This is a genomic window from Bacillus inaquosorum KCTC 13429 (assembly GCF_000332645.1).
GTDB classification, from domain to species: domain Bacteria; phylum Bacillota; class Bacilli; order Bacillales; family Bacillaceae; genus Bacillus; species Bacillus inaquosorum.
The window spans coordinates 57,672-173,014 of sequence record NZ_AMXN01000008.1 but is presented as its reverse complement, the minus strand read 5'-3'; the positions used below and the strand labels follow the sequence as shown (position 1 = coordinate 173,014).

Sequence of the window (115,343 nt, the reverse complement as noted above, 5' to 3'; positions counted from 1 at the left end):
CGTTATATTGAAGGTCATTTACTTTCCTTACCTGGATGGGCAGGGATGATGCTTTGGCGCTCCCAACAATCGAGCCATGAACATGCACTCCTGACAGAATATTTAGCGGTCCGAATATCCATGGAGTGGGCTCTTATAAAGCCATATTTACCTATTCATAATGAACGATTTGAGAATAAAATTTCAATTGCTCCCCTTATAGCAGCTTGGATTCATTGGGGGGGACTTACATTAGAGAAATGGCCACAGATGTCGGCCGATGAACAAAACGAATATTTATCATTTGCCTACAGCTTTGATGAGAAACTTCGCAGGAAACTTTGGTTAGAAGCTTGGGAACAAACATACACTGATCGATTAAGTCAGAAGATCATCTCAAAACAACGTGAAACCAATGGTAAAAAATCTGCATTAGCTCAATTGGCATTCTGCATCGATGTACGATCAGAGCCTTTTCGTCGTCAACTAGAAAAAGAAGGTCCATTTGAAACGATTGGTATTGCTGGTTTCTTTGGGGTGCCGATTGCAACTTGTGAACTTGGCAGTAAACACAGTCATGCCTCCTTGCCGGTCATACAAAAACCGCAAAATACAATAAAAGAGTTTGCAGATGAAGATGTACTCGAAAAATACAACCAACGCACGCAAGCGGTTCATTCATTAAGCCATACATTTAAAAAGATGAAACAGAATGTACTTACGAGCTTGCTTTTACCTGAGCTAAGCGGGCCTTGGCTTAGTCTGCAAATGGTAGCACGTAGCTTTGTGCCAAGAAAAACGGATCGTTTCATTCGTAATCTCCGTGAGACTTGGTTACGTAAACCTGATACAAAACTCTCGCTTCATCATGAGTATGACACAGAGGCAGAAATACCTGTAGGTTTTACTGAAGAAGAAAAAGTGAACCATGCTCGGCAAGCTCTAAAAATGATGGGATTAACAGAGAATTTCGCACCATTGGTCGTGATATGCGGGCATGGCAGCCAAAGTATCAATAACCCTTATGCGGCAGCTCTTGACTGTGGTGCCTGCGGTGGAGCGGCCGGTGGATTCAATGCAAGAGTTTTAGCTGCATTATGTAATCTTTCAGAAGTAAGAGAAGTTCTTTTAACTGAAGGAATTAAAATCCCTGAGGATACGGTTTTTGCTGCCGCTGAACATAATACAACGGTGGATGAATTACACTGGATTTATGTACCAAAGCTTTCTGAAGCTGCACAAGAAGCATTTGAACGTATCGAAGCTGTTATGCCGAAAGTGAAACATAATGCAAATGCAGAACGTCTAGCCCAATTACCGAATTTCCAATCGAAACTTAAAAACCCGAAGGCTGAGGCACACCGATTTGCGGAAGATTGGAGTGAGATACGTCCGGAATGGGGACTGGCTCGTAATGCCGCTTTTATTATCGGCCAACGTGAACTAACTCAGGATTGTGATTTGGAAGGAAGAGCCTTCCTTCATAATTATGATTGGAAGCAGGACGAAAGCGGTGAACTCCTAGCAAATATTATTGCAGGACCTGGAACTGTGGCCCAATGGATTAATTTACAATATTACGCATCAACGGTAGCACCTCATTATTATGGCAGCGGAAATAAAGCAACTCAAACCGTTACTGCAGGTCTCGGAGTTATGCAGGGGAATGCAAGTGACTTGTTAGCCGGACTGCCTTGGCAATCCGTCATGCAATCAGATTATGAGGCTTATCATTCTCCTCTTCGTTTGTTAATTGTCATCCAAGCACCTAGAGAATATGTAGAACGGTTATTAAATAATGACTCAGTATTTCTGCAAAAAGTTCAGAATGGGTGGGTCCGACTGGCTAGTATTGATCCAGAGGGATGCTGGGAAAGCTGGTAATTATGAATCTAAACATTATCAAATGGATTTGTTACTCAATATAAAGATGAAAAACATTTAGAAGAGGTGTGCTATATGAATGGAAATCAAAATAAAAAAGTATTATTTTTGACGGACATTGAAAACGGCTTGGAGCCTATTTTACAAGAAGTGACTAACACTCCAGCAGAAAATATGCTGACTATACAAAGCTATGGTGCCGGTATCTCACATCCTTATGGAGAAATAATGAGGTCTGTTATTTTTGCGATTTACCAGGAAGATGTTGAGGAGGTTGTTGTGGTAGGAACAAAAGATAAGAGGACTTCCACAGGTAATGGACTAACTCAACTGGAAACAATGAAAGATAAAATACAAACATTGGATTATCTATTTCAAAACTGCAGGCCTGAATTTTTAGGTGGTACGGTCGATGAATGGCTAAATGAAAATAGTACTAGTGTTGAAAAAAGTGTTGATATCATTCGTCAGCATCCACTAGTGCCGTCATATGTTAAAGTTAGAGGTTTACTCGTTCATCATAAGGATGGAAAAGCCTCAATTGTGGAGGTTCCTGATGTTAAAACAGGTCAAGCCCTACCTGATCATTGCTTGTCATGATGAAATGAAGGTTCAGCTTCTAAACGCACCCATCTATGGAGAAAGAAGCAGTTCTAAGGAGATTGTATGAACGCTAATTTAACTGATTTTGTAACGAAAACAATAGAGGAAATGAGCTCGTTTGATCGAGAAAATATGGAATGTATGAAAAAAGTAATTAGAAAAGCAATCGATTTTTATCATTTAAAATCCTATGAAGAGGTTGAGGAAACCCATTTAGGGAGCGTTCGATTTTTGCATGTCCACTCTATGATGGAAGAAAATATGTTATCCAAAATGATAGTGGTCTCAAGAAACGGTAAAACTGATTTGGATATTGAAGGTGTATATGAAGGACATGTTGTAAGAGAATATTAATGAGACGAAATAACTAATAGAATATGCCAATTTTTTTGCCAGGAGATGTGTTATATATGAAAAAAACGAAAGGTTCTATTGAATCAGAGATCAGTAAGTCCATTACTCAATGGGAGAAGGATTATCTTGGGCGTGGGTCTGTATCTGTTAAAACTGATATACTGCGGGATATGATCATTGTTAATTTAAAAGGAATTTTAACACCAGCTGAATACGCAGTTTGTGGATCAAAAGAGGGGATGTTATCTATCAAACAAACTCGTTCAGAGCTAGTTGAATCAGGTATAGAAGGTCTTAAGGATATTATCCTTACGATAACTGGAGAAGAAGTGAAAAGTTTTCATACTGATTTAAGCTCCCGGACAGGTGAACGAGTGATGGTATTTAAATTATGTAATGATTTAGAGAAAAATCTTTAATATAAAGAATTAAATGTTTGTCAAAGAGGTTGGAAGCTGATTGAACATAATCAACTTCCGCTTCTTTTTTTAGAGTTATGCCATCATTGTTTTAATTCACAATCTAAGCGGACGCCAAAATTAACAAAGCCACTGCCGGGTTCCCCAAAGCGTACAATGCCATGATTAGAGACCAATTTCTAAAGCTTTATGATACATTTAAGCAGGAACAAAAGTCTTTGGTTTTTGGGATGCTTTCCTCAGTTTCATTTCACAGAATTAGTCATAAATAAGCCTAAAAAAGCTAGCATCAAAAAACGAATTGACATATCGGAATATAACGATATAATAATCGGTATGGAACCAATTGAAGTATTCAAAGCCTTATCAAATGAATCAAGGCTGCAAATTTTACAATGGCTGAAGGAGCCTGATCGTCATTTTGCACCCCATGAAGGGATTGATATGAACACAATCGGGGTATGTGTCAGTCAAATAACAGACAAATTGAAAATGACGCAATCTACGGCTTCCCAATATCTCACCATCCTTTTAAGAGCCGGCCTGATTAAGGCGGAACGAATCGGAAAGTACACTTATTACAAAAGAGATGAAGAAGCCATTGGGAAACTTGCTGACTTTCTTAAAACAGAGATATAAAAATAAACATCAAAAGATGTTTATTTTTACGCCATATATATCGACATATTACGATGTGTTTATTTTTTTGAATTAACATATCGATATTTCGTGATATGTTTATTAATGATTAAGGAGTGAAACTTTATGTCTAACACTTGGAAAATTTACATTTTAGCCATTGTCAGCTTTTTAGTAGGAACCTCAGAGTACATCATTTCCGGTATTTTGGATCACATTGCTCATACACTCGGGATAACTTTGGCTGCCGCGGGCCAGCTTATTACGATCTTTTCACTTGTATATGCTCTTTCCACACCCATTCTTATGGCATTGACAGCAAGTATGGATAGACGCAAATTGATGATGTATGCTCTCGGTTTGTTTGTGTTCGGCAATATCTTGGCCTTTGTCCTGCCTGGTTATGGATGGTTTATTGCAGCGCGGATCATTATGGCGATGGGAGCAGGTATGGTTGTTGTCACCGCATTAACGATTGCCGCTAAGATTGCATCGGAAGGGAAGCAAGGCAGTGCCATCGCTACTGTCGTTATGGGATTTACCGCTTCTTTAATCATTGGTGTTCCGCTTGGAAGAATGATAGCAGTAGCATTAGGTTGGAAGTCTGTATTTGGTGCAATTGCTTTGATGGGTTTGATCGCAATGGCCGTTATATTCTTTACTCTTCCGCATACTGAAGGGGATAAGCCTGTACCTTTGCTTCAACAGCTTGCTCTTTTCAAAAAACGGAAAGTGGCGATGGGATTATCAATCACTTTCTTCTGGCTCGGGGGATATTCTGTTGCTTATACCTATCTGTCACCGTATCTCTTGAACATTTCAGGAATAAGCGGCAAGCTGCTTAGCGGTGTTTTGCTTATATTTGGAATTGCCAGTTTGGTTGGATCGAAGTTTGGGGGATATAGCACCGATAAATGGGGAGTGCCCTTTACACTTGTTGGCGGGATGACATTGCATATCATCACACTGGTTGGGCTGTCATTTGTCACTCATTCCTATATCGGTGTGTTGATGATTCTCATATTATGGTCGTTTGCCGCATGGTCTACCGGTCCGACACAGCAATTTCACCTGGCTACAATAGAACCGGAAATGTCAGGTGTTTTGCTCAGTATTAATCAGTCCATGATGCAACTCGCTATGGCAGTTGGCGCAGGGATAGGGGGCGTTTTTGTAGAAAACGTATCATTGGCTTCGATTACCTGGATTGGTGCGTTAGGGGTTATGATTGCCATTATTTCATCATTGTTGATTTTCAATTCGCAACCGAAACAAGCGCTAAAAGATATCAATCAATAATGCAGTGCGTTGTTTTAGTTCTTAAAATTCAATAGGTTCATTTCGAAAGATCTAACATCCGCTCGTTATACAAGCGGGTGTTTTTTTATATGCTTTTCAAATCCGTCATGCAGAAGGCACACTGAAGCTGTAAGGATTTTTGCCGACGGAGAGCCGAAGCACAGCAAGTTATAATATACTAGGATTGAGAAATAACGGTATGGTGAGAGGGTTCTAACGCTTCTCGCTTGTAAGATCATTATTTTTGAGGATGTGTCATCGGTGAATCAAAAGACGTACATTGAAATTAGCAGGACATCGCAGTACATCAACAAATTGAGAGGGTATTCAGTGCTAATTGATGGGGCTGAGATGGGAAATATCAAAGATGGAGGGAGGATGCGAATTGCTTTGCCGCCTGGTGAACATGTTATTCAAGTGAAAATTGCTTGGTGTACAAGCCAAACATTGAGGTTTACTTTAGCGGAAGGAGAAGTGTTGAAGTTTAGATGCGGAAGTCCAATCCGGGGATGGAAGTTGCTTTTGGCGCTTTTTTCTGTTTTAGGCAGCCCTGAAAATTATCTATTTATTGAGCAGGAGGAAGAAAAAAAGGCTTTATGGTGACTTTATGTTACTACATGGATAAAATATTGCGGAATTCTGTTTTGTGAAAGTTTAATTGACCTAAGAAAGAATGGCAGCCTTCTCAATATCGTGTTCCTTAGAGCAGGCTGCCAATAAGGAATTCTCGTTTGTCAATTTTCATAATTTCATTGAGAAACTAAATACTCCTTAATCAATTGCCATCTGTCACGAGCATTCATGATGAACTCCGATGCGATTGCTACAATCAGGTTTTTTTCCGGAACACAGCAAATCACATTCCCGCCATCACCCAGTGCTGAGTATGAGAAAACACCGGCCTCATCACAAAGCCACCATAGATAACCATAGTTATTGGCGTTCATCTTTGTTGATTCGTCAATCCATGACTCAGGAATGATCTTTTGGTTGTTCCAAGTACCGTGATTTAAATAAAGATAACCAAACCTAGCCATATCCCGTGGAGTCAGCGTAAGTCCCCATCCTCCGGTTGAGTTGCCGTCCGGGTCATTTACCCATCCCTTCATGTTTTTTCCGAATAGATCGTCAAAGCCAAATGATTTCATACCATAATAGGGGATTTCTTTCATGCCGATCGATTTAAACAAGTGCTCGTTGGCAAACTCGCGGGCGCTCTTGCCTGTGCTGCGGGTGATGATGGCTGATAGCAGGTGTGCACCTGCGGTGGAGTATTTAAATGTGCCGATTGTGCCTCCTTGGCCCAGCATATCCAGCGTATAGGTGATCCAATCAGGCTGCATGCACATCTTGTCTAGTGGTTCGTGCCAGTCTTCAAATGGATATGGAGCTGTCATCGTGAGAAGGTGGCGAAGGGTGATGTCTTGTTTTTGTTTATTATAAGGACCCGGGACGTATTCTGGGAAAAAGTCGAGTGCGTTTTGGTCGACACTTTTGATGTATCCTGCATGTATCGCAATTCCAATAAGAGCTGACATGATACTTTTGGTTACTGAGGCAACATGATGCGTATCATTCGGTCCATAACCATGATAATAGCGCTCATAAGCGATGTATCCATTTCTCACAACCACGATACCGTTTATATTGCTGTATTCGGATTTTATTTTAGGGTCAAGCTCAGACAGTTTATCGGCGTCTATCCCCAAGGCTGCCGGCTCTGCAGTTGGCCAGTCGTTTCTTTGCATGACGTTACCTCTCTTTTTTCTTTATTGGAAAATACACTTCAGTCACAATATCCTCTGGCACACCAGCTTGGTGGTGATCGGTTGCATACACTTCATACGGTGATTGCGCCAATTCATAGCCTTCACCTTCGACCCATTCTCTCAGCTTAGCGTATATCGAGGTCAATTCTGCATAGGGACCTTTTAAAACAGACTTTGCGCAAAGACCTCCGGGCAAACCTCTTGTACCTTTTACCGTCTCCTCTATTGGAATCGCAAACTCTGTATCATTGCCGGCAGGGTTGTACTCAGGGCTGTGATAAATGGTCATGGGCGTGCCGAGCAAGGTAAGTTTATCAACAGCAATTCTTTCATATAGCCTGCTAAAATACTTTTCGTATCCTAGGGCATAGTCATTACTGCTCATCATTTTGCGTAAATACAGGATGTTCATTGGCTGGGTTTCAGCAAGCATTACTTCTATATCGTCAAGCCATGACATCATTGGTTTGCCTTTCTCTGCACGCAGAATATCGAGGTTCAATTGTGTAAGGGTATATTCATAAGCATTGATCTTTTCCTGTACTTCTCTTCTTTTTCGCTGAAGGGCAGAACCAAGCTTTTCTTCAGCCTGATCCTCTTCCAAATCGAGAATGGTTTTGATTTCTTCTAAAGAAAAATGATACGACTTTAAACGGTTAATCAAGAGCATTTCTTTCAGCTGCCTGATAGAATAATATCGATATCCATTTTCAGGGTTAATGTCTTCGGGGTGGATTAATCCGATTTCATCATAGTATCGCAGTGTTTTTGTTGATACTTTGCATATCTTTGAAAATTCACCGATCGATAGCAAACGATCACCTCCATGCTCCAAATGTACACCTTTCCGTAAGGGCAAAGTCAAATGTCTAAATAAAATCGACCCAAAATTAATCAGAAATTTATTTTCATGTCGTATCCTTTCCGTATCACGTGAAAGGAGCATCATATGAAAACAATATGGAAAGTCCTAAAGTTCGTTTTAGGCGGCTTGGCTGCTTTGGTTTTGTTTGTTTCCGTCTCCGTTTTTATTTATCACCATTACCAGCTAAATAAGGAGGCAGCCTTGCTCAAAGGTAAAGGCACAGTAGTCGATGTTGACGGTAAAAAGATGAATGTGTATGAAGAGGGAAGCGGGAAGGATACGTTTGTGTTTATGTCCGGTTCGGGGATTGCTGCGCCTGCTTATGAGATGAAAGGTTTGTACAGTAAGTTTTCAAAAGAAAACAAGATTGCTGTCGTTGATCGGGCTGGTTATGGATACAGTGATGTGTCTAATGATGACAGAGATATTGACACGGTACTGGAACAGACGAGGAAAGCGCTTATGAAAAGCGGAAATAAGCCTCCTTATATTTTAATGCCTCATTCCATATCCGGGATTGAAGCGATGTATTGGGCGCAGAAATATCCTAAGGAAATTAAGGCGATTATTGCGATGGATATTGGATTGCCTCAGCAGTATGTCACGTATAAATTAAGCGGGATTGACAGACTGAAAGTGAGAGGGTTCCATCTGTTAACTTCGATTGGTTTTCATCGGTTTATGTCTTCCGCAGTATATAATCCTGAGGTGATTCGGCAGTCGTTTTTAACTGATGAAGAAAAAGAAATCTATAAAGCCATTAATTTTAAGCAATTTTTTAATGCAGATATGGAGCATGAGCTTTTACAGTCTTACCAAAACGGTAGGAAATCTGTGAATCTGCCGGCGCCAAAAGAAACTCCCGTCTTGATTTTAGATGCGGTCTCTGACCAAAATAGAAATTCAAAGTACGCCATACAAAACCGAAAAGATTATGAAGCGTTTGCGGCTCAATTTAATACAGCTGATATAAAGGAACTGAGGGGAACACACAGTATTTATTTATATCAGCCTGATCAAATATATAAACTTTCCATGGAGTTTATGAGAAAGGTTCGCTAGGATGAAGGGTTATCATATTTTAATCGTTGAAGATGATGTGATGATTGGTGATTTGCTGCAAAAGATTTTGCAGCGTGAGGGATATCATGTGATGTGGAAAACAGATGGAGCGGATGTACTTTCGGTAATTCAGAAGGTGGATTTGGTCATTATGGATGTGATGCTGCCGGGTGAAGACGGATATCAAATGTCTGCAAAAATCAAAAAGCTGGGGCTGCGCATTCCGGTCATTTTTCTCTCGGCCCGCAATGACATGGACAGCAAGCTTCAAGGGTTGCAGATCGGCGAGGATTATATGGTGAAGCCCTTTGATCCGAGAGAGCTGCTATTAAGAATGAAGAATATGCTTGAGCATCATTATGGCACCTTTACGCAAATCAAACATTTGTATATTGATGCGGAAACCAAAAAAGTGTTCAATGAAAGCTTGCATGATGAGGTGTTGTTTACTGCGATTGAGCGGAAAATTTTCTTTTATTTATATGAAAATAGGGACAGCACCCTGACAAAGGAACATTTCTTTGAATATTTGTGGCAGCTCGAAGACAGAAACCCGAATATCGTCAATGTGCACATTAAAAAAATAAGAGCCAAAATCAATGATCAAGCGGGTGAGATTATTGAAAATATATATGGAGAAGGGTATCGGCTGAATACCGTTGTGAAGAAATGAAGCTAAAGACAAAATATCAGCTGTTATTATGTACGGCCGTTATTAGTGTTCCGGTGCTATTGCTGGCGGTTAGTATTTTGATGTCTGTAATTTATGACAGCATGTTTAAACCGATGAATCATGGTATGCCTTTTCACAGGTCTTTTGCGTATCCGGCAATGCTCGTTGTATTTTTGTTATCACTCTTATTGTTAGCTTTTTTATTTTCAAAGTCGATTCATTCCCTGCTGCATAAAATCAATCTATTAAATCAAACCATTCGGCATCTGGCGAGTGATCAAAAGGTGCCCGATAAAATAGAAGTGAAACGCGCTGATGAAATCGGGGAACTGACCAAATCGGTCAATTTGTTAATTGAACGGACGACATACCGTGAACTGGAATTAAGACAGCAGGAGGAAATCAAAAAGGAACTTTTGCAAAAACTGCGTCATGACATTAATACACCTTTAACCGCTCTCAGGCTGCAGTTGTTTTATTTGGAAGGCCAATGTCATGATCAGGCCGTATTCGAATCGTTGTATCAGCAAATCGAATATATCTCGGAACTAACCAATGAATTCAATCTATATTCCGCTGAGACGTTAGAAAGTTCTTATATCGTAAATGAAGAAGTGCGCCTAAACGAGCTATTAGAAACAGCGGTGAAAAAGTGGGATTATTTATACAGTATGAATGGGATTGAATTGCACTATAAGCCAGCAGATCAAGAAGTGATATGGATGAGCAACGCGTTATGGATGCAAAGGCTGTTCGATAATATTTTTCAAAATACGTTAAAGCATTCAAAAGCTGAAAAGATGGAAGTTACGATTGAACATGGCACTGTTTCTATTCGGGATGACGGTATTGGATTTGATAAGACCGAGAACAATGAGGGGCTTGGGTTAAAGATTATTGAGGATATATGCAGACTTCTCGCGATTACTTATGAGCTGCAGACAAATGAGAATGGAACAGGGTTCTTGTTTTCAAAAGAGTGACCCCGCTGATGTTTTTCTTTCTCCCATAAAATATATATAATAGGAAGAAAGAAATGAGGTGATCAGCAATGTTTAAAAAAATCATCAAAACGATCAAGTACCTCTCAGGCAGCTCTAGTGACCGATATCGCAGACACCGGCATTACAGCAGCAGCCGGCGCAGACATTACCGCAGCTACAGCAGCAGCTCAGGCAAAAGAAGACACTACGACCGTTATGGCGGCAGTCATCGTTACAAACGCCGGAGCTACAGCAGCAGTTAATCCAAAAAAAGTTCTTGTTCCGCTTTTGGGACAAGGGTTTTTTTATGTGACCGATTGAATGGCTCGGTTTAAATCTTCGCGAATGAAAGCGGTGTGCTGATACTCTTCATCAATGCCTAATAATTTTTTCAACAGCAGGGTTACTTCTTTTGTGAGCGTTAATTCCTCCATCCAGGTGCCGTTTTTCTTCTTTTTTCCTTTATATTGAGAATACAGCAGGAACAACAGCGTTTCTCCAAGATCGAAGAAGTCATCCTGTTTCCTCACCTTTACTTCCTCCGTTTCTTCAGGAGTCAATTGTTTGGCAAGGCCGAAATCGATGAGGCAGAGCCTGCCGTCATTGATGATGATATTAGGCGTTCTGATGTCGCTATGAAATATCAGGCGTTCATGCAGGTATTCTACAATCTCAAGGAGCTGTGAAATCAGCTGTAACGCCATGAGCTCTGTAAATGGCTGTTTTCGAAAAAATAGTAATTCTTCTATGTTATCTCCCTCAATGAACTGCATGACATAATAAGCTTGTCCGTCAATGATGAAATCTTCTATGAAGGCCGGGATTTGCGGGTGGTGCATGCTTTTGAGCAGTTTCATTTCCTGCTGGAACCGGACTCTTTCTTTTTCCTTTTTCGCTTTTGTCGGCCGTAGCTGTTTTAAGACATAAGAGGTTTGAGTATGGACATCGGTACACAAATAAACCAAGCCATAGCCGCCCATGCCGAGGCATTCTTCAATTTTGTATTGATGATTCAGGATAACGCCATCCTTTAGAGGGCGGTCAAAAAGGAGCTTTTTTAGCTGTTTTAATGCCATGTCTGCACTTCCCTTGGTTGTACTGATTATAGTTTATCAAAACAATTGCCTTCTAGGCTAAAAATAAAAAAGAGCCGGATAACCGGCTCGGTATAAGTTAAAACTGCTTTGTGACATCGTATTCATAATCTATTTTTGCTTTTACATTACTCATCGTCGATTTAGCAGTCGCTAATGTATTATATTTAAAACTCCATACCTTTGCTACACTGAGTTGATCTGACAAGGATATATCATAAGACCCTGAAGTCGAGCTATTCACAAGAGCACGGCGCCATTCGTTGTTTTCACTCGTCATGATGAAGTGGCGTGTATTTCCCTGGCTTGGTGTTTGAGTGGTGGTTGTTTGTACTCTGGTTACAATGGCATCGCGCGGTATTCCAGATTGATTTGTTAAATCAACCTTGATCACGCTGGAGTCAGAACCTGAGGGACTAAGGCTTGTGTTTCCTTTATTTTCAGCAACGCCGCTGAACTGGAACGTTCCGCTGCCGGATTTGATTCGGTCTTCAATTGAAAGTGTGAAATACATGTTCCCGGTATAGGTGCCGCGTGACACTTTCACATAGAAGGTATCCGTCGTGTTTTGAGCGTCAGCATTGGCATAGATAAATGAAGAAAAAGTGTTAGGATTAATGACTTCTGTACCTTGTGAAACAGGTACTCTGTACTTATCGTAAATTTCAATTTTCATGCCTGTGTACGCGCTCTGATATGTACTTCTCACGTATACTTTTTCTCCCTTATTAGCTGTAAAAGTGAAATAGGCTTCATCTTGTCCGGCTTCCAGTATCGTTGTATCGATATTCTTATATTTCCAATATCCGATCGGTGCTGCGGTATCAAATGAATTGTTTCCTGTAATAGCAGTGACTCTGGCAGCTGATGCCGAATAAGTAAAGGTGAATAAGACAGACAGCATAATAGCGAATGGAATAAGCCATTTTTTCGTCATGCAAACAACCTCCTTTTATTTCCATCATACATATTAAAGTTTCATGTGTAAATAAATGTTTTTTGAGGTTAATATATACATTGAGTTGCCGATAAAAAAGGGTAAGAGAGAATTGTTCAGGAGGGAATCCAATGCGTCTGAATCGGCAATTTATCCGCACCCAGCTGATGGCACAGAACATATTGAATAGGAATGCGGCTACTAAACGCGAGAATACGTCTGAAAATACAGCGGCGGTGCTGGAAAAGGCATACAGCAGGCTTGAGGCACGATCTTCAAATGAGGGAATCAACCAGTTCAATTATTCTAAAACCAGTGTGGCGGGAAACGGCGGGACTTTCAGCAAAGTGTATCAATCAACGAATGATCGAACAGTGACAGACACAGGGGAAGAAACAGTGATTCAATCCAAAAACCCCTATGAATCTGAGAGTGATATCAGAATCAAAATACTAGATGAAAAATACAGCAGGATGAATGCGATTAACAAAACAAAGTCTGATCCATTAGGCTACATTAAGGATAAGTACCAAAATTCAAAGTCGCCTTATTTCAGAAGTGATTTGTCAGCTGCAGAAAGACAGGCTGCTTACGATAATGAAACAGAATGGCTATTCAAAGGGAAGGCGCAAAACTATAACCTTCAGGATGCTGCGTTTCGCAATGTCACGTTTAATGGAGAAGTGGAAGCTGAGAATGCAAAGGTATATCAGCGAAGCCAGGTTAACCAACAGCTGCAAGTGCTGTTGAACCGAAACCATATTCACATTCCGCAGGGGACAGAGCTGACGTTTACGATTACGCCGATTGACTATAAGGTACAGGTGAGCGGGACAGACGATCAGGCACTGATTGAGCAAATTGAGCAAGTGCTGCAATCTGGAGACAACAGCAAAGAGCTATTTTTACATATCATGAAAAGCCAAAGCAGTGATTCAACACAATTTTCCGAAGAGGCATATAAAAAGTATCAGGCTGCTCGTGAGATGTATGAAGTCACAGGCTATCATTTGAAGGATTTAGAAGTGATTGACGGACGGTATGTAACGCCTGATGGACGTGACTTATTAGACGTATATAAAGAAGAGCTTGAAAAAAATCCTCTGCAAAAACAAACGGCTTCTTATGCTATATCTCACTACCGTTCAGAGCTCGGTAAAATTGCGGAAGCCGGGTATGATACGATTCCTGATTTCATCTTATCAATTAACTACAGCAATGGATCTTTAAGAGATATGGGGCAAAGCAAGGGCTATGGCACCGGAGATACCGGGTGGCTTGAGACATTAAAGCACCAAACGGGTGTGAATTATTAGAAAGCTGTTCATTGTGAACAGCTTATTTTTTATGAGAATCAATAGAAGAAATATAATTTTAATATTCAAATAATTTAATTATATTCATATAAAAGATTTTAATCGAAGTTTCGATGAAAAACTTTGAATGAAGGTGTTTGCCTGAAAAAAACAATTGTATTTTCCAGAGAAATTTATTATGATGAAATAAGTAATTTTGGAGATTATATAACAATTTTAAGTTTGAATTTTCTGATTGTTATAACTGATTGATGAGAAAGATGTGGAGGCAAGCAGACCTGCTGTTTTCTCATTTTCGAGTATTTTGTTAAGAGGAGGAAGAGGAGTGGCAAATAAAGAATTAAAGAGGGGCCTTGGCGCGCGTCATATTCAGATGATCGCCTTAGGCGGTACGATCGGTGTTGGGTTGTTTATGGGTTCTGCCAGCACGATTTCATGGACTGGCCCGTCTGTCCTTCTGGCTTATGCAATATGCGGAATTTTTATCTTTTTTATTATGCGTGCGATGGGTGAAATGCTTTATGTCGAGCCGAGCACGGGTTCTTTTGCGACATTCGGCCATCAATATATTCATCCGCTGGCAGGTTATATAACAGCTTGGAGCAACTGGTTCCAGTGGATTATCGTCGGCATGTCAGAAATTATCGCTGTCGGTTCTTATATGAAGTATTGGTTTCCGGATTTACCTGCTTGGATACCTGGTATCGTGGCAATGGTGATTCTTGGTGCGGCGAACTTAATTTCTGTTAAGTCATTTGGCGAATTTGAGTTTTGGTTTGCGATGATTAAAATCGTGACGATTATCTTGATGATTATTGCGGGAATCGGGATTATTTTCTTCGGGTTTGGCAACAGCGGAGATGCGATCGGATTGTCGAACTTGTGGTCTCACGGGGGCTTCTTTGCGGGCGGTTTCTCAGGTTTCTTCTTTGCACTGTCTCTCGTCATTGCGGCCTATCAAGGAGTTGAGCTGATCGGGATTACAGCCGGTGAAGCGAAGGACCCGCAAAACACGCTAAGAAGTGCGATTCAAAGTATTATCTGGCGTATTTTGATTTTCTATATTGGCGCTATCTTTGTGATCGTGACAGTTTATCCTTGGGATGAGCTCAATTCACTTGGAAGCCCGTTCGTGTCTACGTTCGCGAAAATCGGAATTACGGCAGCCGCCGGCATTATTAACTTTGTCGTGATTACAGCGGCAATGTCCGGCTGTAACAGCGGTATTTTCAGTGCGGGCCGTATGCTTTATACATTAGGCGTCAATGGACAAGCGCCGAAATTCTTTAAGAAGATTTCACGCAACGGTGTGCCGCTGTATGGCACAATTGCGGTACTGATCGGTTTGGCTGTCGGTGTTGTGCTGAACTATATTGCGCCGCCGAAGATCTTTGTATATGTATACAGCGCAAGCGTGCTGCCTGGCATGATTCCTTGGTTTATCATTTTGATCAGCCACATCGGATTCAGAAAAGCGAAGGGCGCTGCATTAGATAAACATCCATTCAAAATGCCGTTTGCACCTTTCACAAACTATTTGACGATTGCTTTCTTGCTGATGGTTCTGGTTGGCATGTGGTTTAATGATGATACTCGTATTTCTCTGATTGTAGGCGTGATATTCTTAGCGCTTGTGGTCATGAGTTATTATGTGTTTGGGATTGGCAAACGTGCGCAGGCCAATTTGACAAAAAGCAGCCAAGCGGCTGAATAACCATAGAAAAAAGAGACATTCACGGATGTCTCTTTTTTTATTTTTGGCGTATGGATTTTCCCTATTTCAGCAAGCTATAGGGTAAAGATAGCAGAAGGAAAGGTGTTCAAAAATGGATGTTACACTCGGTTATTTGCGCGAATCACTTTCAAACCATCTTGAAAATGAAGTCTGCCAGCGGATTTGCAAGAAGATGCTGGCGAAGCGGTATGTGAATGAAGAGGAATTTGTAAAAGACTTAGATGACAATGAAATGTCTTTTTTGAACCATGTATTAGAGAAAGAAATTAAGTATGCCCAGAATGAACAGGATCAAAAACGGGCCAAGGAATTAAACGAGGTGTATGAATTACTGCTTTGAAAGGCGGGGAAGAAATGGGAGCAATTGAACGAAGCGGATATACATTTCAGCCGGAGTTTAGCGTCGTCCGTCAAAATGGAGCCATCCATGTGTACCATCACGGAGAATTTGTGGAAGAAATCGAATTTGAATTTAACGGAGAATATCCGGATCATGATTTGATTGAAGAGCTAGTGAATCATTATTGTTTTGAGCATGAGATTTAGAGCCCTGCCTATTTGCGGGGCTCCTTCATTTAGGATGTGATCAGGCCATGCTTTTTCAGGATATCCACTGTGATGTTTTTGGCTTTTGTGCCGGAATCATCGACATTGGTGACAAAAATATAAGAGCCATGCTCTGTTTTGATGAATCCGACAAACCAGCCTAATCCCATGTCTGTCAGGCGGGTTCCGGTTTTCCCGTAGAGCGTGTAGTGATCTCCTTCCTCTTGAATCATCATGCGCTTGACGGTTTTCATCACCGATTTGTCAAATGGAAGCTCCTCTTTAAAAAGTTTCTCCAAAAAGGCTTCTTGTTCCAACGGAGATATTGTCAGAGAGCTTTGCAGCCAAAACTGGTCGATTCCCCCGCTGATATCTTCGTTGCCGTATGACAGCGTATGAAGCCATGTTTTCATTCTTTCCTCGCCGATATCTCTCGCTAATGCCTGGTAATACCAGATTGCGGATTCACGCATCGCCGATCCTAGCGTATGGTCGCGGTTCCATGATTCGAATTCGCGCTTGACCCCGTCCCACCGTTTGACATCGTATTCATCCCGAACAGCTTTTACCTGCAAACCGATTAAGGCGTTTACGACCTTAAAGGTGGACTGCGGGGTTTGTCTTTTGTTTGCCCGTTCTCTGTTGTAGACAAAGGTCTTATCCTTTTGCACATCGTGAAGAATGAAGGTTCCATCCGTATCCTTGAATTCGTCATCGACATTCATTCGGCTGACATTCAGGTGTTTTTCATAGGCAGACGTTGCTGCGTGGACGGAAAAGCTGCCGATCCCTGCAATACTCAGCACCAGCACAACATATATCCATTTCTTCATTTTGTTCTCCCCTTTGTTTTGATCAACTACCTTTTCTCTATTTCTTCTTTTCTTCCTTTAAAAAGTGCTCAAAAAGCGCTTAAATTTGATTCCGTAAACAAATACTGTTATTGGGTTTATTCTCGTAAGATAACGTGTAAAAAGAGGGTAAAAAGGAAGGCAGGGTAACCGAATGAATGAGCAGATTCCACATGACAAAAGTCTCGACAACAGCTTGACGCTGATGCAGGAAGGGTATTTGTTTATTAAAAACAGAACAGAGCGCTATCAATCAGATCTGTTTCAGGCTCGTTTAATGGGAAAAACCTTTATATGCATGACCGGTGCTGAGGCCGCGAAGGTGTTTTATGATACTGAGCGGTTTCAGCGGCAGAGCGCTGTGCCGAAGCGGGTGCAGAAAACGCTGTTTGGCGTAAATGCGATTCAGACGATGGATGGTACCGCACATATCCATCGGAAGATGCTTTTTCTATCATTAATGACACCGCCGCATCAAAAGCGGCTGGCTGAGCTGATGACAGAGGAGTGGGAAGCGGCAGTCACGAGATGGGAGAAGGCAGATCAGGTAGTGTTATTTGAAGAAGCAAAAGAAATTCTATGCCGGGTTGCGTGCTATTGGGCAGGTATTCCGTTGAAGGAAACGGAAGTCAAAGAGCGGGCAGATGACTTCATTGATATGGTCGACGCGTTTGGTGCTGTGGGGCCGCGGCATTGGAAGGGAAGACGAGCAAGGCCGCGTGCGGAAGAGTGGATTGAAAGAATGATTGAAGATGTTCGTGCCGGCTTGCTGAAAACATCTGCCGGAACAGCACTACATGAGATGGCTTTTCATACACAAGAAGGTGGAAGCCAGCTAGATTCCCGAATGGCAGCCATTGAGCTGATTAATGTACTGAGGCCTATTGTTGCTATTTCTTACTTTCTTGTGTTTTCAGCTTTGGCGCTTCATGAACATCCGAAGTATAAGGAATGGCTGCGGTCTGGAAGCAGCCGGGAAAGAGAAATGTTTGTGCAGGAGGTCCGCAGATATTATCCGTTTGGCCCGTTTGTAGGGGCGCTTGTCAAAAAGGACTTTGAATGGAATAACTGTGAGTTTAAGAAGGGCACATCGGTACTGCTTGATGTTTATGGAACGAATCACGATCCTCGGTTATGGGATCATCCTGAAGAATTTCGGCCGGAGCGATTTGCGGAGCGGGAGGAAAATCCGTTTGATTTGATTCCTCAAGGCGGGGGGCACGCCGAGAAAGGCCATCGCTGTCCAGGGGAAGGCATTACAATTGAAGTCATGAAAGCGAGCCTGGATTTTCTCATCAATCAGATTGAATACGACGTGCCGGAACAATCGCTGCATTACAGTCTTGCCAGAATGCCGTCATTGCCTGAAAGCGGCTTTGTGATGAGCGGCATTAGACGGAAGAGTTAAATCAAAAAAGCTCCCTTCTTTATGAAGAGAGCTTTTTTGTTTACTTCTTTTTTTCATCATAGTATTGGACGGGGTACATTGAGCCTTCTGATACCATTTTGTTGTCTTCGATATCTTCTGGGTGCGGGTGTCCTGCTTTATCGACTGGGAACGTGTCCATGTCTGGCTGTTTGGTCATTTTCATTTTCATGCTGTGAATGAATTCTCTTGCCTTTTGGCGATTTGACGGGTCTTTTAATAGATAAGAAGTGATGCCTACGGTTGAAACAGCGAGACCTGAAAGTAACAGCTTTTGTTTCATGGTAATACTCCTTTCTATTGTAAGAGTAGTGTTTCCTGTATCATTCCCGTTTTGCTTATGGCTAAACCTATTGTGTTTTTATTATTAATATTTGAAGTAAATTCCATTTAGAAAGAAACTAATGACTTCATTCCTGTATTGGAAGGTAATATACATTGACTTATTATCATTATTAGCCACAATTCGATAAATATTGACAAAGTGAAGTAATCAGAATAATAATATAATTAGCAAGATAATGTCATCATACATGAAAGGTGTTTACGATATGAATCAATTGCATCGAAGAATGGGAACGTTTTCCCTCATGATGGTCGGGCTCGGATCGATGATCGGTTCAGGCTGGCTGTTTGGGGCTTGGCGTGCGGCCCAAATAGCAGGACCAGCTGCTATTATTTCATGGATTATTGGAATGGTCGTGATTTTATTTATTGCTCTTTCTTACAGTGAATTAGGTTCTATGTTCCCTGAAGCCGGGGGAATGGTAAAATATACGCAATATTCACACGGTTCGTTTATTGGATTTATCGCAGGCTGGGCCAACTGGATTGCGATTGTGTCCGTTATTCCGGTTGAAGCGGTGGCCTCTGTTCAATATATGAGCTCGTGGCCTTGGGAATGGGCGAAATGGACAAGCGGTTTAGTGAAGAATGGAACGCTGACTGGGGAAGGACTCGCATTTGCCTCTGTATTGCTTCTCATTTATTTTCTGCTGAACTATTGGACAGTCAATCTATTTTCCAAAGCGAATTCATTCATTACGATTTTTAAAATTATTATTCCGGGCCTGACGATTGGAGCTTTGCTGTTTGTTGGGTTTCACGGAGAAAACTTTACGGCCGGTCAAAGTATTGCGCCGAATGGCTGGGCGAGTGTGCTGACGGCTGTTGCAACTTCCGGTATCGTCTTTGCATTTAACGGTTTCCAAAGTCCGATCAATATGGCGGGTGAAGCGAAAAATCCGGGAAGATCGATTCCGATTGCGGTTGTTGGCTCCCTAATCGTTGCGACAGTGATTTATGTACTGCTGCAGGTAGCCTTCATCGGAGCGGTGAATCCTTCTGATATCGCTCACGGATGGAGCCATCTGAATTTTAATTCTCCTTTTGCTGATTTGGCGATTGCGCTGAATATTAACTGGCTTGTCATTGTGTTGTATGCGGATGCGTTTGTGTCACCGTCTGGCACAGGGATTACGTATACAGCGACAACGTCCCGCATGATTTACGGAATGGAGAAAAACAAATACATGCCGAGTATATTCGGGAAACTTCATCCGATTTACGGCGTTCCGCGCCAAGCGATGTTTTTTAACTTGATTGTTTCGTTCATCTTTTTGTTCCTGTTCAGAGGGTGGGGCGTGTTAGCGGAAATTATTTCTGTCGCCACGTTAATTTCGTATATCACCGGCCCGATTACAGTAATGACTTTGAGACGGACGGGGAAAGACCTGTACAGGCCTCTTCGTTTAAAAGGCTTAAGCGTGATTGCGCCGCTTGGGTTTATCTTTGCGTCGCTGGTGCTGTATTGGGCACGCTGGCCGTTAACAGGACAGGTTCTGTTTATTATCCTGATCGGTCTTCCAATTTATTTCTATTATCAGGCGAAGGAGAAATGGAAAGGGTTTGGCCAAAACTTTAAGGCCGGCGTCTGGATGGTGTTTTATCTGCTGGTCATGATGATTATATCTTATTTGGGCAGTGATAAATTCGGCGGCCTGAATGTCATTCATTACGGCTGGGATATGGTTCTGATTGCGGTTGTATCACTTGTATTTTATGTGTGGGCGTTGAAGAGCGGCTATCAGACAGAATACTTAAAGGATGCGAAAGAGATTAATTCTCAGCTGTTTAACGGACAGTCAGAAGCTGCTGCTGGAAAAGAATAAATGAAAAAACCTTGCGCCCACAGCGCAAGGTTTTTTTGTGCCGATTTGGTCATCGTCAGGCGCAAAATGTTACACCAATGTAAATGTGATTTGGACTTAAAAGGCCGATTGTTAATTTAGTGTAAATTTGTCCGAGGATTCATTTACAATCATATGAACTTGAAACATAATCGTAGGGAGTTTTGCTGAATATGTCGAGACAGAGGTGAAAGCGTTGGCGATTGATGTACAAACATTACTGTTTGAGTTTCTCGGGGGTCTTGGTATTTTCCTGATTGGGATTAAGTTCATGGGAGACGGACTTCAGAAATCGGCTGGAGATAGATTAAGAAATATTTTAGACCGTTTTACAAGCAATCCACTGATGGGTGTATTGGCAGGGATCATTGTGACGGTTTTGATTCAGAGCAGTTCCGGAACAACGGTTATCACTGTAGGGCTTGTCAGTGCGGGCTTTATGACGCTTCGCCAGGCCATTGGCGTCATTATGGGAGCCAATATTGGAACAACGGTTACTGCGTTTATTATCGGAATTGACATAGGGGCCTATGCATTGCCGATTATTGCTGTCGGCGGATTTTTACTGTTTTTCTTTAAGCATAAAAATGTGCAAAATGCGGGCCAGATTGTGTTTGGGTTCGGAGCATTGTTTTATGGGCTGGAGCTAATGAGCGGCGGCATGAAACCGCTCCGTTCACTTGAGGCCTTTCATGATTTAACTGTTAGTATGAGCACCAATCCGGTTCTGGGTGTTGTCATTGGGACTTTGTTTACGGTTCTCGTGCAAAGTTCCAGTGCCACGATTGGTATCCTGCAAGGTTTATTTTCAGATGGGCTGATTGATATTAACGGCGCGCTGCCGGTGTTATTCGGGGATAATATCGGGACGACGATCACAGCGGTGCTTGCGTCTCTTGGCGCATCTGTTGCAGCGAGACGTGCCGCGGCTACTCATGTGCTGTTTAACCTTATCGGAACAGCGATTTTCCTGATTTTGCTTAAACCGTTTACCGCACTAATCTTATCGCTTCAGACTTCGATGGGGCTTGATCCGAAGATGACGATTGCTTTCGCACACGGAATCTTTAATACAACCAATACGATTATACAGCTTCCTTTTGTCGGGTTATTGGCTTTGATCGTAACAAAGCTGATTCCGGGCAAGGATTCAATGGTGGAATACAAGTCACACCTTGATCCGATTTTTATCGAGCAATCTCCATCTATTGCTCTCGGACAAGCAAAAGAAGAAGTGCTGCAAATGGGGAACTTTGCGGTGCAGGGGCTGGAGGTTACAAAACAGTTTTTAGTGACAAAACAGACAAAATACGCGGCGAATGCTTATCAGATAGAGGATGCGGTTAACAATCTTGACCGGAAAATTACCGATTATTTGATCGAGCTTTCTTCAAGTTCTCTCTCAGAGCACGAGTCTGAGGAGCATCATATGCTGATGGACACCGTCAGAGACATTGAAAGAATCGGCGACCACTTCGAAAATGTGATTGAACTGATTGAATATCAGCAGGCGCATCGTGTGGTTATCACTGAATCTGCCATGGCGGATTTAACGGAAATGATGGATTTGACGATTTCTACTGTGAAGGCGTCTATGGAAGCATTGCGCCACAATGATGTGAAGATAGCTGAACAAGTCATTGAAAAAGAAGATGATATTGACAAAATGGAACGGAAGCTTCGCAAAAAGCATATTATCCGTCTGAATGAAGGGCTGTGCACTGGACAAGCAGGCATCGTCTTTGTTGATATGATCAGCAACCTGGAGCGTATCGGAGATCATGCGGTGAATATTGCTGAAGCGGTTATTGGTGAAAATCAATAAGAAAAAGCTTAGAATCCTAGGATTCTAAGCTTTTTTGTAGTCTTTTTTAACGTGCTGGAAGACATCAGGGTAATTTGTGAACACTCCTGTCACTCCCCAGTCAAGCAGGCGGCGCATATCTGCTTCTGTATTGACTGTGTAAGGGTGAAGCAGTAGGCCGTGGCTGCGGATCATGCTGACGTTTTCAGCATTCAGTGCTTTATAATCCGGACCCGCACCGACAGCGTATGTTTTGATTTCTTCCAGGTCAGCATCTGTCATTGACGCCATTTGTTTGGCTTCCAGCAATTGAACAGTTGGCAGGTTTGGCTGTAATTGATGGATTTTTACCAGACTTTCTTTGCTGAACGATTGAATGATTACTTGGCCGGGCTTAGCATGTTTGCCTAGTAATTTATGTTTCTGTAAAGAAGCGATCAGTTTTTCTTCCATGCCTGGGTAGGTGTCAGGCGATTTTGTTTCAATGTAGTAGTTCGCGTGTTTTCCGAAACGGTTTAATACTTCATCTAATGTAGGAACTTTAAGGCCGGCGTACTTCGGCTTTGCTTTTTCCGGATAGGCTTCATTAAACCAAGAACCGGCATCAAGTTTCTTAATGTCCGCAAGCGTATGGTCTTTCACCCAGCCCGTTCCGTTTGTGGTGCGGTCCAGTTTTTCATCATGCATGACAATCAATTTGCCGTCTTTTGTCATTTGTAGATCCAGTTCAATATAGTCTGCTTTCATTTTCTGAGCGGTTTCGTAAGACAGGATCGTGTGCTCAGGCACATATCCGGAAGCCCCTCTGTGCGCAACCGTCAGGATACGGTCAGGTGACAGCAGGTTTCCTTTTGACGCTGCCGACACTGGTGTTACCATAAATGAGAGTAAGCCCAGCGACAGAAGAACCAGGGCCAGTATTCTATTTTTTTGCATGATTTCTCCTCCTTATAGATAGGCAGTACCTGTCTTTCATATTAAAAAACAGATGTAAACGGCGTGTTGGAAAACTATTAATCTTTTATGTTTCTTTCTTAAACGTGCTCAGCCCGTTTTCCTGTATTCCACGTCATAGCTAAAAAGACGATAGCAAGAATGCAGGAAGAGATCAGCATAATAAAGCCGCCGTTCCAATCAAACCGGTCAACGACAAAGCCCATAATGGCGTTTGCGAAAGCAGATCCGCCGATGTATCCGAAAAATCCGGTCAAACCGGCTGCAGTTCCGGCTGCTTTTTTAGGCGCGAGATCAATCGCTTGCAGGCCGATCAGCATAACAGGTCCGTAGATTAAGAAGCCGATGCTGATCAGGGCGATGTTGTCTACCAGCGGATTGCCGGCCGGATTCAGCCAGTACACCAATACGGCAATGAAAACGCCCGCCATAAACAAAACGCCTGCCGGTGCCCGTCGGCTTTTGAAGAATCGGTCACTGATCCATCCGCACAAGATGGTTCCCGGTATGCCGGCGTATTCGTAAAGAAAATACGACCAGCGCGAGTCTTCAGGAGAAAAGCCTTTGGCTTCTGTTAAGTAAGTAGGCGCCCAGTCAACCACGCCGTACCGCACGAAATAAACAAATACATTGGCAAACGCGATGTACCAAAGAAATTTATTGTTCAGTACATATTGAAAAAGAATTTCTTTTGTTGTTAATTCTTTTTCCTGATTTTTAAAAGCGTGTTTTGGATAGTCATTCCGATACTCTTCAATTGGCGGAAGTCCGCAAGATTGAGGCGTATCGCGCACCAATAAAACAATCAAAAATGAAATGATAATGGCAATGATGGCAGGGAAGAAAAACACGCTTTTCCAAGTCACGAACATCGCGATGCCAAGAGTGACAAGCGGTGCGAGAATTCCGCCGCCTATGTTATGGGCGACATTCCAGATCGACATTTTGGTGCCGCGTTCACTAATGGAAAACCAATGGGCCATCGTCCTTCCGCATGGCGGCCAGCCCATTCCTTGAAACCATCCGTTGATAAACATAAAGATAAACATGATGGTGACGCTCGAAGTCACCCAAGGCATTGAAACGAAAAGGATATTAACAATTGCTGATAAAAATAAGCCTGTCGCAAGAAAATACCTTGGGTTACAGCGATCAGACACCATGCCCATAATAAATTTGCTGAAACCGTACGCAATCGACACAGCGGCCAGCACTAAGCCCAGTTCTGTTTTTGAAAACCCCTGTTCCTGCAGATAAGGAATGGCAAAGGCAAAGTTTTTCCGCAGCAGGTAGTAGCCTGCGTAGCCGATGAAAATACCAATGAATACTTGCAGCCTTAGTCTTTTATAAGCCGCATCCGTCTTTGAATCATCCAGTCTCTCAATATGAGGAGCCGGTTTAAATATATGAAACATCAAAATCATCCTCCTTTGCTGTATGTGCTGGATGTGTGGTGTGCCTCCTTTCTGAAAAATAAAAAGAGCCAGAAAACACCCCTTGTTAAAAAGGGGATTGATTCCTGGCTCTCCTCATCTCCATCCAAGCTATTAACTTATCGTGATAGCGCTTTCTTAAATTATCATAGTCCGGAGTGATTGTAAACGGGTAATTTTCTAATTGGATTTTAAAATTCTTCTTACTTATTGCGGTTATGTTTTTTTGCAGGCAGCATAAAAATTTGGAGGGAGGCTGTTGCAGGTGGATGAATTAGATATTGCATTCGGTATTTTACCGTTAGGGATTATATTGATATCGGTTGCCGGGACTTGTGTTTGTAAAAACGTGTATCTCATGCCAATGCTTAGTCTGCTCATTTCGTTAGTGCTCACTTTTACCATTTTTAACGAATCATTTTTAGGGTGGGTTGTTGTCTATAGCTTGGTTTCGCTGGCTTTATCCTATATCACATTGATTGTGATCAGGAAAAGAAAAGCTTCAGGAAAATGAAAATGCCCCACTTTCTAACATATCGTTGACTATGGCAACTATATTTGATTATAATTGACTTAATCAACGATATAAGAAAGTGGGGATGAGTTTGAAAACCAGCGAATCAACTGTCGGATTAAAATTCAGAAAGTTCAATCGATTCTACACGAATGTTCTTGGCTTCCTTAATGAGCACATTTACGACAGCCCGTTTTCCTTAACAGAAACAAGGATTTTATTTGAAATTTATAATACGCCTCATTGTACCGCAAAAGCCCTTCAGGATAAGCTTGGGCTTGACCGGGGATATGTCAGCAGGATTTTGAAACAGTTTGAAAAAGAAGATTTGATCTATAAACAAAGGAGCAAAGATGACGCCCGCCACCATTATATTTATGTCACGGAAACGGGGAAAACGATTTATAAAAAGCTGGAGGAGAAAGCCAACGAACAAGTGGAACTGATGCTGAATGAAATTGACCAAAAGGACCAGCACAAGCTTGCGGAAGCGATGGCAGAAATTGAAGCGATCCTTTCACAGTCGCTTTCTTCCAGAACGCCAGACATATCGATTAGAGATTATTTTCTTTCGGATGATCTTCAGCTTCTCATCGAAAAACAGAGACACTTTTATGCGGAGGCTCATGGCTGGGACGACACGTTTTTAGCTTATCTTCATGAGACATTTGATGCGGAAATCGAAAACATATGGATCGCGGAAAGCGGCGGGAAATTTGCCGGATGTGTCGGGTTGGTCAAACATGATGAACAGACAGTGCAGCTCAGATGGTTCCTCGTTGATGCCGCTTTTCGAGGCAGAGGGCTCGGCACTCAATTGATGGAGCATCTACTTGCATACTGCCGAGACATGAAGTTTGAACGCATTTTCCTTTGGACGGTGAGCACCATGGCTGAGGCTCGTCCGCTCTACGAAAAATTTGGATTCAGGGTAAGTGAAGTGAAAAAAGAAGCGCCATTATGGGGACAGCGTCTGACAGAAGAACGGTGGGATCTGGAGCTGTCATGAAAAGACTGCACTATGCTTGGATCATCGTTTCCGTCACCTTTTTGATCTTATTGGCCGTTCAGGGCGTGCGTCTGTCGTTTGGTGCATTTGTGGAGCCATGGGAACGGCAGTTTTCAATGGATAGAGGCACCATCTCGCTGATTTCTACGCTGAGTTTTATTGTTTATGGCATATCACAGCCTGTGATCGGGCGGCTTGTGGACAAATGGGGTGCTCGGGCAGTTTTGTCATGGAGTGCGTTACTGACAGGAGTCAGCATTTTCTTAACATACTTTGTCACTTCGCCTTGGCAGCTGTTTCTGCTTTATGGGCTGGGTGTCTCGCTTGGCGTTGGCGGAGCGTCGAATGTGGCCGCAAGTGTATTAGTCGTCAATTGGTTCAGCAAAAAGCGGGGACTAGCCTTTGGGATCATGGAAGCAGGCTTTGGGGCGGGGCAGATGCTTCTTGTTCCTGGCTCACTCATGCTGATCCATTGGTTTAGCTGGAAGCTGACGGTTGTAGTGTTGGGGTTGTTGTTAATGGTGATTGTCTTTCCGGCTGCACTGCTGCTGCGGAACAATCCTTCAGAAAAGAATGCAGAGCCAATAGGCGGGCTGGCTGAAGCGGAAAAAGAAACAGCACCCAAAACAACAGCTCTTTCAGTGACCGGGATGTTTCGCATGAGACAATTCTGGTTTTTGATTTTGCCGTTTTTGATTTGCGGATTTACGACCGTTGGGCTGATGGATACCCATTTGATTCCGTTTTCTCATGATCACGGCTTTTCAACGACAGTCACAAGTGCAGCTGTCAGTCTGCTCGCCGGCTTTAATATCGCTGGAATCTTACTGTCCGGAATTGTTGCTGATCGGTGGAGCAGCCGGAAAATCCTGTGCTTTTTATATGCGGTGCGCGCGCTGTCGATCGTGATTCTGATTTACAGCCACGAGCCCTACTTGCTGTTAGCCTTTGCCATTTTGTTTGGATTAGTGGACTTCGCAACGGTAGCACCGACTCAGATGCTCGCCACCCAGTACTTTCAAAACTACTCGATCGGCCTCATGATCGGCTGGCTGTCACTCGCCCATCAAATCGGCTCGGCACTCGGCGCATATGTGCCCGGCGTCATCTATACTGTAACGGGTGAGTATACACTGGCTTTTTATTTGTCGATTGGGATGCTCGTGCTGGCGAGCGTGATGAATGCGATGCTGAGGGAGCCCGCGTCGGTCATACGTGACAGTGCGGCTGTTGTGGAGAAGGGATAAAGAGAAGGAGCATCTCTGGTTTTGTATTATTCAGAGATGCCTTTTTGTATTTTTTCTTATACTAAGGTGGATTATACCGTGCTAAGCTGGCGGATCTTTGTTGAAGGTCATTTATTTCTTGTGATGACTGATATAAGCATCTTTTTTAAATCCGTTCTCCATCAGCTTCGCCTTCGGTTTCAGCTCTGAAATGTAGAGGCCTAAAAGTGTAAGCGCACCTCCCAGAAGAGCGATCCAGGTCATGTTTTCGTGCAGGAACAGGATGGAAGCGGCGATTGTGATGACCGGGACCATGTAAATATACGCGCTGGATTTGACGGCGCCGAGCACGCCGACTGAGTAATTCCATGTGGCGAAACACAGGGCGGAAGCACCGATGCCGAGGAAGAGCATATTGAGTACATTTGAAGCGGATGAAAATCGGCTCAGGTCAAAATGGAAGTCGAACAAAAATAAAGCGGGAACCATAAACAACAAACCGTACAAAAACACTCTCTGTGTCAGCTCGATGATGTGATAATCGTACGCGCTTAATTTTTTCATGAAAATCGAGTAGCCTCCAAACACGAGAGCGGCACCGACTGCCATGATGTCTCCGAACGGATTCAGACGCAGTACGACATTGCCGTTGAACGTAATCAATAAAAGCCCGATCAGTGCTGCCCCAAATCCAATGAAAAAAGTCAGCCGCAATTTTTCGCCTTCAAGCAGAAAGTGAGCCAGTACAGCAGTAATCATCGGGATAATGGACACAATCATGCCGACATTTGAAGCGTATGTATACGTAAGGGCTATATTTTCTAATAAAAAGTAAAGTGTTACGCCAAATAAACCTGCCCCGGCAAATAACAGCTCCTTCCGCCAGTTTTTGAATGGAATCATTTTGGGACGTACGAGAATAAGAGCAATAAAGCCCATCAAAAACCGGTAAAATAATATTTCCATTGGCGTAAAATCAGCCAGCAGCACCTTTGTCGAAATAAAGGTCGTCCCCCAAATCAGAATGGTCACAATGGCTGCGGTATGCCCGGCCGTTTCTCTTTGTGTGATGCTCATCTTTGAAGCTCCTTTTCAAAAATCTTCATGTATTGCTTCGGCGTCAGCCCCACCTGCCGTTTGAAAAACTTCGTCATATGGCTTTGATCGCTGAATCCTGTCTGAAATGCCGCATCGATCGGTCTTACCCCTTGTTCAAGGAGTTTTTTCGCTTGATTAATCCGGATTGTCTCCAGGTAGCTATTAGGCGTAATTCCTTTTTGTTTTGTAAATGAACGCAATAAATGATATTTGCTCCAGCCTGTTAATTCACTCAAATCATTGAGCGTAACGTTCTCAGCGTAATGTTTTTCTAGAAATCCGCAAACCATTTTGACTTCGTCGGATGGTTCCGGAATGCTGTTGAGGAACGTGACGTCTGAATAACGGCGGATCAGCTCTTCCAGCAAATGAAGAAACAGCTCCTCCTTGCGCAAAGCCTGCTTTTTCTCGGAAATCAGAATGTGCAATTCCTGCAGGCTGGATGTCAGCTCGTGGCGGAATAACACATGCTGGGAGAAATAAGGGAGATGCCCGGCGCCCGTAATCTCTTCGACCGCCTTCTCCATGACATCGGGCATCACATTGATACACCGATAATCAAGCGTCCGCCCGTCAATCTGCTCACAGCTATGCGTGTCACGGGGGTTAAAGAGGAGAAGATCACCTGGATTGATGATATATTCTTGATCTTGGCAGGCCAGATACCGCTGTCCTTTTTCAATAAAGCCAATCACATAATAATCGTGGAAGTGGTTCGGGAATTTTTGCATAATCCCCTTGAAGCGGTAGGCTTCTATATGAAGATGCGGGTCAAGTTGCAGTGTTCGGGTTTCGTTTTGCATGGGATGCCTCCTGTCGGTGTGGTGGTCTTGGGTTAAGTGTAGCATGATTTTTGGGGATTTCTTGTATGATGTTGCTGTTTGGAATAGAGAAAGCAGACCCGTTATTGGTCTGCTTTCGATTAAGAATGCAAAGATTTTTATTCTTCAATAATAACTTTATCTGCACAACATTTGTGAATATTTTTTGCTCAAGATACAAATTAAGGCCGTTATTATTTTGTCTTTTTAATAAAAATTTATTTTTCGAATATTTCAGTTATAATGGTTGGGAAACAGATAGGAGGGGCAAAGATGTATCAATCAAAGAAGGTTTTATTGTTAGGTTCAGGTGAGTTAGGAAAAGAGGTAGTGATTGAAGCCCAGCGTCTTGGGGTACAGACGGTGGCGGTTGACAGTTACGAGCATGCTCCGGCGATGCAGGTCGCGCATAACAGCTATGTCGTTGATATGCTGGACCGCGAACAGATCAGAACCATTATTGAGAAAGAAAAGCCGGATTTGATTGTGCCTGAGGTTGAGGCCATCGCGACGGATGAATTGCTGAAGCTTGAAGAGGAAGGGTTTCACGTCATCCCGAATGCGCGTGCGGCGAAGCTGACGATGGACCGTGAAGGCATCAGACGGCTAGCGGCGGAAACGCTCGGACTTGCGACCGCTGGCTATGAATTCGCGAATACATATGAGGAATTTGTACAAGCGGCAGCTCAGATCGGCTTCCCTTGTGTCGTTAAACCATTGATGAGTTCTTCTGGAAAAGGGCAAAGCGTGTGCCGCTCTGAAACAGATTTAGAGAGCTGCTGGGAGACGGCGATGGAAGGCGGACGGGTGAAAAACGGCCGCGTGATCGTTGAGGAGTTTATTCCATTCGAATCAGAAATTACGCTCTTAACCGTACGTGCGGTAAACGGCACGACATTTTGTGAGCCGATCGGTCATGTGCAAAAGGACGGAGATTATATCGAATCATGGCAGCCTCATCATATGACAGAGCAGCAAATGGAAGAAGCGAAGCATATTGCGAAAGCCATTACAGATGAGCTTGGCGGATACGGCCTGTTTGGCGTTGAGCTGTTCCTTGCGAAAGATAAGGTGTATTTCAGTGAGGTATCACCTCGTCCGCATGATACGGGCCTTGTCACGCTGGTGACGCAAAATTTGTCAGAATTTGCGCTGCATGTTCGTGCGATTCTCGGCTTTCCGATTACAGAAATCACACAGCTTTCTCCTGGCGCCAGCCGGCCCCTCAAAGCACCGGAAGAATCAGTGGATTACACTGTTGAAGGACTGGAAAACGCACTGGCAGTTCCGAAGACACAAGTTCGCGTATTTGGTAAGCCGATAACGAAAGCCGGACGCCGTATGGCGGTTGCGCTTTCTGCGGCTGATACAGCTGAAACAGCGAGAGAGAACGCAAAGAAGGCATTGGATCAGCTATTTATAAAATAAAATTTGAGCGGGCCTTGTCTTGGACAAGGCCTGTTTTTTTCATCCTCCATAAAAGTTTTATCATAAGAATCAGAAACCTGATTATAATGTAAAAGTCTTCCATCAATAAGGGTGGTTGACACAAAAGGAGGGAGATGACAAAATGAAATTAGTTTCAACATTCAGAAAAAAACGCTTCGCTTACTTAACGGTTTTGTGCTTGGCTTTGGCAGCGGCGGTATCTTTCGGAGTACCGGCAAAAGCGGCAGAGAACCCGCAAACTTCTGTTTCAAACACCGGTAAAGAAGCTGATGTCAAGAAAAACCAAACGTCAAAAGCAGAACAGGTTTCCGCCCCTTATGAGGGAACTGGGAAAACAAGTAAATCGCTATACGGCCAAACGGAACTGGAAAAAAACATTAAAACCTTACAGCCTTCAAGTATCATCGGAACCGATGAACGCACTAGAATCTCCAGTACTACATCTTTTCCTTACAGAGCAACTGTTCAACTGTCAATCAAGTATCCCAACACCTCAAGCACTTATGGATGTACCGGATTTTTAGTCAATCCGAATACAGTCGTAACGGCTGGACATTGTGTGTACAGCCAGGATCACGGATGGGCTTCGTCGATAACCGCCGCGCCGGGACGCAATGATTCGTCATATCCATACGGAACTTATTCTGGCACGATGTTTTACTCCGTCAAAGGATGGACGGAAAGCAAAAACACCAATTATGATTACGGAGCTGTTAAATTAAACGGTTCTCCTGGAAACACGGTTGGCTGGTACGGCTATCGGACAACAAACAGCAGCAGTCCCGTGGGCCTTTCCTCGTCAGTGACAGGATTCCCGTGTGACAAGACATTTGGCACGATGTGGTCTGATACAAAGCCGATTCGTTCCGCTGAAACGTATAAGCTGACCTATACAACTGATACGTACGGCTGCCAAAGCGGCTCGCCAGTTTATCGAAACTACAGTGATACAGGGCAGACAGCTATTGCGATTCACACGAACGGGGGATCGTCATATAACTTGGGAACAAGGGTGACGAACGATGTATTCAACAATATTCAATATTGGGCAAATCAATAAATACAGCAAACTAGCCATTTTCATATCTATTTTGTTTTTATGCGGATGCAGTTCACAGACGCATTCTGCTCAGAAAGAAACGGCTATTCCTGTCACACTTCATGTGGAGGATGCCAAGGGGCTGCCGATCGAAGGGGTTCAAGTGACGATCGTTAAAGCACCGGCCTCAGACCAGGAGCCGAGTACAGAGATTGGCGAGATACTCGGTAAAACAGACAAAAACGGAGACATCAAATGGGACACCGGCAAAAAAGGTGACTACTCCGTCGCATTGACGAAGGGTGAAAAATCAGTAACCCATCACATCTCATTAACAGAGGATAAAAAAGATAAGGTTATTCCTTTAGTTTTCAAAGAATAGGCGGTTTTCCTGATTTTAAGGGAAATTGCCTTTTTTTTATTTTCACAGGAAGCCAAGCTATATACTGGAAATTTATAATATGAGATAATGAGAAATAGGCATTTTTTCTTACGAGACAAAAGGGGCATTATCCTTTATTTTATATCAATCAAACCCGGAGGAAAAAGAAGAAGATGACACAAGATTCGATGCAGCTTGCCGCGGCAGAAAGCGGCCTTCGCTTTTACCAGGCATATGATCAAAGCCTTTCTTTGTGGCCGATTGGGTCGGAAGCATTCTATGTTTCTACTCGTTTTGGAAAAACACATATCATTGCAAGTGGGCCAAAGGACGCACCGTCGCTCGTTTTGCTTCACGGAGGGCTCTTCAGCTCTGCTATGTGGTATCCGAATATTGCGGCGTGGAGCAGTCATTATCGTACATATGCGGTCGATATAATAGGAGACAAAAATAAAAGTATACCATCAGCTCCTTTGGATAACAGAGTTGATTGCGCAGTCTGGCTGAAAGACGTTCTTGATTCGCTCGGACTTCAGACGGCACATCTGGCCGGCCTTTCGCTTGGCGGGTCCCATATCGTGAATTTCTTGCTTCAAGCGCCTGAAAGAGTAGAGCGGGCAGTTGTTATGAGTCCTGCTGAAGCGTTTATATCATTTCATCCGGATGTCTATAAATACGCTGCGGGGCTTACAGGGGCAAGGGGGGCTGAGGCATATATCAAGTGGATCACGGATAGCCGTTATGATCTGCATCCTCTGCTGCAAAAACAAATTGTGGCGGGTGTGGATTGGCAGGATGAACAAAGAAGCCTGAAGCCGACAGAAAATGGCTTTCCATATGTGTTCACAGACCGGGAATTGAAATCGATTGCGGTCCCGCTACTGCTGATGTTCGGGGAGCACGAGGTCATGTACCATCAGCAAATGGCTTTAGAACGGGCTTCGGTATTGGTGCCGGGAATTCAGGCAGAAATTGTGAAGAACGCCGGACATCTGTTATCTCTGGAGCAGGCAGAGTACGTCAATCAACGTGTCTTGTCCTTTTTAAGCGAGGAATAAAATTGTCAGAAACATGAAAAGAATGGCATTCATTGTTCAAAAGGTAACAAATGTTGTATAATAATAGAATTTGAGTGCTGCTTTTTTGGGGGCATTCTATGTTATTATGCTTAATAGAGAAAATTTTTCCTGTAACGCTATTCGATCCATATCGTCGAATGATATAGATGGTTTTACAATTGGAGGTTTGGTTACACTGTGAATTATATCCCCTGTATGATTACAATAGGAAATTTTACTTGCGGACTGCTGGCGATTCATTCCTTGTTATATCACAACATTCACTCAGCAGTGCTTTTCATTTTTACCGGCATGTTTCTTGATTTCTTTGACGGAATGGCTGCACGTAAGCTGAATGCCGTTTCTGATATGGGAAAAGAACTGGATTCATTTGCAGATCTCGTTACGTTTGGCGTGGCTCCTTCTATGCTTGCTTACAGTGTCGCATTGTACGCCCTTCCATTTATCGGGATCTTATGCGCATTGACGTACAGCATTTGCGGAATGCTTCGCCTCTCTAAATTTAACACTGAGCAAAGCAAGCTTCCGACCTTTATCGGAATGCCGATTCCATTTGCGGGTATGTGTCTCGTTATTCTAAGCTTCGTCTATAACCCGATCCTGCTGGCAATCGGGACTTGCGGACTTTCATATTTAATGGTGAGTAAAATCAAATTTCCTCACTTTAAAAAACATGCGGCAGAAAACCTGGAGTCCGAGAGATGGAATTAGTTCAGCAGCTCATAGCGGATTACGGTTATCTCGCTATTTTTTTGATGCTGGTTTTGGGGATCGTTGGGTTGCCGATTCCAGATGAAGTGATGATGACCGTCGTCGGTTACTTCACACATACTGACGTGCTGAATTATGAGCTTTCAATATTGATCAGCTTTTTCGGGGCTTTGTTAGGTATGCTGATCAGCTACATGATTGGCAGAAAAGCCGGGCGCCCGTTTATCGACAAGTACGGCAAGTGGGTTGGATTGAAGGAAAAGAGAATGATGAAAGTGGAAAAATGGATGAAGAAATACGGTCCATATTCTCTTATTTTAGGTTATTTTATTCCCGGCGTCAGACATGTGACATGCTACTTTTCGGGAATCGGCAAAATGGAGCTGAAAACGTATATTGTGTTTGCGGCAATCGGCGCCTTTTTATGGTGCTTTATTTTTATTACAATCGGAAGGGTTATAGGGATTATTCATGTTTAATACGGCTGTAAAGATTCTGTATCGATCATTGATAGAGCTGACGAATCATCGTCTGTCATCCTATCTGATTAAAGGATTTTGCGAGTCTAAAATCAGCAAACCGGTCATTCCGCTTTTCTCAAAACATTTTCGGCTAAATTGGGATGATGTAAATGGTACGGCCGCTGATTACAGTTCGCTGTCCGAATTGTTCATTCGACATATTAATCTGGAGCGGCGCCCGGTGTCAAAAGAGGCTCATGCGGTAGTCAGCCCTGTTGACGGGGTGGTTCAGACAGTGGGGAAAATCAACCCGAATCAAACCTTTACGGTAAAGGGAAAAGATTACTCATTCGCTGAGCTGACCGGCTGTAAAAGCGCAGACCATCAATACAACGGCGGGTACTTTGTCGTTCTGTATTTAAGCCCGCGGCATTATCACCGTTTCCATTCCCCGATCAGCTGCAGGTATCAAAAGCTGGCCGAGCTTGGAAATCGCTCATACCCGGTCAATCAATTAGGGCTGAAATACGGAAAAGATGTCTTGTCGAAAAATTACCGGTTTGTGTACGAGCTGAATGGCGGCGGCCGAAGTGTCCTGATGATTCCTGTCGGTGCGATGAATATTAATTCTATCGTGCAGACGAGTACACGGGACGAGCTGGAGATCGGCGAGGAGCTGGGATACTTTTCGTTCGGCTCAACCGTCATTTTGATTTTTGAAAAAGACGCGTTCCAGCCTTCCGCCAATTTAACAGAAGGCCAAGAAGTCCAAGTCGGAGAACTGATAGGTTACGAAGAGTAAAAAGAGGAGCTCGCATAAACGCAGCGCCTCTTTTTTTGAAGAAAGGTGAAACTCATGGAGAAACAAATCATCAGCTGGATCACAGATTATCAGAACACCGGAGACGAAGCCGTCCTGAGACAACTGCGGGAAGCGTGCTGGCCAATCGTTGAAGCGGTTCTGCAAGAGAAGGCAACAGATGAAGAGCAAGCGAGTGATTTGCGTGAGAAAGGAATCGAGCGGTTTCCGTTCATCATCAGCAAATACCAAGCCGATGTGCAGCTTCCGGTTGAGACATTCTTACGAAATACGTATCGGTTTTACTTTCATCAAGTGATGAGAGGATCGAGATAAAGCTTCTTTCAGTAGAGAAGCTTTTTTTGTTGGTCAATATAGGAAACTTTTTCTATATCTATCTCGTAACTACTAGAGAACCCAGAAGAAAAGGAGAGATAGAATTGAAACGAATGATAATGAAAATGGCTCTGCCGCTGCTGATTGTCTGTTTGGTGTTTTCTTCTTTTTCAGCCTCAGCCCGTGCTGCTTCTGAAGAAAAACATTGGGAACGCTGGATTGAACGACATGCACATCCACTGGATTCTTCCGATGCCTCAAACAAAGACCTTCGCTTTCTCAAGAAGGTGCTGAAAGGAAAACGAATCGTTCAGTTAGGAGAAACCACACATGGCGCTGGCGAAATCAATGTAACAAAGGTCCGCATGATCAAATACCTCCACGAAGAACTGGGATACGATGTATTGGCCTTTGAGTCTGGCTTTCCCGATACAAATGCATCCTACCTTAATATGGACCAACTAACCTCTAAAAACACGATGAAAAACTCCATTTACGCTGTTTGGCACACAGAAGATGTCGTTGAACTGTTTGATTACATGAAAGAGCAAAAAGAGAAAGGCGATCCGCTTATCCTTACGGGATTTGATATTCAAAGCATGAGGAATTCATTCAATGATGCTGCAAATCAATGGGTAAAAGCGGTGGACCCTGAAAAAGCAGAGCTGCTCTCCCAATCAGAAAATGACTTTTCTAAATTGGTGACAGACAGCAACACGTTTGATGAATTTATGCAAAAGAAGGAAAAGCTTGTGAAAAACTATAAGGGGCTGATTAAGTTCGCTGAAACACATGCTTCAGAGCTAAAAGCCCACCTTCCGAAAGAGCCGAAAGCTTATGAGATGTTTATGCATTCCCTTCAGCTGAGAATTAACGTAATGGAAACGTATATGCTGGAAGAAATGAAAGAAAAACTAGAGGATTATCCGGAGAATATTGAGGATTTTTCATTCTTTATGAGAGACCGCATGATGGCTGAACAATTTCAGTGGGTTGCGGAAACCCTTTATCCCAAAAAGAAAATCATTGTCTGGGGCCACAACTACCATCTTCGTAAACAGAATACCAAAATGATAAAGGACTGGGTACAGCTAAACGGCCCTAACATGGGTGATTATTTGCCGGAGCGGCTGAAAAAACAAACATATACGATTGGCATTTATGCTTACTCAGGTGCGAGTCTGGATAGTTCAGATAATAAGACCGTTATGCCGGTCACAAGCCCGCCGCCATCTGGAAGTCTCGAAGCCTTGCTGAAAGCTGCGAACCATCCAGCTGTCTTTGTTGATTTTCTCCATACAAAAAACAAGAAAGGCACTTCGTGGATGTACACCCCCCGGACAGCACTCTATTGGGGGGACAAAGAAGAGCAGATGATCCTGAAGGAACAATATGACGGTGTCATTTGGCTGGAGCATATCACGCCATCTGCCATTATCAAGTGAGCAGTGTCCCCCTGTGGTATAACAGGGGGTTTTTACATATCGCAAAAATAATCAAAACATATAAGCCGTGATCCATTATTCTAAAACAGAAAGGAGATTGAAGCGTGCAATGTATTATGAAAAAGCTGTCCAGAAAACGATCGATTGGATTGAATCACATTTACATGAGCAAATATCAAATGAGGATATTGTAAACGTTTCAGGCTTTTCAAAATTCCATTTTCATCGGATTTTTCAAAAAGAAGTCGGCATGTCAGTTGCTTCTTATATTCGGTTAAGACGTCTTGCGAATGCAGCGGCAGCTTTGCTTTATACAGATCTTCGTATTATTGATATTGCTTTGTATTATCAGTTTGAATCTCAAGAAGCATTTACGAGGACGTTCAAAAAGCTGTATCACATGCCGCCTGGCGCATATCGAACATTTATGAAGCGTTTCACTTCAAAAAAGGAGGAATCTTACATGGAGAAAAAAATGAAGGGGTGGGTATTGAGCGGGAGCCATCCGTTCCAATTCGAAATGGGAGTTGACCGGGAAAATGTACATCAGGGAAAAGCTTCAGGATATTTAAAGTCAACGATGGTGCAGGATATCGGTGAATTTGCGACGATGATGCAGCAATTCAAAGCAGATCGCTATCTAGGAAAAAGGCTTCGTCTATCAAGTTTTATCAAAACAAAAGGAGTGCAGCATTTTGCCTCACTTTGGATGCGGGTTGACAGTGCTGCTGATGATGTTCTCCAATTTGATAATATGAGCAACAGACCTATTACCGGAACAACCAATTGGAATCATTATGCTGTCGTTTTAGATGTCCCTGAAAATAGCGCTGTGATATCTTTTGGTGTCCAATTATCTGGGCCGGGTCAGGTGTGGATGGATCATGTTGTTTTTGAAGAGGTAGATGAGAGCGTTCCTTCAACAAACCTTGAAATGCCGGGAGAACTTTTAGATGAACCGGTAAATTTATCTTTTGAAGAGGAACTACAAAAATAGTTTTCAGACAACTACTTTTATTAGTAAGTTAATGGAAAATACTATTTGTTATTAATAAACCCTTGTGCCGCGTGGGTTTGTAAGAGCTTGGATATTTTTATCAGTCTGTGCGGATATGTTCATCTTTGCGGCATTTTCCTGTATGATATAGTAAGAGTGTGCATAGCAACTAACTATAATTGAACAGGGTGTTTAAATCATGGAAAAACAATACAGAGTATTACTTTACTATAAATATGTTCCGATTGAAGATCCAGAGGCGTTTAGAGAGCAGCATCTGGCTTTTTGTAAGGAGCTTGGTTTGTTAGGCCGTATCCTTGTTTCTTCTGAAGGAATTAACGGTACGGTATCAGGTACGGTTGAGCAGACTGAAAAATATATGCAAACAATGAAAGCTGACCCTCGCTTTGCAGATATGGTATTTAAAATTGATGAAGAAGAAGAGCATGCGTTCAAAAAAATCTTCGTCCGTCATAAAAAAGAGCTTGTGACGCTTCGTCTTGAAGATGATGTGGATCCGAATGAAACAACAGGGCAGCATTTGAAGCCTGCAGAATTTTATGAGAAAATGCAGGATCCAAACACCATTGTACTCGACGCACGTAACGATTACGAGTATGATCTTGGCCATTTCAGAGGCGCTGTCCGTCCTGACATTGAAGCCTTCCGTGAATTGCCTGAGTGGATTGAGGAAAACAAAGACATGCTTGAAGGCAAACAGATTTTAACGTACTGCACGGGCGGCGTGCGCTGTGAAAAATTTTCAGGATGGCTGATGAAGCAAGGCTTTGAAGATGTATCACAGCTTGACGGCGGAATCGTAACATACGGAAAAGATCCTGAGGTGCAAGGCAAGCTTTGGGACGGCCAGTGCTACGTTTTCGATGAAAGAATCAGCGTGCCTGTCAACCGTGTCGAGCATGTGATTGTCGGAAAAGACTACTTTACAGGTGAACCGTGTGAGCGTTATGTGAACTGTGCAAATCCATCTTGCAACAAGAAAATGATATGCACACCGGAAAATGAGTATAAATATATGCGCAGCTGCAGCCACGAATGCCGCACGAACCCAAGAAACCTGTATGTTCAAGAGCATAATATGACAGAAGAAGAAGTGAACGCAAGACTGGCAGTGATTGAAAAAGAAGAACACGCTGCTGCTGAATAATAGAAAGAACACCTCGGGAATGAGGTGTTCTTTTTTTCTACACGCTTTCGGTTTTTCCGTTTGCGGATACCCATTCTTTTTGGCGGAAGGACTTCTCCCATTTCGACACCACGATGCAGGCCACCGCATGTCCCGGTACGTTCACGCCAGTTCTCGCCATGTCCATGACGCGGTCAACGCCCGCTATAATGGCAACGCCTTCTGCCGGCAGCCCTACAGCATTGGCAGTCGCCAGAAGAACAACAAGCGAGCCTGACGGAACAGCTGCAATGCCTTTACTGGTCATCACAAGCACTAGCATCATGAGCAGCTGCTGGGACAATGTCATGTCTACATGAAAGGCCTGCGCCAGAAAAATACAGGAAACCGATAAGTATAAGCTGGAGCCGTCACAGTTCAGTGACAAGCCGGAGGGGACGACAAATGATACCACTCGTTTCGGGCAGCCGTATTTCTCCATTCTGTCCATCAGCTGAGGAAGAATGGTTTCGGTGCTGGTGGTGGAAAATGCAATTAAAAACAGATCCCATATCATTTTTAATACTTCGAAATACTTAATCTGAAAGATGAGACCGACAAGCGGAAAGAGGACAAAGAGGATCAGGAACAGACCAAGGAATACCGTGCCGACCAGCTTAAACATAGGGAGGAGAAGTTCAATGCCATATTGGCCTACAGAGGCTGCCATCAGGGCAAGCACACCGATAGGAGCAGTCACCATGACGATTTGCGTGAGTTTGAACATAATTTGAGCGACAGATTCAAAGAAATTCATCACTGGTTCAGAGGCTTTGCCAATGCCAGCCGCTGCAACACCGAACAAAATAGCAAAGAATATAACGGCAAGCAAATCATTTCTGGCCATGACATCAATAATGTTTGTAGGGATAATATCGAGGATCATTTGTTTGAAATCAACAACTTTGTCTGTGTAGCCGGAAAGTTCATTGATATCTTTTTTCGCCAAATGGGAGAGGTCAAGTCCGACACCCGGTTTTAAGACATTCGCTAATAGGAGTCCGAGCGCCAATACCAACGTGGTAATCACTTCAAACCAAATGATCGTCTTGATGCCGAGACTGCCCATTTTTTTCATGCTTCCGCTTCCTGCCGCTCCGATGACAATGGTAGAGAATACAATCGGCACGACAATCATTTTAATTAAGCGGATAAATCCGTCTCCGACAGGTCTCAGTGCCATCCCGAAATCAGGAAAAAAGTGGCCGATCACTGCGCCGATTGCCAAAGCAATTAAAATTTGAAATGCGATAAATTTTTTCAAATGAATCCCCCTTTAGAATGATAAGATTTAGGCATATTCATATCATTCGTGAATCAATTGCAAACACCTTTTTTCAAATTATTTTATTTTGACAGCGCTTTCATTATGTTGGCGAAAAAGTCCCCCGCAGCAGGGGGGACTTTTTTACTTCATGTGGATGTGCTTCATCTCTTCTTCAGATGCATTTGTGAAAATAACCGGTGTTACAGCCGAAGCGGCATGCTGCTTGATGTAATCGAGTTCAAATGTGAGAAGCAGTTCGCCTTGTTTGACGGCTTGTCCGCTCGTGATATGAGCTTCAAAGCCTTCTCCATTCAACTTGACGGTATCAATGCCGACATGAATCAGGATTTCGGTGCCGCCGGCGCTCATAAAGCCGATGGCGTGCTTCGTTGGAAAAATGGAGACAACTTCGCCATCTGCAGGGGCAACGACTTTTCCTTCTGATGGGTCAATCGCAAAGCCCTCGCCCATCATTTTTTCTGAAAAGACTTGATCAGGCACGTCTGTCAGAGAGACCGTTTCTCCTTTAACCGGATAAATAAAAGTCTCTTCGGAAGCGTGCTTCTGCTGCTTGTCAGGCTCTGTATCCAGTGCGGCGGCGGTGTCCGGGACGCCTCCGGCCATGATCGTTTTGATGTCGTCTTTTAAAGCATCGGATTTTGTTCCGAATATCGCCTGGAAGTTGTTATTGACTTCCAGCACACCTACGGCGCCAAGCCGTTTTAATTCGTCCTTGCTGACTTGGCTCGGCTGATGAACGGTCACGCGAAGCCTTGTAATACACGCATCCAGGTTGGCGATATTTTGCTGTCCGCCCAAGGCCTTCAGCACATGAAAGGCAAGCTGGTCTTTTGCGACAGGAGCTTTTGCCTCAGTCTGATCGGCTTCATCTGTTTCACGGCCGGGTGTTTTCAAGTTCCATTTCAAAATCGCAAATCGGAACAAATAATAATAAATGAATGCAAACACGATCCCGACAGGAATGACAACCCAGCCGTTTGTCGACAGTCCGTAGTTCAAGACGTAGTCAATTCCGCCGCCTGAGAATGTATAGCCGTGGCGAACATGGAATAAATCACAAACGACAAAGATGACGCCGGCGAGAATAGAGTTAATCAAATAGAGCACGGGCGCAACGAACAAGAAAGAAAACTCAACCGGCTCTGTAATGCCTGTCAGCAAAGATGTGAGCGCCGCAGAAATCATAACGCCGGAGATCATTTTTTTCTTTTCCGGACGCGCTGTATGAATAATGGCAAGAGCAACTGCCGGCAGACAGAAAATCATGTAAGGGAAATCCCCCATCATAAAGCGCCCAGCTGTCGGGTCTCCCGCGAAAAACCTTGTCAGGTCGCCGGTTACGGTATTGCCTGTTGACGGGTCTGTGTATTCTCCCATCATAAAGTAGAAAGGTGTATAAAAAATATGATGCAGGCCAAAAGGAATCAGCAAACGATAGATCGTTGCATAAAAGAACAGGCCGATCGTTGAATCGGCAATTAAACTGCTGGCTGCGTTAATTCCGTTTTGGATCAGCGGCCAAACAAATGAGAAAATCACGCCGATTACCAATGAACTGATGGAAGTAATAATCGGGACAAACCGTTTTCCTGAGAAAAATCCAAGGACCGGATGCAGCTCGATTGATGAAAAACGCTTATATAAATATGCGGCAAGAAGCCCGATGATGATTCCTCCGAATACCCCCATATCAATCAGGTGCTCGGCTCCTTCATACGGAGGCTGAAGGCCGAGCAATTTTCCCATGTTGTCGAGGGTGACGGTTAAAATTAAGTATCCGATAACAGCGGCAAGTCCGGCTACACCTTCGCCGCCGGCTAAACCGATCGCGACCCCCACGGCGAAAATCAGCGGCAGGTTGTCGAATACAACGCCGCCCGCATCCTTTATAATAGGGATGTTCAGTAAATCCTTGTCACCGAAACGGAGCAAAAGACCGGCTGCCGGGAGGACGGCAACCGGAGTCATCAACGCGCGGCCAAGCTGCTGCAGAATTTGAAATGCCTTTTTAAACATGACAGTCTCCTTTATAAGTATGATGCTTTCTTTAGTTTTTGAGCTGCTTTTTGATCGGCGATAACGGTTACATGATTGTGTTTTTGAAGAATTGAGGCCGGTACATCTGTCGTGACAGGGCCTTCAGCCATCTTTTGAATGGCGTCTGCTTTTTCCTCGCCACTCGCTAAAAGCACAATTTGTTTACTGAATTCCATGATGGTTTTAATGCCCATTGAAATCGCAAGTCTCGGCACCAGGACAGGATCGCCGCCGAAGAATCTGGCATTTGCCTGTATTGTGCTTTCTGACAGCTTAACGATTCGTGTCCGATCCTCAAAATCAGATCTAGGTTCATTAAAACCGATATGGCCATTGGCGCCGATGCCGAGGATTTGAACATCAATGCCTCCCGCCTGACGGATGAGATCCTCGTATACCATGCATTCAGCCTCAAGCTGCGGATTGTCTCCTTGCGGGATATGGATATGATCAGGCTGCATATTGATATGCTGAAAAAGATGCTCGTGCATAAAATGGTTATAACTTTGCGGATGAGATGGAGAGAGACCTGCGTATTCATCCAAATTAAATGTAGTAACCTTTGAAAAGTCGATTTCGCCTGCTTGATAGTCTGAAATCAGCTGCTTGTACAAGCCGACCGGCGTGCTTCCTGTTGCCAGGCCGAGTACGGCATCTTTCTTAGCCTGTACATGTTCTTTAATAATGTTAGCGCTTAACTTACAGAGTTCTTCATAGTGATTGGCGATAAGAATCTTCATGTGACACCCCCTCAAAGAGATAGACAAGCATCATATTTGTTATGATCAATTTATGACAGTTGTCATTACGAATTTAGCACCGCTATTATCAAACTGTCAATATTAATTTCTGAAAATTTGTTATAAAAGAAGGATACAAATCTTTCATATTTAGAAGGCAAGTGATATTATGGTCTCAATCAAAAAGAACGGTTGCATACAGAATGGGGAGAATGAAATGACAGCTTTATATTCTGTTATCAAGTTTAAAATCATTGAATTAATTAAGTCGGGCAAATATCAGGCGAATGATCAGCTGCCGACGGAGAGCGAGTTTTGCGAGCAATATGATGTCAGCAGAACAACTGTGAGACTGGCCCTGCAGCAGCTTGAGCTTGAGGGATATATTAAACGGATTCAAGGAAAAGGAACTTTTGTTTCGGCGGCAAAAATACAAACGCCGATTCCGCACAAGATTACGAGCTTTGCAGAACAAATGAGAGGCCTGCGTTCTGAATCAAAAGTGCTTGAACTCGTGGTGATCCCTGCTGATCACTCCATTGCCGAGCTTTTGAAAATGAAAGAGAATGAACCTGTCAACAAGCTTGTCAGAGTCAGATACGCCGAGGGGGAGCCTTTGCAGTATCACACCTCATATATTCCTTGGAAAGCGGCACCGGGGCTGGCGCAGGAAGAGTGCACCGGCTCGCTGTTTGAACTGTTAAGGACAAAATACAATATTGAAATCAGCAGGGGCACGGAATCGATCGAGCCGATTTTAACGGATGAAACGATCAGCGGCCACTTGTTAACCAATGTCGGAGCGCCTGCGTTTTTATCAGAATCCCTCACCTATGATAAAAATGAAGATGTGGTGGAATATGCGCAAATTATTACGCGGGGAGACCGAACGAAATTCACCGTTGAACAGTCATATCATTCATAAAGCAATGTGTTTTAAGAAGGGAATGGTGGTTCTATGTTTTTATTGACGAATGGAAAAGTGCTGTGGGGGGCTGTCATTGCTGCTTTCATCCTTTCAATCGTGTTTTACCCGTTTCTGCCGGCGGAAATGCCGATTCATTATGATGGAACGAACAGTCCGGATATGACGGTTAACAAGCTGGCAGGAATAGTGATACTTCCTATTTTGATGGTGGTGTTTGCATGGGCGCAGAAGATCAATTGGCAATTTGTGATTGCGGTGTATATTTTACTGATTTGCCATATTGTCGTCCTGTATTTAGCAATCTAAATCAGACAGCCGGAATGAATCTGGCTGTTTTTCTTTTATTTCATCTTCATTTGACAATGAATGTGGTGTATAATAGCTGATGATCCTAAAGAATATTCTGAAATTTATAGGTTTGAAGCGGCGTATGATAAAAGGAGAGGCTGTATACTTTTTGCAGCTTTAAAAAGACTGAATATTTAAACAATTATGGTGTGAAAGGTGTGCTGATCAAATTGAATAAGCTTATCGAACGAGAAAAAATTGCATTTCATAAGGAAAAGCCCGACCCGTCATCCTTAGGATTCGGAAAATATTTTACAGATTATATGTTTGTGATGGATTATGAAGAGGGAATAGGCTGGCATCATCCGAGAATTGCCCCGTACGCGCCGCTTACGCTTGATCCGTCTGCATCTGTTTTTCATTACGGCCAGGCTGTCTTTGAGGGGTTAAAAGCGTACAGAACGGAAGATGGCAGGGTGCTGCTGTTCCGGCCGGATCAAAATATCAAGCGGCTGAACAGATCGTGTGAGCGCATGAGTATGCCTCCTTTAGACGAAGAGCTGGTGCTTGAGGCATTGACGCAATTAGTTGAGCTGGAGAAAGATTGGGTTCCAAAGGAAAAGGGAACGTCACTGTATATTCGTCCGTTTGTCATTGCCACAGAACCGAGTCTCGGTGTGAAGGCATCCAAAAGCTATACATTTATGATCGTGCTTTCTCCTGTCGGCTCCTATTATGGCGATCAGATGAAGCCAGTTAGAATCTACGTCGAAGATGAGTACGTTCGGGCGGTGAACGGCGGAGTCGGCAGCGCAAAAACATCCGGAAATTACGCGGCCAGCCTTCAGGCGCAGCGGAAAGCGAATGAGCTGGGCTATGACCAGGTGCTGTGGCTGGACGCCATTGAAAAGAAATACGCGGAAGAAGTAGGGAGCATGAACATTTTTTTCGTCATTAACGGGGAAGCTGTCACACCGGCTTTAAGCGGAAGTATTTTAAGCGGAGTAACACGTGCGTCTGCGATTGAACTGATTCGCAGCTGGGGCATTCCGGTTCGTGAGGAGAAAATTTCGATTGATGAGATTTATTCGGCTTCTGTACGCGGGGAATTGACAGAGGTATTCGGAACGGGCACGGCAGCGGTTGTTACGCCTGTCGGTGAACTCAATATTCATGGAAAAACGGTGATTGTAGGCGACGGACAAATCGGAGACATCTCGAAAAAGCTGTATGAAACGATAACAGATATTCAGCTTGGCAAAGTAAAAGGGCCGTTCAACTGGACGGTGGAAGTTTGAAGATGAAAAAGAACCTGCCCGGAGGCAGGTTCTTTTTATTTTGAATGAGTCATATCAGCAGTCGGCTGGCTTTTGCGGTTTTTCGCATAATACACTGCATAGCAGATGGCCATAAACGGAATGCCGCAATACAGTGCGATTCTTTGATTTGGATCAAAGGCTATGCCGATGACGGAAGCCAGGCATAACAGGAACGCGGCAATCGGCACGAACGGATACCAAGGGGTCCGGTATTTCAGATCGGCAACCTTGTTTCCCGCTTCGACATAACGTTTTCTGAACATGAATTGAGAAGCGGCGATTCCCATCCATACAACTACGACCGCAAAACCGGAAATCGATACGAGCACAACATATACAGTGTCTGGCGCAAATACGCTGGACAGCAATGACAGAATGCCGCCGATCATGCTGAACACCAGCGCGTTAAATGGGGTTCCTTTTGACGTCAGCTTTGCAAATGTCGGGTGAAGCGTTTTTTCTTTTGATAAAGACCACAGCATCCGGGAAGAAGCGTAGAGTCCGGAATTAGCCGCTGACAGGATCGCTGTCAGGATGACAAAGTTCATGATGTCGGCTGCGTACGGGACACCGACTCTGTCAAAGACAGCAACAAACGGACTTTTGATGACGCCAGCTTCTTGAATCGGAATCAGCCCTGACAGCACAAAAATCGTTCCGACAAAGAAGAGTGAGAGACGCCAGACCGTTGTTTTAATCGCTTTTGGTATCGTCTTGTCGGGATCAACGCTTTCTCCTGCGGCAATTCCGATCAGCTCAGTACCCGAAAAGGCAAAATTGACAGACAGCATCGTCATCAAAATCGGGACAAATCCATTTGGAAAGAGCCCGCCTTCCGCTGTGAAGTTGGACAGCATCGGAGCGGCTTCTCCGCCTTTGATCGGGATGATGCCGAACATGGCAGAGCCGCCTAAAAGAATAAACAATACAATGGCTAATACTTTGATGCTGGAAAACCAAAATTCTGATTCAGCGAAAAACTTGACCGAAAATGCGTTCAGCAAAAAAATGAACAGCGCAAAGACGGCGCTCCACATCCAAACGGACGTATGGGGGAACCAGCGCTGCATTAACAGGCCGGCTGCTGTGAATTCTGATCCCAATGCCACGGTCCATGTCAGCCAGTACAGCCAAGCGACCGTAAATCCGGTGCCCGGCCCTATGTATTTGGCTGCATAGGTGTGAAAGGCGCCTGTTACAGGCATGGCCACTGACAGCTCACCAAGGCACAGCATGACCAAATAGACGATTCCGGCCCCGACTAGGTAGGCGAGTATTGTTCCTGCCGGGCCTGCCTGCTGAATGGTGTAGCCAGAGCTTAAAAACAGCCCGGTTCCGATGACACCTCCTAAGGAAAGCATAAAGAGGTGCCGGCTTTTCATACTTCTCTGAAAGTTTGTCTCATTCTTGTTGTGAGCAGAGTTCATCTTTTTCCAACTTTCTATCGGCGATTTATTTCCTTCCTAATAAAAAATCTCATGTCAGCGAGTGACACGAGACTCCGGCGTACCGGCTTTTAGATAGAATATACAAACAATTCCGATAAGTCAAGTTGTTTTTAATGAGCGCGCCCAAGCCGCAATTTCTTGAATATCTTCGGGTTTTGTCCGGCAGCAGCCGCCAATCAGCTTCGCTCCTTTTTCATGCCAAGTGCTGGCGCTTGTTCCGTAAGGCTCTGCGCATGCTGCGCCGTTCCACGTTTTTGTTTCCGGATCATACTGCTCGCCTGAATTCGGGTAGACGATGATCGGTTTTGATGTCTGCTTTTTTAACTCCTCTATCAAGGAAGGGATATGCTGAAGCGGCGTGCAGTTAATGCCGAGCGCTGCAATTTGGCGGTGCTCATCAAGCCATGACGCACAGTCAGCGGCAGGTGTTCCGTCACTGATGTGCAGACCGTCTTTTGCACTGAAGCTGATCCACGTATATGTTTCAGGGAACTCCTTGAGCACCCGCACAATCGCTTTTGCTTCGGTCAGACACGGAATCGTTTCGCATGCCAAAACATCAGCTCCGGCTTCGATCAGCGCTTTCATGCGGGGGCGATGAAATTCAACCAGTTCATCCTCTGAGATTCCGTAGTTGCCGCGATACTCAGAGCCGTCCGCAAGATAAGCGCCATAAGGGCCTACAGAAGCCGCAATAATCGGTTTTGGCCGATTCAGACGGTTTTCTCCAACCGCCCAAAATTCATCACGTGCTTCAGCTGCGATGGTGACGGACATCTCGATGAGCCGGCGTGCTTCCGCTTCGCTCAGCCCGCGTGCGGCAAAGCCCTCAAACGTAGACTGATAGCTGGCGGTAATCGCACAGTCAGCGCCTGCCGCGAAATAATCAGTATGAACTTGTTTAATCAGGTTCGGCTCTTCCAGCAGAATTTTTGCCGACCAGAGACTGTCGTTCAAATCACAGCCCTTGCGTTCAAGCTCGGTTGCCATTGCGCCGTCTAATACGATGAGCGGGTATGTATCAAGAATGTGTTGGATAGGATTCATAGAATGTACCGATGCCTTCTTTCAGATTTTTTTGAAAAAGATATGAAAATCGTAATGGACGCTTACATGTTTGTCAATAAACGAACAAGAGAAAGGTGTTCAGCCCGTATGTCTGAACACCCTTTTTTTATGATATTTGTTTGTTGTGTGTGTCAGCCTTTGTGTCAGAAAGCGGCCAGCACTCAATGCCATTATGGTTTTTGAGTACATCTTTATAAAAGACCGGATCTTTGCCTGCTTTTTTCTGGCGTGTATAGTCTTTCAGCGCCGTAAAAACGACCTTGGATAATAAGAAGATCGCGATTAAATTCACGACGACCATCAAGCCCATGAACAAATCAGCCAGATCCCATACGAGCTGAACTTTGGCAACACAGCCAAACACAATCATCGCCAGCACGCCGATACGGTAGATAAAAATCAGTTTTTTGCTTTTATTCAAAAAGCCGATATTGGTTTCGCCATAATAATAGTTTCCGATTAAAGCACAGAATCCGAATAACAAAATCAGAATGGCGAGAAAGCCTGATGCCCACGATCCGACATGGGCGCTGAGAGAGGCTTGAGTTAGCGCGATTCCGCTCAGTCCCGGAGTATGGTAGGCATCTGAAAACAGAATGATAAAGGCGGTGCTTGTACAAATGACCAGCGTATCAGTAAGCACACCAAAAGCTTGAATCAGCCCCTGTTTGACAGGATGGCTTGTTGTTGCGGTGGCAGCGGCATTCGGTGCGCTTCCCATTCCCGCTTCGTTTGAAAAGATTCCCCGTCTGACGCCTTGCATTAACGCTGCTCCCAAGGCGCCGCCAGCGGCCTGGTCAAAACCAAATGCGTTTTTCACGATAAGCGCAAGCACGTCTGGCAACTGTGTAATGTTGGTGAAAATCACGAAAAACGCAACTCCGATATACAGGACAGCCAATACGACGACAATGGATTCAGCCAGCTTCGCAATGCGTTTTACACCGCCGAAAATAATCGTGCCGAACACAGCAATTAAAATGAGTCCCAAAGTCAGGCGGTTTGTGCCGAACGCGTTTTCGAAGGCGAGGCTGACTGTATTTGATTGAACTGAGTTAAAGACGATACCGAACGATAAGGTGATTAATACGGCAAACAGCGCGCCCATCCACCTTTTGTTCAGCCCTTTTTCCATGTAATAAGCCGGCCCGCCGCGGAAGCCGTTTACATCTTTTACTTTATAAATCTGAGCCAGTGTGCTTTCCACAAAGCTTGATGCTGATCCGATAATGGCGATAATCCACATCCAGAAGATTGCACCGGGCCCGCCGAGCGCAATAGCGATGGCAATGCCCGTAATATTTCCCGTGCCGACACGGGCTGCCATGCTGATGCAAAAGGCTTGAAACGGAGAAATGCTGTTTTTCGACCGAGAAGCAGCTCCTTCTCTTAACACTCTCACCATTTCCTTCAGCATGCGAACCTGCAAAAACTTAAGCCTGAACGTAAAATAGATTCCCAGAGAAAGGAGCAATACAATTAATAGCTTTGACCATAAAAGATCATTTGCGATACCGACGATATGTTCCAGGATTTGCTGCATACAATCACCTCTTTTTTAATGTTTAAAAAATGCTGAGCTCCCACTCCTGCGCCATATGTTTCAGCAGCATACCGCCAGTAAGGCTGTTGCCATATTCGTCAATAGCCGGCCCGTAAATGCCGATGCCGCATCCAGATTGAAAAGGCTGTTCTCTTCTGGCACTTGGAGGAACGAGAGCCATGATGCCGCCGGAGACGCCGCTTTTGGCCGGCACGCCGACAAACGCCGCATATTTGCCTGAAGCGTTATACATGCCGCACGTCAGCATTAACGCCTTGGCCAACTTTGCCACGTCCTTTGGAATCACTTGCTGGCGGCGAATCGGATGATAGCCGTCATGGGCAAGGATCAGGCCGATCAATGCAATGTCTTCTGTGGTACTCTCCATGGCGCATTGCTTCAAGTAAACCTCAAGCGTTTCTTCTACATCTGCTTCTAAAAAGTTTGTTTCTTTTAAATAGTAGGCCAGCGCTCTGTTGCGGTGGGCGGTTTCCCATTCTGACTGGAACACTTCCTCATGAATTCTTGGCCGCTTTCCTATTAAGGTTTCCATCACCGAGTAAAGAAACTCGAGCTTATCGTGTGCCGACTCACCCGGAAGAAGCGATGCGATGGTAAGGGCACCCGCGTTGATCATAGGATTAAACGGCTTTCCCGGCTTGTTGATTTCGAGCCGAATGATTGAATTAAAGGCATCACCTGTCGGCTCGACATCTACGCGGTCCAGCACATAGGGAATGCCGCGGCTCATGCAGGCGGCGATAAAGCTGATCACTTTTGAAATGCTTTGCAGGGTAAAAGGGACGTTCCAATCGCCGGCATGTATCATTGTTCCGTCAGGCTCCAATATACAAATGCCGAGCTGTGAGTCATTGACTTTTCCTAAAGCGGGGATATAGTTTGCACTTTGTCCATTGGCGGCAAAGGGGCGATAGTGCTCAACCCAATGATGCAGCTGTGACGCCGGGTCTATTTCTATTTGGGGCTCTTTTATCAATTCTTTCATCGAATTCCTCCTCACTGTTTTTCTTCTTTAAGGACTGAGGTTTATCAAAACGAAGGCTGAAGGGGCATTAAACGCTTTCATAAAAGCGGAAGGTATATTTACTGTATAATGACGACTACAGAATCATACAAAATACGACAAAAATATTTTGAAAATAAGCCGTAAGATTTATAAAAAGCTCATGTTCTGGGTCAAAAGAAATTTGCAGGTTTTCTGCTGTTTCCCCAAAATAGAAGCGAGGATGTGATCATCATAAAACTGGAACGTTTTTTTGAAAAAGATGGATATATACTGGCTCTCATGCTGATTACAGTGCCGCTGGCCGGTGAACTGAAATTTTATCCCCTTAATGAAGAGTTCCGGATCAGCTTTGGCGCACCGGTTTTTTTCTTCTTCTTATCGCTGCTGCGGCAAGTGCCCGCTGTGCTGCCGGGTTTTTTGACTGGAGCGGCAGTTTTCATCTTTCGCGTCTTTCTGGGATTATGGGGCGGGGGACATGATGGACTGGCTCCAATTCTGTATGACCAAGCGTCTGGCTTTTTCTTTTATATGACTTACGCCTGTCTGTTTTACGTATTGAAGGCTAATCGTTTTCGGGAACGGCCGGTTATGCTCGGTTTCATCGGGTTTATGATTGAAATTGTGTCAGATTGTGTCGAGCTGGCTGTTCAGTTTCTCATTTTCCATACGGTTGTGACGCCTGAGAAAATCACAGACATTGCGGTGATCGCAATTTCTCACACATTTATCGTCATGAGCTTTTACAGTGTGCTGAAGCTGTATGAAACGCAATCGAGAGAAAAACAGACAAGGCGGCAGCATGAGCACATGCTAATGATCGTTTCGAATTTATATGAAGAAACGGTGCATTTAAAAAAGACATTGAAGACGACAGAGCAAGTGACGAATGATTCGTATCAGCTCTATCGGGAAGTGAAGGGCAAGGATGAACAGCTCAGCGGCAGAATCCTGAGGCTGGCCGGGGAGATTCATGAAGTGAAAAAGGACAACCAGCGGATATTTGCAGGGCTTTCAAAACTGATTTCGAATGAGAGCTTGCGAGATTATATGAGGGCTTCTGATTTGCTGCAGCTTGTGATTCGAATGAATGAAAAGTACGCTGAATCACTTGGGAAGCAGATTGATTTTCACTGCTCGATAGAAGGGGAGCATGACGATTATCACGTATTTATCGTGCTTTCGATCATTAATAATCTAACGGCAAATGCGGTAGAGGCAATGGGAGAAGAGGGAATGATCAGCCTGAGGCTCCATAAGCCAAATGAGAGTATGGTAGAATTCCAGGTGGAAGACAATGGCCCCGGCATTTCTGAGAAAATCGGAGACATTGTGTTTGACCCGGGCTTTACTTCAAAATATGACGAATTTGGCACGCCTTCTACCGGAATCGGACTTTCCTACGTGAAGGAAATCGTGACAGAGCTAGAAGGAGATATCAGGTTCGATAATCAGCAGCGGGGAGTGGTGTTTGCTATCAGGCTGCCTGTCCGGCATTTGATTCAGAAAGGGTGAACCGAAAGCTATGCGTTTTTTTATCGCTGATGATGACCGTGCGGTACGGTCGATTTTAAGACAGATCATTGAGGATGAGGATCTGGGGGAAGCTGCTGGTGAAGCAGAAGACGGAAGCCAGGTGGAAGGTCATATGCTGCAATTTAAGCAGATTGATATTTTATTAATCGATCTGTTAATGCCCGGACGGGACGGCATTGAAACGATTCGCCAGCTTCAGGATACGTACTCCGGAAAGATCGTGATGATCTCTCAAGTGGAAGCGAAGGAAATGGTCGGAGAAGCATACTCGCTCGGCATCGAATATTTTATCCATAAGCCAATTAACCGCATTGAAATTGTCACGGTTCTCCAAAAGGTGAAGGAACGGATCGAGCTTGAGCACTCGATTGGGGATATTCAGCACTCTCTGAGCCGGCTTGTCAACCGGACTGAACGGAAAGCGCGTCCTCAGCAGAAGAGTGACAGCGGCTTAAAAGAAGCAGGAACATTCCTGTTGTCCGAGCTTGGCATGATGGGGGAAGGCGGCGCTCATGATCTCATGGCGGTGCTGCAGTATTTAGCAGAACATGAGCAATCTGAGCCGTACGAAAAACATATCCCTTCGCTAAAACAGATCTTCATCCAAGTATCGGAACGGAAGCTGGGCGCAGGAGCATCCCAAACGGAAGTCAATCGCGAAATGAAAGCCTCGGAGCAGCGCATCCGCAGAGCAATTATCCATTCGCTGCACCATTTTGCTTCATTAGGCACAACGGATTTTTCCAATCCGAAATTTGAAACCTATGCATCGAAATTCTTTGATTTTCCGGTTGTCAGCCAGAAAATGAAAGAACTCCAATCAAAGGATGCAAAACCTCTCGCCCCTGCAAGAGTGAATATGAAAAAATTCATCCACGTATTCTTTTTGGAAGCGAAGCTTTTGCACGAGACGATGAAACAAAGGAGCATGTAAACCAAAACAGCCGGCAGTACCGGCTGTTTTTTTGTTATGCAGAACCCCGGCCAGACAGCGTTTTTCCTGGGTTCTGAAAAATATCAGAAAATAAAGATATTGACTTATTGTTTATTTGTCTTACAATAAAACAAAAGGATATAGGGAAGGAGCGGATATGAAAGAAAAAATAATAAAAGCGCTTTCAGTCAGGGGCTGTATATCCAAATAACAGGAGGTTATGTTGATGAGCCGTATCAGAAAAGCACCCGCTGGAATTTTAGGTTTTCCGGTTGCACCTTTTAATACACAAGGAAAACTGGAGGAAGAAGCTCTTTTTCAAAACATTGAATTTTTGCTGGAAGAAGGCTTGGAAGCGATTTTTATCGCTTGCGGGTCTGGTGAATTTCAATCTCTCAGCCAAAAAGAATACGAGCAAATGGTGGAAGTCGCAGTCTCGGCAGCCGGAGGAAAGGTGCCGGTTTACACGGGGGTGGGCGGCAACCTCAGCACAGCGCTGGACTGGGCGCAGCTGTCGGAGAAAAAAGGCGCCGACGGGTATTTGATCCTGCCTCCGTATTTGGTGCATGGCGAACAGGAGGGGCTGTATCAGTATGCGAAAACGATTATTGAAAGCACCGATTTGAATGCGATTCTTTATCAGCGCGATAACGCGGTTCTCTCTCTTGAACAGATCAAGCGGCTGACCGAATGTGAACAGCTTGTCGGTGTGAAGGACGGGGTGGGGAACATGGATTTGAATATTAACCTCGTCTATACGCTCGGCGACCGCTTAGGATGGCTCAACGGAATGCCGATGGCTGAAGTGACGATGCCAGCTTATCTGCCGATCGGGTTTCACTCCTATTCCTCAGCGATTTCAAATTATATTCCGCATATTTCCCGGATGTTCTATGATGCATTGAAAAATGGAAACGACGAGCTTGTGAAGGAGCTCTATCAGCATGTGATTCTCCCGATCAACGACATTCGCAAACAACGAAAAGGATATGCCGTATCTTTGATTAAAGCGGGCATGGAGATCATGGGATTGAATGTGAGAAACACAGCCAGACCGCCTGTCGGCCCGGTTGAAAAAGATCACTATCAGCAATTAGAAGCGATTCTGAAGCAGGCGGCGGATCGTTTTCCGAAAAAAGCCGCGACGGTTTGATGAACAGAAAAAATATGAAAGGGGCAATGGGCATGTCTGTGATCACGGAACAAAACACGTATCTCAACTTTATTAACGGAGAGTGGGTTAAGTCTCAATCAGGCGATATGGTCAAGGTTGTAAACCCTGCGGATGTAAACGATATTGTCGGCTATGTACAGAATTCAACAGCTGAAGATGTGGAACGGGCTGTCGCCGCCGCCAATGAAGCCAAAACGGCTTGGAGAAAGCTGACGGGGGCCGAGCGGGGCCAATTTTTATACAAAACAGCGGATATTATGGAGCAGCGCTTGGAAGACATCGCCGCCTGCGCAACACGTGAGATGGGAAAAACACTGCCGGAAGCGAAAGGGGAAACAGCCCGCGGGATTGCCATTCTTCGCTATTACGCCGGAGAAGGCATGCGCAAAACGGGTGACGTTATTCCGTCTACTGACAAAGACGCGCTCATGTTTACCACACGTGTTCCGCTCGGTGTGGTCGGCGTGATTTCTCCGTGGAACTTCCCGGTGGCGATTCCGATTTGGAAAATGGCCCCGGCATTGGTGTATGGCAATACCGTTGTCATCAAACCGGCGACAGAAACAGCCGTGACATGCGCGAAAATCATTGCTTGCTTTGAAGAAGCGGGGCTCCCGGCAGGAGTCATCAATTTGGTGACAGGCCCAGGTTCTGTTGTCGGGCAGGGGCTTGCTGAGCATGATGGGGTAAACGCTGTTACGTTTACCGGTTCCAATCAAGTCGGAAAAATCATCGGGCAGGCCGCTTTAGCGAGAGGAGCCAAATATCAGCTTGAAATGGGCGGCAAAAACCCGGTCATCGTAGCCGATGACGCTGACCTTGAAGCTGCGGCCGAAGCTGTCATTACGGGTGCCTTCCGTTCAACCGGCCAGAAGTGCACCGCGACAAGCCGCGTCATCGTGCAAAGCGGAATTTACGAGCGCTTTAAAGAAAAACTGCTCCAGCACACAAAGGATATTACGATTGGAGACAGCTTAAAAGAGGATGTCTGGATGGGACCGATCGCCAGCAAGAGTCAGCTTGATAATTGCCTGTCGTACATTGAGAAAGGCAAACAGGAGGGCGCTTCCCTTTTGATCGGAGGAGAAAAGCTGGAGGATGGAAAGTATCAAAACGGCTATTATGTTCAGCCTGCCATCTTTGACAATGTGACATCTGAGATGACGATTGCCCAAGAGGAGATTTTCGGCCCGGTGATCGCCTTGATCAAGGTGGACTCGATGGAGGAGGCGCTGGACATCGCCAATGATGTGAAGTTCGGCTTAAGTGCATCCATTTTCACGCAAAACATCGGCCGAATGCTTTCATTCGTTGATGAAATTGACGCCGGGCTAGTCCGGATTAACGCAGAAAGCGCGGGTGTTGAGCTTCAGGCGCCTTTTGGCGGCATGAAGCAGTCGAGCTCCCACTCCCGCGAACAGGGTGAGGCGGCGAAGGACTTTTTCACTGCGATCAAAACCGTTTTTGTGAAGCCGTAATGGTGCTGGAAAGAGGCGGACGTCTCTTTCCCAGCTTTATCACAGCCAGCATATGATTCTCTACTTTGAAAAGGAGAAGATACTATGAAAAAAGACTATGCGAATGTTTCACCGGCGGGCAAAAAAACGTCTGTACGCTGGTTCATCGTTTTTATGCTGTTTCTTGTGACCTCTATTAACTACGCGGATCGGGCCACGCTTTCCATCACCGGAGATTCCGTCCAGCATGATCTGGGATTGGACTCGGTCGCTATGGGCTATGTCTTTTCTGCTTTTGGCTGGGCCTATGTCATCGGGCAGCTTCCGGGCGGCTGGCTGCTGGACCGCTTTGGTTCAAAGACTGTTATTGCATTAAGCATCTTTTTCTGGTCGTTTTTTACGCTGCTGCAAGGGGCGATTGGTTTTTTCTCCGCCGGCACAGCGATTATCCTGCTGTTTGCACTGCGTTTTCTGGTAGGCTTGTCCGAAGCGCCTTCATTTCCCGGAAACGGCAGAGTTGTTGCCTCATGGTTCCCAAGCTCCGAGCGCGGGACAGCTTCAGCCTTTTTTAATTCAGCTCAATACTTCGCAATCGTCATTTTTTCTCCTTTAATGGGCTGGCTCACCCACTCTTTCGGCTGGCATTCCGTCTTCGTTGTCATGGGTGCCGCTGGCATTCTTCTGGCTGTCATCTGGCTAAAAACGGTGTATGAACCGAAAAAACATCCGAAGGTCAACGAAGCTGAGCTTGCTTATATCGAACAGGGCGGCGGGCTGATTTCCATGGATGACAGCAAAAGCAAGCAAGAAACAGAATCGAAATGGCCTTATATCAAACAGCTGTTAACGAACCGCATGCTGATTGGCGTGTACATCGCGCAATATTGCATTACAACTCTCACCTATTTCTTTCTCACATGGTTTCCGGTATATTTGGTTCAAGCCCGCGGCATGTCCATCCTTGAAGCAGGGTTTGTCGCTTCCCTGCCGGCGCTATGCGGTTTTGCCGGCGGTGTGCTTGGGGGCATTGTGTCAGACATCTTACTCAAAAAAGGCCGTTCGCTCACCTTTGCAAGAAAAGTGCCGATCATTATCGGCATGCTGCTGTCTTGCAGTATGATTGTCTGCAACTACACGGATTCAGCGTGGCTCGTCGTTGTTATTATGTCACTCGCGTTTTTCGGAAAAGGCTTCGGCGCACTGGGATGGGCTGTCGTGTCGGACACGTCTCCGAAAGAGTGTGCAGGATTAAGCGGCGGTTTGTTCAACACTTTCGGAAATATTGCCTCGATTACCACACCGATTATTATCGGCTACATCGTGAATGCCACAGGATCTTTTAATGGCGCGCTCGTGTTTGTCGGTGCTAACGCGATTGCGGCGATCCTCAGCTACTTGCTGCTGGTCGGGCCGATCAAACGGGTCGTGTTAAAGAAACAAGAGCAAGACCCCGATCAATCATTGCCTGTCTAATATTTATGAAAGCGCTTTATAAGGAGGAGAAAACATGAGTTCACCAATACAAGAGCAGGTTCAAAAGGAAAAGAGAGCGAATATTCCTTCAATTCGTGAGATGAAGGTGATCCCTGTTGCGGGACATGACAGCATGCTGCTGAATCTGAGCGGCGCACACAGCCCGTTTTTCACCCGGAATATCGTGATCTTAACCGACAGCAGCGGAAATCAGGGAGTCGGCGAGGTACCTGGCGGAGAACACATCCGCCGCACACTGGAGCTGGCAGAGCCGCTTGTTGTGGGAAAATCCATTGGTGCGTACCAGTCGATATTGCAAACGGTCAGAAAGCAGTTTGCCGATCAGGACAGGGGAGGACGCGGAATCCAGACGTTTGATTTGCGTACCACGGTCCACGCCGTTACAGCGCTGGAAGCGGCTTTGTTAGATTTGCTTGGAAAGTTTCTTCAGGAACCGGTCGCGGCTTTGCTCGGCGAAGGGAAGCAGCGTGATGAAGTAAAAATGCTCGGCTACCTCTTTTACATCGGCGATCGAAAGCGGACGACCCTGCCGTATCAAAGCGATGAGCAGTCAGATTGTGCGTGGTTTCGTCTCCGCCATGAGGAAGCGCTGACGCCGGAGGCAATAGTACGTCTTGCCGAATCCGCACAGGAGCGCTATGGCTTTCAGGATTTCAAGCTGAAAGGCGGGGTGCTGTCAGGAGAGGATGAAATTGAAGCTGTCACCGCATTATCAAAACGTTTTCCGGAGGCAAGGATCACCCTTGATCCGAACGGGGCGTGGTCATTAGAGGAAGCCATTGCATTATGCAAAGGAAAGCATGATGTGCTCGCGTATGCGGAAGACCCGTGCGGAGATGAGAATGGCTACTCCGCCCGTGAAGTGATGGCTGAATTCCGCCGTGCGACAGGGCTACCGACTGCGACAAATATGATTGCGACCGACTGGCGGGAAATGGGTCACGCGATTCAGCTTCATGCGGTGGATATCCCGCTGGCTGATCCTCATTTCTGGACGATGCAGGGTTCGGTGCGGGTTGCGCAAATGTGCCATGATTGGGGTTTGACATGGGGCTCCCACTCCAACAACCACTTTGATATCTCCCTTGCGATGTTTACCCATGTAGCAGCAGCGGCTCCGGGGCGCATCACGGCGATTGATACCCATTGGATCTGGCAGGACGGGCAGCGTTTAACGAAACAGCCTTTTGAGATTGCTGATGGCTGTGTCAAGGTGCCAAATAAGCCCGGTCTTGGCGTCGACATTGATATGGAACAAGTCGAAAAAGCGCATGATCTCTATCGAAAAATGAATTTAGGCGCACGAAATGACGCGATCCCTATGCAGTTTCTGATCAGCAACTGGGAGTTCGACCGGAAACGCCCGTGTCTTGTGCGATAAGTTTGATTGTAAATATTGTCATACCGGCTATTTTGTCTTACAATTGAACAACTGAAGGGAGAGTTGTTCGTGTACGAAGGTTTAGAAGATCTGAAAGTCGATACAGTCAATCGGAAAACATTAGCCAAGCAAGTCATTGAACGGATTGTCCATTTATTGTCGAGCGGACAGTTAAAGGCCGGAGACAAATTGCCGACAGAAATGGAACTGATGGACATTTTGCATGTCAGCAGGCCCGTGCTTCGGGAGGCGCTGAGTTCACTAGAAACACTTGGTGTGATTACGAGAAAAACCCGCGGCGGCACGTATTTCAACGATAAAATCGGCATGCAGCCATTTTCCGTCATGCTTGCCTTGGCGACTGATAATCTTCCGGCGATCATTGAAGCGCGGATGGCGTTAGAACTCGGACTCGTGACGATTGCCGCGGAAAAAATCAATGAGGATGAACTTCAGCGTTTGCAGAAAACGATCGACGACATCGCCAACAGCACTGACAATCTTTATGGTGAAGCAGATAAAGAATTCCATCGAATTATTGCGTTAAGTGCCAATAATCCCGTTGTCGAAGGGATGATTCAATCCCTGCTGATCACCCATGCGAAAATTGACAGCCAGATTCCGTACAGGGAGAGGGATGTAACGGTTGAATATCATAAAAAAATCTACGACGCTCTTGCCAAAAGAGACCCTTACAAAGCGCATTACCACATGTATGAGCATCTGAAATTTGTCCGTGACAAAATTCTGATGGGCATGGATGATCAATAATTGTTGAGACAGCCGCAGTTGAAACGTAAGATCTGCGGCTTTTTTTGAACCGATTTAGAAAACGCTTACTATGATATGAGGAGTGATTTTCTTATGGCGATGAACCTCAGGCAGAACCAAGCGCCCCTTTACATCAAAGTGAATGAAACAGATAACACGGCGATTATTGTCAATGATGGAGGGCTGCCAAAAGGCACTGTGTTTTCATGCGGGCTCGTACTTGAAGAGGATGTCCCTCAAGGCCATAAGGTCGCCTTAACCGATCTCAATCAAGGGGATGAGATTGTGCGTTACGGAGAGGTGATCGGATTTGCTGATGAGACGATCAAATGCGGGAGCTGGATTCGGGGAGCCCTGGTAAGAATGCCCGCTCCTCCGGCTTTAGACGATCTTCCTCTCGCAAACAGAGTGCCCAAACCGCTGCCGCCTCTTGAAGGATACACGTTTGAAGGGTATCGGAATGCGGACGGCAGTGCCGGGACGAAAAATATACTCGGTATCACCACAAGTGTTCAATGTGTCGTTGGCGTTTTGGATTATGCGGTCAAACGGATAAAAGAAGAGCTGCTGCCGAAATATCCAAATGTCGATAATGTCGTGCCGCTGCATCATCAATACGGATGCGGTGTGGCCATCAATGCGCCGGACGCTGTCATTCCGATTCGCACGATTCAAAATCTGGCGAAACACCCGAACTTCGGTGGGGAAGTGATGGTGATCGGATTGGGATGTGAAAAGCTCCTCCCGGCAAGAATTGCGCCTCGGAATCATGATGATATCCTATCACTCCAAGATCACAAAGGTTTTGCGGCGATGATTCAATCCATTTTGGAAATGGCGGAGGAACGGCTAATCAGGCTAAACAGCAGAACCCGTGTGACCTGCCCTGCTTCTGATCTGGTCATCGGAATGCAATGCGGCGGCAGTGATGCGTTTTCTGGCGTGACGGCGAATCCTGCGGTGGGGTATGCGGCTGATTTATTGGTTCGCGCAGGGGCAACGGTTTTGTTTTCTGAAGTGACAGAGGTGCGGGATGCAATTCATTTATTAACGCCTCGGGCTGTCAGTGAAGAGGTCGGACATTCGCTGATCGAAGAAATGAAGTGGTATGACAGCTATCTCCGGCGGGGGGAAGCAGACCGAAGCGCGAACCCATCGCCAGGCAATAAAAAAGGCGGATTATCCAATGTGGTGGAAAAAGCGTTAGGCTCGGTAGCGAAATCAGGCACAAGCCCCATCTCCGGCGTGCTCGGCCCAGGTGAAAAGGCAGAGCAAAAAGGCCTGCTGTTCGCGGCGACACCGGCAAGCGATTTTGTGTGCGGTACCCTGCAGCTGGCGGCGGGCATGAATCTCCAAGTCTTTACAACAGGAAGAGGAACACCGTACGGCTTGTCCGCTGCACCAGTGCTGAAAGTATCGACACGGCATTCATTATCAGAGCATTGGGCGGATTTAATCGATATCAATGCCGGGCGAATCGCAACAGGGGAGGCCAGTATTGAAGACGTAGGCTGGGAGATCTTCAGGACGATTCTGGATGTGGCAAGCGGCCGCAAACAAACGTGGGCGGACCGTTGGGGCCTTCATAATGATTTGTGCTTGTTTAATCCTGCTCCAGTGACTTGATTCATTGTTCTAGTAGATCAAATTTGGAATATGATGTAAAATGGAAATCGACGTACAAAGAACGGAGGGGTTACAGCATGGCATTCATTAGATTCCGATTGACACGAATTCAATAGTGAACGACTCTCGCCTGAATGCGGAGAATCGGGATGGATCTGCCTATGTATAAGCCCTTATATCGTAATAAAAAGAGGGTGGCAATGCTGCCCTCTTTTTTGCGCCTTCAAAACATCCCTTCTCTCTAACGACAGGCGGAGCATGAGAAAGGGGAAAACAGATGACAAACCAGAACGACATGCAGCTGATCACAGAGACTGTCGCGCTTGCACGCAATCAAGGTTTGGCGGTTCACTCTGAAAACGCGAAATTAAATGAAACTGGAATGGATTTTCAAGTTGTATTCGTCGAGGACGATACAGGTATGCCATGGGTGCTGCGAAAACCGCGGCGAAGTGATGTTGTTGAAAGAGCAGCTTCAGAAGGCAGAACGCTTGCCTTTCTCCGCACGGTTCTTACAGCTGATGTGCCAGATTGGAAAATTCATACACCTGAATTGATTGCTTACCCAATGTTAAAAGGAACGCCAGCTGCTGGGATTGATTTGGAACAGAAACAGTATGTATGGAATATGAATCATCAGCCGCCGTCAGACCATTTTATACGGACACTTGCCGGGATACTGGCTGAATTACATGGAGTGAACCCAGCAGACGCTTGCCAATCCGGTATAAAAGTGATGAGTCCGGAAGAAGTCAGGCGAAACACAGTTGAATCTATGGATGACGTAAAGAACAAGCTTGGAGTGTCTGAACAGCTTTGGCAAAGATGGCAAACGTGGATAAATGATGATGCATATTGGCCGGGATTTTCCGCACTGATACACGGCGATCTCCACCCGGCGCATATTTTGATTGGCCAAAACGAACATGTCACAGGCCTTCTGGATTGGACAGAATCCAAAGTCGCTGATCCGGCAAAAGATTTTATCTTTTATCAAATGCTGTTTGGGGAAGAGGAAACCGCCCGTTTGCTTGAATACTATCGTCAAGCAGGCGGCCGCATATGGGCAAAAATGCAGGAACACATCGCAGAGATGCAGGCGGCATATCCGCTGGAAGTTGCCAAGTTTGCTCTGCAGACACAGCAGGAGGAGCACATCAATATGGCGCTGGAAGCACTCGGCGTAAAATCGGATTAAGAATTGACTTCTTTAAATTAACCGAGTATTATAAATTTTACTAACAAAAGAACGGATCAACAATCGTGAGGAAGAGTAAGTACGTATCAGTGTGGAGGTTCAGAGAGTCGGTGGCAGGTGTGAACCGACCCTCCCCTGATGCCGAATGGGCTTCTGAATTGCTTTGCTGAACGGATAGTAGGCGATGCCGGGATTCTCTCCCCGTTACCAAGAGAGGAGTATCGAAACGGATGTTTTCTGTACTGAGAGTGAACGGCGTATAGCTGTTAATAAAGGTGGTACCGCGAGACCCTCGTCCTTTGCATAGGACGGGGGTTTTTTGTGTCTTAAAGGAGGTGACGGCCAATGGATGATGGCTGGTGGTGCATAACAGAAAATAGGAAAGGAGGATGTCAAATGGTCATTGCAACTGATGATCTTGAGGTCGCATGCCCTGAGTGTGAAAGAGCAGGAGAAATCGAAGGCAGCCCATGTCCAGCTTGCGGCGGGAAGGGTGTCATTCTGACGGCTCAAGGAAATACGCTTCTGGATTTTATACAAAAGCATTTGAACAAGTAAAGGAGAAAAGCTGAGCTGAGATGAGATTAGAAGAGCAGAGTGAGATTCGCAAGGCATCGGCAGGGACGGTTTTTTTGCTGATCGGAACGGTTTGTTTTGCATCTAAGTCGATTTGGATTAAATGCGCATATGAAATGGGTGCTGAGCCAGACGCGGTATTGTTATACAGGCAGCTGTTTGCTGTTCCGCTGTTTTGGCTGATTTTTTTGTTATACCGTCCGCCAATCCCAGACGGTATGAAAAAAGGGGATCTATGGAGGGCGTGTGTCGCGGGAGTGTTTTGTTTTTTTCTGTCTCCCTTGTTTGATTTTATCGGGCTGAACCATGTATCCGCAATGGTTGAGCGTATTTTGCTGATGAGCTATCCGGTGTTTATGATCGGATTCAACGCGTGTCGTGACCGGAAAATGGTTTCCATCCAAGACCTTTTCGCAGCGCTGATGGTCATGATCGGTTTTTTCTTTGCGCTCGGCGGCTGGAATGCTGAGCTTTTTCAGGCGAATATGATTGGATCTGTATTCATTTTGTTATCCTCGGCCGTTTATGCAGGTTATCTTGTCCTTTCCGGGCGTCTCGTCCATCAAATCGGCGGCATCCGACTCAATGCTTACGGGATGACAGCAGCCGGAGCGGTCATGATGCTTTACACAGGCATAAAGGCGGCGATCGGCATGAATACGCCAATGACAGCATATCCGGTTGCTGTGTACGGTTTGTTTGTGTTCATCGCAGTCGTCTCCACTGTGATTCCATTTGTGCTGATGCTTGAGGGCATAAAACGAATCGGGGCAATGCGAGCTGCCACTATTTCAATGGCAGGGCCTGTCCTGACGATTTTCTTTGGAGCCTTATTTCTCGGTGAGCGGCTCCAGCTTACTCAAACGATTGGATGCGCAGCCGTATTTATTGTCATAACGGGCATGGAATATAGAAAACTGAAAACAGGTAAAAATGAATAATTTTTGTAAAACACACACGTTTTTCAATTACAATAAGTGTAATCACGTGTGTGTTTTTTGATTTTGCAAAGGTTAGGTGAGAGAATGCAGCGCATATTGCTAGTAGAAGACGACCATTCAATCAGTGAAATGGTGGATCATTATTTAACAAAAGAAGGCTTTGAGATGGTACATGCTTTCGACGGTGAAGAAGGCATCCGGCTGTTTCAGCAGGATTCATACGATTTGATTCTGCTTGATATCATGCTCCCGAAGCTGAACGGCATGGATTTTCTGAAAATCATCCGGGAAAAAAGCAACGTTCCGGTTTTAATGATTTCGGCAAAAGACGGAGATGTGGACAAGGCATTGGGACTGGGATTTGGGGCGGATGATTATATCGCCAAACCGTTTTCGATGATTGAACTGACAGCCAGAGTAAAAGCCGCGATAAGGCGGGCGACGCAATATTCGGCGGAGGAACCGGCTGAGAATAAGGTGATCCGGATTCACCAGCTTACGATAGATATAGACAATGTCTCAGTTATGAAAAATGGGAAGCCGCTTCAGCTGACGTCAACAGAATGGCAGCTGCTGTGCCTATTTGCGGCAAATCCTAAAAAAGTGTTTACGAAAGAACAAATCTACCGTTCCGTCTGGAATAACGAGTACTTTGACGATCAAAATATCATTAACGTACATATGCGGCGGCTCAGAGAAAAGATTGAAGATGACCCCTCTTCTCCACAATACATTAAAACGTTATGGGGCATCGGTTATAAATTAGGAGAGTTTTAGAATGACAGTGTTATGGATGGCCGCTGTCATCGTTCTGGCGTGTCTGAATGTGATTCAATTCATGATGAAAAAGAAGCGGGACGGAAATCTGGCGTACATGGCAGAACAGCTTGGCGCCATGCTCAACCGGGATTCGGCAGGGCAAATTTTGCTTCATACAGACGATCAGGCACTCAAAGATCTGCTTGTTAACATCAACCTTTTCGTTGAGAATCGTCAGCAGGTCAGCGCCCGGTTTGCCAAAACAGAGCACTCCATGAAGCGGATGCTGACCAACATGTCGCACGATCTTAAAACGCCGTTAACGGTCATTCTTGGCTATATCGAAACGATTCAAAGTGACCCGGACATGCCGGACGAAGAGCGGGAAAGATTGCTGGGGAAGCTCCGCCAGAAAACAAATGAACTCATTCAAATGATCAACTCCTTTTTTGATTTAGCCAAATTAGAATCTGAAGATAAAGACATCCCGATCACCAAAATACATATGAACGACATATGCAAACGAAATATCCTGCACTATTATGACGCTGTTCAGTCAAAAGGCTTTCAAGCAGCCATCGAAATCCCGGATACGCCGGTGTATGCGCAGGCGAATGAAGAGGCATTGGACAGAATCCTGCAAAACCTATTATCCAATGCGATTCAATATGGCGCGGCCGGTAAGTTTATCGGCATGACGCTGTCGTATGATGAAACGAACATTGCCGTCACCGTATGGGATCGGGGAAAAGGGATCAGTGAAACCGATCAGCAGCGTGTGTTTGAGAGGCTGTACACACTTGAAGAATCAAGAAATAAAGCATTTCAAGGAAGCGGTCTCGGTTTAACCATCACGAAACGGCTTACAGAAAAAATGGGAGGCGCTATATCCGTTCAAAGCAAGCCGTACGAACGGACTGCATTTACGATCACATTGAAACGCATGACATATTAACAAACGTAAGAATTTCTTAAGATTTGAGAAATAAAAATGACAGGGCCCGCCTCTACAATAGAAAACAGGAAAAGAGAGGGAAGGAGAAACAAAGTTGACTTATATCGTACAAACAAACGGACTGACCAAAACGTATGAGGGCAAAGAAGTCGTCTCGAATGTCAGCATGCATATTAAAAAAGGCGAAATCTATGGCTTTCTCGGCCCAAACGGCGCGGGGAAAACAACCATTATGAAAATGCTGACGAGCCTTGTCAAACCGACAAGCGGTGAAATCAGCATCCTAGGAAATAAGCTCACCCACACGTCATACGAGGTGCTGGGGAACATCGGCAGCATGATTGAATATCCGATTTTTTATGAAAACCTGTCAGCTGCAGAAAATTTAGATCTGCATTGTGAATACATGGGGTACCACAATAAAAAAGCCATTCAAGAAGTGCTGGATATGGTGAATTTAAAACAAATCGACAAGAAGCCCGTCAAAACATTTTCGCTCGGTATGAAGCAGCGCCTTGGAATTGCGCGTGCCATCCTCACGAAGCCGGATCTGCTTATTTTGGATGAACCGGTGAATGGTCTTGATCCTATCGGCATTAAAAAGATCAGGCAATTGTTTCAAGTGCTGAGCAAAGAGTACGGTATGACGCTGCTGATCTCAAGCCACTTGCTGAGTGAAATCGAACAAATTGCGGACACGATCGGCGTCATTCGGGACGGCAGGCTGCTTGAAGAGGTGTCAATGGAAGATGTCAGAGGCCAGAACACTGAATATATCGAGCTTGTCACGCCGAATCAGACAAAGGCCTGCTTTGTGCTGGAGAAAGAGCTGCATTTAACTAACTTTAAAATGTTAAATGAGAAAACGATTCGAATTTACGAGACTGAAGCCTCTCAGGCTGCCATATCCAAAGCGTTGATTTTAAATGATGTAGACATTGAATCAATGAACAAAAAGTATACGTCGCTGGAGGATTATTTTATCAACTTGATCAACGGCAATAGCATCAGTGCGTAAAGGAGGAGAGACACGTTGATGAATTTGATCAAAATTGAATTAAGAAAAATGAAGGTGGGCTGGTATGTCAGAGGTGTTCTCATTGCCAACCTGATCATCATGGGCTTTTTGTGGCTGATCAGTTATTCAGAAAAAGCCGAGGGCGGGGTTTCGTTCCAAAGCATGGAGGAAGCGTTTCTCATCATCGGCACTTTTGTCAGAGCGGTATTTATCGTTTTTGGCGCAGTGCTGATCGCAAAATTGGTGATTTCGGAATATAAAAACAAAACCATTCTTGTGATGTTTACGTACCCGATCAGCCGTAAGAAACTGCTCACTGCTAAGCTCATGATTGCGGGCGGACTGACGTTTATCACGATTTTACTTTCGAACATACTCATTGCCGCCGGCTTCTTTTGGCTGAACTCGATCTACCATTTCATACCGGGAGAGCTTACTTCCGAGATCATTTCTCAGCAGGCCATAAAAATGGCGGTTTTCGCTTTTGGCGCCGCTGGAACCAGTTTAGTTCCCATCTTTTTTGGGATGCGTAAACACTCGGTTCCGGCAACCATCATTTCGTCTGTAGTGATTGTTATGCTCATCAGTTCAACAAGCCCGGGTTTCTCCATTTCGTCTGTTGTTTATATCCCATTATCTTTAGCGGCTTTTGGTTTGGTTTTTTCCTACATGGCGATCAGGAACGCAGACAAGCAGGATGCGTAAACAAAGGCGCCCAATATTCATAAAAGGCCGATGCTGCCAGCACCGGCCTATCTACTATGAATCTGTTCTTGTTTCAAGATAATGCTTCTTGCCAATTTCTTTGCTCATCATATAGAAGTGGAAGCAATATTCACCGATTGCCATGGCGATCGCGCCGAATAAAGCCGCCAATGCAACTTCACCGCCAGTCATCCCCATAGAAAGCGGCATGCCCATCAGCCAAATGACGAGAAAGGCCAGACCGAAATCAGCTAACGTCGCAATCATATTATTCCATCTCGGCAATACATAAAGATCGCCCAGCAAATAAGAAACAACCCCTAACACAATCGTCATTAAGAGCGTATCACCAAATGTGAAACCAAAGCCCAAACCAAGCACTAGATACAACACAATAATCGTCATAATACCTTTAATCGCGAGCGCTTTCACATGTGTCATTCCAAAGTACCTCCTTCTGTGATTCGATTTGTTATGTATGATTCCTCAAATGCAGAAAGTTAAACCTTAGATTGTGTTTTTACAGTCCATGTAAAGGAAGTGAATCGCTTGTATGAAAGGAAAGATGTTCACAGTGCTGCTGATGTTTATGCTTTTCGGGGGCGGATGCAAACCACCTGCTGAAGAACCGGCATCATCTGCTCAATCACCTGCTTCATCTGATGCTGCAAAAAACAAAGCTTACGACATTCATGAGGGTTTTATTGAAGCGGAGCGTATATTCGGAACCGAGTTGTTTCAAAACATGTCAGATAAAGACGGATTCACTGACAATCTGCTGATCTCCCCATACAGCTTGCAGCAAGTGCTGCTGATGGCTGCAAATGGAGCGGAGGGAGATACATTAAAAGAAATCAAAGCTGCTTTATATTTATCAGGCCTTCATGACAGCAGCATAAATAAGTCATCGTTGGCACTCATGAAAAGGTTTGAGTCATTGCCTGAAGGTGATCTGCTGACGGCCAATGCTGTATGGACAAGGCTTGAAGCCAAGCCAGACTTTAAACAAACGATTAAACAATTCTTCTCCGGCAGTATCTTTAAAATGGATGACAATATTCAGACCGCGGAGGACTCGATCAATCAGTGGACGGCTCACCAAACAAAAGGGCATATTGACGACATAGTGGATCATCTTTCGCCGGAAGCTGTTTCTCTTTTGGTAAACGCCGTTTACTTTCAAGAAAAGTGGGCGCTGCCGTTTGACCAGCATGTGACCGCTGAGGAGCATTTTTTTCTGCCTGACGGATCGGCCAAAAAACTGCTGATGATGAAGCAGACTGCACGCCACGAATACCTAGAAAGTGAACTGTTCCAAGCAGTCAAGCTTCCATATGAAGATCAACATCTTTCTTTCACTTTATTTCTGCCGAAGAAAAAGCCGGCTTCTTTCTTGTCTCTCTTCACGTATCAAAACATAAAAGCATGGGACAGCGCATTTCAGCCAAAAACAGTAGAGCTGAGCCTGCCCCGTTTTACGCTGAAAGGAAAGTATAACGTAAAACATGCTCTTCGCGATATGGGGATGAAATCCGTCTTTTCTGATGCAGACTTTTCCAGCATGTTTACTGAAGGCCGCGGTGTTTCGATCGATGATGTGAATCACCATACATTTATCAAGGTGGATGAAGCAGGAACCGAGGCTGCGGCTGCCTCGTCAGCTGAAATTGTTGAGTCCGCACTCACGCCAGATGTTACCTTGACGGCGGATCGCCCATTTTTCTTTGTCATCACAGATGAACAAACAAAATGCCTGTTGTTTTTAGGCTTTGTCGCAAATCCGAATGAATAAATTTAAAAACTTCTCTTGTCCCTCCGTCATCACTTTTGAAGTAATGAAATATGATGAAGGGAGATCAAGGGGAGGTGACGTGATGGCGGTCGTGAAAGCAACGAGTGCGGATGTCGATTTGCTGGCAAGGCTGCTCAGAGCAGAAGCGGAAGGTGAAGGCAAGCAGGGGATGCTGCTTGTCGGCAACGTGGGAATCAATCGGTTGCGGGCAAATTGCTCAGATTTTAAAGGCCTCCGGACCATCAGGCAGATGATTTTTCAGCCGCACGCGTTTGAGGCTGTAACTCATGGATATTTTTATCAAAGAGCACGGGAAAGCGAGCGGAGCCTGGCACGCCGGTCAATAAACGGTGAAAGACGCTGGCCTGCAAAATTTAGTTTGTGGTACTTCAGGCCGGAGGGAAACTGTCCATCCCAGTGGTATAACCAGCCGTTTGTGGCCAGATTTAAGTCACACTGCTTTTATCAGCCGACAGCGGAAACGTGTGAAAATGTATATAACACATTTTAGAGACAGGACGCCGTTCAAATTGAGCGGTGTTTTTCTTTGAAAAGATATACAATGGAGAAAAAAGAGCTGACGGAGATGACAGAATGGCAACAATCGACCTGCAAAAGAAAAGCGTAAAGATCGTACTGGAGAAAAAGCAATTAACGAAGGTGACGGCTCGTGTCGGACTGGTGCTTGATATTACGGGTTCAATGAGAACACTCTACAAAAACGGGACGGTTCAAAACGTGGTGGAACGGATTTTGGCAGTGGCTGATCAGTTTGATGATAACGGCTTGCTGGATGTATGGGAGTATGATAATGAATTCTCCCGATTAAAGCCAGTCTCTGAAAAAGATTTTTCGGGCTATGTTGATCGTGAAATTTTGAATAATGACCGTCTGCATAAATTCGGCAGAAATGATGAGCCGCCGGTCATGAAAGACGTGCTGCGCAAATATGTTGCGGAGGAACCGAGTTCATATCCCGCTTTCATCGTTTTTATCAATGACGGAGGCTGTAAAAAGTCGATCAAACCGATCATTGAAGCTTCCTCTGATAAACCGGTGTTTTGGCAGTTTGTCGGCATCGGAAACGGAAACTTCGATTTTCTCAATACATTGGATACGTTAGAAGGGCGTGCAGTTGACAACACAAACTTCCTGCATATCGAAGAAATTGACTCCATTTCTGATGAAGAGCTTTACGACGCTCTGCTTACTGAATTTCCATTTTGGCTGAAAGAAGCGAAGGAAAAAGGAATTATAAGAGATCAAGAACCTCCTGCTGAAAAGCCGAAAAAGAAGGGCTTTTTCAGCCGATTGTTTTCGAAATAACAGATACGGCACTGAGTCATTTTGCGAAATGGCTCGGTGTTTTTGTTTTTTTAAGATCATGTGAAGAAAAATAGTCCGAATGGGCGGCTTGCAAACGACAGAACATGCAGAAAACGCGCCGTTTAGCCAGCTTTCGGCATGTTTCAGCGGCAGGTTTGTGAGTGAAGACCTGTTTCTGTAGTTCAGCGCTTACAATCGGTTCACACTTCTTCACAGCCATTTAACAATGATTCCCTATAATGGAGGCGATCAATGAGAAGAGAGGGGATCTTGAATGGCATACGACAGTCGTTTTGATGAATGGGTACAGAAACTAAAAGAGGAAAGCTTTCAAAACAGTACGTTTGACCGCCGCAAATTTATTCAAGGAGCGGGGAAGATTGCAGGACTTTCTCTTGGATTAACCATTGCTCAGTCAGTTGGTGCATTTGAAGTAAATGCTGCGCCTAAGTTCTCGAGCTATCCGTTTACGTTAGGGGTCGCGTCTGGAGATCCGCTTTCTGACAGTGTCGTGCTTTGGACGCGCCTGGCGCCAGATCCGCTGAACGGCGGGGGAATGCCGAATCAGGCGGTCCCAGTCAAATGGGAGGTCGCAAAGGATGAGCATTTCCGCAAGATCGTGAGAAAGGGCACTGAAATGGCCAAACCAAGTCTCGCCCACTCCATTCACGTGGAAGCGGACGGGCTTGAACCAAACAAAGTGTACTATTACCGTTTCAAAACCGGTCATGAACTAAGCCCTGTCGGAAAAACAAAAACGCTTCCTGCCCCTGGCGCCAATGTGGAGAAAATGACCTTTGCGTTTGCTTCCTGCCAGCAATATGAGCATGGATATTATACAGCCTACAAGCATATGGCGAAGGAAAAACTTGATCTTGTCTTCCATCTCGGTGATTACATATATGAATACGGTCCAAATGAATATGTATCAAAAACAGGCAATGTCCGCACGCACAGCAGCGCGGAAATCATTACGCTGCAAGACTATCGGAACCGCCATGCCCAATACCGTTCTGACGCCAATTTAAAAGCTGCTCATGCAGCGTTCCCTTGGGTTGTGACGTGGGATGACCATGAAGTGGAAAACAACTACGCCAATAAAATACCGGAAAAAGGACAGTCGGTTGAAGCATTCGTGCTCCGCCGTGCGGCTGCGTATCAGGCGTACTATGAACATATGCCGCTCCGCATCTCCTCTCTGCCGAATGGCCCGGATATGCAGCTGTACCGGCACTTTAACTACGGAAACCTGGCGTCCTTCAATGTCCTTGATACCCGCCAGTACAGGGATGACCAAGCCAATAACGACGGCAATAAGCCGCCTTCTGATGAATCGCTCAATCCGAATCGGACTCTGTTAGGAAAAGAACAGGAGCAGTGGCTCTTCAACAATTTGAGCAGCTCGACTGCCTACTGGAATGTGCTGGCGCAGCAGATTTTCTTTGCGAAGTGGAATTTCGGGACAAGTGCAAGCCCGATCTACAGCATGGATTCGTGGGACGGCTACCCGGCTCAGCGCGAACGGGTCGTCAATTTCATTAATAGCAAAAATCTAAATAACGTTGTCGTGCTGACAGGAGATGTACACGCAAGCTGGGCATCGAATCTCCACGTCGATTTTAATAAAACAAGCTCAAAAATTTTCGGAGCTGAATTTGTCGGCACCTCAATCACATCTGGAGGAAACGGAGCGGATAAGCGGGCGGATACTGATCAAATTTTAAAGGAAAACCCGCATATCAAGTTCTTTAACGATTATCGCGGATATGTCCGCTGTACAGTGACGCCTCACCAGTGGAAAGCTGATTACCGGGTGATACCGTTCGTGACAGAGCCGGGCGCAGCCATTTCAACACGTGCTTCATTCGTTTATCAGAAAGACCAAACCGGGTTGAGAAAGGTATCATCCACAACGATCCAAGGCGGGGTGAAGCAATCCGATGAGGTCGAGGAGGATCGTTTCTTTGCTCACAACAAAGCCCACGAAAAACAAATGATTAAGAAACGGGCAAAAATCACGAATTAAGGAGTGAAAAAACATGTTTTCAAACATTGGTATACCGGGCTTGATTCTGATCTTTGTCATCGCCCTCATTATTTTTGGCCCTTCCAAGCTGCCGGAAATCGGGCGTGCCGCCGGACGGACACTGCTGGAATTTAAAAGCGCCACAAAATCACTTGTGTCTGGTGATGAAAAAGAAGAAAAATCAGCTGAGCTGACAGCGGTAAAGCAGGACAAAAACGCGGGCTGAGTGCTGAAGAGGCAGACACCGGGTCTGCCTCTTTCTTTATGAAAGGGAGGGCTTTTTTGAATGGATAAAAAAGAAACCCATTTGATCGGGCATTTAGAAGAGCTTCGCCGCCGGATTATTGTGACCCTCGCGGCATTTCTTCTATTTCTCATCACGGCTTTTTTGTTTGTGCAGGACATTTATGACTGGCTGATCAGAGATTTGGACGGAAAGCTGGCTGTGCTTGGCCCGAGTGAAATCCTCTGGGTGTATATGATGCTTGCCGGCATTTGTGCCATTGCGGCTACCATCCCTGTTGCCGCGTACCAGCTGTGGCGTTTCGTTGCACCGGCGCTTACGAAAACAGAGCGCAGGGTGACACTCATGTACATACCCGGGTTGTTTGCATTGTTTTTGGCGGGCATCTCCTTTGGATACTTCGTCTTGTTTCCGATCGTGCTAAGCTTTTTGACTCATTTGTCTTCCGGCCATTTTGAAACGATGTTTACGGCTGACCGCTATTTCAGGTTTATGGTGAATTTGAGCCTGCCGTTCGGCTTTCTGTTTGAAATGCCTTTGGTGGTGATGTTTTTAACAAGGTTGGGCATCTTAAATCCATACCGGCTGGCCAAAGCGAGAAAGCTGTCCTATTTTCTGCTGATCGTCGTGTCCATATTGATTACACCGCCTGATTTTATTTCTGATTTTCTTGTGATGATCCCGCTGCTTGTCCTGTTTGAAGTAAGTGTCACCCTATCGGCGTTTGTCTACAAAAAAAGGCTGACGAGCGAAACGGCGGCCGCTTAATGCAGCGTACCGCCTGGTGATTTCAAATCCTGATCATACTGTGCGGCCGTAACAGCGGCGATCCTTAACGCTCGGACAATCATGTCCAGACTGAGGCTCGGCGCTGTTTTGTCGATGGTTTGCTCAGGAATGTAAGGGATATGAATAAACCCGCCGCGAGGGTGTGGGAATGTACGGCTAATGTGATCCATTAACCCGTAGAACAAATAGTTGCATACAAATGTGCCCGCTGTGTAGGAAACCGCGGCTGGAATGCCGTTTTCCTTCATTTTTTCAGTCATTCGTTTAACGGGAAGTCCTGTCCAGTAAGCGGCGGGCCCTTCAGGAGAAATCTCTTCATCAATCGGCTGCTGTCCTTCATTATCAGGGATGCGCGCGTCTGCAAGGTTGACCGCCACCCGTTCCGGCGTGACCTGCATTCGCCCTCCGGCTTGGCCGACACAAATCACGATATCCGGCTGATGCTTCTGAATGGCTTGGCGCAGAGTGTCCAGAGCGGTTCTAAAAACAGTCGGAATTTGTTCTGCTGTGATGATTGCTTCATCCGTCTCGAAGCCATTCAGCCGTTTCGCCGCTTCCCATGATGGATTGACGGTTTCTTTGTCAAAAGGGTCGAAGCCTGTGATCAGCACTTTTTTTCTCATCTTCCCATCTCCTTTTTTCCTTTTATTCTATTGTTTATTTATGGGTTTTTCATCAAAATAATGAAAAGGAGTGAATCACAATGGAGCATTTGCCGCAGGAGTATCGTCAGCTGTTCCCAATCGTGCAGACACATACCATGCTTGCCAGCTGTTCACAGAGCGCGTTGGCAGAGCCTGTATCAAGGGCGATCAAAGACTATCATGACAGCCTGCTGTACATGGGGACGAACTGGAATGAAGCGATCGAAAAAACAGAGAGTGCCAGAATCGAGTTTGCAAAGCTGATAGGGGCTGAACCGGATGAAATTGCGATTGTGCCGTCAGTTTCTGATGCGCTGGTTTCTGCAGTATCATCCTTGTCTGTTTTCAGAAAGAAGCATGTTGTGTATACAGAGATGGATTTTCCGGCTGTGTCTCATATTTTGCAGGCACAATCCGATTATAACGTATCTGTGATCCCTTCAATAGACGGTGAGCTGCCGCTCGAACAATATGAAACGCATATTACGGATGAGACAGTGCTGACATGTGTTCCGCACGTTCATTACCGTGACGGCAGCATTCAGGATGTAAAGGCCATCGCCGCCATTGCTAAGAGAAAGGGTTCTTTGTTATTTGTGGATGCTTATCAATCAGCGGGGCACATTCCCATTGACGTGAAGGCGTGGGGCGTAGATATACTGGCGGCAGGCGCCCGAAAGTATTTGCTCGGCATACCGGGCATGGCATTTCTTTATGTGAGAAAGGAGCTGGCGGATGCACTGAAGCCAAAAGCATCAGCTTGGTTCGGGCGGGAAAACGGGGATGGCGCCTCTTATGCGAAAGGCGCGCGGCGTTTTCAGACAGGCACCCCTGCTTTTATCAGCGTATACGCAGCGGCAGCGGCTTTATCACTGCTGAATCATATCGGGGTTTCTCATATCCGGGAACATGTAAAAACGATCTGTGCCGATGCAGTTCAATATGCTGCTGAAAAAGGCCTGGAGCTAGCGATAGCATCAGCGGGAGAGCAGCCGGGCATGGTTGCGATTCGGGATGAGCGGGCATCAGAAACGGCGGCGCTGCTGAGGAAGAAAAAAGTGATTTGCGCGCCGCGGGACACTGTCATCCGTCTCGCTCCTCACTTTTATAACACGAAGGATGAATTGCGTCATGCGATTGATGAAATCGCGGAAATCGCGCTCCACATGTAAACATAAAAAAGCCCCTGAACACAAGGTCAGGGGCTTTTCATATTAATGATCGACTTTAACCCGCTTTAAGAAGAAAGCGCCAATTAAACCGATAATCGCAACAATCATTGCAAACACAAACGCGTGCTGCACGCCCGCTGTCAAAGCCTGCGGGATGACTGCCGGATCGGCAGGGTTTTTGACTGTGCTCATATAATCATGCTGGCCTGCAGCCATAATGCTGACCGCAACCGCTGTTCCGATAGCGCCCGCCATTTGCTGCAGCGTGTTCATGATAGCGGTGCCGTCTGGATAAAACTCGCGCGGCAGCTGGTTTAAACCATTTGTCTGCGCAGGCATCATGATCATAGAGATCCCGATCATCAAGCAAGTGTGCAGGATGATAATCAACGCAGCCGTTGAAGTGGTCGTGATGTTTGAGAAGAACCAAAGGACAACAGTAACAATCACAAATCCGGGAATGACAAGCCATTTCGGTCCGTATTTGTCGAACAAACGGCCTGTAACGGGGGACATAAATCCGTTTAAAATGCCGCCCGGCAAGAGAATAAGACCAGAAGCAAATGCCGTCAGGACTAAGCCGCCTTGCAGATACATCGGCAGAAGCAGCATAGACGAAAGGATGACCATCATGCAAATGAACACCATAATAACACCCAAAATAAACATTGGGTATTTGAATGCACGGAGGTTCATCATCGGCTGCTTCATCGTCAGCTGGCGGATTGAAAATAGGATAAGACCGACAACGCCGACAATCAGTGAGACGATCACAGTCGGGCTGGACCATCCGCCGGAGCCTTCACCTGCGTTGCTGAATCCAAATACAATGCCGCCGAAACCAATCGTCGACAGAATGATAGACAATACATCAATTTTCGGCTTTGTAATGTCAGATACATTTTGCATGTATGCAATACCGAAAACAAGCGCCAGCACCAGGAACGGAAGAGAGATCCAGAAAATCCAGTGCCAGTTGAGATGCTCCAGAACCAATCCGGAGAAAGTCGGGCCGATGGCGGGCGCGAACATAATGACAAGCCCGATCGTTCCCATCGCCGCGCCCCGTTTATGAGGCGGGAAAATCACCAAGATCGTGTTAAACATCAGCGGCAGTAAAAGCCCGGTTCCGAGTGCCTGAACGATCCTCGCCGCTAATAAAAACGAGAAGCTTGGCGCAAGCGCCGCGATCAACGTGCCTATGATAGAAAAGATAAGCGATACGATAAAAAGCTGTCTTGTTGTGAACCACTGCAATAGCAATCCTGATACAGGAACGAGGATACCGAGTACAAGCAGGTAGCCTGTGGTTAACCATTGAACGGTTGCCGCTGTAATGTTCAATTCCTTCATAAGATCGGTTAACGCAATGTTCAGGGCCGTTTCACTGAACATGCCGATAAAACCGGCCAACAGCAAGGAAATCATAATCGGCATCACTTTGTATTGCTGAGATGCTTTAGCTGCTGTTTCCAAAATTATTACCCCTCTCTGTCAGCTGAATGTATTCATTCAGCTTGTATAAGTATGTCATTTTTATCTCTTCAGCAGACCAGGAATGCGGTTGGAGATTTGAAGGAGCGGTGTGCTGTTTTTTGCCGTCAAAGATAAAAGAATACCGCCTTCAATCATCGCGTTAATTACGGTGCCGGCTTCCTTAGCATGGCTCTCGCTGTAGCCTGTCTTCCGCAGTTTTTCCTCATACACTAGGGCCCACTCTTTGTAGGCTTCATGGCAGGCTTCCCGCAACGGTTCGCTTTTTAATGACGTTTCAGCCGCAAGCAAGCCGACAGGCAAGCCCTCAATGTCTTCCGTGCATGAAAATTGGCAGGAGAGCTCCTTCAAAAAGGCTTGAATGCCTTCCGCTGGATCGTTGTAGGCTTCCATGCAGTCCGCGATTTTCTGGCGGATATATTCCTTCATCTCATTCACTGCTTCGATCGCCAGCTGTTCTTTACCGCCCGGAAAATGGTAGTAAAGAGAACCTTTAGGCGCTCCGCTTTCCTTTATAATCTGGTTCAGCCCCGTGCCGTAATACCCTTGCAGCTGAAAAAGCCGGGTAGCTGCCGAAAGGATTTTTTCACGGGAATCTCCATAACCCATAACATTCCCACCTTACTGAATTGCAATCAAAAATATAGTGACTGGTCTATTATCTTGATTCAACCATCAGTTGTCAAGAAAAATTCTTTGTATGAAAAAACAAAAAAAGAAGTATATGACAACTTGAAAAAAGCAGAGAGAAAAGCTGACACGTTTTTTGACTGAATAAATAAAATATTCAATCATTAAACATCATAAGGACGTAAGGAGAGAAACAGATGAAAAAACAACGATTGCTCATACTCACTCTTTTTACCGCACTATTGCTGGCTTTTACCGGATGCTCACAATCTCCTGAAACAAAAGAATCCCCGAAAGAAAAACCGCAGACGCAAAAAGTCTCTTCGGCTTCCGCCTCTGGAAAAAAGGACCGGCCAAACATTAAAATTTTAGCGACAGGAGGCACGATTGCAGGGGCCGATAAATCGAAAACCTCGACCACTGAATATAAATCAGGTGTCGTCGGCGTTGAATCACTGATCGAGGCGGTTCCGGAAATGAAGGACATTGCGAACGTCAGCGGCGAGCAGATTGTTAACGTCGGCAGCACAAACATTGATAATAAAATATTGCTGAAGCTGACGAAACGCATTAACAAATTGCTCGCTTCAGATGATGTAGATGGAATCGTCGTGACCCATGGAACCGATACATTGGAAGAAACAGCTTATTTTTTGAACCTCACTGTGAAAAGTGATAAACCGGTTGTTGTTGTCGGTTCTATGAGACCGTCCACAGCCATCAGCGCCGACGGGCCGTCTAACCTGTACAATGCAGTTAAAGTGGCAGGCACACCTGAGGCAAAAGGAAAAGGGGCGCTCGTCGTTCTTAACGACCGCATTGCCTCAGCCCGCTATGTGACCAAAACAAACACAACCGCAACGGATACATTTAAATCAGAAGAAATGGGATACGTCGGAACGATAGCTGATGATATCTATTTTAATAATGAAATCACCCGCAGGCATACGAAGGATACCGATTTCTCAGTTTCTAATCTTGATCAGCTGCCGCAAGTAGATATTATGTACGGATACCAAAATGACGGAAGCTACCTGTTTGACGCGGCTGTGAAAGCTGGAGCAAAAGGGATTGTCTATGCTGGTTCTGGGAACGGGTCTTTATCTGACGCAGCCGAAAAAGGAGCGGTCAGCGCAGTCAAAAAAGGCGTCACTGTGGTGCGCTCAACCCGTACGGGAAATGGTGCCGTGACACCAAACCAAGACTATGCGGAAAAAGACCTGCTGGCATCGAACTCTTTAAACCCGCAAAAAGCACGGATATTGCTGATGCTGGCGCTCACCAAAACAGACGATCCACACAAGATCCAAGCTTATTTCAATGAGTATTAAAGAAAAGAAGGCGAAAAGGCCTTCTTTTTTTGGGCATTTTAGGATCAAAAAACAGCAAAATTTCCTCTGAACCTTAAAATCTCATTAAAATTAAGTAAAAATTACCCTTTACTTAATTAATTTGTCAAAGTAATATAATTGAAGAATTTGTTACAAAAAAAGGAGGATATTATGAAATTTGTAAAAAGTAAGTTCATTGCACTTGTAACAATTTTGATGCTGTCAGTCACATCGCTGTTTGCGATGCAGCCGTCAGCAAAAGCCGCTGAACACAATCCAGTCGTGATGGTTCACGGTATTGGAGGAGCGTCATTCAATTTTGCGGGAATTAAGAGTTATTTGGCGTCTCAAGGCTGGTCGCGGGACAAGCTGTATGCGGTTGATTTTTGGGACAAGACAGGCACGAATTATAACAATGGCCCGGTATTATCACGATTTGTGCAAAAGGTTTTGGATGAAACGGGTGCGAAAAAGGTGGATATTGTCGCTCACAGCATGGGGGGCGCGAACACACTTTACTACATAAAAAATTTGGACGGCGGAAATAAAATTGAAAATGTCGTAACGCTTGGCGGCGCGAACCGTTTGGTGACAAACAAGGCGCTCCCAGGAACAGATCCGAATCAAAAGATTTTATACACATCCATTTACAGCAGTGCCGATATGATTGTCATGAATTATTTATCAAGATTAGACGGTGCTAAAAACGTTCAAATTCATGGTGTTGGGCACATCGGTTTATTGATGAACAGCCAAGTCAACAGCTTGATTAAAGAAGGACTGAACGGCGGAGGCCAAAATACGAACTAACGAGATACATAACCTTGAAGAATGCTATTCTTCAAGGTTATTCTGCTTTCAGCACAATTGTTTTCGCAGCCATATCATGAACGGCTTGTTTTTTCTTCGTAAATGCGGCTGTCAAATAGATCAGGCGGGAGAACACATGCACCCACGCTATCAGGTAACGGACAATCGCCTGTGGGACGGATATTTTTTCATATGTTTCGTCTCTCACGATTTGCAGCCCGATGATTTTTTTGCCCAGTGTACCCCTCCAATTTGTCAGCGGCATCAGCAAAGGATACACAAGCAACATCAATATGGCGATAATAATGACGCCGGCGGACCCGTCGCCAAACGTAAATCCGGCTGCCAAAATCACTGCTGCGGCAATGATCACATCAAGTAAAAGAGCGCAGGCGCGCAGCATAAAACCAGCTGGTTCCAACATAAACACTCCTTAAAATTTTACATAAATACCTAACCATTGTAAAAAAGAGGGCCTAAAGTGGGAATAGGTTATAAGTCTTAAATCACAAAAGTTGGTGTAAAAGTCATAGGTAAATTGACATCATCAGCCAACTTATCATATTACCAAATTCTTTTTTAGCCCGAAACCAAGCCCTCAGAAGTTATTTTTGTTAAAATAGAAAAGTTACAACAGAATTCGGAGGGTTTATTGTGGGAAAAGTGAAACGAAATGCCCCTTGCCCATGCGGCAGCGGCAAGAAATATAAAAAATGCTGCGGAAGTAAAGTTGTCGACTTCCCGACAGAACTAGCGGCAAAAGAAGCAAAACAAATTCAGGAAGACTTAGTGGAGTATGCCTTCACAGTACATAGAGAAAGCATTTCAGGCTTTATCAACCAGCATGATTTTCTTTCTGCTATGGACAGACAGACGAAAGACATCAGCGTATTTAATTTAGGAATCTGGGGAATCTTCTTCCATCAGCTTGCTGGTGAAAAGACAATCTTCGAAGAGTACCTTCAGAAAAAAGGCGATTCGATCACTCGTCCGAAAACGCGTGAGATCGTTGAATCATGGAAGAGCATGACGCCTGCTTTATTGCTGTTGCAAGACCTGAAAGAAGGTGTCATTCACTTTGAAGATGTCATTACGAAAAAACAATTCGAAGTGGAAATGGACGCCAATAACCAAGACCTCCCGCCAGTGGGAAGCCTGATTCTCGGATATCCAATCCACGAAGCGGAAAAAGCGGAATTCTTCATGCAGTTCACGATCTTCCCGGTGAAGAGAACAGAAGCACTGATCAGCAAGGTGAAGAAATATGCGGATGCCGCTGTGAAGAACGGCAAAACGCCGGAGGACTTCATGAAGCAGGAATTCAACAATGTTCTGTTCGCGCTGTTAGCGGAGAAAGATGAAGAGCCGCAAGCAGAGACAGCAGCGGAAGAAAGCAGTGTTGAGTGGGCAAACGACATGGAGAAAGAAACAGCTGCGGCTATCGAAGAAGGCTTGAGCGGAGATGAGTATCCGACTGAATTGATTCCGGCTGTCATTGATATCTGGAAAACATTCTGCGAGAAAAAATCACCTGTCATCAGAAAACCGGAAGCTTTTGCGGCGGCAGTTGAATATTATGTGAATGCAATTTCTCTTAACGGCGCGTCCGTTTCTCAAGCCAAACTGGCGAAAAAATACGGCGTCAGCGCATCAACGATTTCCAGCCGTTACAAAGAAATTGAAAGCACACTGCAGGATGAAGCGGACCGTTTTGCACAAGCATTATCCTCATAATGAAAAAAACCTTGAAAAGCCGGGCTTTTCAAGGTTTTTTTATTTCTGAAACGGAATTTTGATTTCTAACCGGAAGACGGGGTGGCGGTAGGTAAAATCCAGCCTGCCAAAAGCGCTCTTCACCAGTTTTTGAATGATATACGTGCCCATGCCTTCATGAGGGCCGCTTTTCGTGGAACGGCCAAACGATTGATACAGTGTATCGAGCACTTTTGGGTCCATGCCAGGCGTGCTGTTTTCACAAATCAGCACATAAAGCCCGCTTCGCAGCGAGGTTTCCAGCTTAATCTCCGCTTTTTCTTGGGTCTCCGCCGCGCTGTCGAGCGCATTTTCCAATATGTTGCCGACCAAGCTGACCTGATCAGCTGGTGAAAACGGAAGTGAAGAAAGCGGTGTATGCATATGCAGTGAAACCGTGATACCTGAAACACGTGCTTTTTCAAGAAAATCATAAAGCACTCCTGCAACGTACGCATTCTCTCCCTTCAAAAACCGGTCATATTGACTGTACTGATCCGCCCAGTTTTGAATATATGCTTGTGTATCTGCCTTGGACTGCGCAGATCGGATCGCTGTTATATGCTTCATTGTGTCGTGATTCCGGCTTCTGACGTCCATCAGCATCCGATTGGCATGCTGTTCCGCTTGAGTCAGCTGAACAATTTTGTCAGAAAACCTAGCCAGCGAAGCAGACTGTCCGATACGGAGCCCTTCACATGCTGCAAATATCACGATCACAAACAATGCCGGTAATATAGTCGCGCCATTCAGCACAGCCGCCGCTGACATCAATTGGATCACAGCAATCCACGCACAAAGCTGGAAGGAACAGCGGTCCCACACCCGCTTCATTTTCCATAGGTACAATCCTGCTGCCGCTGCGCCTAAAGCAGCGGCGAGCCAAGAGAGGGCTGTACTGTGCGAAAGAGCAGCAGCCCCCTGATAAAATATGAAACTAAATAAAAACAGATAAAGACATTGAAAAAGGGTAATCACATCCTGAACTCCTCAAAAATAATAGTTTTGAAAATAATCAAGCTGCTGCTTGGTGATCATCGCTTTTTTAGGCGTTCCCTCAAAGGAAACCGTAAACGAATGCTTTGTATAAGCGGAAAAATGTTTTATGTAATGAATGTTGATAATAAAGGATCGGTGCGAACGGAGAAAATCCTTCTCCGGCAGATCGCCTTTAATATCATTTAATGTTTGATACGTCTGCACTTCTTCGGCGGTTGTCACAATCGTCGTCGAACGTCCCGTCCGTTCTGCGAAAATGATATCCTTTTTTTGCAGAACGTGCATTTCAGATTTTTGCTTAATCAATATCCGCCCATTCAAACTCGTTTCCGTTTTCTTTTTCAAATAACGTTCGAAGGAAGCGTTCAGCCGGTCGGCATGGTACGGCTTCATAATATAATCATGGACATTCAGGTCAAAGGCGTGAACGGCATAGCCGCCGTTGCCGGTGACGAAAATCACATCCACATCAAGCGAATGGGATCTGATCAAATCAGCAAGCTCATAGCCAGACATATGAGGCATCTCGATATCGGCAAGCAGCAGATCAATGTCTCCGGTCTTCACCCGGCTGTAGGCTTCCTCCGCTGAATCGGTGGAAAAGACAATTTCGACATCCTGCATTCTGGATACAATCGCTTCCAGTTTCTCTAAATCTACTCGATAGTCATCGACAAGTCCGACTTTTACCATTATCATTCCCCTAGTTACATAGAATCATCTTTATTCTATCCCATTTCGCGACATAAAAAGAACTCTTCGCGACAACTTTATCCAACAAATCCAGCATTTCGTATATAGTCATTACTAGAAATAACGAAAAGGGAGATTGTGACATGATTACACTGACCGATTGCAGCCGCAGGTTTCATGATAAGAAAAAAGTAGTCAAAGCGGTGCGAGATGTAAGCCTAACAATTCAAAAAGGAGAAGTCGTCGGCATTCTCGGAGAAAACGGTGCCGGCAAAACGACGATGCTGAGAATGATTGCTGCCTTGCTTGAACCGTCACAGGGTGCAATCAAAGTAGCCGGCTTTGACACGGTCAAGCAGCCGGCCGAGGTCAAAAAAAGAATCGGCGTCTTATTCGGAGGAGAAACCGGGCTTTACGACAGGATGACCGCTAAAGAAAATCTGCAATATTTCGGCAGGCTGTACGGACTGAACCGTCACGAGATCAAAGCGAGAATAGAAGATTTATCGAAACGGTTCGGCATGCGCGATTATATGAACCGCAGAGTGGGCGGGTTTTCGAAAGGCATGAGGCAGAAAGTCGCGATAGCCAGGGCGCTGATTCACGATCCTGACATCATTTTATTTGATGAGCCGACAACAGGGCTTGATATTACATCCAGCAACATCTTCCGCGAATTCATCCAGCAGCTGAAAAGAGAACAAAAAACCATTCTTTTCTCCAGCCACATTATGGAGGAAGTGCAGGCGCTCTGTGACAGTGTCATCATGATTCACAGCGGAGAGGTGATTTACCGGGGAGCGCTTGAATCATTGTACGAGAGCGAGCGTAGTGAGGATTTGAATTACATCTTTATGTCTAAGCTTGTCAGGGGGATTTCTTAAATGCTGAGCCACATTTATAAAAAAGAAATGATCGACGCTTTGCGCGACAGAAAAACGATTTTACTCACGATCTTAGTTCCGATGATTACAATGCTCGGGCTTGTCTTCTTTTATGAAAGCATGCTGTCCGACAAAGGGGAGCAATACACACTGGCTGTCGGCCATTCTCTGTCGCCCGCACTGGAAAACAAGCTCAATGCGATTGACGAGATCAGCGTAAAAACATTTGCAAAGCCTAAAGAAGCGGTTGATGATGGAAAAGCAGATGCCTATCTGAACGTCCCGAAAGAGTTCAACTCATATGTCAACAGCATGACGCCTTTTGAGGTTGATGTGTATGGTAATTCAATCGATCAAGGGTCGTCAAATGCCATGCAGCTTGTGCAGTCTGCCTTAGATCAATACAAAAATGAAATTGTGCAGGAACGTTTAACCGATAAACATATTGATCAATCGGTGATCCAGCCGTTTACGATTCAGCAAAAGGAAGCGGACGAGGAGAAAGGGGCTTCCGCTATTATGATTTCTGCCATTCTGCCCATGCTGATCCTAACATCCATTGTTTCCGGCGCAATGCCGATTGCTCTTGATATCATGGCCGGGGAAAAGGACCGGAAATCAATCGAGGCGCTGCTGTTGACGCCAGTCAGCAGAAACAAAGTGCTGGTCGGCAAGTGGCTTGCGGTTTCTACTTTTGGAGTTGCCTCAGGTGTATTGGCTTTGATGTTTTTGATTTTGTCCACCGTGTTATTTACCGATAATTTAAAGACGGCCTTCCAGCTCGGAGATCGTATGTGGGGTGTAATCGGTGCTTCAGCCCTCATCATCGTGCTTTCTGCATTGCTGATCTCTGCGATGGAGCTTTTCATCAGCATCATTTCCAGCTCGGTAAAAGAAGCGCAAAGCTATATGTCTCTCGTCGTCTTTCTGCCTATGTTCCCGATGTTTTTCATCTTCAGCAAGGCACCGAACCAATTTGATTTATCGTACTTTGTCATCCCGTTTCTGAACCTGCATGCGTTATTCAAACAGCTTTTATTCGGGATGGTTGACCCGGTTGCCATTTTGTGCACGTCAGGAACCATTGCCGTGCTTATCGCCATTTTCTATTTACTAGCCAGAGCCTGTTTCTTGAAAGATAAATGGGTTCTGCCAAAATAAACTTGCAAAAGGAGAAATACACTTTCTCCTTTTTGTATATCCTGAAAAAAGAAGGAAAATAGAAAAAGGATATCTAATACAGAAAGTGACCCTGCACTATTTTTCATCAAAATTGGTTTCAAAGGAGAAGGAACAATGGATCAAACACGTACACTTGGCAAGACGAAGCTGCAGGTGAAGCGGATCGGATTCGGTGCGAATGCGGTCGGCGGGCATAATCTATTTCCGAACCTGAATGATGAAACAGGGAAAGATTTGGTGCGCACGGCATTGGATGGCGGCGTAAACTTTATCGACACCGCCTTTATATATGGACTGGGGCGTTCCGAAGAACTAATCGGCGAGGTCGTGCGGGAACGCGGCGTGCGGAATGATCTCATTATTGCTACCAAAGGGGCCCATAAAGAAGTGAACGGCAGCATTGAACTAGACAACAGCCGTGAATTTCTTCGCGGCGAGGTGGAAAAGAGCCTGAAGCGGCTGAAAACAGATTACATTGATTTGTATTATGTTCATTTCCCGGATGGCAAAACGCCTCTCGCTGAAGTGGCAGGCACGCTGAAGGAGCTGAAGGATGAGGGGAAAATCAAAGCGATCGGCGCTTCGAACCTCGACTATCAGCAATTGCAGGAATGTAATGCAGACGGCTATTTGGAGGTCTTTCAGGCAGAATACTCGCTTATTCAGCGTGATGCCGAAAAGGAGCTGCTTCCGTACTGTGAAAAACACGGCATTTCCTTTATTCCTTATTTTCCGCTCGCGTCCGGACTGCTGACAGGAAAATTCACGAAAGACACGGTCTTCGAAGACTTTAGAAAGGACAAGCCGCAATTTCAGGGAGAAACGTTTATTCACAATCTCAAAAAAGTAGACAAGCTGAAAGCGGTAGCGGAGGAAAAACAAGCGGAGACGGCACATGTCGCCTTGGCGTGGCTGTTAACGAGACCGGCGATAGACGCCATCATTCCAGGTGCTAAGCGTCCGGAACAGCTGAAGGATAACCTGAAAACCTTGAACATAGAACTGACCGAAGATGAGTCGAATTTCATCAGTGAGATTTTCACATAAAAAAGGAAATAGCCTTGGAGGCTATTTCCTTTTGGGGTTTTATTCTTTTATGAATGCTTCGACTAATTCTGCTGCTCTGTAATCGTCCATATCAAGCTGCCATTGGTCGATGTCATTTTTCTTCATTTTCACTTCAACCGTTTTTTCAGATGAAGCCGGCCCGAGCTTTTTGAATTCCTCAGGATATACTTGAAGCGCGTATTTCACAGCTTCTTCATAGCTTGCGCCAGCATTTTTGCTGTAGTAGTCTTTCACTCTGTCTTCGATGCGGTCTGAGAGTGAAGATGCATCTACTGGTTTAATTGTGGCTTCAACAATCGCTTCGTCTTTGGAGATCGAAGTTGTTTTCGCCTGAATGGAAGAGTTTTTGCTTAATCCCGCTTTAATGCCGTTCACGATATTATCAAGCGCTTTGCTGTCCGCATATGTGCTGGAAAGGCCGGAAGCTGAGAGATAGCCGTCTTTGGCGGACTCGTTGAAATCATTTACAATTTCATTTTTGTTGGCACCGGTGATTTTTTCGAAATCAGCGTTGTCTTTACCGAAAAGAAGGACATCAACATAAGCTGATAACGCTTTTGCAGAGTCTTGGAGCTGGTCTACTGTCGCAAGGATTTTTTTGTCTTTTCCGTCAATTTTGAAAGTAACTGATTTCGGCTTTTTATCACCGTAAGATTCCGGTGTATAGTTAAGCTCGTATTTCTCGCCTTTATCTACAACGAAGAAAAGGTTTCCTTCAACCGATTTGTCAGCGTTAATCGTGCTGCCTTGAAGCTTTTCGTTATAGTCTTCAGGATCTGTGTCAGACATTTTGGTATCACCTTGATACAAAGTGAAATCCATACTGTCTACATTAAGCGGTTCTTTTCCTGTGTTTTTCACAGCGACATTGACTTTTAACACAAGCTGGTCATCTGAAGTGGACTTATCATACTGAGACGGAAGTGTATAAGAGACATCTTTGATTTTGACTTGAGCTATATCTGAGCTTTTTTCTGTTTCTGAATTTTTCTTCTCCGCGCTTGTTTTGCTTCCGGAACAAGCAGCTGTAAACATCATCAGCAGAAGAATTAGGAAAATAGCGTACGTTTTTTTCTGAAACATTCATTTTTCCTCCTCAAATGGTTTAGGGAAGGGAGTCTTTTGTCTTTAAGAAATGGATCTTTTTGAATGGATTAGCATCATATAACCAAAAAAATCAGTTCTTTTCTCACGGTTTTCACCGGATTTTCTGGAAACTCCGCCCTTCTTTGTCATGAATGGACCTATAAAAAGTTACAACGGAATTAATTTTAAGATTATTAGCTTTTATATTGAATAGGTTCATCATACTATTTTTGGTGAAAAATGTTCTGGTAAAACTGGTAAACTCAGAAATTTGTGTATTTTAGACTACTACTTTTTGATTAGTTGAAGGGGACATAAGAATAATGAAAGGGGCCGTCTTGGTGAAAAAAGAGGAACTGAAACAAAAAGCACTGGAAATCGGCCGGGTGCCGACACACTTAAAACTGGAAATTGAAGATTATGGCGATGATGAGAAAAGAGCACATTTTTGTTGGGTAGATCCTCAGGATGAACACATCGGCATTATCGTGGAACTTGGGACGGACGGGCAGCCGGAATCCCTTTCCCGTGATATTGAGCCTGAAAGCGAAGAAAGGCTGTCTGAGCAGCAATTAGAGGATATCATGCGCCAATTTGTCGAGACTCATTATCCTAGCGCGCTCTCTGCCTTTGTCCGTGAAGAAAATGACCGTACATACGACGATAAAGTGAGATTTTCATATGTTCAAATAGAAGACGGGCTTCCTCTTCCCATGAGCGGATTTATGGCTGAAGTTTCCTTATCAGGTGAGATCATTTACTTCCGCTATTATGGCAAAGCGGGCAGCATCATCAAGCCAAAACGGGTCGCGGATTATGAAGAGGCGCTTGCCTTCATCAAGAAGGACGTGGAGTTCGACCTTTTGTTTGAGGTTCTCCATCGTTCAGTTTACAAAAACGGGGACGATCAGCCGCATTTGGTGTATGAGCCTGAATGCAGGGCCATTACCGTACCTGCAGATTTGGTTCAAGAAGAAAAAGAATTTGATGAAGACGATGACAGGGAGCCGGAAAGCTTTCCTCTCCCTTTATTCGAGGGCATTCACGAAAAGGCTGATCCTGGCAGCATGATCGGCATCGAAAAAGGTTTTGTCAAAGAGCGGGAAGCGGATTTGGGAGACGGGAGAATCGGGACCGTTTGGCGGAATCCGGATGATCCTGTGTATCAACCGGCTGATAAAAGCATGGACAGCTGGTTGAAAGGGCGGACTCATCAAGTGCTGAAAACCATCCATAACAAAGAAACCGGAAAACTCGAAGGCGTCATGTCATTTATGGAGAAAAAAGGGCCGTTGACAGTAACTGAGGCAGAGTGCGAAAAAATTGCGCTTCGCTTCCTGTTTGCTTTATTTCCGAATGCCGATCAATATTTTAAGATCAGGTACGATGCACCGGATGAAGAAGAAAACGCAGTCGCTGGTTTTACATTTGAAGCGCACTGTCACGGGGTCCCGCTCCGGTTTGGGCAGATCAGAATCTGCGTCAGCCGCCAGACAGGGCACATTACCGTTTATATGGGACCGGATATTGACCCAAAGGAGCTGGAAACCATTCATCCCGTTCCGGCCATTTCTGCAGAACAAGCCAAGTCTATTTTTTGGCAGCATTTTAGAGTTGAGCTGGGCTGGGAGAGAGAATACCGTGATGATGAAGAACACACCTACCGGCTCGTCTACAAACCGGTGTATCCGCGTTTTATTGAAGCCCATACAGGAGAGCCCGTTATCAGTTCATGGTAAAACAGTCAAAAGTCACACAAATGCCGCAGGTGTAAAAGGTGATATGTGATGAAAGTAGCAGAAAGGATATTGAAAAACAATGACAATAATAGAAAAGGACCTTTCTTCACTTTAAATGAAGAAAGGTCTTTTTATATAATAAACAGGATTCTCTTTGTCGTAGACTCTTTGAAAGGATGACTTCATTGGTTACTAAACAGCTGAAAAAGAAGGCGCAAGAGATCGGGAATGTACCGCCTCATTATGAGCTTGAGATAGAAGATTACGACCAGAAGCAAAAGAAGAAGGGGCAGGCATATTTCATCTGGAAGGACCCTGAAGATCCGGAAAAGCACATTATAGTTGAACTCGGAAATGATGGTGCTTTACTCACCTTTTCAACAACCGTGCGCTCTGAGGCAGACAAAAAACTTCCAGATGCCGAGCTGAAGCTGACGGCTCTTCAGTTTGCTGCTGCCAACCATCCCGGCACATTTATGAAGTTTCATTTTCAAGGCAAGGAAGAACGGGGGCAGCACGTCCGTTTTGTCTATACCAAAATGGAACTGGGGCTTCCGCTTCCCAATTCAGGCTTTTTAATTGATATGACACGCAGCGGACAGATTGTCCATTTTTTATATTACGGAGAAGAGCATAAAGCCGAAGTTCCAAAGGAATTTGTAGCAAAAGAGAAGGTAGTGTCTCATTACTTAAATACAATGTCTTTGCAGCTGATGTACGATGTCATTGATGGCGAACAGTCACCCAGGCTTGTGTATGAACCGATTCTGCCGGGATACAGCTATCCCGCGGATGTAGACGAAATCGTGCCCGACCAGCATATTGCAGATGAAAGAATAGAAAACGGGGCGCCCCTGCCGCCGCTTCAGAACACGGACGAAATCGATATATATGCCATGCTGGGCCTCACCTCTGATATGCAGAAAGTCAGTGAAAAGGACTTTGGAGAAGAAATGGGAAGCACGTGGCGCAAAGGCACTGCGCCGGAGCGGAAGGATTTAAGCATAGGAAGCTATTTTGAAACGAGAAATAAAAACACAATCAAAATGAAGACTGATAAAAGAACAGGAAAATTAAAAGCGGCGATCTCTTTTATGGACCAGCGGAACACCAGCCAATGCTCAACGGAAGAATGCCAGGAGACAGCGCTTCAATTTTTGTATGCCCTCTATCCAAGAGCGGCTGAGTTTTTCAAAGTGAATCCCGTCCGAATTGATGAAAGAGGGAGGGTCCGCAATCATTTTTCTGTCTGGTATAAAGAAGTGCCGCTGCGGTTCGGCGCTGCCCGCATCATTGTCAATCCGGAAACCGGAAAGATTGACGCTTTTATGGCGCCGGATATTGACCCTGAACAATTAGAAACAATAAATCACAGGCCGGATGTTTCAGCTGAAGAAGCGAGAGAAACGTTTTTAGCCGCTTTTGATGTGAAGCTGGAATGGCAGCCTGATTTTACAGCAGGCAGCGATCAGCATTACAAACTTGTATATAAGCCGGTTTATCCTTCCTATATTGATGCGCACATAAGGAAAAAGAAAAGGCTGTGAGGGTGTCTAGTCAGGAATCATCTCCAGGTGGGGGTAGTCCTTGAATCGTTTCCAGTCCCCGCCCCACTTAAAACCGAGTTTCTTAGCAATCTCGACAACCTCCAGCCAATCTGATTTTCCGTTTTGATTGCCGTCATATTCCATATCCCATATGATGCTGCCATCCTTTTTTTGAAGGGCGAAATCAATAGCTAAACCATAGTTATGATACGATTCCCCTCCTCTTGCATAGGTGACAATATTCCCTTTTTTTGTACGTCCCTGTTTATATAATTCGTCTTGTTCCTTAAAGGACCTGAATCCTTCTGTAATGACAACGCTAATGCCTTTATTCGCTGCTGCGGCCTTTAGAGCGTCGGCATTCTGCTTCACAATCGGATGAAGAGCCGAAGGAACGGGCATATCCTGCAGGGCGTTTTGAGAATGCCATTCGTGCCGTATATAACTAAAACACAGATCAAGAAGAAACAGAATACATAAGATAACGGATGTTTTTGCGGATAATTTCATATCGGTCTCACTTTCTCATGATGTGTTGAATGTTAACGCTTTTAAGAGATTGACTCTCTCTAAAAGAGAACAGCTATGATAAAATATAACATAAATAGTAGCAGGAGGAAGGAGGCAGACCGATGAGAGCAAAGATTCCATCTGAAGAAGTAGCAGTAAAGCTAAACGAATGGTACAAGCTCATTCGCGCATTTGAAGCAGATCAAGCAGAAGCGTTAAAGCAGGAGATTGAATACGATTTAGAAGACATGGAAGAAAATCAGGACTTGCTTTTATATTTTTCTTTGATGGAATTCCGGCATCGAATCATGCTCGATAAGCTGATGCCGGTGAAAGACAGCGACACCAAGCCTCCGTTCTCTGATATGCTGAAAGAAATTGAAAGCAATCAGCAAAAACTCACAGGCTTATTGGAATACTACTTTTATTATTTCAGAGGAATGTACGAATTTAAGCAGAAAAATTTTATATTAGCGATTGACCATTATAAACATGCCGAGGAAAAGCTCGAGTATGTCGAGGATGAGATCGAAAAAGCTGAGTTTCTTTTTAAGGTTGCCGAAGTGTATTATCACATCAAACAAACATATTTTTCCATGAATTATGCGAGCCAGGCGCTAGATATCTATACGAAATATGAACTGTACGGGCGCCGCCGCGTACAGTGTGAATTTATCATCGCCGGAAATTTGACCGATGTTTATCATCATGAAAAAGCGCTGACACACTTGTGCAGCGCCTTAGATCATGCAAGGCAGCTTGAGGAAGCGTATATGATCGCCGCTGCCCATTATAATGTCGGACACTGTAAGTACAGTCTGGGTGATTTCAGTGAAGCGGAGGGCTATTTCAAAAGAGCCGCCGCCATTTTTGAGGAGCACAACTTTCAGCAGGCCGTTCAAGCTGTTTTTTCACTGACCCATATCTACTGTAAACAGGGAAAATACGACAAAGCGGTAGAGATGTATGACCGCGGGATAAAGAGCGCGGCTGAATGGGAAGATGACATGTACTTAACGAAATTCCGCCTCATTCATGAGCTGTATCTTGGCGACGGCGACAGGAGCGTGCTTGAAGAATGCTTTGACCTGCTGGAATCCCGCCAGCTTCTTGCCGATGCTGAAGAACTGCTGCATGATACAGCGGAACGTTTCAATCAGCAAGAACGCTACAAGTCCGCCGCATTCTTTTACCGCAGGCTGATGAACATTAAAAAAACGCTTGCCGAGCAGCGTTTTCAATAGAAGATGGCAGAGAACATACAGGTTCTCTGTTTTTTTATGCTGTTTCCAACCCGGAAAAATAGGGTATTTTCCACTGCATAATGAAAATTCAGAGGAGGATATCGTTTATGTATAAAGACTTAACCGGAAAAACAGCGATTGTGACAGGTTCTTCAAAAGGAATCGGGAGAGCCATTGCGGAACGGTTCGGACACGAGAAAATGAATGTTGTCGTGAACTATCACAGCGATCCGTCGGGAGCCGATGAAACTGTGGACATCATTAAGAATAACGGAGGGCAGGCCGTCGCAGTTGAGGCGGACGTGTCAAAAGAAGAAGGGATTCAGGCGCTCTTGGACGCCGCTTTAGAGCATTTCGGCACACTTGATGTGATGGTGAACAACTCCGGCTTTAACGGCGCGGAGGCCATGCCGCATGAGATGAGCCTTGAAGATTGGCAGAGAGTCATTGATGTCAACGTCACCGGAACCTTTATGGGAGCAAAAGCAGCGCTTAGCCACATGATGAAAAACAATATCAAAGGCAATGTGCTGAATATCTCGAGTGTTCACCAGCAGATCCCGCGCCCCGTGAACGTTCAGTATTCCACGTCCAAAGGCGGTATCAAGATGATGACAGAAACGCTTGCGCTCAACTATGCGGATAAAGGAATCCGCGTCAACGCGATAGCACCCGGCACCATTGCCACAGAATCAAATGTTGATACGAAAAAGGAAGAGAGCAGGCAAAAACAACTGAAAAAAATCCCGATGAAAGCCTTCGGAAAACCGGAAGAGGTGGCGGCAGCAGCTGCTTGGCTCGTATCTGAGGAAGCAAGCTATGTGACCGGCACAACACTCTTCGTCGATGGCGGAATGACACTTTATCCGTCTCAGCTTGAATAGAACACAAAACAGGGGGACTGCGGGATGAAAACAGAGTGGTGGAAGGATGCGGTGGTGTATCAAATTTATCCAAGGAGCTTTCAGGACAGCAATGGAGATGGAATTGGAGACTTGCGGGGGATCATTTCCCGTCTTGACTACATAAAGGAGCTTGGGGCAGATGTGATTTGGATTTGCCCGATTTATCCTTCTCCGAATGTTGATTACGGTTATGATGTGACGGACCATAAGACGGTTATGGATTCATACGGAACGATGGATGATTTTCACGAGCTGCTTGACCAGGTGCACCAGCGCGGGTTAAAGCTGGTGATGGACTTTGTGTTAAATCACACCTCGGTCGAGCATCCATGGTTTAAAAAAGCGGAGCTGGACAAAAAAAGCAAATATCGCAGCTATTACTTTTGGCGCCCCGGCACAAAGAACGGCCCGCCGACGGACTGGGTGTCTGACTATGGATGCCCGGTTTGGCAATACGAGGAGCATACGGGGGAATATTATCTCCACATGAATGCTGTCAAACAAGCTGATTTAAATTGGGAGCATCCTGAGGTGCGCCAAGCGGTATTTGACATGATGAGATTTTGGCTCGACAAAGGGGTGGACGGCTTGCGCATTGACCAGCTCCACCTCATCTCTAAGAAAGAATATCTTCCTTCGTATGAGGACTATATCATCAGGCAGGCAGAGCCGAAGCCTTTCCAGCCAAATGGCGAACGAATTCATGACTATTTAAAAGAAATGACAGATGAAGTATTTTCCCGGTACGATGTCATGTCTGTCGGAGAGGTTGGCAGTGTCACACCGGAGGAAGGGCTGAAGTATACGGGAACTGATAAGCATGAACTAAATATGATTTTTCATTTTCAGCATATGGAGCTTGACCAGCAGCCCGGAAAAGAACATTGGGATCTGAAACCCCTTGAGCTTTCTGATTTAAAATCGGTTTTGACAACATGGCAAAAGAAGCTTGAACATCAAGGCTGGAATACATTGTATTGGTGCAACCACGACCAGCCCCGGATTGTGTCCAGGTTCGGAGACGATGGGGAATACCGCAAAGCATCTGCGAAAATGCTGGCCACCGTTCTTTATCTTATGAAGGGCACGCCGTATATTTATCAGGGAGAAGAAATCGGGATGACAAACGCGCCGTTTACCCGGATTGAGGACTACAAAGATATCCAAACGATCAATATGTATCATAAACGGGTGTTTGAAAAAGGCTATGATCCAGAAGATGTGATGAGATCGATCTTAGCCAAAAGCAGGGATCACGCCCGGACACCGATGCAGTGGAGCAGCGGCAAGAATGCCGGATTTACTGACGGCACGCCCTGGCTGAAGGTCAACCCGAACTTCTCGTCCATCAATGTGGAGGAAGCTCAGACAGACCCTGATTCGATCTTAACCTATTACAAAAAGCTGATCAGCCTGAGAAAGCAGTACGCTGACCTCATCAAAGGGAGCTATGACCTTTTGCTTCCGGATGATTCGCAGCTGTTTGTATACATGAGAGAAAACGGCAAACAGCAGCTTTTGTCGGTCAATAACTTTTCAAAAGACCAAGCTGTTTTCCGATGGCCTAAGCACTGCGGCAAGGAGCAATCATCCCTGCTTCTCGGCAATTATAAAAACAACGGTGATCTTGCTGATGAAATGGTGTTTCAGCCTTACGAGAGCAGAGTGTATCTTCTCGACAAAACAGTCAAATGACTCAACCCGGCTTTTTCAGCCGGGTTTTTTCAAGTACATATATTCATGCTGCAGACGGGAAGAATAAAATCAAAATGAAAATTAATCTTGCAAAACGTAATGACTTCGGTTTATTATGATATAGGATTACAAAATCGTTATCATTTTGATTTAAGTCACTATGAAAAAGAGGGGATATACAATATGTTTAAAAAATGGAGCGGTTTGTTTGTGATTGCAGCGTGCTTTTTATTAGTGGCAGCATGCGGCAACTCATCAACAAAAGGGTCAGCGGATTCGAAGAGTGATAAACTGCACATTGTCACAACGTTCTACCCGATGTATGAATTTACGAAACAAATTGTAAAAGACAAAGGAGATGTGGATCTGTTAATTCCATCTTCCGTCGAGCCTCATGATTGGGAACCGACGCCGAAAGACATTGCCAACATTCAAGATGCCGATTTGTTCGTTTATAATAGTGAGTACATGGAGACGTGGGTGCCGTCAACTGAAAAAAGCATGGGCCAAGGCCATGCCGTTTTCGTTAATGCGAGCAAAGGCATTGATTTAATGGAAGGCTCTGAAGAAGAACATGAAGAGCACGGAGAGCACGAGGAACATGAACATGGGGAGCATGAGCACAGCCATGCAATGGACCCTCACGTATGGCTCAGTCCTGTTCTGGCGCAGAAAGAAGTTAAAAATATTACGGCGCAAATCGTAAAGCAGGACCCGGATAACAAAGAATACTATGAGAAAAATAGTAAAGAATATATTGCAAAACTGCAGGATCTTGATAAACTATATCGTACAACCGTAAAAAAAGCGGAGAAGAAAGAATTCATTACGCAGCATACAGCTTTTGGCTATCTGGCAAAAGAATACGGTTTGACGCAGGTTCCGATTGCAGGGATTTCGCCCGACCAAGAACCGAGCGCAGCCGACTTGGCAAAGCTGAAAACATATGCCAAAGAACATAACGTAAAAGTTATTTACTTTGAAGAAATTGCATCCTCAAAGGTCGCAGATACGCTCGCCAGTGAAATCGGCGCGAAGACAGAAGTGCTTAATACACTGGAAGGCTTAAGCAAAGAAGAACAGGATAAAGGTTTAGGGTATATCGACATTATGAAACAAAACCTCGATGCCCTGAAAGATTCACTATTGGTTAAATCATAAGATAGTGTGCGCCGGAGGGTGCACACTATTTCTTTGTGAGAAAGGAAGATTGACATGAATCTCGTCTCATTGAAAGATATCGTTTTCGGCTATTCCCACACGCCTGTTTTGGATAAAGTATCACTTGATATTGAAAGCGGTGAGTTTGTCGGCATCACGGGACCAAACGGCGCCTCTAAATCAACGCTCATGAAGGTGATGCTTGGCATGCTGAAACCGTGGGAAGGCACGGTGACGATCAGTAAAAGGAATACAGAAGGAAAACGCCTGACAATAGGGTACGTCCCGCAGCAAATTTCTTCATTTAACGCTGGCTTTCCGAGTACGGTGCTGGAGCTTGTTCAGTCAGGCCGCTATACAAAAGGGAAATGGTTTAAACGTTTAAATGAAGAAGATCATATCGAAGTGGAAAAAGCGCTGAAAATGGTGGAAATGTGGGAGCTTCGCCACCGGAAAATCGGCGACTTATCAGGCGGACAGAAGCAGAAAATCTGTATCGCCAGAATGCTTGCCAGCAATCCGGACCTCTTAATGCTGGACGAACCGACAACAGCCGTTGACTATGACAGCAGAAAAGGATTTTACGAATTTATGCACCATCTCGTGAAAAATCACAACCGCACAGTTGTGATGGTTACTCACGAACAAAATGAAGTACAGCAATTTTTAGATAAAGTGATTCGATTAGAGAGAGGAGAAAAAGGCGGATGGAAATGTTTGACTTGGAATTCATGCGACGAGCTTTTCTAGCAGGCGGCATGATTGCCATCATGGCCCCGATTTTAGGGGTGTATCTCGTTCTCAGAAGACAGGCCTTAATGGCTGACACACTTTCGCATATTTCATTGTCGGGTGTTGCCATCGGCTTTTTCCTCAGCACCAATATTACCGCGGCGAGCATAGTCGTCGTGACCATCGGCGCTATCGGGATTGAATACATGCGGCGGGCATATCGGACGTATTCAGAAGTATCCATTGCCATCTTAATGGCGGCTGGTTTGTCCTTCGCGATGTTTTTAATCAGCCTTTCAAAAGGCACCGCCAACATGAGCATCGATCAATATCTATTTGGATCGCTCGTGACAGTAAACCAGCAGCAGGTGTATATTATCGGCATCATTACACTGCTGATTTTGCTTTACTTTATCGTACTGAAAAGGCCGCTCTACCTGCTGACATTTGATGAAGCAACAGCAAAAACATCCGGAATTAACACAAACGTTCTGTCGATGTCATTCAGTATCGTCACAGGCCTTGCGATCTCGGTCATTATTCCGATCATCGGGGTTCTTCTTGTATCAGCCCTGCTCGTATTGCCGGCAGCATTCGCCATCAGAATTGCTAAGGGCTTTAACATGGTATTTATCACAGCCATACTCATTTCGTTATTTAGCGTATTTATGGGACTGACATCATCTTATCAGCTCGGAACGCCGCCAGGGCCGTCCATTACCCTGCTTTTGATCGTTCTCCTGCTGATCGGATTTGTGGTTCAGGGAGTTTGGATGTTTATCAAAAAAGAAGCCCAGCGTAAAAAAGGGCGCCAGTAACATGAAAAGCAGTTTTCCCTAGGGAAAACTGCTTTTTTTATAGAAACAATTCAGCAAGACGTTCATAAGATTCTTTTTTCGCCTCAAAATCAAACACATTGCATAGAACCATAATTTCATTTGTTTCATAGCGGTCTGTGAGCTCTAAAAGCTGCTGTTTGACAGTGTTTGGAGAACCGATCACCATCCGCTTTCTGTTTTCCTCTATAAGTTTTTTATCGGACTCTGTGTAGGGATGCGCTTTTGCTTCCTCGATGGTCGGCACGCGGCTATCCAAGCCTTTTCCGACGCGAAGAAGCCATAAATCCTGGCTTAATGTGAGCTCTTCTGCCTCTTCATCTGTTTTTGCGCAAATGACAAAAATCGTAAACAAGGCGGACGGGGACGAGAAATGGGCTGATGGCTGAAAGCTTTCCCTGTAGACGCGAAACGCATTTTCTCCTCGTTCGGGGTTAATGAAATGCCCAAACACATACCCAATGCCCTGGTGCGCCGCGCGTCTTGCGCTGTTTTCACCGAGACCGAGCACCCACAGCTCCGGTGCAGTGTCAATAAGGGGCGCCGCTTTGATTCCGGCATACGGATGCCCGGCAGGAAGCGAATCCGTGAGAAAATAAGAGACATCCTGCAGCTGTCTGTTAAAATCGGTTAAGCTTTTTTTCACCCCGTCCGTTAAGGCAAGACGGGTTTTTGTCGTGCCGCCGGGGGAACGCCCGACGCCAAGGTCAATCCGGTTTGGATACAGTGCCTCAAGCTGGCGAAAGGTTTCGGCCACCTTAAATGGGCTGTACTGGGGCAGCAGCACCCCGCCTGACCCGACACGAATCGTGCTTGTCTGTGCTGCGATGCGGGCGATCATGATTTCAGGCGCTGTGCTTGCCAGTCCTTTCGTGCTGTGATGTTCGGCAAACCAATAACGTTTATAGCCCCACTGTTCGCTTAATTGGGCTAGCTCAACCGAATGCTGAAGAGTCGTCACAGGGCTTTTTCCTTTAGAAACAGGTGCCTGATCAAGTATGCTTAAATGAATCAAAAGGCCGCTTCCTTTCTGTCTGTTTTTAGAATGTGACACAAGAATAGGCAAAATGACTCGCTCACGTCAAATGGTTTGTTTAAGATTTGTACTTCATAGCATTTGCAAAACATATATCAAATATGGAAGTTTTTTTTCGAGGATTTTCGTCAATTATTCTTAACTTTTACGAAACTTTGATATAATAACAAACGTATATATTAATAATTTACGGCTTATTTTCCTTATGAGCGTAAAAATAAATGTGACTATCTTCACATTTCGATGAGTAGGAGTGAATCGTGTGGCAATTTCTTTAGAAAAAGGTCAGCGAATTGATTTAACAAAAGGAAAAGCCGGTCTGTCAAAATTGATGGTCGGTCTCGGCTGGGACCCGGTTTCTTCAGGCGGAGGGTTTTTCAGCAAACTGCTTGGCGGAGGCGGTGCGAATATCGACTGTGACGCTTCAGTGCTGATGCTGGAAAACGGAAAATTCACCGATAAAAAGAATGTCATTTATTTCGGCAATCTGAAAAGCCGCTGTGGCAGTGTAAAGCACACAGGCGACAACCTGACAGGCGACGGTGCGGGCGATGACGAGCAAATTATGATAGATTTGGAAAAAGTGCCTGCAAACATCGATAAGCTTGTATTTGTTGTTAATATTTATGATTGTGTCAGAAGAAAACAAGATTTCGGCATGATTCAAAATGCGTTTATCCGTGTGGTTGATCAATCTAATCATGAAGAAATGCTCAAATACAATTTGAGAGACAATTATGCCGGCAGAACAAGCTTGATTACAGCAGAAATCTACCGCAGCGGCAGCGAGTGGAAGTTTGCGGCGATCGGTGAAGGCACAAATGATACGAGATTAGAAGATATTATCAGCCGATACGCGTAAAAGAAAAAAAGGAGTGGATGAAACATGGCAATTTCATTGGCAAAAGGACAAAAAGTAGATTTGACAAAAACAAATCCGGGTCTTTCAAAGGTTGTTGTCGGTTTAGGCTGGGATACGAATAAGTATGACGGCGGGCACGACTTTGACCTTGACTCAAGTGTATTTCTGTTAGATGCAGCAGGGAAATGCGCGTCTCCAAACGATTTTATTTTCTACAATCAGCTTGAAGGCGGCAACGGTTCAGTCGTCCACTCAGGCGATAACCTGACAGGCTTAGGCGAAGGCGACGATGAGAATGTAAAGGTGAATCTCAGCGCTGTGCCGGCTAACATTGATAAAATCTCATTTGTTATCACAATTCACGAAGCGGAAGCACGCAGCCAAAACTTTGGACAAGTATCAAACGCGTTCGTTCGCATCGTAAATGAAGAAACAAATGAAGAGCTCATCCGTTATGACCTTGCGGAAGATTTCTCTATTGAAACGGCAATCATTGCAGGGGAGCTTTACAGACATAACGGCGAGTGGAAATTCTCCGCTATCGGCTCAGGCTACCAAGGCGGTCTTGCCCGCATCGCAACAGACTACGGTTTGCAAGTCGGTTAAGACCAATTACGAAGAGCAGAAAGGAGAGAGGCAGTATGGCCATTCAATTATCAAAAGGACAGCGCATTGATTTAACGAAAACAAATCCAGGACTCACAAAAGCAGTGATCGGCTTAGGCTGGGATACAAACAAGTACTCCGGCGGGCACGATTTTGACCTGGATGCTTCAGCCTTTTTAGTTGATGCGCATGATAACTGCGTGAATGATCTCGATTTCGTCTTCTATAATAACCTTGAACATCCGAGCGGCGGTGTCATCCATACGGGTGACAACCGCACGGGTGAGGGCGACGGAGATGATGAGCAGATTATCGTTGATTTTTCGAAAATCCCTGCTCACATTGAGAAAATCGGCATCACAGTGACCATTCACGACGCAGAAGCACGCAGCCAAAATTTTGGACAAGTTTCCAATGCGTTTGTGCGCGTTGTGGACGAAGAGACGCAGAATGAGCTTCTTCGCTTCGACTTGGGAGAAGACTTCTCCATTGAAACAGCTGTTGTCGTTTGTGAGCTTTACAGACACGGCGGCGAGTGGAAATTCAATGCGATCGGCAGCGGTTTTTCCGGCGGACTGGCTGCATTGTGCCGGAACTACGGTTTGCAAGTGTAAGCGAGTGACAAATAGAGAAGTCACCGTTTTAAATTAATAGGAGGAAAAAACTTGGACTTTTTACATCATATCATGTCTACGTATGCTTCATTTTTCGATTGGAAAATGTGGGGAGAGGTATTGTCTGATCCTGTTTCCTGGGGTCTGATCGGTTCCCTTGTTGTTCTGGAAGGCCTTTTATCGGCCGATAACGCGCTTGTTCTTGCGGTGATGGTCAAACACCTGCCGGAAAAACAGCGGAAAAAAGCGTTAACGTATGGTTTGTTTGGAGCTTATATTTTCAGGTTTATTTTCATCGGGCTCGGTATGCTCCTCATTAAATTCTGGTGGATCAAGGTGCTTGGCGCGCTTTATCTCGCTTGGCTCGTCATTAAGCACTTCTGGATCGGCGAAAAAGAAGAGGAAGCGGACGGCATTAAGAAAAATTCTTGGATGGTCCGCACATTCGGTATCTTCTGGGCAACTGTTATTTCAGTTGAATTGATGGACCTTGCCTTCTCTGTGGACAGCATCCTGGCCGCATTTGCGGTGTCAGAAAAAGTATGGGTGCTTCTGATCGGCGGTATGCTTGGTATTCTAATGATGCGTACAGTGGCAAAAGTATTCCTTGTCCTGATTGATAAAATTCCTGAGCTCGAAAACACAGCATTCGTGTTAATCGGAATTATCGCGCTGAAAATGGCGGCAAGTGCTTTCCATTACGAAATGCCGCACTCTGTATTCTTCATTATCATTATCGCTGCATTTGCGGTAACCTTTATCATTCACTACATCAACAAACAAAAGCAGGTGCGTGAACAAACAGCCGCTTCAAAAGAAGAATAAAACAAAACAAGGAGGGAGGTTCAATATCCTTCCTTTTTTGTTACAGAAATATCGTCCCATGACAAACCGGAAAGGAGGATATGATGAGACAAGAAGAACTAACCATTCATAAAGCGGTCCCGGCTGATGGGGATTGGAAAAGCCTGCTGTTTCAGCCTTTGCCCGAGCGGGATCACTATGAAACAGAACAAGGCCTTTCTTTTTCTCGTCTTGCCGGGCAGATATTGGGTACGCCTATTGATGAGACGGACTACTATAACGAGCTGTATGAGCTGTCTGTAAACGATCTCATTACCATTCTGAGTGAAACGCTTGATAAAACAATTGAGCCGGAAACATTTCAAAAGCTCCAGCATATTCACTCCATCAATCAGCAGGAAAAAGGGCTGTCGGTCAGCCGCTTTGTTGCCTTTCTGGACGGGGAAAGGCTGATTGCGAAGCACTCGAATCCCTTGATGCACCGCCATTTAAGGAAAGCGCTGATGACGCTTTTACATACCTTTGCGGACAGTCATGAGCAGGGGCTAAATCATCCTGATTTTCGCAGAGTGCTGCTTGATGTCTCGAAATTTTCTTTGAATCACCTGAATCCTTGGCTGGAAAAAACCGATATAGAGCGGGAGATGCCAAAGGTTGTTTGGTACGGAGATGCGACGAAAAGCCAGCTCTATTTCTTATATTATCTGATGTTAGTCGGCTGCGATGTTCTGCTGTTCCATCCGGCGGGAACCGATCAGCTGGCGCTTATAGAACCGATGCAGGAGCTCAGTTTTACGGAAAAACTCCCGGATGTTTCGGAGCTTCAGCCGTTTCCGAAAGAAAAACCGGACCGGAAATCAACAGTGGCCTACCGCTCAACAAAGGAAATTGAACATGTGCTGAATCATGAGGAATCCATGCTGTATAAGCCATGGCAATTTAGAGATCACACGCCGATGTCTGTTACGTTGAAAACGACCTATGATGAACTGTTTTTAATCACGAAAGAGCGCGCCTTTATTCGGCCGAATTTCAAAGCTGATAAACACTCCATCGAGATTCCGAATGTATTTGCTAAGGTAATGGGTGTGTCGAAAGACAATAAAGAATATTGGAACAGGCTTCATACATTAGCAGATTATCAGGAAACAGAAATGGTAAGAAGCTTTCCGTTTACAGAAGAAATAAAGTCAAACTATCAATTTCATTACAGCCACGCGCTTGACCATGAGGGGAACATTGACCCTGACAAGCTGATGGCAAGCAATGTATGGCAGTACAAGCAGCTTCCGGCGGGCGTTCAGACTGCCATTGCCAAAACGATTTCGAGAATGTGCAGGCACCCGCGGCTTAAGGCTTTGCATCAAGAGCAAGTCAAGGATGTTCAAATTTACTTGTTTAAACAAACAACAAGCCTGCCTGCTAAACTGCTGAAATTGATTCAAATGTTCGATTATGCGCAAACCGTTCCGAAACTCGTTTTATATCATACGGAAATGAGCGGCGGACTCACGCGTTCAGATGCTGCAGCCCTGCTGTTCCTGAATGAAATCGGAATCGATATCATCATTTATAACCCACCCGGCCATCAAGACATTGAGCCGTTTATTGAAGAGGATCAGTATGATATCCACTGGCTGGACGACATGGTGTTTCAGCAGGACTATAAAGAGCCTTCGCTTGTGAGAAGGCTGTTCAGAACGATTACCCAAAAGTAAGGAGAGAAGAAAAGCATGACAACAGAAAATCAAAACCCGCTTGTTCTCGATAAAAACGAAGAAATTTCCCAGCAGAAAGCTGACGATATCCGTCTCCAGCTCCGTCAAGAACCAGAGGTGAAGCGGCTTGTACAGCAAATTGACGTCAAAAACCAAATGGAGCTGCTTGAGTACGGGAAGGAGCCGGCCGTTGAAATTTCCAAGTTCTCTGACCGCATCTTGGGGATGATGAAAACAACAAGCGTGACAGACTCCGGCACAATGCTGACTCAGCTTGGGAAAATCATGGACCGCTTTGACAAAAATGATTTTGATGAGCCAAAGGGATTGATGGCGAAAATTTTCAAACGCGGCGGCAGCATGATTGAAAAAATCTTTAAAAAGTACCAGACGCTTGGCGGAGAGATTGAAAAAATCAACGTTGAGATTTCGAAATACAAAGATGAGATGACGAAGACGAACTACACGCTCGATGAAATGTATGAAAACAATATCAAATACTATATGGAGCTTGAAAAATACGTCGTTGCCGGACAAATGAAGCTGGAAGAGATGCAGTCGATCCTTCCTTCATATGAAGAAAAAGCGGCAAGCGGAAATCAGCTGGCGCAAATGCAGCTCGATACACTTCGAAACGGCATTCAGGCGCTTGAGGAACGGGTGTATGATCTGGATATGGCACGGATGGTGGCTCTTCAAACGGCACCTCAAATCCGTCTCCTGCAGCGCGGAAATGCAAAGCTGATCGGGAAGATCAACTCCGCGTTCATCATCACCATTCCGATTTTCAAAAACGGCATTATTCAGGCCGTTACCGTGAAACGCCAAAAGCTTGTGGCTGACTCCATGAGCGAGCTTGACCGCCGGACAAACGAGATGCTGAGACGAAATGCTGAAAACATCTCGAGCCAAAGTGTTGAAATTGCCAGAATGGCCGGCAGACCGAGCATAGATATTGAAACGATCGAATCGTCTTGGAACACGATCGTCAGCGGCATGCAGGAAACAAAACAAATCGAAGAAGAAAACAAACGCCTTCGCGAAGACGGCGCAAGACGTATTGCCCAGCTGCAGGATAATATTAAAAAAGCAGCATTGCAGCAATAAAAAACCCCCCGCTTGTGAAACATAAGCGGGGTTTTTCATTTACATCATTTAGTTAATGACAATGTGTAAAGACAGGTGTAAACTTAAACGGTAATTATTTTGCATATCAGAGGTGTTGGCAATGGGAAAACAACAGCCTATATCCCAGCGTAAACTGCTGGGCGTCGCCGGCTTGGGGTGGCTGTTTGATGCAATGGATGTCGGAATATTATCGTTTATTATCGCCGCGCTCCATGTGGAGTGGAATCTGTCGCCCGAAGAAATGAAATGGATCGGAAGCGTCAATTCCATCGGCATGGCTGCGGGTGCGTTTTTGTTTGGTCTGCTGGCTGATCGAATCGGCCGGAAAAAAGTGTTTATCATTACCCTTTTGTGCTTTTCCATCGGAAGCGGCATTTCAGCTTTTGTGACGAGCTTATCGGCATTTCTTATTCTTCGTTTTGTGATCGGAATGGGGCTTGGCGGCGAGCTTCCAGTCGCTTCAACACTCGTTTCGGAAGCGGTTGTGCCTGAAAAGAGGGGCAGAGTGATTGTGCTTCTGGAAAGCTTTTGGGCTGTTGGCTGGCTCGTAGCGGCACTGATTTCTTACTTTGTGATCCCGAGCTTCGGCTGGCAGGCTGCCTTGCTGTTAACCGCGCTGACTGCTTTTTATGCTCTGTACTTGCGGACGAGTCTGCCTGATTCACCGAAATATGAGTCGCTTTCTGCCAAAAAGAAATCGGTGTGGGAGAATGTAAAAAGCGTCTGGGCAAGACAGTATATACGGGCGACAGTGATGCTGTCGATCGTTTGGTTCTGCGTGGTGTTTTCTTATTACGGCATGTTCCTGTGGCTTCCGAGTGTCATGCTGCTAAAAGGCTTCAGCATGATTCAAAGCTTTGAATATGTCCTGCTGATGACGCTTGCTCAGCTTCCGGGCTATTTTTCTGCCGCCTGGCTGATCGAAAAAGCGGGCCGGAAGTGGATACTCGTCATTTACCTGATTGGTACAGCGGGTAGCGCCTATTTCTTTGGAACGGCGGATTCCTTAGGCCTTCTGCTTACAGCTGGAATGCTGTTATCGTTTTTCAATCTTGGGGCGTGGGGCGTGCTGTATGCCTATACACCGGAGCAATACCCGACAGCGATTCGCGCAACAGGTTCAGGAACGACAGCGGCGTTCGGAAGAATCGGCGGCATCTTCGGGCCTCTGCTCGTCGGAACGCTCGCAGCCCGTCATATTTCATTTTCAGTCATCTTTTCAATCTTTTGCATCGCAATCTTGCTCGCGGTTGTTTGTATTTTGATTATGGGAAAAGAAACAAAACAAACGGAGCTTGAATAGGAAAAGCACCTCGTGAATGAGGTGCTTTTTTACATCTGCACTCTGGCTTCAGTTTGGCGTTTTCCGGTTTTTCTGATTGTCTGGTAGAGCGTCATAGACAGTATGAACAGAATGGCAGTAAATCCTGTGACGGCTCCGAAATGCTGTGTGCTTTGATACAAAAAACCTGCAACACATGTGCCGACAGTGGTTCCTGCATACATAGCGGCATTGGAAAGGGAAGCAATGGTTCCTCGAGCGTTTGGTGAAATGGATTGAAAGACACCCATCATTAACGGAAAGATAATGCCAGCTGTAAAGAAAGTGAGAAAAAAGCTCATTTCCACTAAAAATAAGTGAGGAAAGAAAGGGAGACAGAAATAGAGAGCCCCCATCAGCAGCATGCCGCCGATCAATGTCTGAAACATGCCCAGCTTTGCTGAGATTCGGCTGCCGATAAGACTTCCGAGCATATTCCCCAGCCCGAGTACAAGCATAGCAGCGCCAATTTGTGAAACGGTTAAATGATAATCCGCAGAAAGCCAAGTGCCTAGAAAGCTGAACGAAGCGAAATTTCCGGTTTGAAAGAGAAAATAGGCAAGCAGGATGACCGTTGTTTTCGGCAGTGAAAACAGCTCCCGATATGGATTCAATATTGACGGACGGGGTGAAGAAGGACGAATATCAGGCATGGCCGCCGCCAGAATCAATAGAAGAACAAGCGAGCAAGCTGACAGAACGAAAAATGGCGTATGCCATGTAAAGGAAGCGAAAAACCCTCCGATGGGAAGTCCCAGCATTTGTGAAGCGGCCAATCCTGCTGTCGCAATCCCCATGCTTTTTATGATCTGAGAAGGCGGGACGATGACAGGGATGGACGCCCAAATTTGAGGCGTCACAAACGCAGCACTAACGCCTGCGGCAAAACGGAACAGGCACATGGCGGCAAAAGAGGGAGCGATGCCGCATAAAAACGTGGATACGATAAAGCCTGCAAGTCCCCACAGCATGACTGTTTTCCTGTTAAGCCGGTCTGAGATCGGGCCCGCAACCAAAGCGAACAGCGCATAACCGAGCGCATAAGCACTGACCATCCAGCCTGACAAATCGGTAGAGACATGAAACTGTTCCTGTAAAAGCGGGAGAAGCGGCGAAAGCAAAAAGGTATCCGTGCCAATGACAAACATCACACTGAAAAAAAGCCAAATATGTTTCAAATTTTGTCACTCCTATAGTTTTATAAGTATGAAACTATGAAACAGATATGTATAGAGAAAACCCTGTTTTAGAGGGTTTCCAAAAAGCCTGGGAGGTATGTTTGAAATGTGTCTTCACGCAGGCTGACATATTTTGTCCGCGAATCTTTCCGGGTTGCCGTCAATCCCGCTTCACGCAGCGTTTTAAAATGATAAGATGCTGTGGTTTTGACAATATTGCATTTTTCACCTACTTCACCGCAGCTGAGTTCTTTTCCGCTGTAATAAAGCGTACGAATAATGGCAAGCCTCGATTCATCAGACAGGGCTTTAAAAATTTGGGCTCTGATTTGATCATCTGTTTGTTTCATAGTCATGAAACTATAATACAAAATCGGGGTTGGAAAAGCAACTTATTTTTCCAGTAAAGGAGCAGGAAGTCATAAAAGGAAGGAGGAATTCAGATGCAGTAAAAGCGTTTTCAACTAAAGATGGGCGAAATATCACCCGTAAAATACAATCATAAAGGAGGATTACAGAGCATTTAGAAGCATAAATAAGGTCATGCCGTTACATGGATGTTTATAAAGAAATGGTACAGAATAAAAGAGAATATGCTGTTTGTGTGGGATGTTACATAAATGTTACGGTAATAAAGATTGCTTAATATGGAGGGAAAATATGAGTGTAGATGAGAAACCAATTAAGATAAAAGTCGAGAAAGTCTCTAAAATTTTTGGGAAACAAACAAAGAAAGCAGTTCAAATGCTTGCCAACGGAAAGACAAAAAAAGAGATCCTGAAAGCGACTGGATCAACCGTTGGGGTAAATCAGGCAGATTTTGATGTATATGATGGTGAGATATTTGTCATCATGGGTCTATCAGGGAGCGGTAAATCAACTTTAGTACGGATGTTAAACCGGCTTATTGAACCGACTGCCGGAAATATTTACATTGATGGTGACATGATAACAAATATGTCTAAAGATCAGCTCCGGGAAGTCCGCCGGAAGAAAATCAGCATGGTCTTCCAAAAGTTCGCTCTGTTCCCGCATAGAACGATACTTGAAAATACAGAATACGGACTGGAACTTCAAGGTGTAGACAAACAAGAGCGTCAGCAAAAAGCGCTTGAGTCCTTAAAGCTTGTCGGACTTGAAGGGTTTGAACACCAATATCCTGACCAGCTTTCCGGCGGGATGCAGCAGCGTGTCGGCCTTGCCCGCGCGTTGACAAATGATCCGGACATTCTTCTGATGGATGAAGCGTTCAGTGCGCTCGATCCATTGATTCGTAAAGATATGCAGGATGAACTTCTTGATCTTCACGATAATGTCGGAAAAACGATTATCTTTATTACGCACGACTTGGACGAAGCGTTGCGGATCGGCGACAGAATTGTTTTGATGAAGGACGGTAACATCGTTCAAATCGGCACGCCTGAAGAAATCCTGATGAATCCATCTAACGAATATGTTGAGAAATTCGTCGAGGATGTTGATTTATCTAAAGTCCTCACAGCAGGCCACATTATGAAACGTGCTGAAACAGTGCGGATTGATAAAGGGCCTCGCGTGGCATTGACACTGATGAAAAACCTTGGAATTTCTTCAATTTACGCAGTGGATAAACAAAAGAAATTGTTAGGTGTTATCTATGCGTCTGATGCGAAAAAAGCGGCTGAGTCTGATTTGTCACTTCAAGATATCTTGAATACAGAATTTACGACTGTACCAGAGGATACGTATTTGACAGAGATTTTTGACGTTGTTTCTGACGCGAATATTCCAATTGCGGTTGTAGATGAGAAGCAAAGAATGAAAGGGATTGTCGTAAAAGGCGCACTGATTGGCGCGCTTGCCGGCAATAACGAGTATATCAATGCTGAAGGCACTGACGAACAAACACAAGATCCTTCTGCACAGGAGGTGAAGTAAGATGGATAGACTGCCTAGAATACCTTTAGCAGATATCATTGACCGTTTTGTTGACTGGATTACGATGACGTTTGGCGGATTCTTCGACGGAATCGCAAACGGATTGGCCGCTTTTGTAAATGGAATTGTCAGCGGACTCGGATTTATCCCATCTATTTTGTTAACGATTATTTTCGCCGCACTTGCGTGGTGGATCAGTACGAGGGGAATTGCGTTATTTACATTGATTGGATTCCTCCTGATTGATTATTTAGGATATTGGGACCCAATGCTGCAAACATTGGCGCTTGTTTTGACATCTGTGATTATTTCGATTGTGGTCGGGGTTCCGATCGGAATTTGGGCGTCCCAGAAAGAAACAGTTCGCCGTATTGTAACGCCTATTCTTGATTTAATGCAGACAATGCCTGCTTTCGTATATCTATTGCCGGCGATTTTCTTCTTCAACATCGGTGTTGTGCCGGGTGTTGTTGCATCTGTTATCTTCGCGATGCCGCCGACAATCCGCATGACTGTTCTCGGTATTAAACAAGTGCCGGCGGATCTGATTGAAGCGACTGAGGCGTTCGGTTCTACAACAGCTCAGCGTTTGTTTAAAGTTCAGCTTCCGCTTGCGACAAAAACCATTTTGGCCGGAATCAACCAAAGCATCATGCTTGCGTTATCAATGGTTGTTATCGCCGCAATGGTCGGTGCGCCTGGACTTGGTTCTGAAGTATACAGTGCCGTTACACAGCTGAAAACAGGGGTCGGCGTAGAGGCCGGTATCGCCATCGTTATCGTTGCCATTACGCTGGACCGCATTACTCAAAATATTAAAGTGAAGAAGAAAAGCAGGGGGAATGCCTGATGCTTAAAAAAATCATCGGTATCGGCGTTTCCGCCATGCTGGCGCTCTCACTTGCGGCTTGCGGGGCGGAAAGCGATGAAAATGCAACCGCGGCTGAACAGGTAAATAAGACCATCATCGGGATTGACCCCGGTTCAGGGATTATGGCCCTGACCGATAAAGCGATGAAGGATTATGACCTGAAAGACTGGACATTGATTTCGGCGTCAAGCGCCGCGATGACTGCAACGCTTAAAAAGTCATACGACCGTAAGAAACCGATCATCATTACAGGATGGACACCGCACTGGATGTTCTCCAGATATAAGCTGAAATATCTCGATGATCCGAAACAATCTTATGGCAGCGCAGAGGAAATCCATACGATCACGCGCAAAGGCTTCAGCAAAGAACAGCCGAATGCCGTAAAGCTACTGAGCCAGTTTAAATGGTCGCAAGACGACATGGGCGAAGTCATGATCAAGGTGGAAGAAGGCGAAAAACCTGCCAAAGCCGCAGCTGAGTATGTGAAGAAACACAAAGATCAGATTGCGGAGTGGACAAAAGGCGTTCAAAAGGTGAAGGGAGACAAAATCAACCTTGCCTATGTGGCGTGGGACAGTGAGATTGCAAGTACAAACGTGGTTGGCAAAGTCTTAGAAGACTTGGGCTATGACGTAACGCTTACTCAGGTAGAGGCCGGTCCAATGTGGACCGCGGTTGCGACGGGAAGCGCCGACGCATCCCTTTCCGCATGGCTGCCGAATACCCATAAAGCATACGCCGCTAAATACAAAGGCAAATATGACGATATAGGCACCAGTATGACTGGCGTGAAGATGGGTCTTGTTGTGCCTCAATATATGAAAAACGTCAACTCAATTGAAGATTTGAAGAAATAATGAAGAAAGCAGCCTGGCTACAGGCTGCTTTTTTTATTTGTTAAGAAGCGTTAGCGGCAGCGGGTGATTCCGCCTTCTGAAACGTTTTGAGTACGGCATTCGCTAAAATATGAATGCCGTTGAACATCGCGTTTCGGTCAAAGGTCATATGGGGATGATGGAGTCCCGGCTGAAGTCCGCAGCCGAGTCCGAGCATAGTTGTTTTCAGGTTCGGCACTTTCACCGCATAAAAATGGAAATCCTCACCGCCGGTTGTGACAAGCGGTTCATCAAGCTGCTCAGCCCCGATGATATCTGTAATTGCTTCTGCCATGATCGCTTCAGCTTCTTTGTTTTGTGTTGCCGCAGGAAGGCTGTGTTCCTTTTGCAGTTCGATCTTCGCGCCGAATGCAGCGGCGGCCGCTTCGCAGGCTCTTTCTGTTTCGGCGATTAACGTCTCCATGGCTTCATTGGTCTGAGCGCGCAAATCAAGGCTGAATGACGCTTTTCCTGGAATGATGTTAGAGCTTTCACCGCCGGCTTGAAGTTTTGTCATTTTAACGGTATGCGGAATTTTCGGGTCAATATGAATGAGTCCGAGCTTATGTACGAGAAATGCCGCAATTTCAATGCTGTTTTTCCCGAGATGCGGGCGGGCGCCATGGGCCTCCTCTCCGATAATCGTTCCCTCAATATGCTGGCTTGACCCATGCAGGATGGAAGGGGCACAGCGCCCGTTCTGTGTTTCCTGAATCGGACGGACGTGAACGCCGTACAAATAGTCGACATCATCAAGCACGCCTTCTTCTATCATTTTCAAGGCGCCGCCGCCTTTTTCCTCAGCCGGCTGAAAGATAAAACGGATCGTGCCCTTCGGAAGCTCGGGCTGTTTTTTCAGCAGCATTAACGTGCCCAGCGCCATTGTCATATGTGAATCGTGGCCGCAGGAATGGTTGGCGCGGAATGTGCCGTTGACCTCCTGCCATAGCGCATCAATGTCAGCGCGAACAGCTACAACCGGCGAGCCCGAACCGATCTCGCCAACAACCCCGGTGCAGTCTGAAAAAGTGCGCGTCCGGCATCCCAAATCCTCAAGCTTTAGTTTGAGAAATGCAGTTGTCTCATATTCCTTCCAGCTGACTTCAGGGTTCGCGTGCAGATGCTCGAAGATATCCATAACGGTTTGTTTCATGTCTTCGGAAAGCTTTTGCATGGGAAGAAGTACCTCCTTCTATCAAAATGAATTTTACCTTCTTTACTTTATTTATATTGAAACAGGAAGATAGGCTGTATATAATATAGCACATATTGCTACTTTTCAGAATAATGAATATTTTCAAACAGAGGGGATGAATCGAAATATGAGTATGCCAGCGGCCGAAACACAACCTAAGAAAAAACGAACGACATTTAAAATGCCTGACGCCTATGTCCTCTTATTTATGATTGCTTTCATTTGCGCCATTGCTTCGTATATTGTGCCGGCGGGAGAATTTGACCGCGTGACAAAGGGAGATGTCACGACTGCTGTTCCGGGAAGCTATCATTCAATTGAACAGTCTCCGGTCAGCCTGATCAGCTTTTTTACTTCTCTTCAGGATGGAATGGTCGGATCAGCACCAATCATCTTTCTGATTTTGTTCACAGGCGGCACCATTGCCATTTTAGAAAAAACGGGCGCCATCAACGGCCTGATTTACAATGTCATCAGCAAATTCCGCACAAAGCAATTATTATTTATTTGTATTGTCGGCGCGTTGTTCTCCATTCTCGGGACAACCGGAATTGTCGTGAATTCAGTTATCGGATTTATACCCATCGGCCTCATAGTCGCACGATCCTTAAAATGGGACGCCGTTGCGGGCGCCGCTGTTATTTACATCGGCTGCTACGCTGGATTTAACTCTACTATTTTATCACCGTCCCCGCTCGGTTTATCGCAATCAATCGCGGAGCTGCCGCTCTTTTCGGGGATCGGCCTGCGTATTGTGATATACATTTGCTTTTTGCTTTCTTCTATTATTTATATCTATCTGTATACGAGAAAATTAAAAAAATCAAAGGATGCCAGTGTGTTAGGAACAAATTGGTTCCCGGCGGCAGGAATGGGTGAAGCGGGTAAAGAAGAAAATCAGTCAGTGCCGTTTACCGTTCGCCATAAGCTGATTTTGGCTGTTGCGGGACTGTCGCTGATCGGATTTTTGTACGGCGCTTTAAAGCTGGGCTGGTCTGATTCCCAAATGGCTGCGACGTTTATTTTTATTTCTGTCCTTGCCGGTTTAATAGGCGGGCTTGCGGCAAACGATATTGCTAAAACCTTCATTACGGGCTGCCAAAGCCTTGTATACGGGGCGCTGATTGTCGGGATGGCACGAAGTATTTCCGTCATTCTTGAAAATGGAAAGCTCCTCGATACAGTCGTCAATGCCTTGGCTTCGCTTTTGGACGGATTCAGCCCGATTGCCGGCGCGATCGGTATGTATATCGCCAGTGCACTTCTTCACTTTCTCATCTCTTCAGGGTCTGGAGAAGCCGTTGTATTTATTCCAATCCTGGCGCCGCTTGCTGATTTGATGGGAATTACGAGACAGGTTGCAGTGGAGGCGGTTATGCTTGGAGAAGGAGTCGTCAACTGTGTGAACCCGACATCCGGCGTTCTCATGGCGGTGCTTGCCGCCAGCGGCATTCCGTACGTCAAGTGGCTGCGGTTTATGGTGCCGCTTGCTTTGATTTGGTTTTTGATCGGGCTTGTCTTTATTGTGATCGGCGTCATGATCAATTGGGGGCCGTTTTAACGATTGCTGCCCGCCGGCTTGTACGGCGGGCTTTTGAGTTAATCATTGCAGAAGCGCAGGCTGTTATTGTAACATGTAAGCCATAAGCCATTCGTAAAAGTGCGGGAGGAAGGTCATGAATAATCTGCGTAATAGACTTTCAGGCGTGAATGGGAAAAATAAGAGAGTAAAAGAAAATGAACAAAAAATCTGGTCGGAGATTGGGATAATAGCGGGCGCTTTTGCGCTTCTTGATGTGATCATCCGAGGCATTATGTTTGAATTTCCGTTTAAAGAATGGGCTGCAAGCCTTGTGTTTTTGTTCATCATCATCTTATATTACTGCATCAGGGCAGCAGCATCTGGGATGCTCATGCCGAGAATAGACACCGAAGAAGAACTGCAAAAACGGGTGAAGCAGCAGCGAATAGAGTCAATTGCGGTCGCCTTTGCGGTAGTGGTGCTTACGATGTACGACAGGGGGCTTCCCCATACATTCTTCGCTTGGCTGAAAATGGTCCTTCTTTTTATCGTCTGCGGCGGCGCTTTGTTTCTGCTTCGATACGTGATTGTGAAGCTGGCTTACAGAAGAGCGATAAAAGAAGAAGTAGAAAAGAAATCATCTTAGTGAGATGGTTTCTTTTTTTGTTTGTAAAGCGAGGGAAACGGCTCACAGTTCGGGGCAGCGTTTTTATTAGGATAGGAATATAGATTTGAATTCTCTCTATCAAGTTGTTTTGATAGGGTGAATGTGATAATTTGAAATGTAAGCGTTAACAAAATTCTCCAGTCTTCACATTCGTTTGAAAGGAGGAAGCGGAAGGATGAAGTAAGAGGGATTTTTGACTCCGCAGTAAGTCTTCAAAAACTAAATAAGGAGTGTCAAGAATGTTTGAAAAACGATTCAAAACCTCTTTACTGCCGTTATTCGCTGGATTTTTATTGCTGTTTCATTTGGTTCTGGCAGGACCGGCGGCTGCGAGTGCTGAAACGGCGAACAAATCGAATGAGCTTACAGCACCGTCGATCAAAAGCGGAACCATTCTTCATGCATGGAATTGGTCGTTCAATACGTTAAAACATAATATGAAGGATATTCATGATGCAGGATATACAGCCATTCAGACGTCTCCGATTAACCAAGTAAAGGAAGGGAATCAAGGAGATAAAAGCATGTCAAACTGGTACTGGCTGTATCAGCCGACATCGTACCAAATTGGCAACCGTTACTTAGGTACTAAACAAGAATTTAAAGAAATGTGTGCAGCAGCTGAAGAATATGGCGTAAAGGTCATTGTTGACGCGGTCATCAATCATACCACCAGTGACTATGCTGCGATTTCCAATGAGATTAAGAGTATTCCAAACTGGACCCATGGAAACACACAAATTAAAAACTGGTCAGATCGATGGGATGTCACGCAGAATTCATTGCTCGGGCTGTATGATTGGAATACACAGAATACACAAGTACAGTCCTATCTGAAACGTTTCTTAGAAAGAGCATTGAATGATGGGGCAGACGGATTTCGATTTGATGCCGCCAAACATATAGAACTTCCCGATGATGGGAATTACGGCAGTCAATTTTGGCCGAATATCACAAATACATCTGCGGAGTTCCAATACGGAGAAATCCTGCAAGATAGTGCCTCCAGAGATGCCGCATATGCGAATTATATAAATGTGACAGCATCTAACTATGGACATTCCATAAGGTCCGCTTTAAAGAATCGTAATCTTAGCGTGTCGAATATCTCCCATTATGCATCTGATGTGGCTGCGGACAAGTTAGTCACATGGGTGGAAT

General features: G+C 45.1%; 114 protein-coding genes, 3 pseudogenes and 1 other annotated feature (2 of these 118 cut by a window edge). Of the genes and pseudogenes, 85 read left to right on the top strand and 32 right to left on the bottom strand.

Annotation, left to right across the window (positions count from 1 at the left end):
- The 7 genes from BSI_RS03065 to BSI_RS0121580 all read left to right on the top strand — a co-directional run.
- Positions 1 to 1,863 carry the 3' portion of a DUF2309 domain-containing protein gene (locus BSI_RS03065; protein WP_003241440.1) on the top strand. Its footprint begins 753 nt before the window's first position, so only the last 1,863 of its 2,616 coding nucleotides appear in the window; its start codon lies off the left edge, out of view; the stop codon is at positions 1,861 to 1,863.
- A gap of 75 nt (positions 1,864 to 1,938) precedes the next feature.
- The gene (locus tag BSI_RS03070) at positions 1,939 to 2,463 is read left to right on the top strand and encodes a carbonic anhydrase (RefSeq protein WP_003241439.1); all 525 of its coding nucleotides are present in this window, start codon (positions 1,939 to 1,941) and stop codon (positions 2,461 to 2,463) included.
- 66 nt (positions 2,464 to 2,529) lie between these two features.
- On the top strand, positions 2,530 to 2,820 hold the full coding sequence (locus BSI_RS03075; RefSeq protein ID WP_003241434.1) for a DUF6407 family protein: 291 nt from the start codon (positions 2,530 to 2,532) through the stop codon (positions 2,818 to 2,820).
- A gap of 56 nt (positions 2,821 to 2,876) precedes the next feature.
- Positions 2,877 to 3,239 carry a Na-translocating system protein MpsC family protein gene (locus tag BSI_RS03080; protein WP_003241432.1) on the top strand — a complete coding sequence of 121 codons (363 nt, stop codon included), beginning with the start codon at positions 2,877 to 2,879 and terminating at the stop codon, positions 3,237 to 3,239.
- 336 nt (positions 3,240 to 3,575) lie between these two features.
- Complete coding sequence (locus BSI_RS03085) at positions 3,576 to 3,878, top strand: ArsR/SmtB family transcription factor (RefSeq protein ID WP_003234907.1); 303 nt, start codon at positions 3,576 to 3,578, stop codon at positions 3,876 to 3,878.
- Positions 3,879 to 4,004: 126 nt separating this feature from the next.
- The gene (locus BSI_RS03090; RefSeq protein WP_003241427.1) at positions 4,005 to 5,177 is read left to right on the top strand and encodes an MFS transporter; all 1,173 of its coding nucleotides are present in this window, start codon (positions 4,005 to 4,007) and stop codon (positions 5,175 to 5,177) included.
- Between the two features lie 261 nt (positions 5,178 to 5,438).
- Entirely contained in the window at positions 5,439 to 5,780 is a 342-nt protein-coding gene (locus BSI_RS0121580; RefSeq protein ID WP_032732289.1) for a hypothetical protein, read from the top strand.
- Positions 5,781 to 5,926: 146 nt separating this feature from the next.
- On the opposite strand, the gene BSI_RS03095 is transcribed toward BSI_RS0121580, so the two are convergent.
- Together BSI_RS03095 and BSI_RS03100 are read right to left on the bottom strand one after the other, a co-directional pair.
- A complete protein-coding gene (locus BSI_RS03095; protein ID WP_003241425.1) occupies positions 5,927 to 6,925 on the bottom strand; it encodes a serine hydrolase domain-containing protein in 999 nt (332 codons plus the stop codon).
- Between the two features lie 4 nt (positions 6,926 to 6,929).
- Complete coding sequence (locus BSI_RS03100) at positions 6,930 to 7,760, bottom strand: MerR family transcriptional regulator (RefSeq protein ID WP_003241423.1); 831 nt, start codon at positions 7,758 to 7,760, stop codon at positions 6,930 to 6,932.
- A 135-nt stretch (positions 7,761 to 7,895) separates the two neighbouring features.
- Here BSI_RS03100 and BSI_RS03105 point away from each other — a divergent pair, with 135 nt between their 5' ends.
- The 4 genes from BSI_RS03105 to BSI_RS03120 all read left to right on the top strand — a co-directional run bounded on the left by BSI_RS03105 (position 7,896) and on the right by BSI_RS03120 (position 10,850).
- Complete coding sequence (locus BSI_RS03105; RefSeq protein WP_003241422.1) at positions 7,896 to 8,873, top strand: alpha/beta fold hydrolase; 978 nt, start codon at positions 7,896 to 7,898, stop codon at positions 8,871 to 8,873.
- Between the two features lies 1 nt (position 8,874).
- Positions 8,875 to 9,546, top strand: a complete 672-nt coding sequence (gene ybdJ, locus BSI_RS03110; protein ID WP_003241421.1) for a two-component system response regulator YbdJ — start codon at positions 8,875 to 8,877, stop codon at positions 9,544 to 9,546.
- Positions 9,543 to 10,529, top strand: a complete 987-nt coding sequence (ybdK, locus tag BSI_RS03115) for a two-component system sensor histidine kinase YbdK (protein WP_003241420.1) — start codon at positions 9,543 to 9,545, stop codon at positions 10,527 to 10,529. The genes ybdJ and ybdK overlap by 4 nt, the downstream gene beginning before the upstream one ends.
- A gap of 117 nt (positions 10,530 to 10,646) precedes the next feature.
- Positions 10,647 to 10,850 carry a hypothetical protein gene (locus tag BSI_RS03120; RefSeq protein WP_003241419.1) on the top strand — a complete coding sequence of 68 codons (204 nt, stop codon included), beginning with the start codon at positions 10,647 to 10,649 and terminating at the stop codon, positions 10,848 to 10,850.
- Here BSI_RS03120 and BSI_RS03125 read toward each other — a convergent pair.
- The gene (locus tag BSI_RS03125) at positions 10,835 to 11,605 is read right to left on the bottom strand and encodes a serine/threonine protein kinase (protein WP_003241418.1); all 771 of its coding nucleotides are present in this window, start codon (positions 11,603 to 11,605) and stop codon (positions 10,835 to 10,837) included. The genes BSI_RS03120 and BSI_RS03125 overlap by 16 nt on opposite strands.
- A 97-nt stretch (positions 11,606 to 11,702) precedes the next feature.
- Positions 11,703 to 12,560: a hypothetical protein gene (locus BSI_RS03130; RefSeq protein WP_003241417.1), complete on the bottom strand. Its 858-nt coding sequence runs from the start codon at positions 12,558 to 12,560 to the stop codon at positions 11,703 to 11,705.
- Positions 12,561 to 12,691: 131 nt separating this feature from the next.
- On the opposite strand from BSI_RS03130, the gene BSI_RS03135 reads away from it, so the two are divergent.
- From BSI_RS03135 to BSI_RS03150, 4 genes are all read left to right on the top strand, one after another.
- Entirely contained in the window at positions 12,692 to 13,876 is a 1,185-nt protein-coding gene (locus BSI_RS03135; RefSeq protein ID WP_003241416.1) for a DUF4885 domain-containing protein, read from the top strand.
- Between the two features lie 325 nt (positions 13,877 to 14,201).
- Positions 14,202 to 15,590 (top strand): amino acid permease, encoded by a 1,389-nt coding sequence (locus tag BSI_RS03140; RefSeq protein ID WP_003241414.1) that lies wholly within the window; start codon positions 14,202 to 14,204, stop codon positions 15,588 to 15,590.
- A gap of 112 nt (positions 15,591 to 15,702) precedes the next feature.
- The gene (csgA, locus tag BSI_RS03145) at positions 15,703 to 15,951 is read left to right on the top strand and encodes a sigma-G-dependent sporulation-specific acid-soluble spore protein CsgA (protein WP_003241413.1); all 249 of its coding nucleotides are present in this window, start codon (positions 15,703 to 15,705) and stop codon (positions 15,949 to 15,951) included.
- 14 nt (positions 15,952 to 15,965) lie between these two features.
- Positions 15,966 to 16,157 (top strand): DUF5370 family protein, encoded by a 192-nt coding sequence (locus BSI_RS03150; RefSeq protein WP_029316749.1) that lies wholly within the window; start codon positions 15,966 to 15,968, stop codon positions 16,155 to 16,157.
- A 29-nt stretch (positions 16,158 to 16,186) separates the two neighbouring features.
- Here the strand turns inward: BSI_RS03150 and blaOXA are convergent, their stop codons facing one another.
- Positions 16,187 to 16,990, bottom strand: coding sequence for a class D beta-lactamase (gene blaOXA / locus BSI_RS03155; protein ID WP_003241411.1), 804 nt, complete (start codon positions 16,988 to 16,990; stop codon positions 16,187 to 16,189).
- Positions 16,991 to 17,162: 172 nt separating this feature from the next.
- Here blaOXA and cypC point away from each other — a divergent pair, with 172 nt between their 5' ends.
- The gene (gene cypC / locus BSI_RS03160) at positions 17,163 to 18,416 is read left to right on the top strand and encodes a CYP152 family fatty-acid peroxygenase CypC (protein ID WP_003241410.1); all 1,254 of its coding nucleotides are present in this window, start codon (positions 17,163 to 17,165) and stop codon (positions 18,414 to 18,416) included.
- Positions 18,417 to 18,456: 40 nt separating this feature from the next.
- On the opposite strand, the gene BSI_RS03165 is transcribed toward cypC, so the two are convergent.
- A complete protein-coding gene (locus BSI_RS03165; protein ID WP_003241409.1) occupies positions 18,457 to 18,717 on the bottom strand; it encodes a YbyB family protein in 261 nt (86 codons plus the stop codon).
- A gap of 268 nt (positions 18,718 to 18,985) precedes the next feature.
- Here BSI_RS03165 and aimA point away from each other — a divergent pair, with 268 nt between their 5' ends.
- Both aimA and BSI_RS03175 read left to right on the top strand, forming a co-directional pair.
- Positions 18,986 to 20,605 (top strand): glutamate/serine transporter AimA, encoded by a 1,620-nt coding sequence (gene aimA, locus BSI_RS03170; protein WP_032732288.1) that lies wholly within the window; start codon positions 18,986 to 18,988, stop codon positions 20,603 to 20,605.
- 214 nt (positions 20,606 to 20,819) lie between these two features.
- Entirely contained in the window at positions 20,820 to 22,448 is a 1,629-nt protein-coding gene (locus BSI_RS03175) for a Na/Pi cotransporter family protein (RefSeq protein WP_003241407.1), read from the top strand.
- A gap of 24 nt (positions 22,449 to 22,472) precedes the next feature.
- Here BSI_RS03175 and BSI_RS03180 read toward each other — a convergent pair whose 3' ends face one another.
- Positions 22,473 to 23,363: a glycerophosphodiester phosphodiesterase gene (locus BSI_RS03180; RefSeq protein WP_003241406.1), complete on the bottom strand. Its 891-nt coding sequence runs from the start codon at positions 23,361 to 23,363 to the stop codon at positions 22,473 to 22,475.
- Between the two features lie 98 nt (positions 23,364 to 23,461).
- A complete protein-coding gene (gene glpT, locus BSI_RS03185) occupies positions 23,462 to 24,796 on the bottom strand; it encodes a glycerol-3-phosphate transporter (protein ID WP_003241404.1) in 1,335 nt (444 codons plus the stop codon).
- A gap of 283 nt (positions 24,797 to 25,079) precedes the next feature.
- On the opposite strand from glpT, the gene BSI_RS03190 reads away from it, so the two are divergent.
- The 3 genes from BSI_RS03190 to BSI_RS03200 all read left to right on the top strand — a co-directional run bounded on the left by BSI_RS03190 (position 25,080) and on the right by BSI_RS03200 (position 27,584).
- Positions 25,080 to 25,328, top strand: a complete 249-nt coding sequence (locus BSI_RS03190; protein ID WP_003241403.1) for a YbeF family protein — start codon at positions 25,080 to 25,082, stop codon at positions 25,326 to 25,328.
- Between the two features lie 91 nt (positions 25,329 to 25,419).
- The gene (locus tag BSI_RS03195) at positions 25,420 to 26,337 is read left to right on the top strand and encodes a bifunctional helix-turn-helix transcriptional regulator/GNAT family N-acetyltransferase (protein WP_080030900.1); all 918 of its coding nucleotides are present in this window, start codon (positions 25,420 to 25,422) and stop codon (positions 26,335 to 26,337) included.
- Positions 26,334 to 27,584 carry an MFS transporter gene (locus BSI_RS03200; RefSeq protein WP_003241399.1) on the top strand — a complete coding sequence of 417 codons (1,251 nt, stop codon included), beginning with the start codon at positions 26,334 to 26,336 and terminating at the stop codon, positions 27,582 to 27,584. Before BSI_RS03195 ends, BSI_RS03200 begins: the two co-directional genes overlap by 4 nt.
- Positions 27,585 to 27,695: 111 nt before the next feature.
- Here the strand turns inward: BSI_RS03200 and BSI_RS03205 are convergent, their stop codons facing one another.
- Positions 27,696 to 28,640: a DMT family transporter gene (locus BSI_RS03205; protein WP_003241397.1), complete on the bottom strand. Its 945-nt coding sequence runs from the start codon at positions 28,638 to 28,640 to the stop codon at positions 27,696 to 27,698.
- The gene (locus BSI_RS03210; RefSeq protein WP_003241396.1) at positions 28,637 to 29,464 is read right to left on the bottom strand and encodes an AraC family ligand binding domain-containing protein; all 828 of its coding nucleotides are present in this window, start codon (positions 29,462 to 29,464) and stop codon (positions 28,637 to 28,639) included. Before BSI_RS03210 ends, BSI_RS03205 begins: the two co-directional genes overlap by 4 nt.
- Before the next feature lie 291 nt (positions 29,465 to 29,755).
- Between BSI_RS03210 and purT the strand changes: the two genes are divergently transcribed.
- From purT to trhO, 11 genes are all read left to right on the top strand, one after another.
- Complete coding sequence (gene purT / locus BSI_RS03215) at positions 29,756 to 30,910, top strand: phosphoribosylglycinamide formyltransferase 2 (RefSeq protein WP_003241394.1); 1,155 nt, start codon at positions 29,756 to 29,758, stop codon at positions 30,908 to 30,910.
- A 142-nt stretch (positions 30,911 to 31,052) separates the two neighbouring features.
- Positions 31,053 to 31,991, top strand: coding sequence for an extracellular metalloprotease Mpr (gene mpr / locus BSI_RS03220; protein WP_003241392.1), 939 nt, complete (start codon positions 31,053 to 31,055; stop codon positions 31,989 to 31,991).
- Positions 31,954 to 32,352 (top strand): YbfJ family protein, encoded by a 399-nt coding sequence (locus BSI_RS03225; RefSeq protein WP_003241390.1) that lies wholly within the window; start codon positions 31,954 to 31,956, stop codon positions 32,350 to 32,352. The genes mpr and BSI_RS03225 overlap by 38 nt, the downstream gene beginning before the upstream one ends.
- Positions 32,353 to 32,525: 173 nt before the next feature.
- On the top strand, positions 32,526 to 33,410 hold the full coding sequence (gene cesB, locus BSI_RS03230; protein WP_003241388.1) for an enantioselective carboxylesterase CesB: 885 nt from the start codon (positions 32,526 to 32,528) through the stop codon (positions 33,408 to 33,410).
- 198 nt (positions 33,411 to 33,608) lie between these two features.
- A complete protein-coding gene (gene pssA / locus BSI_RS03235) occupies positions 33,609 to 34,142 on the top strand; it encodes a CDP-diacylglycerol--serine O-phosphatidyltransferase (protein ID WP_019257348.1) in 534 nt (177 codons plus the stop codon).
- Entirely contained in the window at positions 34,133 to 34,621 is a 489-nt protein-coding gene (locus BSI_RS03240; RefSeq protein ID WP_003241384.1) for a DedA family protein, read from the top strand. The genes pssA and BSI_RS03240 overlap by 10 nt, the downstream gene beginning before the upstream one ends.
- Complete coding sequence (locus BSI_RS03245; protein WP_003241382.1) at positions 34,614 to 35,405, top strand: phosphatidylserine decarboxylase; 792 nt, start codon at positions 34,614 to 34,616, stop codon at positions 35,403 to 35,405. The genes BSI_RS03240 and BSI_RS03245 overlap by 8 nt, the downstream gene beginning before the upstream one ends.
- 54 nt (positions 35,406 to 35,459) lie before the next feature.
- Positions 35,460 to 35,738, top strand: a complete 279-nt coding sequence (locus BSI_RS03250; RefSeq protein ID WP_003241380.1) for a hypothetical protein — start codon at positions 35,460 to 35,462, stop codon at positions 35,736 to 35,738.
- Positions 35,739 to 35,842: 104 nt separating this feature from the next.
- Positions 35,843 to 37,183, top strand: a complete 1,341-nt coding sequence (locus BSI_RS03255) for an erythromycin esterase family protein (RefSeq protein WP_003241378.1) — start codon at positions 35,843 to 35,845, stop codon at positions 37,181 to 37,183.
- A 109-nt stretch (positions 37,184 to 37,292) separates the two neighbouring features.
- Positions 37,293 to 38,180 carry a helix-turn-helix transcriptional regulator gene (locus BSI_RS03260; protein ID WP_003241376.1) on the top strand — a complete coding sequence of 296 codons (888 nt, stop codon included), beginning with the start codon at positions 37,293 to 37,295 and terminating at the stop codon, positions 38,178 to 38,180.
- 199 nt (positions 38,181 to 38,379) lie between these two features.
- Positions 38,380 to 39,348, top strand: coding sequence for an oxygen-dependent tRNA uridine(34) hydroxylase TrhO (trhO, locus tag BSI_RS03265; RefSeq protein WP_003241374.1), 969 nt, complete (start codon positions 38,380 to 38,382; stop codon positions 39,346 to 39,348).
- A 37-nt stretch (positions 39,349 to 39,385) separates the two neighbouring features.
- Here the strand turns inward: trhO and gltP are convergent, their stop codons facing one another.
- The 3 genes from gltP to nagB all read right to left on the bottom strand — a co-directional run bounded on the left by gltP (position 39,386) and on the right by nagB (position 43,431).
- Positions 39,386 to 40,630, bottom strand: a complete 1,245-nt coding sequence (gene gltP / locus BSI_RS03270; protein ID WP_003241372.1) for a glutamate-aspartate/proton symporter GltP — start codon at positions 40,628 to 40,630, stop codon at positions 39,386 to 39,388.
- Between the two features lie 144 nt (positions 40,631 to 40,774).
- Complete coding sequence (gene ptsG, locus BSI_RS03275; RefSeq protein WP_003241369.1) at positions 40,775 to 42,670, bottom strand: glucose-specific PTS transporter subunit IIBC; 1,896 nt, start codon at positions 42,668 to 42,670, stop codon at positions 40,775 to 40,777.
- Positions 42,671 to 42,681: 11 nt separating this feature from the next.
- Positions 42,682 to 43,431, bottom strand: a complete 750-nt coding sequence (gene nagB, locus BSI_RS03280) for a glucosamine-6-phosphate deaminase (RefSeq protein ID WP_003241367.1) — start codon at positions 43,429 to 43,431, stop codon at positions 42,682 to 42,684.
- A gap of 217 nt (positions 43,432 to 43,648) precedes the next feature.
- On the opposite strand from nagB, the gene gamR reads away from it, so the two are divergent.
- From gamR to BSI_RS03295, 3 genes are all read left to right on the top strand, one after another.
- Entirely contained in the window at positions 43,649 to 44,356 is a 708-nt protein-coding gene (gene gamR, locus BSI_RS03285) for a transcriptional regulator GamR (protein ID WP_003241365.1), read from the top strand.
- Between the two features lie 33 nt (positions 44,357 to 44,389).
- Entirely contained in the window at positions 44,390 to 44,665 is a 276-nt protein-coding gene (locus BSI_RS03290) for a DUF1648 domain-containing protein (protein ID WP_003241363.1), read from the top strand.
- 212 nt (positions 44,666 to 44,877) lie between these two features.
- Positions 44,878 to 45,945, top strand: coding sequence for a branched-chain amino acid aminotransferase (locus BSI_RS03295; RefSeq protein ID WP_032732294.1), 1,068 nt, complete (start codon positions 44,878 to 44,880; stop codon positions 45,943 to 45,945).
- Between the two features lie 35 nt (positions 45,946 to 45,980).
- On the opposite strand, the gene mmuP is transcribed toward BSI_RS03295, so the two are convergent.
- The 4 genes from mmuP to BSI_RS03315 form a co-directional block, all read right to left on the bottom strand.
- Complete coding sequence (mmuP, locus tag BSI_RS03300) at positions 45,981 to 47,393, bottom strand: S-methylmethionine permease (RefSeq protein WP_032732287.1); 1,413 nt, start codon at positions 47,391 to 47,393, stop codon at positions 45,981 to 45,983.
- Between the two features lie 120 nt (positions 47,394 to 47,513).
- Positions 47,514 to 48,461 carry a homocysteine S-methyltransferase gene (gene mmuM, locus BSI_RS03305; RefSeq protein ID WP_003241349.1) on the bottom strand — a complete coding sequence of 316 codons (948 nt, stop codon included), beginning with the start codon at positions 48,459 to 48,461 and terminating at the stop codon, positions 47,514 to 47,516.
- Between the two features lie 127 nt (positions 48,462 to 48,588).
- Positions 48,589 to 50,025 carry an alanine/glycine:cation symporter family protein gene (locus BSI_RS03310; protein ID WP_003241347.1) on the bottom strand — a complete coding sequence of 479 codons (1,437 nt, stop codon included), beginning with the start codon at positions 50,023 to 50,025 and terminating at the stop codon, positions 48,589 to 48,591.
- A 22-nt stretch (positions 50,026 to 50,047) separates the two neighbouring features.
- On the bottom strand, positions 50,048 to 51,031 hold the full coding sequence (locus BSI_RS03315) for a glutaminase (RefSeq protein ID WP_003241345.1): 984 nt from the start codon (positions 51,029 to 51,031) through the stop codon (positions 50,048 to 50,050).
- A 300-nt stretch (positions 51,032 to 51,331) separates the two neighbouring features.
- Between BSI_RS03315 and glnK the strand changes: the two genes are divergently transcribed.
- The 15 genes from glnK (at position 51,332) to BSI_RS03390 (ending at position 67,574) form a co-directional block, all read left to right on the top strand.
- The gene (glnK, locus tag BSI_RS03320) at positions 51,332 to 52,564 is read left to right on the top strand and encodes a two-component system sensor histidine kinase GlnK (protein WP_050556905.1); all 1,233 of its coding nucleotides are present in this window, start codon (positions 51,332 to 51,334) and stop codon (positions 52,562 to 52,564) included.
- Between the two features lie 10 nt (positions 52,565 to 52,574).
- A complete protein-coding gene (glnL, locus tag BSI_RS03325; RefSeq protein ID WP_003241341.1) occupies positions 52,575 to 53,519 on the top strand; it encodes a glutamine utilization two-component system response regulator GlnL in 945 nt (314 codons plus the stop codon).
- A gap of 226 nt (positions 53,520 to 53,745) precedes the next feature.
- Entirely contained in the window at positions 53,746 to 54,672 is a 927-nt protein-coding gene (gene kdgD, locus BSI_RS03330) for a 5-dehydro-4-deoxyglucarate dehydratase (protein ID WP_003241339.1), read from the top strand.
- A 32-nt stretch (positions 54,673 to 54,704) separates the two neighbouring features.
- Positions 54,705 to 56,171, top strand: coding sequence for an alpha-ketoglutaric semialdehyde dehydrogenase GucD (gene gucD, locus BSI_RS03335; RefSeq protein ID WP_032732291.1), 1,467 nt, complete (start codon positions 54,705 to 54,707; stop codon positions 56,169 to 56,171).
- An 84-nt stretch (positions 56,172 to 56,255) separates the two neighbouring features.
- Positions 56,256 to 57,623, top strand: a complete 1,368-nt coding sequence (gene gudP / locus BSI_RS03340; protein WP_003241335.1) for a glucarate transporter GudP — start codon at positions 56,256 to 56,258, stop codon at positions 57,621 to 57,623.
- 34 nt (positions 57,624 to 57,657) lie between these two features.
- Positions 57,658 to 59,025 (top strand): glucarate dehydratase, encoded by a 1,368-nt coding sequence (gene gudD / locus BSI_RS03345; protein ID WP_003241333.1) that lies wholly within the window; start codon positions 57,658 to 57,660, stop codon positions 59,023 to 59,025.
- Positions 59,026 to 59,094: 69 nt separating this feature from the next.
- Positions 59,095 to 59,796: a FadR/GntR family transcriptional regulator gene (locus BSI_RS03350; RefSeq protein ID WP_003241331.1), complete on the top strand. Its 702-nt coding sequence runs from the start codon at positions 59,095 to 59,097 to the stop codon at positions 59,794 to 59,796.
- A 93-nt stretch (positions 59,797 to 59,889) separates the two neighbouring features.
- Positions 59,890 to 61,422: a galactarate dehydratase gene (gene garD, locus BSI_RS03355; RefSeq protein ID WP_003241330.1), complete on the top strand. Its 1,533-nt coding sequence runs from the start codon at positions 59,890 to 59,892 to the stop codon at positions 61,420 to 61,422.
- A gap of 277 nt (positions 61,423 to 61,699) precedes the next feature.
- On the top strand, positions 61,700 to 62,620 hold the full coding sequence (mphK, locus tag BSI_RS03360) for a macrolide 2'-phosphotransferase MphK (RefSeq protein ID WP_003241328.1): 921 nt from the start codon (positions 61,700 to 61,702) through the stop codon (positions 62,618 to 62,620).
- A 56-nt stretch (positions 62,621 to 62,676) separates the two neighbouring features.
- Positions 62,677 to 62,923: a binding site (T-box leader), on the top strand.
- Between the two features lie 93 nt (positions 62,924 to 63,016).
- Positions 63,017 to 63,178, top strand: coding sequence for an anti-TRAP regulator (gene rtpA / locus BSI_RS03365; protein ID WP_003241325.1), 162 nt, complete (start codon positions 63,017 to 63,019; stop codon positions 63,176 to 63,178).
- Between the two features lie 20 nt (positions 63,179 to 63,198).
- The gene (locus BSI_RS03370) at positions 63,199 to 64,137 is read left to right on the top strand and encodes a DMT family transporter (protein WP_003241323.1); all 939 of its coding nucleotides are present in this window, start codon (positions 63,199 to 63,201) and stop codon (positions 64,135 to 64,137) included.
- 96 nt (positions 64,138 to 64,233) lie between these two features.
- A complete protein-coding gene (ycbL, locus tag BSI_RS03375) occupies positions 64,234 to 64,914 on the top strand; it encodes a two-component system response regulator YcbL (protein ID WP_080010731.1) in 681 nt (226 codons plus the stop codon).
- Position 64,915: 1 nt separating this feature from the next.
- Positions 64,916 to 65,851 carry a HAMP domain-containing histidine kinase gene (locus tag BSI_RS03380; RefSeq protein ID WP_003241319.1) on the top strand — a complete coding sequence of 312 codons (936 nt, stop codon included), beginning with the start codon at positions 64,916 to 64,918 and terminating at the stop codon, positions 65,849 to 65,851.
- 94 nt (positions 65,852 to 65,945) lie between these two features.
- The gene (locus tag BSI_RS03385; RefSeq protein ID WP_003241317.1) at positions 65,946 to 66,869 is read left to right on the top strand and encodes an ABC transporter ATP-binding protein; all 924 of its coding nucleotides are present in this window, start codon (positions 65,946 to 65,948) and stop codon (positions 66,867 to 66,869) included.
- 18 nt (positions 66,870 to 66,887) lie between these two features.
- Complete coding sequence (locus BSI_RS03390) at positions 66,888 to 67,574, top strand: ABC transporter permease (RefSeq protein WP_080030904.1); 687 nt, start codon at positions 66,888 to 66,890, stop codon at positions 67,572 to 67,574.
- A 20-nt stretch (positions 67,575 to 67,594) separates the two neighbouring features.
- Here BSI_RS03390 and BSI_RS23160 read toward each other — a convergent pair.
- Both BSI_RS23160 and BSI_RS03395 read right to left on the bottom strand, forming a co-directional pair.
- Positions 67,595 to 67,657, bottom strand: a pseudogene (locus BSI_RS23160) (hypothetical protein); the annotation flags it as partial.
- Positions 67,629 to 68,015, bottom strand: coding sequence for a YndM family protein (locus BSI_RS03395; RefSeq protein WP_003241312.1), 387 nt, complete (start codon positions 68,013 to 68,015; stop codon positions 67,629 to 67,631). The gene BSI_RS03395 and the pseudogene BSI_RS23160, both read right to left, overlap by 29 nt.
- A gap of 112 nt (positions 68,016 to 68,127) precedes the next feature.
- Here BSI_RS03395 and BSI_RS03400 point away from each other — a divergent pair, with 112 nt between their 5' ends.
- The 7 genes and pseudogenes from BSI_RS03400 (at position 68,128) to tatCd (ending at position 73,730) form a co-directional block, all read left to right on the top strand.
- On the top strand, positions 68,128 to 69,366 hold the full coding sequence (locus tag BSI_RS03400) for a serpin family protein (RefSeq protein ID WP_003241310.1): 1,239 nt from the start codon (positions 68,128 to 68,130) through the stop codon (positions 69,364 to 69,366).
- An 82-nt stretch (positions 69,367 to 69,448) separates the two neighbouring features.
- Positions 69,449 to 69,877 carry a cell wall hydrolase CwlJ gene (gene cwlJ / locus BSI_RS03405; protein WP_003241308.1) on the top strand — a complete coding sequence of 143 codons (429 nt, stop codon included), beginning with the start codon at positions 69,449 to 69,451 and terminating at the stop codon, positions 69,875 to 69,877.
- An 83-nt stretch (positions 69,878 to 69,960) separates the two neighbouring features.
- Complete coding sequence (locus BSI_RS03410) at positions 69,961 to 70,692, top strand: vWA domain-containing protein (RefSeq protein ID WP_032732286.1); 732 nt, start codon at positions 69,961 to 69,963, stop codon at positions 70,690 to 70,692.
- 79 nt (positions 70,693 to 70,771) lie between these two features.
- A pseudogene (locus BSI_RS0121570) lies at positions 70,772 to 70,948 on the top strand (hypothetical protein).
- Positions 70,949 to 70,966: 18 nt separating this feature from the next.
- Complete coding sequence (gene phoD, locus BSI_RS03415; RefSeq protein WP_003241303.1) at positions 70,967 to 72,718, top strand: alkaline phosphatase PhoD; 1,752 nt, start codon at positions 70,967 to 70,969, stop codon at positions 72,716 to 72,718.
- A 13-nt stretch (positions 72,719 to 72,731) separates the two neighbouring features.
- The gene (gene tatAD / locus BSI_RS03420) at positions 72,732 to 72,944 is read left to right on the top strand and encodes a sec-independent protein translocase protein TatAD (RefSeq protein WP_003223835.1); all 213 of its coding nucleotides are present in this window, start codon (positions 72,732 to 72,734) and stop codon (positions 72,942 to 72,944) included.
- 60 nt (positions 72,945 to 73,004) lie between these two features.
- A complete protein-coding gene (gene tatCd, locus BSI_RS03425; protein WP_003241301.1) occupies positions 73,005 to 73,730 on the top strand; it encodes a sec-independent protein translocase protein TatCd in 726 nt (241 codons plus the stop codon).
- Here the strand turns inward: tatCd and pcp are convergent.
- Complete coding sequence (gene pcp / locus BSI_RS03430; RefSeq protein ID WP_003241299.1) at positions 73,727 to 74,374, bottom strand: pyroglutamyl-peptidase I; 648 nt, start codon at positions 74,372 to 74,374, stop codon at positions 73,727 to 73,729. The genes tatCd and pcp overlap by 4 nt on opposite strands.
- 80 nt (positions 74,375 to 74,454) lie before the next feature.
- On the opposite strand from pcp, the gene BSI_RS03435 reads away from it, so the two are divergent.
- A complete protein-coding gene (locus BSI_RS03435; protein WP_003241297.1) occupies positions 74,455 to 75,567 on the top strand; it encodes an aminotransferase class V-fold PLP-dependent enzyme in 1,113 nt (370 codons plus the stop codon).
- A 42-nt stretch (positions 75,568 to 75,609) separates the two neighbouring features.
- Here the strand turns inward: BSI_RS03435 and lmr(B) are convergent, their stop codons facing one another.
- Together lmr(B) and lmrA are read right to left on the bottom strand one after the other, a co-directional pair.
- Complete coding sequence (gene lmr(B), locus BSI_RS03440; protein WP_080030898.1) at positions 75,610 to 77,049, bottom strand: lincomycin efflux MFS transporter Lmr(B); 1,440 nt, start codon at positions 77,047 to 77,049, stop codon at positions 75,610 to 75,612.
- Between the two features lie 54 nt (positions 77,050 to 77,103).
- The gene (lmrA, locus tag BSI_RS03445; RefSeq protein WP_003241293.1) at positions 77,104 to 77,670 is read right to left on the bottom strand and encodes a transcriptional regulator LmrA; all 567 of its coding nucleotides are present in this window, start codon (positions 77,668 to 77,670) and stop codon (positions 77,104 to 77,106) included.
- Positions 77,671 to 77,888: 218 nt separating this feature from the next.
- Here lmrA and BSI_RS03450 point away from each other — a divergent pair, with 218 nt between their 5' ends.
- Both BSI_RS03450 and estA read left to right on the top strand, forming a co-directional pair.
- Positions 77,889 to 79,022: a type II asparaginase gene (locus BSI_RS03450; protein WP_003241289.1), complete on the top strand. Its 1,134-nt coding sequence runs from the start codon at positions 77,889 to 77,891 to the stop codon at positions 79,020 to 79,022.
- 171 nt (positions 79,023 to 79,193) lie between these two features.
- Entirely contained in the window at positions 79,194 to 79,832 is a 639-nt protein-coding gene (gene estA, locus BSI_RS03455) for a lipase EstA (RefSeq protein WP_003241287.1), read from the top strand.
- A 37-nt stretch (positions 79,833 to 79,869) separates the two neighbouring features.
- On the opposite strand, the gene BSI_RS03460 is transcribed toward estA, so the two are convergent.
- Complete coding sequence (locus tag BSI_RS03460; protein WP_032732285.1) at positions 79,870 to 80,253, bottom strand: RDD family protein; 384 nt, start codon at positions 80,251 to 80,253, stop codon at positions 79,870 to 79,872.
- 233 nt (positions 80,254 to 80,486) lie between these two features.
- On the opposite strand from BSI_RS03460, the gene BSI_RS03465 reads away from it, so the two are divergent.
- Entirely contained in the window at positions 80,487 to 81,566 is a 1,080-nt protein-coding gene (locus tag BSI_RS03465; protein ID WP_003241283.1) for a helix-turn-helix domain-containing protein, read from the top strand.
- Positions 81,567 to 81,605: 39 nt separating this feature from the next.
- Here BSI_RS03465 and natK read toward each other — a convergent pair whose 3' ends face one another.
- Entirely contained in the window at positions 81,606 to 82,562 is a 957-nt protein-coding gene (natK, locus tag BSI_RS03470) for a two-component system sensor histidine kinase NatK (RefSeq protein WP_003241282.1), read from the bottom strand.
- Between the two features lie 12 nt (positions 82,563 to 82,574).
- Positions 82,575 to 83,276, bottom strand: coding sequence for a two-component system response regulator NatR (natR, locus tag BSI_RS03475; RefSeq protein ID WP_003241280.1), 702 nt, complete (start codon positions 83,274 to 83,276; stop codon positions 82,575 to 82,577).
- Between the two features lie 143 nt (positions 83,277 to 83,419).
- Here natR and natA point away from each other — a divergent pair, with 143 nt between their 5' ends.
- The 3 genes from natA to BSI_RS03490 all read left to right on the top strand — a co-directional run bounded on the left by natA (position 83,420) and on the right by BSI_RS03490 (position 86,389).
- Positions 83,420 to 84,160, top strand: coding sequence for a sodium ABC transporter ATP-binding protein NatA (natA, locus tag BSI_RS03480; protein WP_003241278.1), 741 nt, complete (start codon positions 83,420 to 83,422; stop codon positions 84,158 to 84,160).
- A complete protein-coding gene (locus BSI_RS03485; protein WP_003241277.1) occupies positions 84,161 to 85,321 on the top strand; it encodes an ABC transporter permease in 1,161 nt (386 codons plus the stop codon).
- Between the two features lie 135 nt (positions 85,322 to 85,456).
- The gene (locus BSI_RS03490; protein WP_003241274.1) at positions 85,457 to 86,389 is read left to right on the top strand and encodes an aldo/keto reductase; all 933 of its coding nucleotides are present in this window, start codon (positions 85,457 to 85,459) and stop codon (positions 86,387 to 86,389) included.
- Between the two features lie 39 nt (positions 86,390 to 86,428).
- Here BSI_RS03490 and BSI_RS03495 read toward each other — a convergent pair whose 3' ends face one another.
- Entirely contained in the window at positions 86,429 to 87,493 is a 1,065-nt protein-coding gene (locus tag BSI_RS03495) for a DUF4352 domain-containing protein (protein ID WP_003241272.1), read from the bottom strand.
- Positions 87,494 to 87,538: 45 nt separating this feature from the next.
- On the bottom strand, positions 87,539 to 87,646 hold the full coding sequence (locus tag BSI_RS22820; RefSeq protein ID WP_119913350.1) for a hypothetical protein: 108 nt from the start codon (positions 87,644 to 87,646) through the stop codon (positions 87,539 to 87,541).
- Positions 87,647 to 87,819: 173 nt separating this feature from the next.
- On the opposite strand from BSI_RS22820, the gene BSI_RS03500 reads away from it, so the two are divergent.
- Positions 87,820 to 89,235 (top strand): YcdB/YcdC domain-containing protein, encoded by a 1,416-nt coding sequence (locus tag BSI_RS03500; RefSeq protein ID WP_003241270.1) that lies wholly within the window; start codon positions 87,820 to 87,822, stop codon positions 89,233 to 89,235.
- Between the two features lie 185 nt (positions 89,236 to 89,420).
- Positions 89,421 to 90,782 carry a YcdB/YcdC domain-containing protein gene (locus BSI_RS03505; protein WP_003241266.1) on the top strand — a complete coding sequence of 454 codons (1,362 nt, stop codon included), beginning with the start codon at positions 89,421 to 89,423 and terminating at the stop codon, positions 90,780 to 90,782.
- A gap of 6 nt (positions 90,783 to 90,788) precedes the next feature.
- Here BSI_RS03505 and cwlK read toward each other — a convergent pair whose 3' ends face one another.
- A complete protein-coding gene (gene cwlK / locus BSI_RS03510) occupies positions 90,789 to 91,292 on the bottom strand; it encodes a peptidoglycan L-alanyl-D-glutamate endopeptidase CwlK (protein WP_003241264.1) in 504 nt (167 codons plus the stop codon).
- 122 nt (positions 91,293 to 91,414) lie between these two features.
- Here cwlK and rapJ point away from each other — a divergent pair, with 122 nt between their 5' ends.
- The 6 genes from rapJ (at position 91,415) to znuB (ending at position 97,847) form a co-directional block, all read left to right on the top strand.
- A complete protein-coding gene (rapJ, locus tag BSI_RS03515) occupies positions 91,415 to 92,536 on the top strand; it encodes a response regulator aspartate phosphatase RapJ (protein ID WP_003241262.1) in 1,122 nt (373 codons plus the stop codon).
- 107 nt (positions 92,537 to 92,643) lie between these two features.
- Entirely contained in the window at positions 92,644 to 93,420 is a 777-nt protein-coding gene (locus BSI_RS03520) for an SDR family oxidoreductase (protein WP_003241260.1), read from the top strand.
- Positions 93,421 to 93,444: 24 nt separating this feature from the next.
- Entirely contained in the window at positions 93,445 to 95,136 is a 1,692-nt protein-coding gene (locus BSI_RS03525) for a glycoside hydrolase family 13 protein (RefSeq protein WP_003241257.1), read from the top strand.
- A 183-nt stretch (positions 95,137 to 95,319) separates the two neighbouring features.
- Complete coding sequence (locus tag BSI_RS03530; protein WP_003241254.1) at positions 95,320 to 96,297, top strand: metal ABC transporter substrate-binding protein; 978 nt, start codon at positions 95,320 to 95,322, stop codon at positions 96,295 to 96,297.
- A 54-nt stretch (positions 96,298 to 96,351) separates the two neighbouring features.
- Positions 96,352 to 97,047, top strand: coding sequence for a zinc ABC transporter ATP-binding protein ZnuC (gene znuC, locus BSI_RS03535; protein ID WP_003241253.1), 696 nt, complete (start codon positions 96,352 to 96,354; stop codon positions 97,045 to 97,047).
- Positions 97,005 to 97,847: a zinc ABC transporter permease ZnuB gene (znuB, locus tag BSI_RS03540; protein ID WP_003241251.1), complete on the top strand. Its 843-nt coding sequence runs from the start codon at positions 97,005 to 97,007 to the stop codon at positions 97,845 to 97,847. The genes znuC and znuB overlap by 43 nt, the downstream gene beginning before the upstream one ends.
- 37 nt (positions 97,848 to 97,884) lie before the next feature.
- Here the strand turns inward: znuB and BSI_RS03545 are convergent, their stop codons facing one another.
- A complete protein-coding gene (locus tag BSI_RS03545; RefSeq protein ID WP_003241249.1) occupies positions 97,885 to 98,880 on the bottom strand; it encodes an LLM class flavin-dependent oxidoreductase in 996 nt (331 codons plus the stop codon).
- Positions 98,881 to 99,163: 283 nt separating this feature from the next.
- On the opposite strand from BSI_RS03545, the gene BSI_RS03550 reads away from it, so the two are divergent.
- From BSI_RS03550 to niaP, 7 genes are all read left to right on the top strand, one after another.
- Positions 99,164 to 99,763 carry a TerD family protein gene (locus BSI_RS03550; protein WP_003241247.1) on the top strand — a complete coding sequence of 200 codons (600 nt, stop codon included), beginning with the start codon at positions 99,164 to 99,166 and terminating at the stop codon, positions 99,761 to 99,763.
- 24 nt (positions 99,764 to 99,787) lie between these two features.
- The gene (locus tag BSI_RS03555) at positions 99,788 to 100,369 is read left to right on the top strand and encodes a TerD family protein (protein WP_003241245.1); all 582 of its coding nucleotides are present in this window, start codon (positions 99,788 to 99,790) and stop codon (positions 100,367 to 100,369) included.
- Between the two features lie 35 nt (positions 100,370 to 100,404).
- On the top strand, positions 100,405 to 100,983 hold the full coding sequence (locus tag BSI_RS03560; RefSeq protein WP_003241242.1) for a TerD family protein: 579 nt from the start codon (positions 100,405 to 100,407) through the stop codon (positions 100,981 to 100,983).
- Positions 100,984 to 101,034: 51 nt separating this feature from the next.
- Positions 101,035 to 101,808 carry a MeeY/MeeF family manganese export membrane protein gene (locus tag BSI_RS03565; RefSeq protein ID WP_003241239.1) on the top strand — a complete coding sequence of 258 codons (774 nt, stop codon included), beginning with the start codon at positions 101,035 to 101,037 and terminating at the stop codon, positions 101,806 to 101,808.
- An 83-nt stretch (positions 101,809 to 101,891) separates the two neighbouring features.
- The gene (locus tag BSI_RS03570) at positions 101,892 to 103,505 is read left to right on the top strand and encodes a YceG family protein (protein WP_003241236.1); all 1,614 of its coding nucleotides are present in this window, start codon (positions 101,892 to 101,894) and stop codon (positions 103,503 to 103,505) included.
- Between the two features lie 15 nt (positions 103,506 to 103,520).
- Positions 103,521 to 104,612 carry a toxic anion resistance protein gene (locus tag BSI_RS03575; RefSeq protein WP_003241234.1) on the top strand — a complete coding sequence of 364 codons (1,092 nt, stop codon included), beginning with the start codon at positions 103,521 to 103,523 and terminating at the stop codon, positions 104,610 to 104,612.
- A gap of 121 nt (positions 104,613 to 104,733) precedes the next feature.
- Positions 104,734 to 105,936, top strand: coding sequence for a niacin permease NiaP (gene niaP / locus BSI_RS03580; RefSeq protein ID WP_003241231.1), 1,203 nt, complete (start codon positions 104,734 to 104,736; stop codon positions 105,934 to 105,936).
- Between the two features lie 29 nt (positions 105,937 to 105,965).
- On the opposite strand, the gene BSI_RS03585 is transcribed toward niaP, so the two are convergent.
- Both BSI_RS03585 and BSI_RS03590 read right to left on the bottom strand, forming a co-directional pair.
- The gene (locus BSI_RS03585; RefSeq protein WP_003241229.1) at positions 105,966 to 107,132 is read right to left on the bottom strand and encodes an MFS transporter; all 1,167 of its coding nucleotides are present in this window, start codon (positions 107,130 to 107,132) and stop codon (positions 105,966 to 105,968) included.
- Between the two features lie 68 nt (positions 107,133 to 107,200).
- The gene (locus tag BSI_RS03590; protein ID WP_080010733.1) at positions 107,201 to 107,503 is read right to left on the bottom strand and encodes an ArsR/SmtB family transcription factor; all 303 of its coding nucleotides are present in this window, start codon (positions 107,501 to 107,503) and stop codon (positions 107,201 to 107,203) included.
- 289 nt (positions 107,504 to 107,792) lie between these two features.
- Here BSI_RS03590 and opuAA point away from each other — a divergent pair, with 289 nt between their 5' ends.
- Genes opuAA through opuAC form a run of 3 tightly spaced genes read left to right on the top strand, consistent with a single transcriptional unit; the run spans position 107,793 to position 110,780 of the window.
- Entirely contained in the window at positions 107,793 to 109,049 is a 1,257-nt protein-coding gene (gene opuAA / locus BSI_RS03595) for a glycine/proline betaine ABC transporter ATP-binding protein OpuAA (RefSeq protein WP_003241223.1), read from the top strand.
- Between the two features lies 1 nt (position 109,050).
- Positions 109,051 to 109,899, top strand: coding sequence for a glycine/proline betaine ABC transporter permease subunit OpuAB (gene opuAB, locus BSI_RS03600; protein ID WP_003241221.1), 849 nt, complete (start codon positions 109,051 to 109,053; stop codon positions 109,897 to 109,899).
- Positions 109,899 to 110,780 carry a glycine/proline betaine ABC transporter substrate-binding protein OpuAC gene (opuAC, locus tag BSI_RS03605; RefSeq protein WP_003241218.1) on the top strand — a complete coding sequence of 294 codons (882 nt, stop codon included), beginning with the start codon at positions 109,899 to 109,901 and terminating at the stop codon, positions 110,778 to 110,780. The genes opuAB and opuAC overlap by 1 nt, the downstream gene beginning before the upstream one ends.
- 40 nt (positions 110,781 to 110,820) lie before the next feature.
- Here opuAC and BSI_RS03610 read toward each other — a convergent pair whose 3' ends face one another.
- On the bottom strand, positions 110,821 to 111,972 hold the full coding sequence (locus BSI_RS03610; RefSeq protein WP_003241215.1) for a M20 peptidase aminoacylase family protein: 1,152 nt from the start codon (positions 111,970 to 111,972) through the stop codon (positions 110,821 to 110,823).
- A 148-nt stretch (positions 111,973 to 112,120) separates the two neighbouring features.
- On the opposite strand from BSI_RS03610, the gene BSI_RS03615 reads away from it, so the two are divergent.
- The 3 genes and pseudogenes from BSI_RS03615 to amyE form a co-directional block, all read left to right on the top strand.
- Positions 112,121 to 113,554 (top strand): YfcC family protein, encoded by a 1,434-nt coding sequence (locus tag BSI_RS03615; protein WP_003241213.1) that lies wholly within the window; start codon positions 112,121 to 112,123, stop codon positions 113,552 to 113,554.
- A 115-nt stretch (positions 113,555 to 113,669) separates the two neighbouring features.
- A pseudogene (locus BSI_RS03620) lies at positions 113,670 to 114,236 on the top strand (DUF6773 family protein).
- 185 nt (positions 114,237 to 114,421) lie between these two features.
- Positions 114,422 to 115,343, top strand: the 5' end (the start) of a protein-coding gene (gene amyE / locus BSI_RS03625) for an alpha-amylase (RefSeq protein WP_003241207.1). 1,058 nt of this gene lie beyond the right edge of the window; the window shows 922 of its 1,980 coding nt (coding positions 1-922); its start codon is at positions 114,422 to 114,424; its stop codon lies beyond the right edge, outside the window.

What these genes read in the sequence shown, in the direction of transcription:
- ptsG (WP_003241369.1), bottom strand. Translation starts at nt 42,670, where the DNA reads ATGTTTAAAAAGGCATTTCAAATTCTGCAGCAGCTTGGCCGCGCGTTG.
- mmuM (WP_003241349.1), bottom strand. Translation starts at nt 48,461, where the DNA reads ATGAATCCTATCCAACACATTCTTGATACATACCCGCTCATCGTATTA.
- natA (WP_003241278.1), top strand. Translation starts at nt 83,420, where the DNA reads ATGATTACACTGACCGATTGCAGCCGCAGGTTTCATGATAAGAAAAAA.
- BSI_RS03370 (WP_003241323.1), top strand. Translation starts at nt 63,199, where the DNA reads ATGAGATTAGAAGAGCAGAGTGAGATTCGCAAGGCATCGGCAGGGACG.
- BSI_RS03080 (WP_003241432.1), top strand. Translation starts at nt 2,877, where the DNA reads ATGAAAAAAACGAAAGGTTCTATTGAATCAGAGATCAGTAAGTCCATT.
- znuC (WP_003241253.1), top strand. Translation starts at nt 96,352, where the DNA reads ATGAATCTCGTCTCATTGAAAGATATCGTTTTCGGCTATTCCCACACG.
- ybdJ (WP_003241421.1), top strand. Translation starts at nt 8,875, where the DNA reads ATGAAGGGTTATCATATTTTAATCGTTGAAGATGATGTGATGATTGGT.
- BSI_RS22820 (WP_119913350.1), bottom strand. Translation starts at nt 87,646, where the DNA reads ATGACAAAGAAGGGCGGAGTTTCCAGAAAATCCGGTGAAAACCGTGAG.
- BSI_RS03560 (WP_003241242.1), top strand. Translation starts at nt 100,405, where the DNA reads ATGGCCATTCAATTATCAAAAGGACAGCGCATTGATTTAACGAAAACA.
- cypC (WP_003241410.1), top strand. Translation starts at nt 17,163, where the DNA reads ATGAATGAGCAGATTCCACATGACAAAAGTCTCGACAACAGCTTGACG.
- BSI_RS03225 (WP_003241390.1), top strand. Translation starts at nt 31,954, where the DNA reads ATGTATTCAACAATATTCAATATTGGGCAAATCAATAAATACAGCAAA.
- gudP (WP_003241335.1), top strand. Translation starts at nt 56,256, where the DNA reads ATGAAAAAAGACTATGCGAATGTTTCACCGGCGGGCAAAAAAACGTCT.
- BSI_RS03485 (WP_003241277.1), top strand. Translation starts at nt 84,161, where the DNA reads ATGCTGAGCCACATTTATAAAAAAGAAATGATCGACGCTTTGCGCGAC.
- BSI_RS03410 (WP_032732286.1), top strand. Translation starts at nt 69,961, where the DNA reads ATGGCAACAATCGACCTGCAAAAGAAAAGCGTAAAGATCGTACTGGAG.
- BSI_RS03520 (WP_003241260.1), top strand. Translation starts at nt 92,644, where the DNA reads ATGTATAAAGACTTAACCGGAAAAACAGCGATTGTGACAGGTTCTTCA.
- opuAB (WP_003241221.1), top strand. Translation starts at nt 109,051, where the DNA reads ATGGATAGACTGCCTAGAATACCTTTAGCAGATATCATTGACCGTTTT.
- cwlJ (WP_003241308.1), top strand. Translation starts at nt 69,449, where the DNA reads ATGGCGGTCGTGAAAGCAACGAGTGCGGATGTCGATTTGCTGGCAAGG.
- BSI_RS03085 (WP_003234907.1), top strand. Translation starts at nt 3,576, where the DNA reads ATGGAACCAATTGAAGTATTCAAAGCCTTATCAAATGAATCAAGGCTG.
- garD (WP_003241330.1), top strand. Translation starts at nt 59,890, where the DNA reads ATGGCGATGAACCTCAGGCAGAACCAAGCGCCCCTTTACATCAAAGTG.
- mpr (WP_003241392.1), top strand. Translation starts at nt 31,053, where the DNA reads ATGAAATTAGTTTCAACATTCAGAAAAAAACGCTTCGCTTACTTAACG.
- gudD (WP_003241333.1), top strand. Translation starts at nt 57,658, where the DNA reads ATGAGTTCACCAATACAAGAGCAGGTTCAAAAGGAAAAGAGAGCGAAT.
- glpT (WP_003241404.1), bottom strand. Translation starts at nt 24,796, where the DNA reads ATGTTTCATATATTTAAACCGGCTCCTCATATTGAGAGACTGGATGAT.
- glnK (WP_050556905.1), top strand. Translation starts at nt 51,332, where the DNA reads ATGCTGATTACAGTGCCGCTGGCCGGTGAACTGAAATTTTATCCCCTT.
- aimA (WP_032732288.1), top strand. Translation starts at nt 18,986, where the DNA reads ATGAATCAATTGCATCGAAGAATGGGAACGTTTTCCCTCATGATGGTC.
- BSI_RS03315 (WP_003241345.1), bottom strand. Translation starts at nt 51,031, where the DNA reads ATGAAAGAATTGATAAAAGAGCCCCAAATAGAAATAGACCCGGCGTCA.
- purT (WP_003241394.1), top strand. Translation starts at nt 29,756, where the DNA reads ATGTATCAATCAAAGAAGGTTTTATTGTTAGGTTCAGGTGAGTTAGGA.
- opuAC (WP_003241218.1), top strand. Translation starts at nt 109,899, where the DNA reads ATGCTTAAAAAAATCATCGGTATCGGCGTTTCCGCCATGCTGGCGCTC.
- BSI_RS03070 (WP_003241439.1), top strand. Translation starts at nt 1,939, where the DNA reads ATGAATGGAAATCAAAATAAAAAAGTATTATTTTTGACGGACATTGAA.
- BSI_RS03555 (WP_003241245.1), top strand. Translation starts at nt 99,788, where the DNA reads ATGGCAATTTCATTGGCAAAAGGACAAAAAGTAGATTTGACAAAAACA.
- BSI_RS03435 (WP_003241297.1), top strand. Translation starts at nt 74,455, where the DNA reads ATGGAGCATTTGCCGCAGGAGTATCGTCAGCTGTTCCCAATCGTGCAG.
- BSI_RS03395 (WP_003241312.1), bottom strand. Translation starts at nt 68,015, where the DNA reads ATGACACATGTGAAAGCGCTCGCGATTAAAGGTATTATGACGATTATT.
- BSI_RS03105 (WP_003241422.1), top strand. Translation starts at nt 7,896, where the DNA reads ATGAAAACAATATGGAAAGTCCTAAAGTTCGTTTTAGGCGGCTTGGCT.
- znuB (WP_003241251.1), top strand. Translation starts at nt 97,005, where the DNA reads ATGGAAATGTTTGACTTGGAATTCATGCGACGAGCTTTTCTAGCAGGC.
- gamR (WP_003241365.1), top strand. Translation starts at nt 43,649, where the DNA reads ATGACAGCTTTATATTCTGTTATCAAGTTTAAAATCATTGAATTAATT.
- cesB (WP_003241388.1), top strand. Translation starts at nt 32,526, where the DNA reads ATGACACAAGATTCGATGCAGCTTGCCGCGGCAGAAAGCGGCCTTCGC.
- BSI_RS03250 (WP_003241380.1), top strand. Translation starts at nt 35,460, where the DNA reads ATGGAGAAACAAATCATCAGCTGGATCACAGATTATCAGAACACCGGA.
- ybdK (WP_003241420.1), top strand. Translation starts at nt 9,543, where the DNA reads ATGAAGCTAAAGACAAAATATCAGCTGTTATTATGTACGGCCGTTATT.
- mmuP (WP_032732287.1), bottom strand. Translation starts at nt 47,393, where the DNA reads ATGAACTCTGCTCACAACAAGAATGAGACAAACTTTCAGAGAAGTATG.
- BSI_RS03310 (WP_003241347.1), bottom strand. Translation starts at nt 50,025, where the DNA reads ATGCAGCAAATCCTGGAACATATCGTCGGTATCGCAAATGATCTTTTA.
- BSI_RS03075 (WP_003241434.1), top strand. Translation starts at nt 2,530, where the DNA reads ATGAACGCTAATTTAACTGATTTTGTAACGAAAACAATAGAGGAAATG.
- opuAA (WP_003241223.1), top strand. Translation starts at nt 107,793, where the DNA reads ATGAGTGTAGATGAGAAACCAATTAAGATAAAAGTCGAGAAAGTCTCT.
- kdgD (WP_003241339.1), top strand. Translation starts at nt 53,746, where the DNA reads ATGAGCCGTATCAGAAAAGCACCCGCTGGAATTTTAGGTTTTCCGGTT.
- BSI_RS03240 (WP_003241384.1), top strand. Translation starts at nt 34,133, where the DNA reads ATGGAATTAGTTCAGCAGCTCATAGCGGATTACGGTTATCTCGCTATT.
- csgA (WP_003241413.1), top strand. Translation starts at nt 15,703, where the DNA reads ATGGATGTTACACTCGGTTATTTGCGCGAATCACTTTCAAACCATCTT.
- BSI_RS03150 (WP_029316749.1), top strand. Translation starts at nt 15,966, where the DNA reads ATGGGAGCAATTGAACGAAGCGGATATACATTTCAGCCGGAGTTTAGC.
- BSI_RS03095 (WP_003241425.1), bottom strand. Translation starts at nt 6,925, where the DNA reads ATGCAAAGAAACGACTGGCCAACTGCAGAGCCGGCAGCCTTGGGGATA.
- blaOXA (WP_003241411.1), bottom strand. Translation starts at nt 16,990, where the DNA reads ATGAAGAAATGGATATATGTTGTGCTGGTGCTGAGTATTGCAGGGATC.
- BSI_RS03205 (WP_003241397.1), bottom strand. Translation starts at nt 28,640, where the DNA reads ATGAGCATCACACAAAGAGAAACGGCCGGGCATACCGCAGCCATTGTG.
- rtpA (WP_003241325.1), top strand. Translation starts at nt 63,017, where the DNA reads ATGGTCATTGCAACTGATGATCTTGAGGTCGCATGCCCTGAGTGTGAA.
- phoD (WP_003241303.1), top strand. Translation starts at nt 70,967, where the DNA reads ATGGCATACGACAGTCGTTTTGATGAATGGGTACAGAAACTAAAAGAG.
- BSI_RS03495 (WP_003241272.1), bottom strand. Translation starts at nt 87,493, where the DNA reads ATGTTTCAGAAAAAAACGTACGCTATTTTCCTAATTCTTCTGCTGATG.
- BSI_RS03125 (WP_003241418.1), bottom strand. Translation starts at nt 11,605, where the DNA reads ATGGCATTAAAACAGCTAAAAAAGCTCCTTTTTGACCGCCCTCTAAAG.
- cwlK (WP_003241264.1), bottom strand. Translation starts at nt 91,292, where the DNA reads ATGAAATTATCCGCAAAAACATCCGTTATCTTATGTATTCTGTTTCTT.
- gucD (WP_032732291.1), top strand. Translation starts at nt 54,705, where the DNA reads ATGTCTGTGATCACGGAACAAAACACGTATCTCAACTTTATTAACGGA.
- BSI_RS03575 (WP_003241234.1), top strand. Translation starts at nt 103,521, where the DNA reads ATGACAACAGAAAATCAAAACCCGCTTGTTCTCGATAAAAACGAAGAA.
- BSI_RS03450 (WP_003241289.1), top strand. Translation starts at nt 77,889, where the DNA reads ATGAAAAAACAACGATTGCTCATACTCACTCTTTTTACCGCACTATTG.
- BSI_RS03245 (WP_003241382.1), top strand. Translation starts at nt 34,614, where the DNA reads ATGTTTAATACGGCTGTAAAGATTCTGTATCGATCATTGATAGAGCTG.
- pcp (WP_003241299.1), bottom strand. Translation starts at nt 74,374, where the DNA reads ATGAGAAAAAAAGTGCTGATCACAGGCTTCGACCCTTTTGACAAAGAA.
- BSI_RS03200 (WP_003241399.1), top strand. Translation starts at nt 26,334, where the DNA reads ATGAAAAGACTGCACTATGCTTGGATCATCGTTTCCGTCACCTTTTTG.
- BSI_RS03525 (WP_003241257.1), top strand. Translation starts at nt 93,445, where the DNA reads ATGAAAACAGAGTGGTGGAAGGATGCGGTGGTGTATCAAATTTATCCA.
- BSI_RS03615 (WP_003241213.1), top strand. Translation starts at nt 112,121, where the DNA reads ATGAGTATGCCAGCGGCCGAAACACAACCTAAGAAAAAACGAACGACA.
- natR (WP_003241280.1), bottom strand. Translation starts at nt 83,276, where the DNA reads ATGGTAAAAGTCGGACTTGTCGATGACTATCGAGTAGATTTAGAGAAA.
- niaP (WP_003241231.1), top strand. Translation starts at nt 104,734, where the DNA reads ATGGGAAAACAACAGCCTATATCCCAGCGTAAACTGCTGGGCGTCGCC.
- BSI_RS03130 (WP_003241417.1), bottom strand. Translation starts at nt 12,560, where the DNA reads ATGACGAAAAAATGGCTTATTCCATTCGCTATTATGCTGTCTGTCTTA.
- nagB (WP_003241367.1), bottom strand. Translation starts at nt 43,431, where the DNA reads ATGAAGATTCTTATCGCCAATCACTATGAAGAACTCTGTAAGTTAAGC.
- BSI_RS03530 (WP_003241254.1), top strand. Translation starts at nt 95,320, where the DNA reads ATGTTTAAAAAATGGAGCGGTTTGTTTGTGATTGCAGCGTGCTTTTTA.
- BSI_RS03290 (WP_003241363.1), top strand. Translation starts at nt 44,390, where the DNA reads ATGTTTTTATTGACGAATGGAAAAGTGCTGTGGGGGGCTGTCATTGCT.
- BSI_RS03135 (WP_003241416.1), top strand. Translation starts at nt 12,692, where the DNA reads ATGCGTCTGAATCGGCAATTTATCCGCACCCAGCTGATGGCACAGAAC.
- BSI_RS03610 (WP_003241215.1), bottom strand. Translation starts at nt 111,972, where the DNA reads ATGCAAAAGCTTTCCGAAGACATGAAACAAACCGTTATGGATATCTTC.
- tatAD (WP_003223835.1), top strand. Translation starts at nt 72,732, where the DNA reads ATGTTTTCAAACATTGGTATACCGGGCTTGATTCTGATCTTTGTCATC.
- BSI_RS03400 (WP_003241310.1), top strand. Translation starts at nt 68,128, where the DNA reads ATGAAAGGAAAGATGTTCACAGTGCTGCTGATGTTTATGCTTTTCGGG.
- glnL (WP_003241341.1), top strand. Translation starts at nt 52,575, where the DNA reads ATGCGTTTTTTTATCGCTGATGATGACCGTGCGGTACGGTCGATTTTA.
- estA (WP_003241287.1), top strand. Translation starts at nt 79,194, where the DNA reads ATGAAATTTGTAAAAAGTAAGTTCATTGCACTTGTAACAATTTTGATG.
- BSI_RS03490 (WP_003241274.1), top strand. Translation starts at nt 85,457, where the DNA reads ATGGATCAAACACGTACACTTGGCAAGACGAAGCTGCAGGTGAAGCGG.
- BSI_RS03500 (WP_003241270.1), top strand. Translation starts at nt 87,820, where the DNA reads ATGAAAGGGGCCGTCTTGGTGAAAAAAGAGGAACTGAAACAAAAAGCA.
- BSI_RS03210 (WP_003241396.1), bottom strand. Translation starts at nt 29,464, where the DNA reads ATGCAAAACGAAACCCGAACACTGCAACTTGACCCGCATCTTCATATA.
- mphK (WP_003241328.1), top strand. Translation starts at nt 61,700, where the DNA reads ATGACAAACCAGAACGACATGCAGCTGATCACAGAGACTGTCGCGCTT.
- rapJ (WP_003241262.1), top strand. Translation starts at nt 91,415, where the DNA reads ATGAGAGCAAAGATTCCATCTGAAGAAGTAGCAGTAAAGCTAAACGAA.
- lmrA (WP_003241293.1), bottom strand. Translation starts at nt 77,670, where the DNA reads ATGGGTTATGGAGATTCCCGTGAAAAAATCCTTTCGGCAGCTACCCGG.
- BSI_RS03180 (WP_003241406.1), bottom strand. Translation starts at nt 23,363, where the DNA reads ATGCAAAAAAATAGAATACTGGCCCTGGTTCTTCTGTCGCTGGGCTTA.
- BSI_RS03090 (WP_003241427.1), top strand. Translation starts at nt 4,005, where the DNA reads ATGTCTAACACTTGGAAAATTTACATTTTAGCCATTGTCAGCTTTTTA.
- tatCd (WP_003241301.1), top strand. Translation starts at nt 73,005, where the DNA reads ATGGATAAAAAAGAAACCCATTTGATCGGGCATTTAGAAGAGCTTCGC.
- BSI_RS03380 (WP_003241319.1), top strand. Translation starts at nt 64,916, where the DNA reads ATGACAGTGTTATGGATGGCCGCTGTCATCGTTCTGGCGTGTCTGAAT.
- BSI_RS03390 (WP_080030904.1), top strand. Translation starts at nt 66,888, where the DNA reads ATGAATTTGATCAAAATTGAATTAAGAAAAATGAAGGTGGGCTGGTAT.
- BSI_RS03570 (WP_003241236.1), top strand. Translation starts at nt 101,892, where the DNA reads ATGAGACAAGAAGAACTAACCATTCATAAAGCGGTCCCGGCTGATGGG.
- trhO (WP_003241374.1), top strand. Translation starts at nt 38,380, where the DNA reads ATGGAAAAACAATACAGAGTATTACTTTACTATAAATATGTTCCGATT.
- BSI_RS03260 (WP_003241376.1), top strand. Translation starts at nt 37,293, where the DNA reads ATGTATTATGAAAAAGCTGTCCAGAAAACGATCGATTGGATTGAATCA.
- BSI_RS03165 (WP_003241409.1), bottom strand. Translation starts at nt 18,717, where the DNA reads ATGAAACAAAAGCTGTTACTTTCAGGTCTCGCTGTTTCAACCGTAGGC.